This window comes from Deinococcus apachensis DSM 19763, assembly GCF_000381345.1.
In the GTDB taxonomy this organism is placed as follows: domain Bacteria; phylum Deinococcota; class Deinococci; order Deinococcales; family Deinococcaceae; genus Deinococcus; species Deinococcus apachensis.
Genome location: NZ_KB906412.1, coordinates 1 through 107,503 on the forward strand (window position 1 = coordinate 1; position 107,503 = coordinate 107,503).

General features: G+C 69.1%; 110 protein-coding genes, 1 tRNA gene and 1 rRNA gene. 59 read left to right on the forward strand and 53 right to left on the reverse strand.

The window, feature by feature from the left end:
- Positions 1-75, reverse strand: a 16S ribosomal RNA gene (locus tag F784_RS0116805); the annotation flags it as partial.
- Between the two features lie 324 nt (positions 76-399).
- Here F784_RS0116805 and menC point away from each other — a divergent pair.
- Entirely contained in the window at positions 400-1,509 is a 1,110-nt protein-coding gene (menC, locus tag F784_RS0116810; RefSeq protein WP_019587894.1) for an o-succinylbenzoate synthase, read from the forward strand.
- On the forward strand, positions 1,506-2,297 hold the full coding sequence (locus F784_RS0116815) for a hypothetical protein (protein ID WP_019587895.1): 792 nt from the start codon (positions 1,506-1,508) through the stop codon (positions 2,295-2,297). The genes menC and F784_RS0116815 overlap by 4 nt, the downstream gene beginning before the upstream one ends.
- Positions 2,298-2,345: 48 nt before the next feature.
- Here the strand turns inward: F784_RS0116815 and F784_RS0116820 are convergent, their stop codons facing one another.
- From F784_RS0116820 to F784_RS0116830, 3 genes are all read right to left on the reverse strand, one after another.
- Complete coding sequence (locus F784_RS0116820) at positions 2,346-2,936, reverse strand: DUF4384 domain-containing protein (protein WP_019587896.1); 591 nt, start codon at positions 2,934-2,936, stop codon at positions 2,346-2,348.
- A 215-nt stretch (positions 2,937-3,151) separates the two neighbouring features.
- Positions 3,152-3,225, reverse strand: a tRNA-Gln gene (locus F784_RS0116825).
- A gap of 50 nt (positions 3,226-3,275) precedes the next feature.
- Complete coding sequence (locus F784_RS0116830) at positions 3,276-5,912, reverse strand: DEAD/DEAH box helicase (RefSeq protein WP_019587897.1); 2,637 nt, start codon at positions 5,910-5,912, stop codon at positions 3,276-3,278.
- A gap of 143 nt (positions 5,913-6,055) precedes the next feature.
- On the opposite strand from F784_RS0116830, the gene F784_RS27635 reads away from it, so the two are divergent.
- Positions 6,056-7,723, forward strand: coding sequence for a sensor histidine kinase (locus F784_RS27635; RefSeq protein WP_019587898.1), 1,668 nt, complete (start codon positions 6,056-6,058; stop codon positions 7,721-7,723).
- 1 nt (position 7,724) lies between these two features.
- On the opposite strand, the gene F784_RS0116840 is transcribed toward F784_RS27635, so the two are convergent.
- The 7 genes from F784_RS0116840 to F784_RS0116865 all read right to left on the reverse strand — a co-directional run bounded on the left by F784_RS0116840 (position 7,725) and on the right by F784_RS0116865 (position 14,734).
- A complete protein-coding gene (locus F784_RS0116840; RefSeq protein ID WP_026332536.1) occupies positions 7,725-8,729 on the reverse strand; it encodes a 4Fe-4S dicluster domain-containing protein in 1,005 nt (334 codons plus the stop codon).
- A 54-nt stretch (positions 8,730-8,783) separates the two neighbouring features.
- Positions 8,784-9,170 carry a YbaN family protein gene (locus F784_RS0116845; protein WP_026332537.1) on the reverse strand — a complete coding sequence of 129 codons (387 nt, stop codon included), beginning with the start codon at positions 9,168-9,170 and terminating at the stop codon, positions 8,784-8,786.
- 134 nt (positions 9,171-9,304) lie between these two features.
- Positions 9,305-11,125: a glutamine--fructose-6-phosphate transaminase (isomerizing) gene (gene glmS / locus F784_RS0116850; protein WP_019587901.1), complete on the reverse strand. Its 1,821-nt coding sequence runs from the start codon at positions 11,123-11,125 to the stop codon at positions 9,305-9,307.
- Between the two features lie 309 nt (positions 11,126-11,434).
- Positions 11,435-11,632, reverse strand: a complete 198-nt coding sequence (locus F784_RS27305) for a hypothetical protein (RefSeq protein ID WP_245557919.1) — start codon at positions 11,630-11,632, stop codon at positions 11,435-11,437.
- Positions 11,629-12,774, reverse strand: coding sequence for a deoxyribodipyrimidine photo-lyase (locus tag F784_RS23645; RefSeq protein ID WP_245557920.1), 1,146 nt, complete (start codon positions 12,772-12,774; stop codon positions 11,629-11,631). The genes F784_RS27305 and F784_RS23645 overlap by 4 nt, the downstream gene beginning before the upstream one ends.
- 55 nt (positions 12,775-12,829) lie before the next feature.
- On the reverse strand, positions 12,830-14,032 hold the full coding sequence (locus F784_RS0116860) for a trans-sulfuration enzyme family protein (RefSeq protein ID WP_019587902.1): 1,203 nt from the start codon (positions 14,030-14,032) through the stop codon (positions 12,830-12,832).
- A gap of 51 nt (positions 14,033-14,083) precedes the next feature.
- On the reverse strand, positions 14,084-14,734 hold the full coding sequence (locus tag F784_RS0116865) for a trimeric intracellular cation channel family protein (RefSeq protein ID WP_019587903.1): 651 nt from the start codon (positions 14,732-14,734) through the stop codon (positions 14,084-14,086).
- A 156-nt stretch (positions 14,735-14,890) separates the two neighbouring features.
- Here F784_RS0116865 and rpmF point away from each other — a divergent pair, with 156 nt between their 5' ends.
- Genes rpmF through F784_RS0116880 form a run of 3 tightly spaced genes read left to right on the forward strand, consistent with a single transcriptional unit; the run spans position 14,891 to position 16,481 of the window.
- Positions 14,891-15,073, forward strand: a complete 183-nt coding sequence (gene rpmF / locus F784_RS0116870; protein WP_019587904.1) for a 50S ribosomal protein L32 — start codon at positions 14,891-14,893, stop codon at positions 15,071-15,073.
- Between the two features lie 60 nt (positions 15,074-15,133).
- Positions 15,134-15,709 (forward strand): pyridoxamine 5'-phosphate oxidase family protein, encoded by a 576-nt coding sequence (locus F784_RS0116875; protein ID WP_019587905.1) that lies wholly within the window; start codon positions 15,134-15,136, stop codon positions 15,707-15,709.
- Positions 15,710-15,716: 7 nt separating this feature from the next.
- Complete coding sequence (locus tag F784_RS0116880; protein WP_019587906.1) at positions 15,717-16,481, forward strand: class I SAM-dependent methyltransferase; 765 nt, start codon at positions 15,717-15,719, stop codon at positions 16,479-16,481.
- Positions 16,482-16,484: 3 nt separating this feature from the next.
- Here F784_RS0116880 and ubiE read toward each other — a convergent pair whose 3' ends face one another.
- Both ubiE and F784_RS0116890 read right to left on the reverse strand, forming a co-directional pair.
- Positions 16,485-17,225 carry a bifunctional demethylmenaquinone methyltransferase/2-methoxy-6-polyprenyl-1,4-benzoquinol methylase UbiE gene (gene ubiE, locus F784_RS0116885; protein ID WP_026332539.1) on the reverse strand — a complete coding sequence of 247 codons (741 nt, stop codon included), beginning with the start codon at positions 17,223-17,225 and terminating at the stop codon, positions 16,485-16,487.
- Between the two features lie 80 nt (positions 17,226-17,305).
- Complete coding sequence (locus F784_RS0116890) at positions 17,306-18,496, reverse strand: glycine C-acetyltransferase (RefSeq protein ID WP_019587908.1); 1,191 nt, start codon at positions 18,494-18,496, stop codon at positions 17,306-17,308.
- Between the two features lie 128 nt (positions 18,497-18,624).
- Here F784_RS0116890 and F784_RS0116895 point away from each other — a divergent pair, with 128 nt between their 5' ends.
- The 6 genes from F784_RS0116895 (at position 18,625) to pta (ending at position 26,882) form a co-directional block, all read left to right on the forward strand.
- Positions 18,625-19,344 carry a roadblock/LC7 domain-containing protein gene (locus tag F784_RS0116895; protein ID WP_019587909.1) on the forward strand — a complete coding sequence of 240 codons (720 nt, stop codon included), beginning with the start codon at positions 18,625-18,627 and terminating at the stop codon, positions 19,342-19,344.
- Entirely contained in the window at positions 19,341-20,948 is a 1,608-nt protein-coding gene (locus F784_RS0116900; protein WP_019587910.1) for a hypothetical protein, read from the forward strand. Before F784_RS0116895 ends, F784_RS0116900 begins: the two co-directional genes overlap by 4 nt.
- A 175-nt stretch (positions 20,949-21,123) precedes the next feature.
- Positions 21,124-23,043, forward strand: a complete 1,920-nt coding sequence (locus tag F784_RS23650) for a coiled-coil domain-containing protein (protein WP_019587911.1) — start codon at positions 21,124-21,126, stop codon at positions 23,041-23,043.
- A gap of 9 nt (positions 23,044-23,052) precedes the next feature.
- The gene (gene tsaE / locus F784_RS0116910) at positions 23,053-23,511 is read left to right on the forward strand and encodes a tRNA (adenosine(37)-N6)-threonylcarbamoyltransferase complex ATPase subunit type 1 TsaE (protein ID WP_019587912.1); all 459 of its coding nucleotides are present in this window, start codon (positions 23,053-23,055) and stop codon (positions 23,509-23,511) included.
- Positions 23,512-23,565: 54 nt separating this feature from the next.
- Positions 23,566-24,756, forward strand: coding sequence for an acetate kinase (locus tag F784_RS0116915; protein ID WP_019587913.1), 1,191 nt, complete (start codon positions 23,566-23,568; stop codon positions 24,754-24,756).
- The gene (pta, locus tag F784_RS0116920) at positions 24,753-26,882 is read left to right on the forward strand and encodes a phosphate acetyltransferase (RefSeq protein WP_019587914.1); all 2,130 of its coding nucleotides are present in this window, start codon (positions 24,753-24,755) and stop codon (positions 26,880-26,882) included. Before F784_RS0116915 ends, pta begins: the two co-directional genes overlap by 4 nt.
- Positions 26,883-26,897: 15 nt before the next feature.
- Here pta and F784_RS0116925 read toward each other — a convergent pair whose 3' ends face one another.
- The 4 genes from F784_RS0116925 to ddrC all read right to left on the reverse strand — a co-directional run bounded on the left by F784_RS0116925 (position 26,898) and on the right by ddrC (position 31,499).
- Positions 26,898-28,265 (reverse strand): SAM-dependent methyltransferase, encoded by a 1,368-nt coding sequence (locus tag F784_RS0116925; RefSeq protein WP_019587915.1) that lies wholly within the window; start codon positions 28,263-28,265, stop codon positions 26,898-26,900.
- 113 nt (positions 28,266-28,378) lie between these two features.
- Positions 28,379-29,482 (reverse strand): LptF/LptG family permease, encoded by a 1,104-nt coding sequence (locus F784_RS0116930; RefSeq protein WP_019587916.1) that lies wholly within the window; start codon positions 29,480-29,482, stop codon positions 28,379-28,381.
- A 53-nt stretch (positions 29,483-29,535) separates the two neighbouring features.
- A complete protein-coding gene (locus tag F784_RS0116935) occupies positions 29,536-30,591 on the reverse strand; it encodes an LptF/LptG family permease (RefSeq protein WP_026332542.1) in 1,056 nt (351 codons plus the stop codon).
- Positions 30,592-30,806: 215 nt separating this feature from the next.
- A complete protein-coding gene (gene ddrC / locus F784_RS0116940; protein ID WP_026332543.1) occupies positions 30,807-31,499 on the reverse strand; it encodes a DNA damage response protein DdrC in 693 nt (230 codons plus the stop codon).
- A 253-nt stretch (positions 31,500-31,752) separates the two neighbouring features.
- On the opposite strand from ddrC, the gene F784_RS0116945 reads away from it, so the two are divergent.
- Together F784_RS0116945 and F784_RS0116950 are read left to right on the forward strand one after the other, a co-directional pair.
- Positions 31,753-31,935 (forward strand): hypothetical protein, encoded by a 183-nt coding sequence (locus tag F784_RS0116945; RefSeq protein ID WP_019587919.1) that lies wholly within the window; start codon positions 31,753-31,755, stop codon positions 31,933-31,935.
- Entirely contained in the window at positions 31,928-32,692 is a 765-nt protein-coding gene (locus F784_RS0116950) for a monofunctional DNA glycosylase (protein WP_019587920.1), read from the forward strand. Before F784_RS0116945 ends, F784_RS0116950 begins: the two co-directional genes overlap by 8 nt.
- Before the next feature lie 136 nt (positions 32,693-32,828).
- Here the strand turns inward: F784_RS0116950 and F784_RS0116955 are convergent, their stop codons facing one another.
- From F784_RS0116955 to def, 3 genes are read right to left on the reverse strand one after another with little or no spacing between them, the layout of a single operon-like run.
- Positions 32,829-33,443, reverse strand: coding sequence for an LURP-one-related/scramblase family protein (locus F784_RS0116955; protein WP_019587921.1), 615 nt, complete (start codon positions 33,441-33,443; stop codon positions 32,829-32,831).
- Positions 33,444-33,459: 16 nt separating this feature from the next.
- A complete protein-coding gene (gene fmt, locus F784_RS0116960; RefSeq protein ID WP_019587922.1) occupies positions 33,460-34,407 on the reverse strand; it encodes a methionyl-tRNA formyltransferase in 948 nt (315 codons plus the stop codon).
- The gene (def, locus tag F784_RS0116965) at positions 34,404-35,054 is read right to left on the reverse strand and encodes a peptide deformylase (RefSeq protein WP_019587923.1); all 651 of its coding nucleotides are present in this window, start codon (positions 35,052-35,054) and stop codon (positions 34,404-34,406) included. The genes fmt and def overlap by 4 nt, the downstream gene beginning before the upstream one ends.
- Before the next feature lie 213 nt (positions 35,055-35,267).
- Between def and F784_RS0116970 the strand changes: the two genes are divergently transcribed.
- Both F784_RS0116970 and F784_RS0116975 read left to right on the forward strand, forming a co-directional pair.
- The gene (locus F784_RS0116970) at positions 35,268-36,425 is read left to right on the forward strand and encodes a tetratricopeptide repeat protein (RefSeq protein ID WP_019587924.1); all 1,158 of its coding nucleotides are present in this window, start codon (positions 35,268-35,270) and stop codon (positions 36,423-36,425) included.
- A 90-nt stretch (positions 36,426-36,515) separates the two neighbouring features.
- Positions 36,516-37,046, forward strand: coding sequence for a hypothetical protein (locus F784_RS0116975; RefSeq protein ID WP_026332544.1), 531 nt, complete (start codon positions 36,516-36,518; stop codon positions 37,044-37,046).
- Between the two features lie 51 nt (positions 37,047-37,097).
- Here F784_RS0116975 and F784_RS0116980 read toward each other — a convergent pair whose 3' ends face one another.
- From F784_RS0116980 to F784_RS0116990, 3 genes are all read right to left on the reverse strand, one after another.
- A complete protein-coding gene (locus F784_RS0116980) occupies positions 37,098-38,165 on the reverse strand; it encodes an alpha/beta hydrolase family protein (protein ID WP_019587926.1) in 1,068 nt (355 codons plus the stop codon).
- A gap of 19 nt (positions 38,166-38,184) precedes the next feature.
- Positions 38,185-39,159, reverse strand: coding sequence for an alpha/beta hydrolase family protein (locus F784_RS0116985; protein WP_019587927.1), 975 nt, complete (start codon positions 39,157-39,159; stop codon positions 38,185-38,187).
- 476 nt (positions 39,160-39,635) lie between these two features.
- Positions 39,636-42,161, reverse strand: coding sequence for a polynucleotide kinase-phosphatase (locus F784_RS0116990; RefSeq protein WP_019587928.1), 2,526 nt, complete (start codon positions 42,159-42,161; stop codon positions 39,636-39,638).
- An 83-nt stretch (positions 42,162-42,244) separates the two neighbouring features.
- On the opposite strand from F784_RS0116990, the gene F784_RS0116995 reads away from it, so the two are divergent.
- From F784_RS0116995 to F784_RS23660, 4 genes are all read left to right on the forward strand, one after another.
- Positions 42,245-43,165, forward strand: a complete 921-nt coding sequence (locus F784_RS0116995) for a helix-turn-helix transcriptional regulator (protein WP_019587929.1) — start codon at positions 42,245-42,247, stop codon at positions 43,163-43,165.
- A 36-nt stretch (positions 43,166-43,201) separates the two neighbouring features.
- Positions 43,202-43,549, forward strand: coding sequence for a VOC family protein (locus F784_RS23655; protein WP_019587930.1), 348 nt, complete (start codon positions 43,202-43,204; stop codon positions 43,547-43,549).
- 82 nt (positions 43,550-43,631) lie between these two features.
- The gene (locus F784_RS0117005) at positions 43,632-43,994 is read left to right on the forward strand and encodes a VOC family protein (protein ID WP_019587931.1); all 363 of its coding nucleotides are present in this window, start codon (positions 43,632-43,634) and stop codon (positions 43,992-43,994) included.
- Positions 43,991-44,890 carry a DNA-3-methyladenine glycosylase family protein gene (locus F784_RS23660; RefSeq protein WP_019587932.1) on the forward strand — a complete coding sequence of 300 codons (900 nt, stop codon included), beginning with the start codon at positions 43,991-43,993 and terminating at the stop codon, positions 44,888-44,890. Before F784_RS0117005 ends, F784_RS23660 begins: the two co-directional genes overlap by 4 nt.
- Here the strand turns inward: F784_RS23660 and F784_RS0117015 are convergent.
- On the reverse strand, positions 44,844-46,310 hold the full coding sequence (locus F784_RS0117015) for a 3' terminal RNA ribose 2'-O-methyltransferase Hen1 (protein WP_019587933.1): 1,467 nt from the start codon (positions 46,308-46,310) through the stop codon (positions 44,844-44,846). The two genes, F784_RS23660 and F784_RS0117015, sit on opposite strands and share 47 nt — an antisense overlap.
- Between F784_RS0117015 and F784_RS0117020 the strand changes: the two genes are divergently transcribed.
- Together F784_RS0117020 and F784_RS0117025 are read left to right on the forward strand one after the other, a co-directional pair.
- Positions 46,300-47,010 (forward strand): cyclodeaminase/cyclohydrolase family protein, encoded by a 711-nt coding sequence (locus F784_RS0117020; protein ID WP_245557922.1) that lies wholly within the window; start codon positions 46,300-46,302, stop codon positions 47,008-47,010. The two genes, F784_RS0117015 and F784_RS0117020, sit on opposite strands and share 11 nt — an antisense overlap.
- Positions 47,011-47,046: 36 nt before the next feature.
- The gene (locus F784_RS0117025) at positions 47,047-48,222 is read left to right on the forward strand and encodes an MFS transporter (RefSeq protein ID WP_019587935.1); all 1,176 of its coding nucleotides are present in this window, start codon (positions 47,047-47,049) and stop codon (positions 48,220-48,222) included.
- A 10-nt stretch (positions 48,223-48,232) separates the two neighbouring features.
- Here F784_RS0117025 and bshB1 read toward each other — a convergent pair whose 3' ends face one another.
- Positions 48,233-48,952, reverse strand: a complete 720-nt coding sequence (bshB1, locus tag F784_RS0117030; protein WP_026332545.1) for a bacillithiol biosynthesis deacetylase BshB1 — start codon at positions 48,950-48,952, stop codon at positions 48,233-48,235.
- A gap of 172 nt (positions 48,953-49,124) precedes the next feature.
- Between bshB1 and F784_RS23665 the strand changes: the two genes are divergently transcribed.
- Positions 49,125-49,748 carry a uracil-DNA glycosylase gene (locus F784_RS23665; protein ID WP_019587937.1) on the forward strand — a complete coding sequence of 208 codons (624 nt, stop codon included), beginning with the start codon at positions 49,125-49,127 and terminating at the stop codon, positions 49,746-49,748.
- A gap of 18 nt (positions 49,749-49,766) precedes the next feature.
- Here F784_RS23665 and fumC read toward each other — a convergent pair whose 3' ends face one another.
- Both fumC and F784_RS0117045 read right to left on the reverse strand, forming a co-directional pair.
- A complete protein-coding gene (fumC, locus tag F784_RS0117040; protein ID WP_019587938.1) occupies positions 49,767-51,176 on the reverse strand; it encodes a class II fumarate hydratase in 1,410 nt (469 codons plus the stop codon).
- 9 nt (positions 51,177-51,185) lie between these two features.
- Positions 51,186-52,439, reverse strand: coding sequence for an MFS transporter (locus F784_RS0117045; protein WP_019587939.1), 1,254 nt, complete (start codon positions 52,437-52,439; stop codon positions 51,186-51,188).
- A 71-nt stretch (positions 52,440-52,510) separates the two neighbouring features.
- On the opposite strand from F784_RS0117045, the gene F784_RS0117050 reads away from it, so the two are divergent.
- The 3 genes from F784_RS0117050 to F784_RS0117060 are packed head-to-tail and all read left to right on the forward strand — an operon-like array spanning position 52,511 to position 55,681.
- Positions 52,511-53,143, forward strand: a complete 633-nt coding sequence (locus F784_RS0117050) for a helix-turn-helix domain-containing protein (RefSeq protein ID WP_019587940.1) — start codon at positions 52,511-52,513, stop codon at positions 53,141-53,143.
- Between the two features lie 58 nt (positions 53,144-53,201).
- The gene (locus F784_RS0117055) at positions 53,202-54,221 is read left to right on the forward strand and encodes a YpdA family putative bacillithiol disulfide reductase (protein WP_040383509.1); all 1,020 of its coding nucleotides are present in this window, start codon (positions 53,202-53,204) and stop codon (positions 54,219-54,221) included.
- Between the two features lie 44 nt (positions 54,222-54,265).
- On the forward strand, positions 54,266-55,681 hold the full coding sequence (locus F784_RS0117060) for a VanW family protein (protein WP_019587942.1): 1,416 nt from the start codon (positions 54,266-54,268) through the stop codon (positions 55,679-55,681).
- A gap of 50 nt (positions 55,682-55,731) precedes the next feature.
- Here F784_RS0117060 and F784_RS0117065 read toward each other — a convergent pair whose 3' ends face one another.
- From F784_RS0117065 to mnmG, 5 genes are all read right to left on the reverse strand, one after another.
- A complete protein-coding gene (locus F784_RS0117065) occupies positions 55,732-56,577 on the reverse strand; it encodes a ParB/RepB/Spo0J family partition protein (RefSeq protein WP_019587943.1) in 846 nt (281 codons plus the stop codon).
- Positions 56,561-57,310, reverse strand: a complete 750-nt coding sequence (locus F784_RS0117070) for a ParA family protein (protein WP_019587944.1) — start codon at positions 57,308-57,310, stop codon at positions 56,561-56,563. The genes F784_RS0117065 and F784_RS0117070 overlap by 17 nt, the downstream gene beginning before the upstream one ends.
- Complete coding sequence (gene rsmG, locus F784_RS0117075; protein ID WP_019587945.1) at positions 57,307-58,017, reverse strand: 16S rRNA (guanine(527)-N(7))-methyltransferase RsmG; 711 nt, start codon at positions 58,015-58,017, stop codon at positions 57,307-57,309. Before rsmG ends, F784_RS0117070 begins: the two co-directional genes overlap by 4 nt.
- Before the next feature lie 23 nt (positions 58,018-58,040).
- Positions 58,041-58,367, reverse strand: coding sequence for a hypothetical protein (locus F784_RS0117080; protein WP_019587946.1), 327 nt, complete (start codon positions 58,365-58,367; stop codon positions 58,041-58,043).
- 84 nt (positions 58,368-58,451) lie between these two features.
- On the reverse strand, positions 58,452-60,260 hold the full coding sequence (mnmG, locus tag F784_RS0117085; RefSeq protein WP_019587947.1) for a tRNA uridine-5-carboxymethylaminomethyl(34) synthesis enzyme MnmG: 1,809 nt from the start codon (positions 60,258-60,260) through the stop codon (positions 58,452-58,454).
- A 249-nt stretch (positions 60,261-60,509) separates the two neighbouring features.
- Between mnmG and F784_RS0117090 the strand changes: the two genes are divergently transcribed.
- The 10 genes from F784_RS0117090 (at position 60,510) to F784_RS0117135 (ending at position 68,991) form a co-directional block, all read left to right on the forward strand.
- Positions 60,510-61,619: a thiamine pyrophosphate-dependent dehydrogenase E1 component subunit alpha gene (locus tag F784_RS0117090; RefSeq protein ID WP_019587948.1), complete on the forward strand. Its 1,110-nt coding sequence runs from the start codon at positions 60,510-60,512 to the stop codon at positions 61,617-61,619.
- On the forward strand, positions 61,616-62,638 hold the full coding sequence (locus F784_RS0117095) for an alpha-ketoacid dehydrogenase subunit beta (RefSeq protein ID WP_019587949.1): 1,023 nt from the start codon (positions 61,616-61,618) through the stop codon (positions 62,636-62,638). Before F784_RS0117090 ends, F784_RS0117095 begins: the two co-directional genes overlap by 4 nt.
- A gap of 10 nt (positions 62,639-62,648) precedes the next feature.
- On the forward strand, positions 62,649-62,882 hold the full coding sequence (locus F784_RS0117100; protein ID WP_019587950.1) for a hypothetical protein: 234 nt from the start codon (positions 62,649-62,651) through the stop codon (positions 62,880-62,882).
- A gap of 28 nt (positions 62,883-62,910) precedes the next feature.
- Complete coding sequence (locus tag F784_RS0117105; protein WP_026332548.1) at positions 62,911-64,482, forward strand: dihydrolipoamide acetyltransferase family protein; 1,572 nt, start codon at positions 62,911-62,913, stop codon at positions 64,480-64,482.
- 165 nt (positions 64,483-64,647) lie between these two features.
- The gene (locus tag F784_RS0117110) at positions 64,648-65,079 is read left to right on the forward strand and encodes a hypothetical protein (protein WP_026332549.1); all 432 of its coding nucleotides are present in this window, start codon (positions 64,648-64,650) and stop codon (positions 65,077-65,079) included.
- A complete protein-coding gene (locus tag F784_RS0117115; RefSeq protein WP_019587953.1) occupies positions 65,080-65,739 on the forward strand; it encodes a response regulator transcription factor in 660 nt (219 codons plus the stop codon).
- Between the two features lie 94 nt (positions 65,740-65,833).
- Positions 65,834-67,198 (forward strand): sensor histidine kinase, encoded by a 1,365-nt coding sequence (locus F784_RS23670; RefSeq protein ID WP_019587954.1) that lies wholly within the window; start codon positions 65,834-65,836, stop codon positions 67,196-67,198.
- A gap of 76 nt (positions 67,199-67,274) precedes the next feature.
- Positions 67,275-68,351, forward strand: a complete 1,077-nt coding sequence (gene dprA, locus F784_RS0117125; protein ID WP_019587955.1) for a DNA-processing protein DprA — start codon at positions 67,275-67,277, stop codon at positions 68,349-68,351.
- A gap of 69 nt (positions 68,352-68,420) precedes the next feature.
- The gene (locus F784_RS0117130) at positions 68,421-68,678 is read left to right on the forward strand and encodes a hypothetical protein (RefSeq protein WP_019587956.1); all 258 of its coding nucleotides are present in this window, start codon (positions 68,421-68,423) and stop codon (positions 68,676-68,678) included.
- Positions 68,679-68,715: 37 nt separating this feature from the next.
- The gene (locus F784_RS0117135) at positions 68,716-68,991 is read left to right on the forward strand and encodes a hypothetical protein (RefSeq protein WP_019587957.1); all 276 of its coding nucleotides are present in this window, start codon (positions 68,716-68,718) and stop codon (positions 68,989-68,991) included.
- A gap of 17 nt (positions 68,992-69,008) precedes the next feature.
- On the opposite strand, the gene F784_RS0117140 is transcribed toward F784_RS0117135, so the two are convergent.
- Together F784_RS0117140 and F784_RS0117145 are read right to left on the reverse strand one after the other, a co-directional pair.
- A complete protein-coding gene (locus F784_RS0117140; RefSeq protein ID WP_019587958.1) occupies positions 69,009-69,287 on the reverse strand; it encodes a hypothetical protein in 279 nt (92 codons plus the stop codon).
- Between the two features lie 72 nt (positions 69,288-69,359).
- On the reverse strand, positions 69,360-69,647 hold the full coding sequence (locus F784_RS0117145) for a hypothetical protein (protein ID WP_019587959.1): 288 nt from the start codon (positions 69,645-69,647) through the stop codon (positions 69,360-69,362).
- Positions 69,648-69,680: 33 nt separating this feature from the next.
- On the opposite strand from F784_RS0117145, the gene F784_RS0117150 reads away from it, so the two are divergent.
- From F784_RS0117150 to pyk, 5 genes are all read left to right on the forward strand, one after another.
- Complete coding sequence (locus tag F784_RS0117150; protein ID WP_019587960.1) at positions 69,681-70,676, forward strand: SDR family oxidoreductase; 996 nt, start codon at positions 69,681-69,683, stop codon at positions 70,674-70,676.
- A 61-nt stretch (positions 70,677-70,737) separates the two neighbouring features.
- Positions 70,738-72,180, forward strand: coding sequence for a chromosomal replication initiator protein DnaA (gene dnaA, locus F784_RS0117155; protein WP_019587961.1), 1,443 nt, complete (start codon positions 70,738-70,740; stop codon positions 72,178-72,180).
- A gap of 360 nt (positions 72,181-72,540) precedes the next feature.
- On the forward strand, positions 72,541-73,623 hold the full coding sequence (gene dnaN / locus F784_RS0117160) for a DNA polymerase III subunit beta (RefSeq protein ID WP_019587962.1): 1,083 nt from the start codon (positions 72,541-72,543) through the stop codon (positions 73,621-73,623).
- A 160-nt stretch (positions 73,624-73,783) separates the two neighbouring features.
- Positions 73,784-75,052, forward strand: coding sequence for a phosphopyruvate hydratase (gene eno, locus F784_RS0117165; protein WP_019587963.1), 1,269 nt, complete (start codon positions 73,784-73,786; stop codon positions 75,050-75,052).
- 110 nt (positions 75,053-75,162) lie between these two features.
- Positions 75,163-76,611 carry a pyruvate kinase gene (pyk, locus tag F784_RS0117170; protein WP_019587964.1) on the forward strand — a complete coding sequence of 483 codons (1,449 nt, stop codon included), beginning with the start codon at positions 75,163-75,165 and terminating at the stop codon, positions 76,609-76,611.
- A 247-nt stretch (positions 76,612-76,858) separates the two neighbouring features.
- Here pyk and tyrS read toward each other — a convergent pair whose 3' ends face one another.
- Positions 76,859-78,094, reverse strand: a complete 1,236-nt coding sequence (gene tyrS, locus F784_RS0117175) for a tyrosine--tRNA ligase (RefSeq protein ID WP_019587965.1) — start codon at positions 78,092-78,094, stop codon at positions 76,859-76,861.
- 175 nt (positions 78,095-78,269) lie between these two features.
- On the opposite strand from tyrS, the gene F784_RS0117180 reads away from it, so the two are divergent.
- Genes F784_RS0117180 through F784_RS0117190 form a run of 3 tightly spaced genes read left to right on the forward strand, consistent with a single transcriptional unit; the run spans position 78,270 to position 80,082 of the window.
- The gene (locus F784_RS0117180) at positions 78,270-78,848 is read left to right on the forward strand and encodes an MOSC domain-containing protein (RefSeq protein ID WP_019587966.1); all 579 of its coding nucleotides are present in this window, start codon (positions 78,270-78,272) and stop codon (positions 78,846-78,848) included.
- Positions 78,849-78,863: 15 nt separating this feature from the next.
- Positions 78,864-79,424: a YqhA family protein gene (locus F784_RS0117185; protein ID WP_245557926.1), complete on the forward strand. Its 561-nt coding sequence runs from the start codon at positions 78,864-78,866 to the stop codon at positions 79,422-79,424.
- A complete protein-coding gene (locus F784_RS0117190; protein ID WP_019587968.1) occupies positions 79,405-80,082 on the forward strand; it encodes a tRNA (adenine(22)-N(1))-methyltransferase TrmK in 678 nt (225 codons plus the stop codon). Before F784_RS0117185 ends, F784_RS0117190 begins: the two co-directional genes overlap by 20 nt.
- A gap of 146 nt (positions 80,083-80,228) precedes the next feature.
- Here F784_RS0117190 and F784_RS0117195 read toward each other — a convergent pair whose 3' ends face one another.
- Positions 80,229-80,744, reverse strand: coding sequence for a GNAT family N-acetyltransferase (locus tag F784_RS0117195; protein ID WP_019587969.1), 516 nt, complete (start codon positions 80,742-80,744; stop codon positions 80,229-80,231).
- Positions 80,737-81,672: a carbon-nitrogen hydrolase family protein gene (locus F784_RS0117200; RefSeq protein WP_040383489.1), complete on the reverse strand. Its 936-nt coding sequence runs from the start codon at positions 81,670-81,672 to the stop codon at positions 80,737-80,739. Before F784_RS0117200 ends, F784_RS0117195 begins: the two co-directional genes overlap by 8 nt.
- A 109-nt stretch (positions 81,673-81,781) precedes the next feature.
- On the opposite strand from F784_RS0117200, the gene F784_RS0117205 reads away from it, so the two are divergent.
- Together F784_RS0117205 and F784_RS0117210 are read left to right on the forward strand one after the other, a co-directional pair.
- Positions 81,782-82,057: a hypothetical protein gene (locus F784_RS0117205; protein WP_019587971.1), complete on the forward strand. Its 276-nt coding sequence runs from the start codon at positions 81,782-81,784 to the stop codon at positions 82,055-82,057.
- Between the two features lie 25 nt (positions 82,058-82,082).
- Entirely contained in the window at positions 82,083-82,952 is an 870-nt protein-coding gene (locus F784_RS0117210) for an alkaline phosphatase family protein (RefSeq protein WP_019587972.1), read from the forward strand.
- A gap of 181 nt (positions 82,953-83,133) precedes the next feature.
- Here the strand turns inward: F784_RS0117210 and F784_RS0117215 are convergent, their stop codons facing one another.
- Together F784_RS0117215 and F784_RS0117220 are read right to left on the reverse strand one after the other, a co-directional pair.
- Positions 83,134-83,763, reverse strand: a complete 630-nt coding sequence (locus F784_RS0117215; protein WP_019587973.1) for a phosphoribosylanthranilate isomerase — start codon at positions 83,761-83,763, stop codon at positions 83,134-83,136.
- The gene (locus F784_RS0117220) at positions 83,760-83,996 is read right to left on the reverse strand and encodes a hypothetical protein (RefSeq protein WP_019587974.1); all 237 of its coding nucleotides are present in this window, start codon (positions 83,994-83,996) and stop codon (positions 83,760-83,762) included. The genes F784_RS0117215 and F784_RS0117220 overlap by 4 nt, the downstream gene beginning before the upstream one ends.
- Positions 83,997-84,055: 59 nt before the next feature.
- On the opposite strand from F784_RS0117220, the gene F784_RS0117225 reads away from it, so the two are divergent.
- Both F784_RS0117225 and F784_RS24815 read left to right on the forward strand, forming a co-directional pair.
- Positions 84,056-84,286: a hypothetical protein gene (locus F784_RS0117225; RefSeq protein ID WP_019587975.1), complete on the forward strand. Its 231-nt coding sequence runs from the start codon at positions 84,056-84,058 to the stop codon at positions 84,284-84,286.
- 196 nt (positions 84,287-84,482) lie between these two features.
- A complete protein-coding gene (locus tag F784_RS24815) occupies positions 84,483-86,729 on the forward strand; it encodes a putative bifunctional diguanylate cyclase/phosphodiesterase (protein WP_019587976.1) in 2,247 nt (748 codons plus the stop codon).
- 49 nt (positions 86,730-86,778) lie between these two features.
- Here the strand turns inward: F784_RS24815 and cobT are convergent, their stop codons facing one another.
- The 5 genes from cobT to F784_RS27640 all read right to left on the reverse strand — a co-directional run bounded on the left by cobT (position 86,779) and on the right by F784_RS27640 (position 90,502).
- A complete protein-coding gene (gene cobT, locus F784_RS0117235) occupies positions 86,779-87,867 on the reverse strand; it encodes a nicotinate-nucleotide--dimethylbenzimidazole phosphoribosyltransferase (RefSeq protein WP_019587977.1) in 1,089 nt (362 codons plus the stop codon).
- Between the two features lie 16 nt (positions 87,868-87,883).
- Complete coding sequence (cobU, locus tag F784_RS0117240; RefSeq protein ID WP_019587978.1) at positions 87,884-88,408, reverse strand: bifunctional adenosylcobinamide kinase/adenosylcobinamide-phosphate guanylyltransferase; 525 nt, start codon at positions 88,406-88,408, stop codon at positions 87,884-87,886.
- Between the two features lie 73 nt (positions 88,409-88,481).
- On the reverse strand, positions 88,482-89,840 hold the full coding sequence (locus F784_RS0117245) for a cobyrinic acid a,c-diamide synthase CobB (RefSeq protein WP_019587979.1): 1,359 nt from the start codon (positions 89,838-89,840) through the stop codon (positions 88,482-88,484).
- Between the two features lie 51 nt (positions 89,841-89,891).
- Positions 89,892-90,281: a type II toxin-antitoxin system VapC family toxin gene (locus tag F784_RS23680; protein WP_019587980.1), complete on the reverse strand. Its 390-nt coding sequence runs from the start codon at positions 90,279-90,281 to the stop codon at positions 89,892-89,894.
- A complete protein-coding gene (locus F784_RS27640; protein WP_083939266.1) occupies positions 90,278-90,502 on the reverse strand; it encodes a type II toxin-antitoxin system Phd/YefM family antitoxin in 225 nt (74 codons plus the stop codon). The genes F784_RS23680 and F784_RS27640 overlap by 4 nt, the downstream gene beginning before the upstream one ends.
- 374 nt (positions 90,503-90,876) lie before the next feature.
- Here F784_RS27640 and F784_RS0117260 point away from each other — a divergent pair, with 374 nt between their 5' ends.
- A complete protein-coding gene (locus F784_RS0117260) occupies positions 90,877-92,214 on the forward strand; it encodes an MATE family efflux transporter (protein WP_019587982.1) in 1,338 nt (445 codons plus the stop codon).
- Between the two features lie 7 nt (positions 92,215-92,221).
- On the opposite strand, the gene F784_RS0117265 is transcribed toward F784_RS0117260, so the two are convergent.
- The 4 genes from F784_RS0117265 to F784_RS0117280 are packed head-to-tail and all read right to left on the reverse strand — an operon-like array spanning position 92,222 to position 95,083.
- Positions 92,222-93,052 (reverse strand): exodeoxyribonuclease III, encoded by an 831-nt coding sequence (locus F784_RS0117265; RefSeq protein ID WP_245557928.1) that lies wholly within the window; start codon positions 93,050-93,052, stop codon positions 92,222-92,224.
- Between the two features lie 7 nt (positions 93,053-93,059).
- Positions 93,060-93,626: a histidine phosphatase family protein gene (locus F784_RS0117270; protein WP_040383494.1), complete on the reverse strand. Its 567-nt coding sequence runs from the start codon at positions 93,624-93,626 to the stop codon at positions 93,060-93,062.
- A 2-nt stretch (positions 93,627-93,628) separates the two neighbouring features.
- Entirely contained in the window at positions 93,629-94,366 is a 738-nt protein-coding gene (locus F784_RS0117275) for an adenosylcobinamide-GDP ribazoletransferase (RefSeq protein ID WP_019587985.1), read from the reverse strand.
- Between the two features lie 36 nt (positions 94,367-94,402).
- A complete protein-coding gene (locus F784_RS0117280; protein WP_019587986.1) occupies positions 94,403-95,083 on the reverse strand; it encodes a metal-dependent transcriptional regulator in 681 nt (226 codons plus the stop codon).
- A 461-nt stretch (positions 95,084-95,544) separates the two neighbouring features.
- Here F784_RS0117280 and F784_RS0117285 point away from each other — a divergent pair, with 461 nt between their 5' ends.
- Together F784_RS0117285 and F784_RS0117290 are read left to right on the forward strand one after the other, a co-directional pair.
- Positions 95,545-96,093, forward strand: a complete 549-nt coding sequence (locus F784_RS0117285) for an RNA polymerase sigma factor (RefSeq protein WP_019587987.1) — start codon at positions 95,545-95,547, stop codon at positions 96,091-96,093.
- Positions 96,090-96,359: a hypothetical protein gene (locus tag F784_RS0117290; RefSeq protein WP_019587988.1), complete on the forward strand. Its 270-nt coding sequence runs from the start codon at positions 96,090-96,092 to the stop codon at positions 96,357-96,359. Before F784_RS0117285 ends, F784_RS0117290 begins: the two co-directional genes overlap by 4 nt.
- 61 nt (positions 96,360-96,420) lie before the next feature.
- On the opposite strand, the gene F784_RS0117295 is transcribed toward F784_RS0117290, so the two are convergent.
- The 3 genes from F784_RS0117295 to F784_RS23685 form a co-directional block, all read right to left on the reverse strand.
- Entirely contained in the window at positions 96,421-96,624 is a 204-nt protein-coding gene (locus F784_RS0117295; protein WP_019587989.1) for a hypothetical protein, read from the reverse strand.
- Between the two features lie 63 nt (positions 96,625-96,687).
- Complete coding sequence (locus tag F784_RS27310; protein ID WP_245557929.1) at positions 96,688-96,987, reverse strand: GNAT family N-acetyltransferase; 300 nt, start codon at positions 96,985-96,987, stop codon at positions 96,688-96,690.
- A complete protein-coding gene (locus F784_RS23685) occupies positions 96,918-97,613 on the reverse strand; it encodes a GNAT family N-acetyltransferase (protein WP_019587990.1) in 696 nt (231 codons plus the stop codon). Before F784_RS23685 ends, F784_RS27310 begins: the two co-directional genes overlap by 70 nt.
- A 384-nt stretch (positions 97,614-97,997) precedes the next feature.
- Between F784_RS23685 and tkt the strand changes: the two genes are divergently transcribed.
- Together tkt and F784_RS0117310 are read left to right on the forward strand one after the other, a co-directional pair.
- Positions 97,998-99,989, forward strand: coding sequence for a transketolase (gene tkt / locus F784_RS0117305; RefSeq protein ID WP_019587991.1), 1,992 nt, complete (start codon positions 97,998-98,000; stop codon positions 99,987-99,989).
- Positions 99,990-100,174: 185 nt separating this feature from the next.
- A complete protein-coding gene (locus tag F784_RS0117310; protein WP_019587992.1) occupies positions 100,175-101,080 on the forward strand; it encodes an SDR family oxidoreductase in 906 nt (301 codons plus the stop codon).
- A gap of 73 nt (positions 101,081-101,153) precedes the next feature.
- Here F784_RS0117310 and F784_RS0117315 read toward each other — a convergent pair whose 3' ends face one another.
- A complete protein-coding gene (locus tag F784_RS0117315) occupies positions 101,154-101,540 on the reverse strand; it encodes a hypothetical protein (RefSeq protein WP_019587993.1) in 387 nt (128 codons plus the stop codon).
- Positions 101,541-101,636: 96 nt separating this feature from the next.
- Positions 101,637-102,692: a siroheme decarboxylase subunit alpha gene (ahbA, locus tag F784_RS0117320; protein WP_019587994.1), complete on the reverse strand. Its 1,056-nt coding sequence runs from the start codon at positions 102,690-102,692 to the stop codon at positions 101,637-101,639.
- Between the two features lie 224 nt (positions 102,693-102,916).
- On the opposite strand from ahbA, the gene F784_RS0117325 reads away from it, so the two are divergent.
- From F784_RS0117325 to F784_RS0117350, 6 genes are all read left to right on the forward strand, one after another.
- Complete coding sequence (locus F784_RS0117325) at positions 102,917-103,210, forward strand: Lrp/AsnC family transcriptional regulator (protein ID WP_019587995.1); 294 nt, start codon at positions 102,917-102,919, stop codon at positions 103,208-103,210.
- A gap of 448 nt (positions 103,211-103,658) precedes the next feature.
- Positions 103,659-104,123 carry a hypothetical protein gene (locus F784_RS0117330; RefSeq protein WP_019587996.1) on the forward strand — a complete coding sequence of 155 codons (465 nt, stop codon included), beginning with the start codon at positions 103,659-103,661 and terminating at the stop codon, positions 104,121-104,123.
- Positions 104,124-104,207: 84 nt separating this feature from the next.
- Positions 104,208-104,936, forward strand: a complete 729-nt coding sequence (gmk, locus tag F784_RS0117335; protein WP_019587997.1) for a guanylate kinase — start codon at positions 104,208-104,210, stop codon at positions 104,934-104,936.
- A gap of 14 nt (positions 104,937-104,950) precedes the next feature.
- Positions 104,951-105,487 carry a macro domain-containing protein gene (locus F784_RS0117340; protein ID WP_019587998.1) on the forward strand — a complete coding sequence of 179 codons (537 nt, stop codon included), beginning with the start codon at positions 104,951-104,953 and terminating at the stop codon, positions 105,485-105,487.
- Positions 105,488-105,873: 386 nt separating this feature from the next.
- Positions 105,874-106,905, forward strand: coding sequence for a S66 family peptidase (locus F784_RS0117345; RefSeq protein ID WP_019587999.1), 1,032 nt, complete (start codon positions 105,874-105,876; stop codon positions 106,903-106,905).
- A 63-nt stretch (positions 106,906-106,968) separates the two neighbouring features.
- A complete protein-coding gene (locus F784_RS0117350) occupies positions 106,969-107,409 on the forward strand; it encodes a helix-turn-helix domain-containing protein (RefSeq protein WP_019588000.1) in 441 nt (146 codons plus the stop codon).
- The last annotated feature ends 94 nt before the right edge of the window (positions 107,410-107,503 follow it).

The window sequence follows — 107,503 nt, forward strand, 5'->3', positions numbered from 1 at the left end:
AGATACCCGTTCGACTTGCATGTCTTAAGCACGCCGCCAGCGTTCACCCTGAGCCAGGATCAAACTCTCCATAAAATGGTTCAGCAACCTCTTCCGAGGATTGTTGATGTGTTTGATGCCTCGCTTGCGCTTGGCTTCGAGCCTCTCGGCTCTTCACGAGTCTGGAGACCCCCGGGGGGAAGTCCGCTCGCACCACCCTGTCAGGTGGCCCTGCTCTCGCATCTCTGCTCTTCCCTTGTCATGCGTCCCGCCTCGCTTGAGGCTCAGAAAAGATACAGGGCACACTGCTGCCTGTCAACCCCTCCCCTACGACTCTCGATGAGATCTGAAGAAGTGCGTCCTGGCAGGGCTCTTCACCATATGCGGGTTCGCTTTACCTCACCCTCCATACTGGGACGTATGTTCAGAATCGAGGCCGCCGAGGTGCTGCTGGTCCGCCTGCCGCTAAAGTTCCGGTTCGAGACAAGTTTCGGGGTGCAGACCGAGAAGCTGATTCCCCTGCTGGTGCTTCATGGGGACGGCCTGCAGGGGCTGAGCGAGGGAACGATGGAGGCCGCGCCGATGTACCGCGAGGAGACTATCGTGGGGGCGCTGAGCCTATTACGTGAGGTGTTTCTGCCGCGCGTCCTGGGCCGCTCCTTCGCCAACCCACAGGCTCTGGAGGCGGCGCTGGGCGATTTTCGGGGCAACCGCATGGCCCGGGCGATGGTCGAGATGGCCGCGTGGGACCTGTGGGCCAAGACCCTGGACGTCCCGCTGGGAACACTGCTCGGCGGACACAAGACGGAAGTGGAGGTTGGGGTGAGCCTCGGAATTCAGCCGGATGAGGCGGCGACCGTGGATGTGGTGCGGCGGCACGTGGAGCAGGGCTACCGACGCATCAAACTGAAGATCAAGCCGGGCTGGGACGTGCAACCGGTGCGCGCGGCTCGGGAGGCTTTTCCCGACATTCGCCTGACCGTGGACGCCAACAGTGCCTACACGCTGGCGGACTCGGGACGGCTGGCCGCACTCGACGCCTACAACCTGACGTACATCGAGCAGCCACTCGCCTGGGACGACCTGGTGGACCACGCCGAACTGCAACGCCGCCTGGGCACGCCCCTGTGCCTGGACGAGAGTGTGGCGAGCGCGCAGGACGCCCGCAAGGGGTTGGGCCTGGGGTCGGGCCGGGTCATCAACGTGAAGGTGGCGCGGGTGGGGGGGCACGCGGAGGCCCGCCGTGTTCATGACATGGCGGCCGCATTCGGGGCGCCCGTGTGGTGCGGCGGCATGTTGGAAAGCGGCGTGGGCCGGGCCCACAACATCCACCTCTCAACCCTGCCGAACTTCAAACTGCCGGGCGACACCAGCAGTGCCAGTCGGTACTGGGACACCGACGTGGTGAACGAGGGGTTGGAGGCCACGAACGGCCTGATGCCCGTACCACGGGGGCCCGGCATCGGCGTCACGCTGAACCGGGAGTTCATCTCGGGAGTCTGCGAGCTGGAAGAGGAGTACCGGGCTTGAGCGGAGGGGCGGACCGGACCTTCGTGATCCGGGACGTCACGGACCCCTGGGAGATGCGCGCTCTGGAGGACGTGCAGGTGCAGGCCTGGGGCTACAGCGACCGCGAGGTGCTGCCCGCCACCATGTTCCGCATCGGGGCGCACACCGGGGCGGTTGTACTGGGCGCGTATCCAGCCGGGGAAGGTGCCTCTCCCCTCCCCTTCGGCCTGGCCTACGGATTCCCGGCGCTGCGGGAAGGCCAGGTGTGGCACCACTCGCACCTGCTGGCCCTCCATCCCGACTGGCGGGGAAGCGGCGCGGCCACGGCCCTCAAGTTCGCGCAGCGGGAACGGGCACTTGCGCAGGGCCTGACGCGCATGACTTGGACCTTTGACCCACTCGTCACGCGCAACGCCCGGCTGAACCTGGGCAAGCTGGGCGCCCGGGCGGTGAGCTACCACGCCGACTGGTACGCGCTGGGCGAGTCGCGGGAGACGGCCTTTCCCGCCGACCGACTGATGATCGAGTGGGGCCTGACCCGGCCGCACACTGAGCACCCTGCTCCACCTCCGAGCGGAGTGCGGGTGCTGGAGGCGCAGGGGGACTTGCCGGGTCCACCCCAGCTGGACCTCACGGCGCCGCGGCTTCTCGCCGAGGTGCCCCTTCAGGCCGTCACACTCCCTGAGGCAGTCCGCCTGGCCTGGCGCCTGGCCCTGAGGGCCGCGCTGGGGACCTACCTGGAACGGGGATATGCGGCGACGGACCTCGCGCGGGAGGGGGAACGGGCCTTTTACGTCCTGACGCGCTGAATGGGAAAACGGGCACCCCGCAGGATGCCCGCCGCGAAAACCAAACGCTCAGTAGGTGGCGTTGAAGAAGGCCGTGTCGCTGACCCAGTCCTGCTGGGGGATAGGCTGCTCGACGGGGTTCACCACGATGCTGAGGGCCTGGGCGAGACGCTTCTCCCCCTGGGGCTTGACGTCGGCGAAGGGCTGGCCCGCCCGGAAGGAGCTGAGTTCCGAGAGGTCGAGCTGGCGGCGGCTGGCGACAACCAGCACCTTGTTCAGGCCAGGAGTGCCGCCCACGTTGAACACGAAGTTGTCCCCCTGGGCGGGGAAGCTGCGAACCTGACCCGCGCGGACGAAGTTGCTCCCACCCAGACGGTTGGGGAGAACCTGATCCACGCTGCCACTCGGATCGACCGAGAAGAGGTACACGTAGGCGTCCTCGTTCACGCGGACCGACACACGGATGCGGTCGCCGATGCGGTAGTTGGGCGTGTAAGAGCCGCTGGGATCGCGGTCCACCCACACCTGCGCGTTCAGCGTGGTGGGCACGGGGTTCACGATGATGCTCTGCGCGCTGACCCGGGGCGTGGCGTGGGCAGGAGAGGCGAGCGGGGCCAGCAGGGAAGCGGTCAGGGCGAGCAGGATGGCGGGCTTCTTCATGTCGTCTCCTCGGCAGAGGTCACCGTGCCGGGCACGTCCCAGCGCAGGAGTTCGGGCAACCTCTCTTGTAGGTCCAGCCTAGGCCCGCCCGCCTGACGCCGGGTGAAGCGCACCTGACCGAACGTGAGCCGGGGCAGGATTCACGCTCATGAGAGGGGCACGGGAACGAAAGAGAGGAGGCGGAACCTGGGGCAGTTCCGCCTCACTCTCTCTGCTGGCTGGGGCACAAGGATTCGAACCTTGACTAACAGTTCCAAAGACTGCTGTGCTGCCATTACACAATGCCCCAACGCCGGGTGCCAGAGCGCAGTGGAGTATAGCCGCGCCCCGAGGAGGGGGTCAACTGCCTGGGGCCACCGCCATCCCGCTCGCCCTTTCGATCACGGTGAGGCCAGCGAACTTCAGCAGCAGCCGTTTCTGACCCACACCGGGGAAGTACGCCAGGACCTCGCGGCGTTCCCCCTGCCCGAAGCCCTGCAGGAACACGCCGTCGCCAAACTTGGCGTGGCGCAGTCGCAGCGGTTCGGTGGTGCTGACCACCCGCTGAATCTCACGGCTGGGAATGCCAAGCCGGGCGCTGACCTCCGGCAGGCTGAGGCCTTGCAGATCGAGAAGTTCGCGCGCCTGGAGAGGCCAGGAGGGCGGCAGAGCGGGAACTTCCGGCAGGGTGACCGCGTCCGGCTCGGGCTCGGCGGCGGGCCGAACGCCCAGCAGGGCTTCCAAAAAGGCGCGGGTGGCGTGCTTGTCAGTGGGGCGGCGCTCGCCACTGCTCAAAAAGGGTGCATAGCAGCGGCTCACCGCGATGCACTCGTAGCAGCCGTGCGGCTCCTTGCAGCAGGTCTTGGCCGTCAGGTCGAGGGCACGACGCAGCAGGTCATCCAGGTTCTCGAAGGCGCGGCGGCTGACGCCCAGGCCGCCCAGCCAGTCGTCGTACAGGAAGAAATAGTTGTCGCGCCCCTCGCGGAAGGCCCCGGCGAGGTCGTTCTCGTCGCAGGCGATGCGCTCTGGGGTTACCTTTTGCAGCAGGTGCTTGAGGGTGTGGGCGACGGCCGTGGGCTGCTCGGTCGCGCGGGCGTCCACCCCGACTTCCAGGGCGGAGGTGCGAAAAGGGGGAAGTTCCAGTGGCTCGTCGTAGAGGTGTTCAGAGAGCTTGTGATCCTGCATCCGGTCCTGAATGCGGCCCCCGCAGGTGCGGCACACCCGCTCGGTCGGCTCGGGTTCGCGGTCGCAGCCGGTGCAGACGCGCTCGAAGACCTGGCGCATCATCATGAAGCCCGAGTAGCGGCGGCGGATCACGACCTCGCCGTGGCGGTAGGCGAGGGGGCCGCGCCGCACCCAGTCGCCCATCTTCACCGGGCTCACCTCGATGGAGTACAGGCCGCGCGTGAAGAGGTTGGCGGCGTCGAACCGCTCGACCAGGATCGCGGTTCCGGCGGGGTGCTTCTCCCAGCGCGTCACCTTGTACCCCTGCCCATCGAGGGTGAAGACGGCCCCCTCGTGCTTCTCGGTGAGGGCGTAGTGCTGGCTGGGCGATTCGAGGGGGGTGTCGAAGGCGCGCGGTCCCTTAACTTCCCAGTCCGTCTCCTCAATGACCGCGAACTTGGCGCTGCCTTCGCCGCGCAAGTTCCAGTATTTGGGGCTGGCGGTCGGCTCGAAGGGCAATCGGGCGGCCCGGAATTCCTCGCTCGCGCGGGCGCGGTGGCGGGGGGAGAGGTAGGGATTCTCCGCCTCCACCACCGCCTTCTCAATTGGGCCGGTGACCAGTTCGCGGAAGTTCCCGGCGTTGGAGTAGAAGGCGTCCACCGGCTGCGGCACGCCCTGCTCGTTGAGCGCGGGGAGGTAGAGAACGAGCCCCGGTGCCACCCGTCCCGCCCGGCCCGCCATCTGCCGGAAGGCCATGCGCGAGCCGGGATAACCGTCGATGATGACGACCTCCAGGTCGCCGATGTCCACCCCGGCCTCCAGCGCGTTCGTGGCGAACATCACCCCATTGCGGGCGCGGCGAAACTCGCTCAGGCGGCCCTCGCGGTCGGAGGTGCCCGCCATGTAGAGGTGGACGTGGCGGGCGTAGAGGGGCTGGGCGCGGTAGGTGGAGTACAGCCGGGCGGCGCGGGAACGGCCCCGGAAAAAGGCCAGGACCTTGAGGTCACGCGCCACGCTGGCGCTCACCACCGCGTCCCAGAAGCGGCGGGGCTGCCCCCGGTGGTCGGCGAGGTAATACCGCTTGCCGTGCCGCTCGGCGCCCGACTCGCTGACGTGAGCGGTGTCCACGCCGGTCAACTCCCGCGCGAACTCGGCGGGGTTGCCGATGGTCGCCGTGGAGAGGACGACCTGGGGGTTCGCGCCGAGCGCCCGCGCCAGCCCCAGCAGTCGGCGCAGCATCCCCGCCACCTCGGAGCCGAAGCCGCCCCGGTAGGTATGCGCCTCGTCCAGCACGATAAAGGAGAGCCGGGCGAGGAAGTCGCGCACCCGGGGATTCGTCAGCGACCAGTGGAGCTTGTCGGGCGTCGCCGTGACCATCCGCACGCCGGGACGAAACACATCCTTCGGGTCCGCGTTGCCCTGGAAAGCGCTGATCTCCCACCCGAACCCGCCGCGCTCGCGAAACGCCGCCAGCTTGTCGCGCTGGTCCTGGCCCAGGGCGACGAGAGGGTACACGAAGAGGGCTGTGGCGTCCGGGTCGCGTTCCAGCCGCTCGAAGACGGCGGGGAAGAAGGCGCCCGTCTTGCCGCTCGCGGTCGGGGTGGTCACGATCACGTGCTGCCCGTCGCGCATCAGGCGGTAGGTCTCGGCCTGATGGCTGAAGACGCGGGGAAAGCCGAAGCCATGCGCCACTGCCTCTGACCAGCTCAGGTCCGCCGCATCGAGCGTGCGGGCGGGGGCGGGCTCGTCCTCGTGGAGGAGGGCCGCGCCCCCGCCCAGGATGTCGCGCAAAAACCCCTCCAGCCGGGTGTAGGGGGAGCGGGCGGGGAACACGCCCCTCAGTGTAGGGCGGACGGGAAGGGAGGGGCCGGGAGCGGCATCACGGTCGTCCCCGGAATGTGCCCCGGCGCTTTGCCATTCCCGGCCCAGGCTCTAGGCTGTCCCCATGCCGTCTTCCTCACGGTGGGGGCGCCCGCGTGGCTGATCCCACCGTGCCCCCCGCCCCCACCCCGCCAGTCGAGCCACCGCCGCAGGCCCTGCTCGACGCCTTGAAAAGCCACGTCGCCATCGTGGACCGCCGGGGGGTGATCGTGGGCGTGAACCGCTCGTGGCGGGCATTTGCCGAACTGAACGGCGGGGACCCGGCCTCCAGCGGGGTGGGCAGCAACTACCTGGAGGCCTCCGCGCCGCACTCCACCATGCAGGCGGGGCTGCGGGCGGTGCTGGACGGCGAACGGTCCGAGTTCGAGCTGACCTACCCCTGCCACGCGCCGGGCGAGCGCCGCTGGTTCCGGGTGCGGGTCACGCCGCTGGGCGAGCGGGGCGAGGTCACGCACGCCTTTGTCGAACACCTCAACGTCACGCCGGAGGCCCGGGGCCGGGAGGAGCTGCGCCGCACGCACCTCGAACTCAGGACCCGCGTCGGCGACCGCACCGCCGAGCTGGAGCGCCACACCCGGGACCTGGAGGACCGGGCCGGGGCGCTGGAGGCCTTCGCGCAGTTCACCGAGGTCGCCGCCACCACCACCGACCCCCAGGAACTGGCCCGGCACGCCGCCAGGGTGCTGGGGGCCACCCTGGGGGACGTGGCGGTCGGCTACTACGAGCGGGGCGCGGCGGGGTGGCAGGCCCACAGCCTGTCGGGGGGGCTGCCCGCCGAGGTGGAGGCGGACCTGGGCGCCGACTTCCCAGCCCAGCTCCCGGATGAGCTCCCCAGCGGGGAGGCGGTCTTCCAGGAGGCCGGGGCCACGGACGGCGTGAAGCCCTTCGGCGCGACGGCCCTGCTGCCGCTCACGCTGCACCGCCCGGGCGACGCCCTGCTGGTGATGGGCACCCTCACGCACGATCTCTGGCCCGAGGGGGCCCGCGCCGTCTTCCGGGCGGTGGGGCGCAGCTTTGCCCTCGCGCTGGAGAGGGCCGAGCAGGCCCGGCACCTCGCCGAGCAGGGGGCGCGGCTGGCTGAGCTGAACGCGGAACTCACGGCCTACACGACGGGGCTGTCCCGCGACCTGCGCGACCCGGCCCGCCGCATCGCGGGCTTCGCGGGTCTGCTGGAAGCCCGGCTGGCGGAGGGCGACCCGACGGTGCGGCGGCACCTGGGCATCATCCGCTCGGAGACGGGGCGGCTTCAGGCGCTGGTGGAGGACCTGGCGCAACTCCGACCCCTCCAGGAGCGGCACCTGAGCCCTCTGCCACTCGCCCTGGCGCCCCTGGTCGTGCAGGTCCGCAGCGACCTGGGACACGTAACGCGGGGGCGGCGAATCTCTTGGACCGTCGGCGCGCTGCCCACCGTTCACGCCGACCACCTGCTGCTGCGCCAGGTGCTCACCCACCTGCTGCACAACGCTCTGAAGTTCACCGGGGGGCGCGACCCAGCCCGCATTGGGGTGGGCGGCGAGGAGCGGGAGGAAGACACGCTCGTCTGGGTCCGGGACAACGGGGTGGGCTTTGATCCCGAGCAGGCCGAGCGCCTCTTTCAGGTGTTCATCCGGCTGCACGGCGACGAGTACGAGGGCAGCGGAGTGGGCCTTGCCAACGTCCGGCGCATCGTTCACCGCCACGGGGGGCAGGTCTGGGCCGAGGGGGAACCCGGGGTGGGCGCTACCTTCTTCTTCACGCTGCCGCGGCCCACTGCGCCCTCCTAAATCACATCGCCGAGTCGCTGTCGCGCAGCAGGATGGGCGGCCCGAAGGCGGCGGGGAGCCACTCCTCCTGCGCGTGGATGGCCCCCGGCGGGCACGAGTGCAGGCAGGCCATGCAGCCCGTGCAGGCGGAGAGGTCGAGCAGGAGCTCCGCGCCCCCCTCCGGCTTGAGGTCGCGGGTGATCGCCTGGGTCGGGCAGACGTTCGAGCAGACCGGGCAGTCGATGCAGGAGTCGTCCACCAGCGGGGCGGGCCAGTGGACCCCCGCGTCCGGCGCCGGGGCGGGGACGAGCGAACGCGCCCGCCAGCGCCACTCCTCGGGCGTGCGCTCCCGGGGCTGGCTCCAGTCCACGAAGGGCAGCGGCCGCTCGGGGATGGCCTGGGCGACCTGTTGCCGCCCCGCGCGCAGCAGGCTGGCGAAGGCTCCCCGGCGCGAGACGCGCACGGCCCGGTCGCGGTCTTCCGGGGTGGCGGCCCGCACTGTCACCTGGGCGGGTTGCCCCGTCGCCTCTCGCAGGAGCTGCGCCTCCCCCACCACCCGGTTCAGGCGCTCGGGCACGTCGGGGGCTCCGACCGGGCAGCCTGAACACTCCCCGTGCAGCAGGGTGAGGGGAATGCCCCAGGCCCCGCTGGCGGCGACCACGGCAGGCGTCACCCGGCCCAGGCACGGCAGGGTGGGGCCGCCCGCCCCGCTCTGCGAGCAGGTGAGGGTGGCCTCACCCTCCCCGGTGTTCCCGGCGTCGCGCACGCTCTGAAGGGGCGCGGTGAGGTCATACTCCAGCGCCCCGCTGGGGCAGACCTGCACGCACAGGCCGCAGCCCGTACAGGCCTGCGGGTCAATCTCGATGCTCCGCCCCAGGGGGCCCACTGTGATCGCCTCATGCGGGCAGGTGGTGTGGCAGGCGTCGCAGCCCCCAACCGCCTGACGCTCCAGCAGACAACGCGGCGCCGTGTAGCGCGGCACCGGGTTGCCGTACTCGCCCAAACGGTTCAGAACGCCTTCCAACATGGGCCGAGTCTAGCGGCGCCCGGGGAAGGCGAGTGGAAGCTTGATCCCTGCCCCTCACGGGCGGCGGGTGGGCACCCGCAGGGTGATGAACAGGACGCCCGCCAGCCCCACCAACGCCCACACCAACTGCCCGGCAAGCACGGGAATACGCGGCAGGCTGAACCCCACAGCCACCACGATGCAGGTGCAGGCGATCCACTTCGCCCGCAGCGGCATCCCGCGCCCCTCGCGGTAGTCGCGCACGAGTTCGCCGACCACCGGGCGCGAGAGCAGCCAGGCCTCCCACTTCGGGTTGCCCCGGGCGAAACACGCCGCCGCCAGCACGAACCACACCGTTCCCGGAAAGCCCGGCAGGATCAGGCCCACGAAGCCCAGGCCGGTGAGCACAAAGCCCAGCGCCACCCACAAGGGCCGGACGACCGGAGAGGGAGGCTCACTCATGTCGCTCAGGGTACGGCGTGGGCCGCCCGGCACCTATCCCTGGACACTCCCCTGTCGGTAACCGGGAACCTTGCGCTTCCAGAAACGAAGAGGCGCATCGAACCCACCCCGATGCGCCTCCCCACGAGACCTGCTTACTCGACGGTGACGGACTTTGCCAGGTTCCTCGGCTTATCCACGTCCTTGCCGAGTGCCGTCGCCGTGAAGTAGGCGAGCAGTTGCAGCGCGACCACGTTCACCACCGGGCTCACCATCTCGTGCGCGCGGGGGACGTACAGCACGTCGTCGGCGTGGCGGGCGTTCCCAGTGTCGCCGTCGGAGAGGAGGGCGATCACCCGGCCGGAGCGGGCGCGGACCTCCTGGACGTTGGAGATCGTCTTTTCGAGGAGGGGACTCTCGGTGGCGACGACCACGACGGGCAGGTTCTCGTCGATCAGGGCGATGGGGCCGTGCTTCATCTCGCCCGCCGCATAGGCCTCGGCGTGGATATAGCTGATCTCCTTGAGCTTCAGGGCGCCCTCGAAGGCGGTCGGCGCGTTCACCCCGCGGCCCAGGAAGAGGTAGTCGCGCGCCCCGGCGTACTTCTCGGCGACCTGCCTGATCTTCTCCACCCGCTCGGGCGCCAGCGCCTCCTCGACCAAACGGGGCAGCTCGCGGGCGGCGTGGAGGAGTTCCTGCGCCTGGTCCTCGGTGAGCGTGCCGCGCGCCCGGCCCAGCCAGAGGGCGAGCAGCACGAAGGCGCTCACCATCGACGTGTACGCCTTGGTACTCGCCACCCCGATCTCCGGCCCGGCGTGGATGTACAGGGTGTCGTCGAGTTCGCGGGTCATGGAGCTGCCCTTGGCGTTGATCACGCCCAGGGTCTTCGCGCCGCCCTTCTTCGCCTCGCGCAGGGCTTCGAGCGTGTCGATGGTCTCGCCCGACTGGCTCACCACGATGGCGAGGGTGTTCTCGCTCACCAGGGGGTTGCGGTAGCGGTACTCGGAGGCCACGTCCACTTCAACGGGAATGCGTGCTAGCCCCTCGATCAGGTACTCGCCGACCAGCCCGGCGTAGTACGCGGTGCCGCAGGCGATGATCGAGATGCGCTTGAATGAGGACGGGTCGAGCCCGATGTCGAGGTTCACCTCGCCCGTGTCGTCGTGCAGGCGGCCAATCAGGGTGTTCGTCAGGGCGGTGGGCTGCTCGTAGATCTCCTTGAGCATGTAGGTGTCGTAGCCGCCCTTTTCCGCCGCCTCGGCGTCCCACTCGATGTGCTCGATGGAACGCTCGACGAGGTTGCCCGCCAGGTCCGTCACCCGGAAGCCGTCGTCGTTGAGCACCACCATGTCGCCGTCGTGCAGGAACACCATGTTGCGGGTGTAGGGCAGCAGGGCGGGCACGTCGGAGGCGAGGAACATCTCGCCCTCGCCCACGCCCATCACCAGGGGGCTGACGGTGCGGGCCGCGACGATCTCGCGGTGATCGACATGGGTGACCACGATGCCGTAGGCGCCGCGCACCTGGCCGAGTGCCGTGCGGACCGCCTCATACAGGTCACCCGAGTACGCCTCCTCGATCAGGTGGGCGAGCACCTCCGAGTCGGTCTCGGACTTGAAGGTGTGGCCGCGCGAGATCAGGCCCTCCTTCAGCGACAGGTAGTTCTCGATGATCCCATTGTGGATGATGACGATCCGGCCGTCCTCGGTGGCGTGGGGGTGCGCGTTCGTGTCGTTGGGCAGGCCGTGGGTGGCCCAGCGGGTGTGGCCGATGCCCAGCGTGCCCGCCAGCGGCGTCTGCTCCAGCTCCCCGCTGAGATTGGCGAGCTTCCCGGCCTTCTTCTTCACGGTGATGCAGGCGCCGTCGCCCACCGCCACGCCCGCGCTGTCGTAGCCGCGATATTCCAGCCTGGAAAGGCCCGAGATCAGAACGTCCTGCGCCTGCCGGGTGCCGATATAACCGACGATTCCGCACATACATACTCCTTGACCCGCACCTGGGACAGGGCGGGCGGTGTCTTTGGGTTGGGTTGTGGCACCGCGCGGCCTTATGTCCACGTCACCGTGGGGGTTATCGCCGCGCTTCCTTCCGGCTGGAAGTCGGGGAGGCCCGTGCCGGGCCTGGGGGCATCCGCAGAACTTCGCTCACCCCCACCTCGTCTTCTGCCCCGCTGGGGGCAGACCTTGCGCTTCCCGTGTTATGTGAACCGGACACCAACGGTTCAGGCGGCAGCATAGCACCCCAACTTGAGCCAGGTGTGCAAGATGCTCAGGGGATTGGGCTGTTCAACTCCAGCGGTGCGCGTACGCCTCCGCGTCGAACTTGCGGTTCAGGCCGCTCGCGGCGAGGTAGCGGACCATCCCGAAGATCGGGCGACGGGCCCAGGGGCGGTCGTGCAGGCCGAAGACCCAGCCCACGCTGGCGTAGGAGTTGGCGTCGCGGCCGTCGAGTTCATACCGGTTGTTGAGCCACAGGGTCGTCACGTAGCCTCCTGGGGCGTGGCAGTCCATTCCAGGATCTTCTTGCCCCAGTACATCCGCATGGAGTTGTGCATCCGGCCCGTGCGGACCATCTCGGTATGGGCGGCGTTCCAGTAGCGGTCGTGGGTCCGCGCCGCGTCGAGTTCCTCCCGGGTGTACAGGTGCGGGCGGGGGTCGGCGGCGTGCTCCTCCAGCGTGCCCCGGGCCCAATTGGGCAGCCCCTCGTAGCGGTCGTAGGCGGGGTTGAATTCGCAGTGGTTGAAGCTGAGTTCCCGGCGAACGATCATCTCCTCCAGGAAGGCGTCGAGACCCGGGCCACCGTCCGAGTGCTCCCGCGCCGCGAGGGCCGCCGTCAGGGGTGAGAGGTGGCCGTAATGTAGGTAGGCGCTCAGGCGGCTGCCCCCGTCCACGTTGGGGTCGCGCCGCCCGGAGTCGTAGGAGGGCAGCAGGCGGGTGACGAAATGGTCCAGCCGCGCCAGTGCCTTGGCCTCGCCCCCCTCCTCCTCGCCGGGGGGCACGCTGTTGTCCAGGCCGAGTGCGCGCACGGTGAGCGCGGGGTCGCTCACGTCCAGGCCGGGGTCCCAGTCGGGGTGGCCCTGTGCCCCCTCCTCCACGTCCAGGGGCATCAGAAACCGCTCCAGCAGGCGGTGGAGTTTGGGCCGCAGGGTCCGGGCCCCCACCTCCGACCGGTTCGAGACGGTGTGGATGGGCACCACAGCGTCAGACTCCACCTGCACGAAGGGCACCGTGAGCCGCCCCGCGAGGTCGGCCCGCCACTGCCGCCCGGGACGCAGATACCCCCGGTCGGTAACGACGAGGCTGGCCCCCTGAGCGGCCTTGAACACCTCATCCGGTGTATTTCCGACCCGGATAGAGAGGGGGATACCGCGCTCAGCCAACCCCTTTCTCAGATCCCGCAGGCCCTCCAGCAGATACTGGAAGTGCCGGGCGTTGGCCTCCGGGTAGTCGGGATTCAGGCCGAAGACAGCGGCGAGGGGCTGGCCCAGACGCCGGGCCTCGCGCACCGCGTATTCGAGGGCGTGGTTGTCGTGGGTGCGCGCGCTCGACTGCACCCACAGCAGCACGAAGCCGCCCCGCCCCGGCTCGCCCGGCCGGAGGACCTGCACCCGTTCTGGCTGAGTCATGGCCGGGTTGTACCCCAGGGGGCACCGGGCAGACGGTATGCGATGCCGCCGAACCTCAGCGCGCGGCGGCCACGGGCACCCGCTCCAGTGCCCCCAGCACGTCCTCGATCAGGTCCCCCGCGTCCTCGATGCCCACGGAGAGGCGGACCAGCCCCGGGGTCACGCCCTGGCGCTCAAGCGTCTCCTCGCCGAGGAGGTGGTGGGTGGTGCTGCCCGGGTGGCACGACAAGCTTTCCACGTCCCCGAGGCTGACCGCCTGGGTGAAGAGCCGCAGCCCATCGAGGAAGGCAAAGGCTGCCTCCGCTGAGCCCAGGTCGAGGCTGAGCAGGCCGCCGAAGGCGCGCATCTGCTGGGCGGCGACCTTGTGTGCGGGGTGGGTGGGCAGGCCGGGGTAATGGAGGGCCTTCAGGGCCGGGTGCCCCTGCAGTGCCTCCGCTAGCGCGGCCGCGTTCGCGCAGTGGGCCTCCATCCGCAGCGGGAGGGTCTTGAGGCCACGCAGCAGCAGGTACGCCTCAAAGGGGCCGAGGACCGAGCCCACGTGCCGCAGCCCGTGCAGCCGCAACCCCGCCACCAGTTCGGTGCGGCCCGCGACCACCCCCGCGATTACGTCGCCGTGGCCACCCAGGTACTTCGTCGCGGAGTGCATGACCAGGTCGGCGCCGTGCTCCAGGGGGCGGGTCAGGTAGGGGGTGGAGAAGGTGTTGTCCACGACGACGAAGGCCCCCGCCGCGCGAGCCACCTCCGAGGCCGCCCGCAGGTCCACGATCTTCAACGTGGGATTGGTGGGCGTCTCCAGCCAGACGAGCCGGGTCCGGCCGGAGACCACCGCACGCAACTCCTCCAGGTCACCCGCCTCGCGCACGGTCACCCCGAAGCGGCCCAGGATGTCGCGCAACAGCCCCTCAGTGCCACCGTACAGCGGGCCGACGAAAGCCACCTCGTCCCCCGAGGTCAGCAGGGTGAGTGCGACGGCGCTCGCCGCCCCCATCCCGCTGCCGAATGCCACCGCGTCCTCCGCCCCCTCCAGGCTCGCCACCTTCTCCTCGAAGGCGCGCACGGTGGGGTTGCCCAGCCGGGAGTAGAAGTAGCCGCTTTCCTCCCCGGCGAAGAGGCGGGCACCCCGTTCGGCGCTGCCGTAGCCGAAGGTGGACGTGGCGTAGATGGGCACGGCGTGCGCGCCCGTCACCGGGTCCAGGGCGTGCCCCGCGTGAACGGCACGGGTGCGGAACCCGGCGGGCCGGGAATCTTGTTTAGACATGATGCCGATTGTACCCTGCTGGCGGAAGGGGGGCTGTGAAGATTGCCGGGCCTAGCCCCCCGGTAGCCGCCGCACGGGGAGCCTCACCCAACCCTGGCGTGAGAGCCAACGCAGCAGCAGGACGAGCAGCGCCCCCCCCAGCTGTGACTGGAAGGGCGTGACGTGAGGGTGGAGCAGGTAGACGGCGGCCGCCCCCGCCGCGGCAGCGGTGGCGTAGAGCTGGTCGCGTCGGTACATCACCTCCGGGACCTCGTTGGCGATCAGGTCGCGGATGATGCCGCCGCCCACGCCGCTGAGCATTCCGGCGAAGGCCACCCCCAGCGGCCCCAGCCCGAAGTTCAGTGCGCCCAGCGCCCCCGACGCCGCGAACAGCGCGAGGCCCAGCGAGTCGAACACGCTGAGCGTCCGCTCGAAGCGGGCCAGCCGCTCCCCGAAGGCGAAGGCGAGGACCGCCCCCAGCAGCGCCACCCACAGGTACGTCTCGTCGCGCAGGAAGAGGGGCGGCGTCTGGCCGGTCAGGGTATCCCGGATCGCACCCCCGCCCACCGCCGTCACGCAGCCCAGCACCAGGACGCCGAACAGGTCGAAGCGTTTCCGCACGGCCAGCAGCGCCCCCGACATGCTGAAGGCCAGGATGCCCACCAAGTCGAGCCAGCGGAGCCCGACCTCCAGCGTCACCGGCGGCAGCGTGAGTTCGTGCATCGCGGGACATGCTAACGCGCTCTTCCTGAGTCGCCGCCCCCCGTGCTATACTCCCCGCTGTTGTCTCGCCCGCGCCGGTAGTCACCGGGGGCAGAGCGCGCCCCGGCGGCCCAGTCCCACTATTTCAAGACGCCGCGTGGCCCGAGGAGAAAGATCATGGCGAAGCATCCCGTTCCCAAGAAGAAGACCAGCAAGAGCAAGCGCGACATGCGCCGCAGCCACCACGCGCTGGTCGCCCCCAACCTGACCGAGTGCCCCCACTGCCACGCCAAGAAGCTTCAGCACCACATCTGCCCGAGCTGCGGCTACTACGCGAACCGTCAGGTTCTCGCGGTCTGAGGTCAACCGAGAGTGAAGGAGGCTCCCACCCGGGGGCCTCTTTCCTTTTACCCTGACGCCATGGCGAAGCAGTTCGACCGCATCCTGCCCGAACACGCGGCGTTTATCGCCCGCCAGCCTCTGTTCTTCACGGGCAGCGCGGCCCCGGGCGGGCGGGTCAACATCTCGCCCAAGGGGCTGGACACGCTGCGGCTGTTCGGCGACCGGACGGCCGCGTATCTCGACCTCACCGGCAGCGGCAACGAGACGGCGGCTCACCTGCGTCTTTCCCCCCGCCTCACGCTGATGTTCTGCGCGTTCGAGGGACCGCCGCTCATCCTGCGGCTGTACGGCACGGCCCGCGTCCTCGCGCTAGGCACACCCGAGTTCGGGGCACGCGCCCCGACCTTCACCCTGTTGCCCGGCACCCGCCAGATCGTCGAACTGGACGTGGACCTGGTACAGACCTCGTGCGGTTTCGGCGTGCCGCTTCTCGACTTCCGTGAGGACCGTTCGGCCCTCACCCGGCAGGCGGAAGCGTGGGGCGAGGACGGCCTGAGAAGCTACTGGGAGCGCAAGAACCAGCAGAGCATAGATGGTTTTCCCACTGGCTTGCTGGAGAGGTCCGGGGACGCTTCCCCCGCGAGCGAAGGATGATCTCCGGATGACAGACTCGCGCCGCCAGTTCAACGCGCATGCCACCAACTACGCGGCCAGCGAGGTCCACCGCCATGGCCCCAGCCTGCCCGTGCTGCTGGAGTACGCCGCGCCGACGCCGGAAGACACCGCACTCGACGTGGCGACCGGGACAGGGAACACCGCGCTGGCCCTGGCCCCTTTTGTGAGACGGGTCATCGGCCTGGACCTCGCCGACGGAATGCTCGCCCACGCCCGCGAACGTGCGGGGCGCGAGGGGCACACGAACGCGACGTTCCAGGAGGGAAGCGCCGAAGCCCTGCCCTTTCCCGACGAGTCCTTCACGCTCGTCACGTCCCGGCATGCACCTCACCACTTCCGCGACCTGGCGGCTTTCTTGCAGGAGGCGTACCGGGTCCTGCACCCAGGCGGGCGGCTGGTGATCGCCGATCAGGTCAGCCCCACACCAGAGCTTCAAGCCTGGGTGGACGAGTTCCAGCGCACCCGTGACCCCAGCCATCACATGCAGCGCACCGTCCAGGCGTGGCGGGACCTGACCCGGGCGGCGGGCTTCACCTGGGCGCGGGACACCCTGGTGCCCTACCGGCTGGAATTCGACTGGTGGACGCGCCAGTCCGGCTGCACACCCGAGGCGGTGGAGCGTCTGCGCGCCCTCACCCGCCGCCTCACACCGGAGCAGCAGGAGGAAGTTGGCCTGATCCACGAGGGCGGAAACCTCGTCACGCACCTGGAACCCATGCTGGTCGTCCGGCTGGACAAACCCGCAGGGTGAGTCCTATCCCTTGTCCCCCACGTGGATCGCCGCGATGCCGAAGGTCAGCAACCGGTAGCGGGTGCGGAAGCCCGTGGCGCGCATAAGCTGAGCCAGGCGCTCGGGGTCGGGGAAGGCGAGCACGCTTTCCGGCAGGTAGGTGTAAGCGCCCGCGTTCCCGCTGACGAGCGCCCCGATGCGCGGCAGAACGTGCTGAAAGTACAGCCGGAAGAGGCTCCCGAACAGACCGGGCCGGGGCGGCGGGAACTCCAGGATGACGAGGCGGCCGCCCGGTGTCAGCACCCGCCACATCTCGGCCAGCCCGCGCGCATAATCCGCAAAGTTGCGGAAGCCGAAGGCGCAGGTCACGGCGTCGAAAGAACCGTCCGGGTACGGAAGATTGAGGGCGTCCCCCTCCTCCAGCCGGATGTTCAGGTGGCGGGCATGGGCCTTCTCCCGCCCGATCTCCAGCATCTCGGGCACGAAGTCGCTGCCGACAACCTCCACCCAGGGAGCCCGGGACTTGAGTTCCAGGGCGAAGTCGGCCGTGCCGGTCGCCACATCGAGCATCCGCCCTGGACTCAGAGCCAGCGCCTCGCGGGCCGCCTCACGCCGCCACGCCCGGTCCACGCCCAGGCTCAGCACCCGGTTGAGCAGGTCGTAGCGGGGGGCGATGGAGGCAAACATGGCCTGCACCTCCCGCCCCTTGTCACGAGGCCCGGTCTGGCGATCACCAACGGGAGGGATGGCCGGGGGAAGCGTCATGGGGCCGATGATAGGGGGGCGGGGCCGGGACAGGGGGAAGGTCGAAGCACCCACTCCTCCCCGAACCCAGCCCTTCCCGCTCAGCCGCCAATGACGGTCAGCGCCCGCCCCACCCGCTCGTACGCCGAGAGGGCCTGGTCCAGGTCCTCCCGCGTGTGCTCGGCGGTCACAATGTTGCGAATGCGGGCCTGGCCCCGCGGCACGGTCGGGAAGCCCAGGCCGACCGCGAAGACCCCCTCGTCCAGCAGGCGGCGGCTGGCCTCGAAGGCAGCGCCCGCCTCACCGAACAGCACGGGCGTGATGGGCGTCTGGCTGCCCATCGTGTCGAAGCCCAGGCGGGCGAGTTCCGCCTTGAAGTAACGGGTGTTGTCCCACAGCCGCTCCATGAACGCGGGCTCGCGCTGCACCAGCTCCAGCGCCGCCGAGAGGGCGCCGACGACGGCGGGCGGCTGCGCGGTCGAGAACAGGTAGGGCCGGGCACGGTTGATCAGGAGCTGGCGCAGGTCGTGGTGCCCCGCCGCGTAGCCGCCAACCACCCCCCACGCCTTACTCAGCGTGCCGACCTGGATCACGTCGTCGGCGTGCTCGTAGCCGAAGTGGTGGACCGTGCCGCGCCCCGCCTCGCCGAGAACGCCCGAGCCGTGCGCGTCGTCCACATAGGTAACGGCCCCGTACTTCCGCGCGACCTCGATCAGACGGTCCAGCGGCGCGATGTCGCCATCCATGCTGAACACGCCGTCGGTCACGACGAGCTTCAGGCCGTCCGTATCGTTCTCAGCCAGCACACGGTCGAGGTCGTCGGGGTCCGCGTGCTTGTAGATCTTCTTGGTGGCCTTGGTCAGCCGCAGACCATCGATGATGCTCGCGTGGTTGAGTTCGTCACTCACCACCAGGTCGCCGGGCTGGAGCAGGGTGCCCAGCACGCCCTGGTTGGTGGTGAAGCCGCTCTGGAGGACGAGGGCGCTGCCCGTGTGCTTGAACCCGGCGAGCTGCTGCTCGAAGTCCTCGTGGATTTGCAGGGTTCCGGCGATGGTCCGCACCGCTCCGGCCCCCGCGCCCCACTCGCGCAGGTATGCCTCAGCGCGGGCCTTGATCTCGGGGTGATCGGCAAACCCCAGGTAGTTATTGGAGGCGAGGTTCACCACGTCCCGCCCGTCCACCCGGGTGCGGGCGCGCTGGGGGGCTTCGAGCACGCGGGGGTGAATCAGCAGGCCCTGGGTCCGCAAGCCCGCGAGTTCCGCGCCCAGACGGTCGGAGAGGGAGGTTGCCATGCCCGCAGTCTAGAGGTTCGGGGGGCGGATCGGGGTTCGCCCGTCCCGTTTGTTCGTCCGCACCGCTCACCCCCGCACCTGTAAGTTTCTGTAAAGAGCGCCTTCCCTAGACTCTGAACAGGTTTCCCATGACGAATGCCGTGTACACCCTGATCGTGCGCGCCCTGTCCGGCATCGTGTCCGAACGTGCGGCGGAAACCCTGCTGCGCGCCGCCCTGCGCGAGCAGGGCCTGACCCCCGAGGGCGTGAGTGCCGCCGAGATGCAGCGGGTGCTTTCCGGCCCGCTGCTCACCCGGCTGTCAGCTGTGCTCCCGGGGGCACAGGCCCGCGCGGAGTTGCGGGCGCTGTCCGGGCAGCTCCAGCGACAGTACCCCAAGGCCCCCACCCTCTTCCCCGGCGCGCCGGTCGCCGCCTGGGACGAGGAGATGGGGACGAGCCGCTGGGACGACCCCGCGGACCTGAGCGCCGACGACTTCGAGTTCGACGACCCCGAGTACACCGCCGCCCCCACCCAGCGCCGCTACACCCTGGGCAGCGCGGCGGGCCAGGAGGCGCTGATCCAGGACCTGGGCCGGATGCCCGGCGTGCAGGGCGTGCTGGTCTGCCGCACGAGCGGGGAGGTGCTGCGGCAGCGGGCTGTGACGGGCGCCACGACCCTGGGCAGCGTGATCGCCGCCACCGCCCTGCTCTTCCAGAAACGTGGCCTGAACCTGATGTCGGCTGACATGGGCGGGCGCACCGTGTGCATGCGGCCTCTCGGCGGGTACTGCGTGGCGGTGGTGGCCGGGCCGCAGGTGAACATCGGGCGGCTGCTCGCCGAACTCGGCCAGATCCGGGAGGCGGCGTGAAACGCGGGGGCGCGGGTGTGGCGCTCCTCGCCGCCCTGCTGGCCGGAGCGGCAGGGGCGCAGGACCTGGGCGCGTACCGGGCGCTGGCGGGGAGCTTGGACGCGGCGGCGGCCCGCTCCTCTCACGCCGCACAGGCACTTGCCGAACTTGACCGCGCACAGGCGGCCTATACGCGGCTGGCCCCGACCCTCCAGAACCGGCAGCTCCTGGGCGGCCTGCAGGACACGCTGGGTGGAGCCCGCGCCGCCCTAGCCCGCACGCCCGCCGAGGTGCAGGCGCAGGTGCTCCTGGCCCGTGGGCTGATGCGGAAGGCGCTGTACGACCAGACGTTGAGTGAACTCGCGCAGACTCCGGCGAACAGTACCCCACATGTGAAGCTGCTTGCCAGCGAATTCGGCCTGGCCGGTGCTCCCGCGCAGGCCCTGCTGGCCGATGCGGCGGCCGGACGCCCCGAGCGCGTGGCCTGGCGCCTTCAGCGGGCGGCGGCGGCGAAGGTGGGCGCGGCCCTGAACGCGACCCGCCCCGAACGCAGCCCCGCCGCGTACCTCAACCTCGCCCGAGCGGCGAGCTGGTTCACAATCGTGCAGGACGCGGGCGGCGCCGGGAACCTCAAGGTCACCGGGTTCAGCGAGGCATTGCGGCAGCTCACGGGGGGCGACGTGCCCGGCCTGACTGCCTCCCTCACCGCCCTGCGGCAGGGGGCGGGAGCCCTTGGGCGCTCGCTCGCCACGCCGCCCACACTTGCGGCTACGGGGGGAACCAAAGCCCCCACCCCGCAGCCAGGCACCACGCCGACGGCAGGCCAGCCTGCCCAGACCAAGTCAACGCCAGCAACATCTACCCCGGTCAAGCCTGCTCAGGCCAAGCCGGTAGCTTCCACTCCCTCCCCGGTCGCACCCAGCCTGGACGTCGCCTACACGGCCCTGGGTCGGGCACTCACCGCGAGCGGGCACGGGGACCCAACGACCGCGCGGGCGGAACTGGAACGCGCCGCCGCGGCGCTCTCCTCCGCCCCCGCCGGAATTCGCGGGGCTGCGGGGTACGGGGCCTTCGCGCAGGATCTGGCCGCCGCGCGGGAGCGGTACGGCCTGCGCCCCGGCGACGTGCAGGCCCTCATCGCGGGGCTGGGCGGACTGGAGAGCGATGTGGCCGGGGAGCCCCGCAGCCGGGTGGACGCCCTGTCGGTCGGAGTGGCCCGGACCTTCAGCGGGGGCGTGCGCGCCGTCACCTTCCTGCTGCTCGCGCTGCTGGCGCTCGTGCCGCTGTACCTGCTCAACCTGGCCTTTGGTGGGCGCAACCCCTACTGGCGGGCGATCACCGCCGCGCTGGCCCTGCTGCTGCTGCCCGTATTCCTGGAGGGCGTGTTCGGCTTCCTGGGCTGGCTGGGCGACCTAGGCGGCGTCGCTCTGCTGCGCGCGGCTCCCAGCCTGACGCTGTGGCAGGGTATCTACGGGCTGCCGCTGCGCGCCCTCCTGACCGCGCTCGCCATCGCGCTCGCCGCCTACGGCTTCCGGGGGTTGTGCGTACAGTTCGGCCTGCTGGGCCGTCAGCGCCCCGCTGAGCGGGCGGTCGCCCAGGGCCTCGACTGGGATGAGGACGTGTAGGGCAGCTTTCGCCGGGTCCCACCACTGCTTGCCCACCAGGCCCAACGTCCGCGAAATCCGCATTTTTCCCCCCGTCCGCAATGGGACTGTGGAAGGATGCGGTGAATTCCGGAGTTCCCATGACCATGCCCCTCAACCGCCCTCCCACTGATTTCAACTCCCCCGGAGGCTCCACGTGACCACCCCCCCCGCGGCCCCCGAGGCCCTCTACCGCCTGCCGGTACGGCTGCTGGGCGACCTCGTCTCGCCCCGCGCGCTCGAACGCATCCTGCAAGACGCTGCCCAGGCGCGGGGCCTGAGTGTCCAGGCGCTCGACGCCCCCACCCTGGAGGACATCCTCAAGCGCGAGGTGTTCAAGCGGCTGCAACTCAGCGTGCCCGCCGCGCTCGCCAAGCGGCGGGTTTCCGACGTGATCGGGGAACTCCTGAGCGCGGTTCCCGCTCCCGTGGGTGAAGCCCCCGACTTGGGTGTGCTGGAGGACGGCGCGCGGCGCTTCAGCCTGTACTTCGACTGGCCCGAGGCCCAGCGCCTGCGTGGCGTGCTGGGCGTGGCGCGGCAGCAGCAGGAGGCCGGACAGGACGTCGCCCCGCTGGTGCGCGAGGGCCAGGACCTGATCGCGCTGATGGAGCGGCACCTGGAGGAGGGGCTGGTCACGCAGGGGCAGGACCTGGCCGAGTTGCAGGCGGCCTTTCGCCGGGTGCAGGGTATGGGTGGCAAGGACGTGCGGCGCCTGGAGAGCCTGATCGGGCAGATCGAGGAGGCACAGGGCCAGGGGATGCTGCTCCCCGCCGAGGTCGAGCGGGCGCGCACGATCACCTTCACCCTCCGCAAGCTGCTGGAATCGTCCGTCGTGCAGCCCCTCGCGCCCGGGGGCGCCCCCGCGGCGCTGGACCCCGAGGCGCAGGCGCGCGTACTGGCGCTGGAGCAGGAGCACGTCGCCCGGCAGCTCGCCGACCTGATCCGCGAGTTCGAGCCGCTCACTCGTGCCCGCCCGGACCTGGAAAGCCGCAGCCTGCGCGAGCAGCAAACGGCCGGGACCCTGACGGTGGGGGCGGTGGAGGCCCGGCGCGCGGAGCTGGAGGCGGCGCGCTCGGCCCTCCTCGCCGAGCAGCGGGCCGAACTGGCGGGGCTGGAAGCCCGCCAGTCGGCCCTACCGGAGAGTCCGACACTCCACGAGGCGCGGGTGGCGCTCGACGTGCTGCGCCTCACCCTGGACGGGGGCGGGCTGGCGACGGACGAGCTGCGCGACCTGCACGCCACCCTCGCGGCGCTGGAGGCGGCGCCCGCGAACGCCGCCCGACTGCTCGAACTCCAGCGCAGCCTGGCCGAGGTCGAGCGCGCCGCCCGCGACGTGCCGGGGGCGAGCGCGGAACTCGCGCCGGGGCTCGCCGCCGCCCGCGAGGCCCTGGCGCGCGGCGAGGACGTGGACCCCGAGGCGCTGTGGCGCGTGCTGGAGCGCCGCATGGGAGAGGCCGCCCAGCAGCGCCAGGACTTCGACGCCCGCGCCGACCACGTGATCCAGGAGTACGACACCCTGCGCCACCTGGCGGGCGAGACCACCCAGAAGCTGGGGCGCCTGGCCGACACCCTGCGGGCCCAGCGCCGCCTGGGGGCGATGTCGGGCAGTGCCCGCGAGCGCTACGCCCAAACGCTGGAGGAGGCCGAGGCCCTGCTCGCGGAGTCGCGGGCCGAGTACCAGGCCGCCCAGGAGGTGACGGCGAGCTTCGGGGCCGATGCCCTCAGCGGTCTGCTCGGAGTCTTTGATCTGGGCGGCAGCGCCGGGGACAGCCTGGGGGGCTTCCTGACGGCCGAAGCAGTCCCGGTGCCCCCTCAGCCCGACCTCCCCGACGACACCTGGCTGATTCGGGGAGGTGCCGTGACGGCGGGCCGGGCCGACCTGGCGGTGGGTGGGGTGGCCGCCCTGCTCGACCAGGCGACCTTGCTGGGGGCACGTTCCCTGCGCTTTGAGGACGAGCGCGGCGCCTGGGTCGCCCGGGAGGACGGCACGGGCGGCTGGCGACTGGCGCGCGGCCCCTCCGCCTCTGCCATCGAGGACCGGGTGGGCGGCTGGCTCACCACGGGTGAGGCGCGTTAGCCTGCGGGCGTGACGGTTCCTCCCCGCCCCGACCTGCCCCTCCTCCCCGGCGAGACGTGCCTGCTGCGGGGCGCGGACGAGCAACGCGCGCTCGGCGCCGCAGTGGCCCACGCCCTGCCGCCGGGCGCGGTTCTGTTTCTGGAGGGCGAACTCGGGGCGGGCAAGACCACGCTGATGGGGGGGCTGGTGGGGGCGCTGGACTTCACGGACGCGGTCACCAGCCCCACCTACGCCCTGATGCACGCCTACCCCACCCCGGCGGGCCGGGTGCTTCACGTGGACGCTTACCGGGTGCGCGACCCGCGGGAACTGTATGAGATGGACCTAGAGGACCTCGTCGCGGGCAGCCGCCTCACGGTGATCGAGTGGGGCGAGGGGCTGTACCGGGACTATCCGGCGGCGCCCATCCTGCGGCTGGAGCATGTGGAGAACGACCCCGAAGTGCGGCGGGTGGAGCGGGTGCGCTGAACCCTTTCTGAAGCCGGGGCGTTCTCCCCCACTCGCCTGGGCCACAATGCACCCATGTGGACGCTGGTGGTGAACTGCGGGTCGAGCAGCCTGAAATTCGCGCTGCTGAGCCCCGATTCGGGTGAGGTTCCCCTCTCGGGCCTGGCCGAGCGGCTGGGATCGGACCTCGCCTCGGTGCGGGTGGACCGGGGGGGCGAGCGGGTGAACGTGCCGCTCCCGGGCGGCAGCCACCCGGAGGCATTCGGGGTCTTGCTGGGCGAACTCGACGGCTTGGGGCTGCGAAATGAGGTCAGCGCCGTCGGGCACCGGGTCGTCCACGGGGGCGAGCGCTTCAGTGCCCCGGCCCTCATCACGCCGGAAGTGCTAGACGCCATCCGCGCCTGCGTGCCCCTCGCGCCGCTGCACAACCCCGCCAACCTCGCGGGTATTGAGGCGGCGCAGGAGGCGTTTCCGGGGCTGCCGCACGTCGCCGTTTTCGACACGGCTTTTCACCAGACCATGCCCGAGGTCGCCTACCGCTACGCCGTGCCGACCGAGTGGTACATGCAGCACGGCGTCCGGCGCTACGGCTTCCACGGCACCAGCCACGCCTACGTGGCGGGCGAGGCGGCATGGATGCTGGGGCGGGACCTTTCCGAGCTGAACCTCATCACGGCGCACCTGGGGAACGGGTGCAGCGTCACCGCCGTGCAGGGCGGGCGCAGCGTGGACACCAGCATGGGCCTCACCCCGCTGGAGGGGGTCGTCATGGGCACCCGCAGCGGCGACGTGGACCCCGGCCTGCACGACTATCTTGCCCGGCAGGCGGGGCTGAGCCTGACCCAGATCACGGCGGCGCTGAACAAGGAGAGCGGGCTGCTGGGCTTGTCGGGCCTGACGAACGACATGCGCGAGTTGGAGGAGGCCGCCAGTCGTGGACACGAGGGCGCCCGGCTTGCCGTGGAGATTTTCGTGTACCGTCTCGCCAAAACCATCGCTGGCATGGTCGCCCCGCTGGGCCGCCTGGACGGCCTGGTCTTCACAGGCGGCATCGGCGAGAACAGCGCCACGGTGCGGGGAGTGACCCTTGCCCGGCTCGGACTCCTCGGATTCAAGGTGGACGAGGCGACGAACGCGCGGGCGGTGCGCGGCCAGGGAGGCGTTATCACCACCGCTGACAGCGTCCCCGCCCTGGTGGTGAACACGAACGAGGAACTCATGATCGCCCGCGAGACGGCGCGGGTGCTGGAAGGAGTGCAGGCATGAAAACCCTCTTCGTCGCGCCCACCCGCAACGGTGTGGGCCTGAGCAGCACCGCGCTGGGCCTGACCCGTGCCTTAGAGAGGCAGGGCCTCAAGGTGGCCTTTCTCAAGCCCATCGCGCAGACGCACGAGACGGCGCCGGACGACTCGGTGCATTTCGCGCGCACGCTCGCACATGCGGTCACGCCCGACCCCATTCCCCTCGCGCAAGCCGAGGAGCAGCTCAGCCTGGGGCAGGAGGAGGACCTGATGGAGGGCGTGGTCGCCCTGGCACGGGAGGCGGCGGCCGGGATCACGGGCGGCGCGGACGTGCTCGTGGCCGAGGGCCTCGCGCTGAACGAGCGCAACGTGTACGCGGGGGCGCTGAACGCCAGCCTCGCGCGCAACCTGGAGGCGGACGTGGTCCTCGTCTCCAGCCTCGCCGGGGTGACGCCCGCCGCCCTGGCCGACGAGCTGGACATCGCCGCCCAGGCCTACCGCCGCTCGGACGACTCGGGACTGGCCGGGTACGTGCTGAACTTCGCCCCGCGCGAGCTGGACTTCGGCGGGCTGATGGCCGATCTGCGCGCCCACAGCCGCACTCTGGCGAGGGGTGAACTCCCCCTGCTGGGCGTGATCGCGCAATCCCCGGCCCTGACGGCGCCACGCACCCTCGACGTGGCCCGGCACCTGGGCGCCGAGGTGCTGAACGAGGGCGAGGCGACCCTGCGCCGGGTGACGAGTACCGTCGTCACCGCCCGCAGCGTGCCCAAGATGGCGGACCTCCTGGCCTCCGGCGCCCTCGTCGTGACGCCCGGCGACCGCGAGGACGTGGTGATGGCGGCGGCCCTCTCGCACCTCAGCGGCGTTCCGCTGGCGGGGCTGCTCTTCACCTCCGGCAGCGCCCCCGAGGACACCATCGAGAAGCTGTGCCGCGCCGCGCTGACGAGTTCACTGCCCGTGCTGCGGGTGGCGACGAACTCCTACAACACCGCCTCGGCCCTCTCGCGGATGGACCCCCGGGTGCCCCACGACGACCTGGAGCGGATGGAGCGCATCCTCGACTTCATCGCCGACCGGCTGGACACCTTCCCCCTGGGAGCGCGGCTCCGCACTCCCCAGCCCGAGGGCGAGCGCCGCCTGCCCCCCAGCGCCTTCCGTTACGAGCTGATTCAGAAGGCTCGCGCCGCGAACAAGCGCATCGTCCTTCCCGAGGGCGACGAGCCCCGCACGGTCAGGGCCGCCGTCCGCTGCATCGAGAAGGGCATCGCGCGTCCAGTCCTTCTCGCCAAACCGGACCGGGTGCGCCAGGTGGCCGAGGGGCAGGGCCTTACCCTCCCCGACGGGCTGGAGATCATCGACCCCGACGGCGTGCGGGCAAACTACGTCGCGCCGATGGTCGAACTTCGCAAGAGCAAGGGCCTGACGGCCCCGCAGGCCGAGGCTCAACTGGAGGACACCGTCGTGCTGGGCACCATGATGCTCGCGCTGGGCGAGGTGGACGGGTTGGTCTCAGGGGCCGTCCACACCACGGCGAACACCGTCCGGCCCGCCCTGCAACTCATCAAGACCGCTCCGGGCGTGGGGCTCGTCTCCTCCATCTTCTTCATGCTGCTGCCCGAGCAGGTCGTCGTGTACGGCGACGCGGCGATCAACCCCAACCCCAACGCCAAGGAACTCGCCGACATCGCCATCCAGTCGGCGGACAGTGCGAGGGCCTTCGGCATCCCGCCCCGGATCGCCATGCTGAGCTACTCGACGGGCGAGAGCGGCGCGGGCGAGGACGTGGAGAAGGTGCGGGTCGCCACCGGGCTCGTGCGCGAGCGCCGCCCCGACCTCCCGGTGGACGGGCCGCTGCAATACGACGCCGCCTCGGTCCTCAGCGTGGGCCTCCAGAAGGCGCCGGGCAGCCCGGTCGCGGGCCGAGCCACCGTCTTCATCTTCCCCGACCTGAACACCGGCAACACGACTTATAAGGCCGTGCAGCGTGCGGCGGGCGTGGTTGCCATCGGGCCGATGCTCCAGGGGCTGCGGAAGCCGGTGAACGACCTCTCGCGCGGGGCGCTGGTGGACGACATCGTGTACACGATCGCGCTGACGGCGATTCAGGCAACGCAGGCGCAGCCGGGGGCACCAGCAGCCGCAGGCTGACGGGAAACTCTACCCTCAGCGGTACACATCCGCCCGGCTCGGCGGCAACTCCACCCGGCCCTCCTCGTCGGGCTTGGCGAGGAGGCTCTGGTAGAGGTCGAGCTGGCCGCCCCGGAAACCGTTCACGCAGGCGGCGATATACAGGCGCCACAGCCGGAAGCGCTCCTCGCCGACCAGGGCGCGGGCCTTCTCCCCGTGGGCCTCCAGGTTGTCCGACCAGCACAGCAGCGTCCGGGCGTAGTGTTCGCGCAGGTTCTCCACGTCCCGCACCTCGAACCCTGCACCCTCGGCGTCCCGGAGGGTTTCCCACAGGGGCAGCAGTTCGCCATCGGGGAACACGTACTTCTGCACGAAGCCGCCCGCCGTGAGCGCCTGCACCCACTTCGGGAATTTGGGCGGCTGCACGCTCGCCCCGATGGCGTGATTCATCATCAGGCCGCCGGGCCTCAGGGCCTTGTAGGCCTCGTGAAAATAGGTGGGCATGTTGGCCCGGCCCACGTGCTCGGCCATGCCGACGCTGGTGATCTTGTCGAAACGCCCCGGCTCCTGGGCCACCACGTCGCGGTAGTCGCGCAATTCCAGCCGCACGAGGTGACCCAGCCCCGCCGCCTCCACCCGGGCGCGGCCCTCGCGGAGCTGCGCCTCCGAGAGGGTCACGCCCAGCACCTCCACCCCGTACTGTCCCGCGGCGTAGATCGCCAGGCCACCCCAGCCACAGCCAATGTCGAGCAGCCGCTCGCCGGGCTTCAGGCGCAGCTTGCGGCAGATGTGTTCGAGCTTGGCCGTCTGCGCCTGATCCAAGGTCTCGGTCCCCGCCGGGAAGTAGCCGCAGGAGTACACCATGCGCCGGTCCAGCCACAACCTGTAGAAGTCGTTGGAGAGGTCGTAGTGGTACGTGATCGCCTGCTGGTCGCGCTCGCGGCTGTGCGGCGTGCCGTCCAACCGGGCCTGAACCGGGCGCGGCGCGGGTCCCGCCTGGCTGCGGAGCCTCTGCACGTCGCGCAGGAGGCGCGCGACCCGTGCCGGGGTGAGTGGCGTGTCGAAGGCGGTGGTGAGCCCGGCAACCTCGCTGATGTCCCCCTCGATCTCGAAGTCGCCGCGCAGGTAGGCCTCGCCCACCGAGAGGTCGAGGGGAAAGCCCAGCATCCGGCCCAGCGAGTGCTCGCTGTTCAGCACCAGCCGTGCCGAGGCGGGCTGCACCGTGGCGGGCAGAACCGTCCCGTCCCAGAGCTGCACGTCAAAGGTCCGCCGCTGGGGGAGGGCGGCGTCCAGCACGTCCAGTGCCGCCGCGCGCAGTTCGGTGGGGGTGGGCGGTCGCCGGACCTGCTGGGCGGCCAGGGCGGCGGCGGTGAGTCCAGCGGCCCAGACGGCCCCCGTGGTCACGGGACGAGCGGAGCCTGACCGACCTTGCCGGGAAGAGGCAGACATGGTCCAGCTTAAGCTCTACCCAGGACCAGCGTCGCCAGCCATCTGTACAATTTCTTACAATTCGTACACTACCGTCTTCCCGCCCACCACAGCAGTCCGAGCCCAGCCAGCACGGCAATCAGGTCCGGCCCATAGGCGGCCAGGACGGGAGGCAGGGCGCCGTTCTCGCCCATCACCTTGAAGACGCTCCAGGTGGCGTAGTACGCGAAGCTCAGGAGGAGCGCCCACACCAGCCCCAGGTTCTGCCCGCTGCGGAAGGCGAACACCGCGAGGCTGACCACGAAAAAGGCCAGGGCGAGCGCGGCGAGCGGCTCGGCGAACTTGCGGTGCAGGGCGGTGAAGTCGCCGGGCGAGCGCACGTGCTGCTGGCGGTAGACGTTTGTCTTGGCCAGCAGGTCGCGCAGCGGCAGGTAGATGGGTTTCAGGGCCGCGTCCCCACCGTCGAAGCTCGCCTGCACGTCCTGCACGGGAAGGGTGCCGCGTTGGAAGGTCAGGACGGTGACGGGCCGGGCGTCCTGAAAGGTGACGCGCCGCCCGTCCTCCAGCTCCAGCACATTGCTGCCGGGCCTCAGGCGGCCCCGGCGGGCAGTGATGACCTCGCGCGGGGGCAGGCCCGCCTGCATGGTCACGATCCGCAGGTCGCGCAGCTCCCCACCGGGAAGCGCCTGCCCCACGCTGATCGCCCGGTTCAGGGCGTCGCGCAGCACCAGGCCCTGCCCGCCCTGCTGCTCCCCCAGCCCGATCACGCGTGGGTTGTCGAGCACGATCTCGCGCTGCACCCCCTGCACCTGCACCTTGGCGCGGGTGACGAGCAATTCATTCAGGGCGAAGGACGTGAGGGCCACCCCTGCGGCAAGGAGCAGCACCGGCCGGAAGAGCCGCGAGGCGGGCACCCCGCTCGCCAGCGCCGCCTTGATCTCGGAGTCGGCGGCCAGGCGCGAGAGGGCGAGCAGCGCGGCGAACATCAACGCGATGGGAAGCGCTTGGGTCAGCGCCTCGGGCACGTTGAGGGCGACCAGCCGGGCGACGAGCAGGGGATTGGCGCCCTTGGCGAGGAGCGGCGCAATGACCGCCTCCAGCAGCGCCAGCAGGAACAGCACGATCACGATCCCCAGCGCGCCCACCAGCGGCGGCAGAATCTCGGTGAGGACGTACCGCTCGAAGCGTTTCATCCTCATTCCAGCGTCAGAACGCACCCGGGGAGAGGGCCGGTTCGCCACCACCCTCACCGCAGCCTCCAGGCGAGCAGGCCCGCGACGAGCAGGAACACGAGGTTGGGCAGCCAGGCGGCGAGCGCAGGTGCCATCGCCCCTGCCCGAGCGAGCTGAGGCATGCTGATCCACAGGACGTAAAAGGACACCAGAAAGACCACCGTGGCCGCAAAGCCCGCCGCGCGGCTCCTCAGCAGCAGCCCGAGCGCTCCCGCTGCAAAGGCGAACACGACGGGCGTGAGGGGGTCTACATAGCGCCGGGTCAGCTCGAAGGTGTCCTGCCGCTGCTCCTGAGGGGTGCCCAGCTCGCTCGCCAGCCGCGCTTGCAACTCGGGCGTGCTGACCTGCTCGGCGGGCGGCGGTGGGGGCCGCAGGGTGTCGGTCTGGGGAAAGACCAGCGGGGCCGTCACCTGCCGGGGGTCCTGGCCCGGGCGGGTCACCCAGGCGTTGCGCACGGTCCAGGTCTTCTTCCCCGTGTCCCAGGTGCCCGACTGTGCCGTGATCGTCTCGCCGCCGCGCTCGATCAACACCCCGTCGAGCCGTGCCACGGCCCCGCCCCGGTCATTGCTCACCCGGCCCGCGTAGTACAGGGCGCCGGGCGGGGCATAGGTGTAGTTGTCCCGCGCGGGCGGGGGGGGCGTCGTCCTGAAGATCCCGTACCAGGCCTGATTCCAGCGGGCGGGCGCACCGGGCGCCACGTATCCGGCGTTGACAAAGGCGACCAGCCCGATCAGGACGAACGGCACGGCCAGCGGCCACACCAGCCGCAGGGGCGGCACCCCCCCGGCGAACATCGCCTTGAGTTCGCTGTCCCCCTGAAGCCGACCGAAGGTGAGCAGCACCGCGAAGGGCACCGCCAGCACCAACGACCGGTTGAGGAAGGTGGGGGACAACGCCAGAAACGCCTTGGCGGCCTGGAGCAGCGTGGCGTCGTAGCTCAGCAGGAAGCCCACCGTGGTGCTCAGGGCGTCGGTGAGTTGCAGGATCAGGAAGAGCGCCACGCCCGCCGCGTACCAGCGCAGCACCTCGCGCAGCACGTAGCGGATCAGCGTGATGGGCACGGGCGGCATTCTAGCGAGGGCGGATGAGATGCACAGGGGCAAACAAGGACCCCCGCCACCCGGAGGCGGAGGGGGTCAGGGGGCGAATTGTTAAGGAGCGAGCGGGAGCAACTGGGGTCATCTCCGAGGACGGGCTCACCCTCGCCCCTGGCGGGGGAGGGTCGGCGCCGGGCGCCGGGCAGAGGGGCTCCGCAGCTGGGATGCCCCCTCTTCCCGCGACCTCCTCACCCCGCCCGGGCCTGGCTCTCCCACAGGTGCCGCTCGCGCTGAGCGACCTCCTCGTGGAGCCTGAGGATGGCGGCGTTGCCCTGGGCGCCACGCTCGGCGATGGCGCGGGCGGTGGCGGTGTCGAGGTAGGCCAGGCGCAGCAGTTCCTCGCTCCGCAGGCCGTCGCGGGTCTGGCGCACCCCGCGCTCGCGGCGAATGGTGGCCGAGTCGGTGCCCAGCACGCTGCGGTTGCTGATGGAGCCGAGCTGACCATACACCCGCCCCTCGCCGCCGTGGCGGGCCACGGTGCTCATCAGGGTGCGGCGGGCGTCGGTGCTTTCCAACCGGGCGGCCAGCCAGCGCCGCGCCTCGGGGTCGGCGTTGCGCTCGGCGATCTGTGCGGCCAGGCGCACGTCCCCCGTCAGGGCGCGGGCGAGCAGCGTCTGAGCACGCTTGCGCCAGCGCCGGGCCTCCGGCGTATGCAGCGTGAAGGCCAGCCGGGTGAACTCGGCCGCGTCGAGGGTCGCCTCCGGCCCGATGCCGAAATCGCGCTCGGGGCTTTGCAGGTCGTGTTTGCGGGCGAAAGCGGCCCAGTCCTCGGGCATCGCCACGCCGAGAGTCGAGAGGGCGGTGGGCGCGTGCAGCAGCCCGTCCGCACTGGCGGGCAGGCGCTGGGCGCCGAATTCCAGGGTCACGGGAGCATTCTTCATGGGGCTATTGTAGCACGTTTTACGTCAAAAACATAATACTTCCGCCGTGACATTCAAGACTCTAGTTGCTTCCGGACAGCGCTGACAGGGCATACTCCTTAGGAAAGGGGTTCTTGCTTCATCTCCTAATTCTGTTGTAGGACAACAGGGCTTCCGGCTGCCCACGTGCCCCCCATTGCCGGGTCCGGCCTCGTAAATATCCCTTCACGCCCGTCTCGCCCGGACGACGATTTGGAGTGGGCATTGTGGCGGTATGACCAACGACGATTTGAAAAAGGGCTACGACCCCGCCAACACCTCGCCCGCCGAGGGGCAGAGCCGCGCCATTCCCGAGCAGGACCGGGGCAAGGACCCGGACATCGACCCCGCCGACAAGGACAGCGCCGAGGGAGACCGCGACGAGGTGGAGGACAGCGCCACCCCGGGCCGTGACTGAGCCGCTGTTCAGGCTTCCCGAGGGGGAGCGTCCCCTGAACTCGACCCGCCCGGAGGCGGAGCGGGCCGAACTTGTGCGTTGGATGTTCGACCGGCTGCGGGCCGAGTACGGCGAGCGGCCCATCTACGCCCGCCGCGAGGCGATGCACGAGCTGATCAGCACCATCCTCTCCCAGCGCACGACCCACGCCGACGAGGAGGCCGCCTACCAGGAACTCCTGACGCTGGGTGACTGGGACGCGATCATCGAGGCGCCGACCGAGGCGGTGGCGCACGCGATCCGGCGCAGCAACTACCCGGAGAGCAAGGCGCCGCGCATCCAGGCTACCCTGCGCGCCATCCGCGAGCAGCGGGGCGGGTACGACCTCGACTTCCTAGCGGAAATCCCCGTTGGGGAGGCGATGAAGTGGCTGACTAATCTGCCAGGCGTGGGCCTCAAGACCGCCTCGCTGGTGCTACTGTTCAACTTCGCCCGTCCGGTCTTCCCGGTGGATACCCACGTTCACCGGGTCAACACCCGCGTCGGCACGATTCCGCGCATGGGCGAGCAGGCGGCGCACCGCGCGCTGCTTAAATTGCTGCCGCCCGACCCACCCTACCTGTACGAGTTCCACGTCAACCTGCTGCGGCACGGGCAGAGGGTCTGCATCTGGACTCGCCCGAAATGCCCGGTGTGCGTTCTGCGCGAACGGTGCGACGCGCACGCGATCTACGGGAACAACGTGCCGAGCTTCGGGGACAAGCCGGGGAAGGGGTAGGCGGGCTTCGGAAGGGAGCAAGGGAAACGCTGTCCTGCTCAGCCGGAAGCGAAGCATCTCCCGCAGGGCGTCCCGAGACCGTTCACTCCGTTCAGGGTGACAACCTCAGGTTGAGGAGGAAGAGGCACCCGAGCCCTTAACCCCGCTCCCGCTCGCGCAGCACGAGTTGCACCAGCCCCAGCACGACGAGTTCGGCCTCCTCCGGGCGGACGGGACGCAACTCCTCGATCACGAAGCGGCGCGAGAAGACGCTGCGGCGTTTGCGGACCCGGAAGGCAGGCTGGCCTGCGGCATCCGTAACCGTGTAAGTCGGGTTCACAAAGTAGTCGAAGCCCGCCGCAATCAGGTCGCCGATGAAGGGAACGGCACCGATCACGCCCTCGATCACGCCCAGCCAGGGGTGGTCGTCGCGGATGGTGAATTCCAGGCGGCCATCCGGGCCGAGCAGTTCGTAGCTCGCCCCCCAGAGGGTTCGCAGACCCTGGGCTTGCAGGCCGCCAACTTCCGAACCATCCGCGCGGCGGATCAGGCGCCGCGCCCGCCAGTCGAGCGCCCCCGCCATCAGCCCCTGCGCCCGGATGCTGTGCGTCTGCACCCGCCGCGCCTCGTCGGCGTAGACGCGCACCTCGTCACGAATGCTGAGGAGCTTTTCCTTGACGACGGCGACGAGCTGCCCGTTCGCGTCGGTCACGCGCAGTTCGGTTTGGAGGCTGAGCCGGAATTCGAGCGTCAAGGGAAAGGTGGGGTTCACATCCCCGGGTACGGATTCAGGCGGGGGCCGGTTCCCAGAGGTCGAAGCGGGTGCCCGGGGTGACGCCCGCTCCCTGTGCCCAGACCTGCGCGGGTTGGGGTTTGCGGGCCTCGGGCTGCACGGTCGCCACCCGTACGGCGCCCTCACCGCAGGCGACGATCAGCCCCTCCGGGCCCACCCGCAGCACCTCGCCAGCCTGACCCTGACCGTCCGTCACGCTCAGGCCGAGGAGCTTGAGCCGGGCGCCGTTTAGAAAGGCCGTGGTCTGCGGCCAGGCCGCTACGCCCCGGTAACGGTTCACGACCGCCTGCGCCGTGTCGGTCCAGCGCACGAACCCGTCCTCCTTCACGAGCATGGGGGCATGGGTCGCCCTGGACTCGTCCTGCGGAATCGGCGTCAGGTGGGGCAGCCGCGACAGGGCCTCCACGATCAGCCGCGCGGCCTGGGCGCTCAGGATGTCGGCGAGTTCGATGCTCGTCCACTCGGGGGCGATGGGCAATTCCTCTTGCAGCAGGATCGGCCCGGTGTCCATGCCCACGTCCGTCTGCATGATGGTCGTGCCCGTGACCGCCTCGCCCCGGATTAAGGCCCACTGGATCGGCGCCGCGCCCCGGTAGGCGGGCAACAGGCTGGTGTGCGTGTTCAGAAAGCCGTGGGGCGGGACGGCGAGCAGGGAGGCGGGCAGAATCTTGCCATAGGCGCAGGTCACAGCCACATCCGCACCGCTCTCGCGCAACTTCGCCTCAAAGGGCGCGTTGCCCCGAAGTTTCTTCGGTTGCGCGAGAGGCAACTCCAGTTCAGCGGCGCGGGCGGCGACGGGGGGCGGCGTGAGCCTGAGTCCCCGCCCCACCGGCTTGTCCGGCTGCGCGACGACGAGGATGACCTCGAATCTCTCGCGGATCGCCTCCAGCACGGGCAGCGCGAAAGCGGGCGAGCCGAAAAAGGCGACGCGGGGGGCACTCAACCCTTGCGCTCCTGCCGGGCCTTTTCCGCAACCGCGAGGTCTTGCAGGAATTGCTTGGCCTGGCGCTGCATCGCGGCGAGTTCCTTGCGGTGGTCCTCCGTCACCTGCGGCGGCAGGCGGTCGAGGAAGAACACGCCGTCGAGGTGGTCCACCTCATGTTGGAAGACGCGGGCGAGGTAGTCGTCGGCCTCCAGCGTGCGCTCCTGCCCGTCGAGATCGGTGTAGCGCACCTGCACGGCGCGGGCGCGCGAGACGCCTTCCTCGTAGATGCCGGGGATGCTGAGGCAGCCCTCCTGGTAGGACCGGTCCTTCTTCTTGTCGATGACGGTGAGGACCGGGTTGAGCATCACGAACTCGCGCAGCACGCGGGACTTGAGGGGCTCGTCCTGGCCCTCCTGCTCCTCCTCGTCGTCCTCGTACTCGACGGCGACGAACATCCGCACGGGGAGGCCCACCTGTGGGGCCGCCAGGCCCACGCCGCGCGCCTCGAACATCGTTTCCAGCATGGTGTTCGCCACCTCACGCACCGTCTGGGGCTCATGGCCGGGGACGGTGAGGAGGTCGGTGGGCTGCACGGCCCGCGCCTTGCGGCGCAGCACAGGGTCGCCGTACAGGCGAATGGGGTAAATGCGGGGGGCCTCGGCCATATCCTCCCGTTTTATCAGAGGCCTGGCATAGGACGGGAGCATGGGCGCACCTTCGGGCAATCCCAGTCCATCCGCCGCCCGACCCACGGGCCAGGCGTCCCACTTTCCGCCCCGCTCCGCGCGGAAAAACTTCACACTCCAACGACAATTCTCAGAATGGGCATAATTCTTCCTCTCACGGCCTCCCCACCGTATCCGCCTAGGGTCAAAAATATGTCCATCCGTCCTGCCCTGCTCCTGAGTGCCGCGCTGCTGGCTGGCTCCGCCGCCGCTCAGACGACCACCACGACCGAGCCGCCTGCCCAGAATGCCCAGCCCCAACGGACCGCCGAGCAGGCCGCTGCCCAGGCCCGCGACCTGGCCGAGCAGGCCCGCCGCACCTACCCGCAGGGCAGCGCGAGCATCGACCAGACGCTGTGGAAGCAGGCCGCCGCCGCCGCGGAACAGGCCGTGGCGCTGGCCCCGGACAACGCCGAGTACCTGAGGCTCCGCGCCCAGATTTACACTGAGGTCGGCTTCTGGCGGCAGGCGGAACTCGCGTGGAACGCCTACTTCCGGGCAGCGCCCGCTCAGCCCGGCAGCGCCGAGGCCCGTCAGGCCGCCACCGCCCAGTACAACCTGGGCTACGCGGCGTACACGCGCAACCAGCCCGACCAGGCCGCGCGCTTCTTTGCCACCTGCCTGGACCTGGACGCCCAGAACGGGGACTGCGCGACCTGGGCTGCCCGCACGGCGTTGGAGGCCGGGAACTACGCGCAGGCGCAAACCCTTTACGCCCGTGCCCTGCAATTGAAACCCGGGGACAAGACGCTCACGTACTTCCAGGGCGTGGCGCAGCGGGCCAGCCAGTACGGCCCCGCCGCCACCCGCGCCTTCAGCCGCGCCTACGCCGACCTTGACGCAGGCCGCAAGACGCAGGCCCTCGCCGGATTCCAGGAGGCCGCCCGCACCGCCCCCAACTTCGCCGAGGCGTGGCGGGAGGCGGGCCGTCTGGCGCTGGAACTCGGGAACGCTCAGGCCGCCCGCGCAGCTTATGAGGGCGCCGTCGCCCTGCCCGGCGCCACCGAGGGCGACCGCTTCAACCTCGCGCTGGCGCGGGAGGGCGAGCAGTATGGGCTGGGCGCCGTGCGGGCGTTCCGCGCCGCCTACGCGAAGTACGCGGCGGGCGACAAGGCCGGGGCCGAGACGGGCTTCCTCGATGCCACCCGCCAGAATCCGCAGTACGCCAAGGCCTGGGCCTGGCTGGGCCGCACCCGCTACCAGGGCAAGAACTACACCGGGGCGGCGGAAGCCTACGGGCAGGCTGTCGGGCTCGACCCGAACGACAAGAGCAGCGCGTACTTCCTGCGGCTGGCGCAACAGGGCAAATAAGGGGGGTGAAGGTGGGGCGCGGTCACCGGGCCGCGCCCCACCCTCATGCGCCTTCACCCGTTCGTCAGCCTCAGCCCCTACGCTGAGACCATGCGCCGCGCCGCTCTCCTGCTGCCCCTGACCCTCGTCCTCGCCGCCTGCGGGTCGCGGGGCGTTCAGGCTCCCGACACCTACGACCTCAGCGGCACCATCGGCGGGGACTGGGGCGAGAATCCCAGGCTGCGGCTGGCGCTGGTAGGCACGGGCTTCCCGAACGTGCTCACGAACGACGGCAACCAGGCGCAGAACGTAGTGTCGGCGGGCACTGATACCTGGAACTTCGGCTTTGACCTGCCTAACACCCCCGCCGTGGCGGGCGTCTACCAGGTTGTCGTTTACAACGACGCGAACAACACGGGCACCTATGAGATCGGCGAGAGCTTCGCCCGCAACCGACAGTGGCTGATCTACAGCACCTTCGGCGGCGACATTCGCGCCGTGACCCTTCCCGGCAGCGGCGAGGAGGTGACGCCTGCCATGACCGTCAGCGCGGGCTGGAACCTCTACAACCGCAACTTCCCCCTGAGCGCCACGAACCCCAGCCCGGCCGGGAAGGTGACCGGGTACGACCTGAGCCGCTGAGACAGGCAGCCCCCGGAACGCCACCCTGACGGCGGCGTTCTTTTTTTGACCCTACAGATTCGCCTTGAAAAACACCACGCTGCGCCGCAGCGCCAGCCCCAGGTTGCGGCTGAGGTTGTGGTTGTCACCCTCGTAGCGGTAGGCCTCCACCCCTTGCCCGGCGGCGCGCAGGTCGGCGGCGAGGTCCTGCTGGAAGGCGTAGGGCACCTCCTCGTCGGCGGTGCCGTGGTGAAGCTGGATGGGGCGGCCGTTCAGGTCCCCCAGGGAGGCGTTCGGGCTCAGCATCCGCAGGTAACGGCGGTTCAGGGGGTCGAGGACGCGCTTCTCCTCGCCGGGTGGCCAGCCCCACTCGGTTGCCAGCACGTCGTAACTCGCCACCACGCCCGCCCACAGGGAGGCTGCCTTCAGGTCACGGTCCACCAGCATCGCCCGCAGGGAGAGCTGCCCGCCCATGCTGTGGCCCCACAGGCCCAGGCGCGCCCGGTTCACGCGGGGGTCGCGCTTGAGACTGGCGGCGGCGTTCAGCACGTCCACGGTGTAGCCGGGATCGTCGTACCCGCCGCGCGCCTGGCCCTCCGAGTCACCGTGGCCGCGGTAGTCGCTCTTGAGGGTGACGAACCCCGCCCGGGCCAAGGCGTCCTGGTAGGCCACGTAGCGCTCGGTGGTGCGGTACACGTTCGGCGGGATGTAGCCGTGGTTGAACACGATGGCGGGCCAGCCCCCCTCCGGCGGCGTACCGTTGGGGACGGTGAGCAGGCCGTAGATCGTGAGCCCGTCCGACTCGTAGCTCACGACTTGCCGGGAGTAGTTCACGCCGGGGCGCAGCGTCCGTATCACCGTCAACTTGCTGCCGGGGTATTCCCTCGCCCGCAGCGCCTGGATGCTGATGGGCTGCCGCGACACGAAAGCCCGGAGCGCCGCGTCCGTCACCTCGCCGAGGGATGTGGTGGGCATGGACTCGCCCGGCGTCCGCGTGGTGGGCGCCCCCGGTTCGTCCACCGGCTCCGTCCGCGCCGCCGTCCAGGGCAGCCGGAAGGGCAAGTTCTCCGGCTGCGTGAGGGCGACGTACCCCGCCCCCAGCACGAGCAGGAGCAGGGCGAACCGGACAAGCCGCCTCATGGGGAGTGTCCGGCCCTCCTCACAGCCGCTCCTTAAAGAACGCCACGCTGCGGGCGAGCGCTGTGTACAGGTTCCGGCTGAGGTTGTGGTTGTCGCCCGGGTAGACGTAGCTCTGGACGGACTTGCCTGCCTGCCGCATCTGTGCCACCAGTGAGGTGTGGAAGCTCACCGGCACGTCCTCGTCCGCCGTGCCGATGTGGAGCTGGAGGGGGCCGCCAAGGCTTCGCAGGTAGGCGTTGGCGCTGAGCTTGTTCCAGAAACTGGGGTTCTCCTCCGGGGTGCCGTACTTCTCGACCGCCTTCTTCCGCAGTTCCAGCACGCGGCGGGGAATGGACGGCGGCACCGGGCTGTTCCAGTCGTTCATCATCTGGTCGTAGTCGCCGACCACCCCGGCCCAGATCACGCCCGCCTTGATGGAGGGGTCAATCACCATCGCGCGCAGGGTCAGGAAGCCGCCCATCGAGTGCCCCCACATGCCGATGCGGGCCGGGTTCACGCGGGGGTCCTTTTTCAGGCTGGCGAGGGCGTTCATCACGTCAGTGGTGTAGCCGGGGGCGTAGTAGGCACCGAGCGCTTCCCCCTGGCTGCTCCCGTGCCCCCGGTAGTCGCTCTTGAGGGTCACGAAGCCCGCGCGGGCAAAGGCGTCCTGATAGGCAACGTACTTCTCCGTCGTGCGGTACACGTTCGGCGGGATGTAGCCATGGTTGAAGACGATGGCGGGCCAGCCTCCCTTCGGCGGCGTGCCGGACGGGACGGTCAGCAGCGCATTGATCCGCAGGCCGTCCGACAGGTAGCTCACCACGTAGCGGCGGTAGTTGCTCCCCGCGCGCAGGGTCTGCCGCACGGTCAGGGCGCTGCCGGGGTAGGCCTTCTCGCGGGCGGCGGGAATGCTCATCTGGGCGGCGTCCACCCTGGCAAGGGCGGCGGCCGACTGGGCGTGCGCGGGGGCCAGCCCCAGGAACAGGGCGGGGAGGAGGAGCGTGGCGTGCCTCATGCCTCAGGCTAGGAAGGTTGAGGGTGGGGGACGGGATGTTTGCCCACGATGGGAGGTGAGGGCTTAAGGGGTTGGGTGGGCTGCTCTGGCCTGGTTGGCCCCACTCCCCAGCCCTCCACCTTCAGAGGGGGCAGGGGAGCGGCACTGCGCTGGGCAAAGGGCTCGCCCGCGACGCCCGTGGCCGCTCCTCTCGGCGCGGAAGGTTTGATCTTGCTGCCCCTTAAGCTGCTCGCCCACCGTCTCGCTGCGTGAGCAAGGCGGGGCGAAGGCCGTGCGAGAGCGAGCCGATAGCAGGGATGAGCCGTCCACAAGAGACGGTTTTCAAAAGCTTTGGCGCTGTTCCTCCTCCCCCACAAGGGGGGAGGCTGGGCGGGGGGTGGCAAGCGTCAGCTTGCCCTCAACATCTTGGCTTCAACCACCTGTTCACCAATGCCTGCTCCGTAACCCTCCTCAGCCGGGCATCCCTTCCCCCTGCCCTACAGCCGCGCGTCCACCGGGTCGCTTTCCAGCGCCAGCACGCCCAGCACACACTCATGGACGCGGGCGGTCCCGGCACGGTCCACGAAGCGGGCCAGCGCCTCCAGCCCCAGGTGGAACTCGCGCAGGGCGCGGGCACGTTTGGCGCCGAGGGCACGGGTCCGCAGCCGGGCCAGGTGTTCGGGGCGGGTGTACTCCGGGCCGTAGATGATCCGCAGGTACTCGCGGCCCCGCACCTTGAGGGCGGGTTGCAGGCTGCACTTTTCCGGGTCGAGGAAGGCGAGCGGCTTGACGACCATGCCCTCCCCACCCGAGGCGGTGAGCGCCTCCCACCATGCGGTCGCCTCCGCCTCGCTGGCCGGGTCACTCAGGGTAACGACCCGGTGCGCGGTGCGGCCGAACAGGGCCGGGTCTGCGTCCGCCAGCCGCCCCAGCGTCTCCAGGTGCCAGAGATGGTCCCGGTCCGTGTGGACCCGCCCCTCCGAGGCGAGGAGGTGGAAGGGCAGGATTCGCACGTCGCCTGGCCCCTCGACCCGGCGCACATAGGTGCGGTACGCCTTCCGGTAGGCGCTCAGGTCGGCGGCGCGTTCGCGGGTCCGTTCCAGGAGACTGCCCAGGTCCATGTCCCGTCCAGCAGCCTTCTCCAGCGCCGCCACAGTAGCAGGCAGTACGGCATTCCCCGCCGCCCCGACCGCCGCGTACTGCCCACGAATGAGTTCCCCGGCCTTCAGGCTCCAGGGCAGGATCTCGGCGTCGAGGACGAGCCAGTCGGTGTCCAGCGTCTCCCACAGCCCGGCCGCAGTGACGGCGGCGCGGGCACGGGAGAGCACGTCGGCCTCCCAGTCAGGTTGAAAGAAGGGGCGCCCGGTCCGGGTATAGATGCAGCTGGTTCCGTCCTCCACGCCGAAGCGGGCGCGGGCCGCCGCCTCGTCCCTCGCCAGGACCAGGACGGCGCGGGAACCCATGTGCTTCTCCTCGCAGACCACCTTCGTAACGCCCTGACCTCGGAAGTAAGCGAAGGCCTCCGCCGGGTGTTCCAGCAGCCCCTCGCGCCCGCTCGTCTCCACCGGGCTCATCGTGGGCGGGAGGTACACGCACCAGCGCGGGTCTACCCCGAAGCGCGAGAAGGTCTCCACGGCAGCAGAACGCTCCCCCTCCTTGACGAGAATTCCGCCGAAGGTGCGTGTCTCGATCCGGCCCCCCCTCAGGAACTCGGCGAGGTCGAGTGTGTCGCCGTTCGGCTCGGGGGCAGCGGATTGGAGGGGTCGGGCGGGTACCGCGTACTGGGCATGGGCCGGAACACTCACGAGATCCATCTCGGGATACCGCAGGGCCGTCAGGGCACCCCCGAAGGCGCACCCGGTGTCGATGTTCAGCGTCCGGTTGACCCAGCGCGGCTGCGCGACGGGCGTGTGGCCGTACACCACGGTCGCCGCGCCCCGGTAGTCGGCGGTCCAGTCGCGCCGCACCGGCAGGCCCAGTTCGTCCTGACTGCCGTCCACATCGCCGTACAGAGCAAAGGAGCGCACCCGCCCCGACGCCCGCCCCTGATACCGCTCCGGCAGGCCCGCGTGCGCGACGACCACCCGTCCGCCGTCCAGCACGAGGTGGCTGACCAGTCCGTCAAGGAAGGCGCGCACCTCCGCCCGGAACTCCGGTCCCGCCGCATCCAGTTGCTCCAGCGTCCGGTCCAGGCCGTGCAGCGCCTGGACCGCCTTGCCGTCCAGTGCCCGCTTCAACTTCTCGTCGTGGTTGCCGGGGACGCACAGGGCGCCCGAGCGAACCATGTTGGTCACCAGCCGCAGCACGCCCGCGCTGTCGGGCCCCCGGTCCACCAGGTCGCCCACGAAGACGGCGGTGCGGCCGGGCGGAGGCGTTGCCATGTCCCCCTCCACCGTGTAGCCGAGCTTGACCAGCAGTTCCCGCAGCTCGTCCAGGCACCCGTGAACGTCCCCGATGAAGTCGAAGGGGCCGGTCAGTTCCTTGCGGTCGGTGTAGAGCGGCCAGCGCGAGATGCGGGCGCTATCCACCTCCGCCTCCGACCGCAGGACCCAGACGTGACGGAAGCCCTCCTTGCCCAGGCCGTGCAGGGTGCGGCGCAGTTCGGCAACCTGCCGCCCGATCACCTCGGGGCGGAAGTCGCGGTCGGGGCGGGCCGCGTGCCGGGCCTCCAGCACCGCGCGGGGCAGATCGAGCACGATGGCGACGGGCAACACGTCATGCGCCCGCGCGAGGTCCACCAGCCGACGCCGGTCCTCGGGGCGCACGCTCGTCGCGTCCACCACCGTCAGGCGCCCCCGCGCCAGCCTTTTGCCCGCCACAAAGAACAGGCTGTCGAAAGCGTACCCGGTCGCCTCCAGGCTGTTCTCGTCGTCACTGACCAGGGCGCGGAAGAAGTCGCTGCCCAGCACCTCGGTGGGGAGAAAGTGCCGGGCGGCGAAGCTGCTCTTGCCCGCCGACGACGCGCCCACGAGGGCGACAAGGGAGAGGTCGGGGAGCCGGATGTCGGTGGGGGGAAGGGTCATGACAGGCCTCAAGCGCCGATGCTCGCACACTCGGGCGGGGCAGGGATGGGCAGATTGGCGGAGCACCCGCCTACACTGCGCCCATGAACCGCACGGATCGCCTGCTCGCGCTGGTGCTGGAGTTGCGGGGGCGCGAGTGGGTGCCGGCGGAGACGCTGGCCCGGACCTTCGGGGTAAGCACGCGGACGATCTACCGGGACATCCTGGCGCTGAACGAGGCGGGCGTGCCGGTCGTGAGCGTGCCGGGCCGGGGTTACCAGTTGATGGAGGGGTATTTCCTGCCGCCCCTGCACTTCACCCCGCAGGAGGCCGTCATGCTGACGCTGGGAGTGGGGGCGGTCGGGAAGGCGTTCGACGCCGAGTATGCCGGTGCAGCCGAGAGTGCGGCGAAGAAGCTGCTCGCAGTTCTCCCGGGGGAGCGGCGGGCGGACGTGGAGCGGGTACGCAAGCATCTGCGGGTCATTCCCGGGGGTGGGGGGCGCGCCGACGAGACCCTGCGCCTCCTGCGCGGCGCGGTGCTGGACAACCGGGCGGTCAACTTCGCCTACCACAAGCCCCACGCCCCGCCGCAGCCCCGGCAGGTCTACCCCCTGGGGCTCGTCCACCTGCACGGGGTCTGGCTGCTCGTCGCCTTCGATCCTGAGAGGGGCGCCCAGCGAGCCTTTCGGCTCGACCGGATGGAGGAGGTGCGGGTCAGGGCGCAGACGTTCACCCGGGACCCGGCCTGGCGGATCGAGTACCGGCCGGAGCGCGAGGAACGGAACGTGACGGTCCAGCTCCTCTTCCCGCTGGAACGGGCACGGGCAGTTCAGGAGCGCCCCAACCTCTTCCAGACGGAAAGCCGGTGCACCACCCAGGGCGTGGAGGTCACGTTGCGGGTGCGGGACATCGGGGCGATCCTGGGCTGGGTGCTGTCCTGGGGCGGCGACGTGACGGTGCTGGAACCTGCGGAACTGCGCGAGCAGGTGCGGGCCGAGGCCAGGAGAATACTCGGCCACTCCTGACATAGGGGTGTCACGGCCCCGCCGCAGAGTGGGGCCATGAAAACGATCCTCGCTTTCGTGACGCTGCACACGCCCGACTACCCCGCCACCCGCGCCTACTTCGAGGGCGTGCTGGGCTTCGAGGTCACCGAGGAACGCCCCGGCGCGAACGCCTTTGTCTCCGCGAGTGGGGCGGGCCTGGCGATCCGGGCGGATGAGGGCTTGGCTCCACCCCTCGGCACCGGCGTCAGCGTCTATTTCATCGTGCCGCACCTGGACAGCTACCATGCCCAGCTTGTGGAGCGGGGGGCAGGCATGGTGGAGCCGCCACACGACATGCCGTTTGGCCGGACCTTCACCGTGCGGACGCCCGACGGTCACCGCCTCGGGTTCTACGAGGCCTGACCTTTTGACGGATGGGGCCGCAAAAGCTCCTGACATAGGGGTGTCACGGGCACCCGGCAGGCTGGAGGCAGGAGGATTCCAGATGAAAGCGAACCTGGATTTCGTGGCCCTGCACACCCGTGACCTGACCGCCGCCCGCGCTTACTACACCCGCACATTGGGCTTCGAGGTCGCGCAGGAGCGGCCCGGTGCGGTGGTGCTTGCCCACTCGGGCGGAGCGGAACTGGCCGTGAGGGAACCGCTCCCCGGCGTGGATACCACGCAGCCCTTCGGCGTCGGCGTCAGTGTCTGGCTGGGCGTGCCGGACGCCGAGGGCTACCATGCACAGGTCGTCGCGGCGGGCGCCCGGATCGTGCAAGCCCCCCAGGACGGCCCCTTCGGGCGGATGTTCACGCTGATCACGCCGGACGGCCACGCGCTGACCTTCCTTGAGGTCCGGCCATGACCCGCCTGCCCCTGACCCGCCCCTTCGAGTTCCGGCACACCCTCGCCTTCCTGAACGCCTTCCCCCCAGCCGCCCATGAACAGAGCACCCGCGGCGAGCTTCGCAAGGCCACCCGCCTGAACGGGCAGACCGTCGGGTTTACCGTTCGGGAGGATACAGAGGGGCTGACCTGCACCCTCCACCCGGAAGCCCCATTGAAGCCCGAGGAGGAAGCGGCCCTGCTGGAGCGGGTGGCTTTTTTCCTGGGCACCCGGGACGATCTGTGGCCCTTCTACGCGCTGGCCGAACGGGATGAGGTATTCCGGCCTGTCCTCAACGAGTTACGGGGCTTTCACCAGCCGAAGTTTCTGACGCCCTTCGAGGCGGCCTGCTGGGCCGTGATCGGTCAGCGCCTGCCCCTGCCTCAGGCGCGGAAGGTCAAACTCGCCCTGATGGTCCGCTCTGGAGGCGAGTGGAAGGGTTTGCCCGCCTTCCCCGAACCCGCCGACCTCGCGCACCTGACCGAAGCCGAGATTCTGGAGCTCCTGCCCAACCAGCGCAAGGCCCGCGCACTGGTGGAAGCCACGCGCGCCTTCGGAGGGGTCACCACCGCCGAACTCGTGAACCGACCCCACGAAGAGGTTCGGGGCTGGTTGCGCGGCATCTACGGCGTCGGGGAGTGGAGTGCGCTGTTTATCCTGGTGCGCGGGCTTGGGAGACTGGAAAACGTGCGCCCGAAAGCTGGAGAGAGCCCTTTCCTGAAGGAACTCCTGAAGGCCGCCCGCCCCGTCTACGGCGGCCTCACGCCGGACGAGCTGTGGCGCATCGCCGAGAGCTACGGAGACCAGCAGGGCCAGTGGGCGATCTACCTCAGAAGCCGCTCGGCGCTGACTCCTGGGGGCGCGAGGGCGGCGTGATTCCACCTCGAATGCCCCTGGTTTGAAGAATCCTCTTCGTTGAACCCCGAGTGCCTCCCGTGAACACGGCCATCTGCGTCACCGGCCCGTACTCGGCATGCACGTCCCCCACGTCCTCGTACCGCACCGCGTAACCGTACTCCGCCCCCGCCGCGTCCGCCCAGGCCCGGAACTCGGCGCGTGTCCACTCGAAGCGGTGGTCAGCGTGTCTCAGGCCTGCGTCCTCCCCACCGTGCTTCTCGGAAAACACGGCGTTGTACTCGCGGTTGGGGGTGGTGACGACGACAGTGCGCGGCTGTGCGTCCCCGAACACGTTCTCGGTCAGGACATTCAAGCGGTGCGGCTCCAAATGCTCGATCACCTCCACCAGCGCGGCGGCATCGAAGCCCCGCAGGCGCGAGTCGCGGTAGGCGAGGCTGCCGTGGAGCAGGCACACACGCTGAGCAAGTTCAGGCCGTTCCCGGAGATGCAACCGCTCAGCCGCGATCTTTAGGGCGCGGGCGCTCACGTCCACCCCGACGAGTTCCCGGAACTGGGGCACGGGGATCAGGCGGCGTAGCAGTTTCCCCTCCCCGCAGCCCAGGTCCAGCACATGGGCGGCACCGCTGGCCTCCAGCACTTCCGCCACCCGGTCGAGGCGGGCGTCGTGCAGGCGGGGGCGGGGATCAGGCGGGGTGTCCTCAGTCTCCCCCGGGTCGGGGCCAAACGCCGCCTCGGCCTGCCGCACCAGCTCGCGGAAACGCAGGAACCGCCCGGTGATGAGGTCACGCTCGGGGTGGGTCTCCAGCCAGCCCGCGCCGTGGCGCAGCAGCTTGTCCACCTCCGCCTCGCCCAGGTAGTAGTGCTTGCGGCCATCCAGGACGGGCAGCAGCACGTACAGGTGTGTCAGCAGGTCGCGGAGCAAGGCGGTACCCGACACCCGCAGCCGGACGTAGGGCCGCTCGCCCCACTCGGGAAACAACGGGTCGAGGGGGATGGGCTCGACCTCCACCGTGTAGCCGAGGGGACCGAAGAGCCGGGTGGGCAGGTCAGCAGGACCCCGCGCGACCACGCACGGCAGTTCCGCGACGAGGGGAATGGGCGTCCCCACAAGTTCAGGACGGTCCTTGCTGCGCCCCGTCATCGCCGTGCCGAAAGCGTCGCGCAGGGCGACCGCCAGAAAGGAGCCTGCCGCGTAGGGCCGGTCGTTCACGTAGGGCTCCAGCGGAGTCCCCTCCCCGGCCCGCGTGTGCCGCGAGAGGGCGACCGGGTCCACCTCCAGCAGCAGGGCCGCCGTGCAGGTCTCGGGGGTGGCCTCCGGGTAGAAGACGGCCGCGCGCCCGAAGGGCAACTCGCGTTCCAGCACGCGCTCCGGGTGCTTGTGCAACAGGAAGCCCAGGTCGGTGGCGGGCCGGTGGGTGGTCGTCAGCGTGAGGAGCATCCTGCCCGGCAGGCTAGCGCCGCCCCGCGTCGCGGGCGTCCGCAAGGTGGCGGAGGAAGAGCCCACCTGCCGTTACAGTGCGGCCATGTCCTCGCTGTGGCAGCGTCCGGCCCTCGACCTCCTCCTGGCGACCGCAAGCCGCGCCCCGACGCCCGGGGGCGGCTCCACCGCGGCGGTCACGGCGGCCTTCGGGACGGCGCTGCTGGAGATGGCCCTGCGAATCACGTCGAAGAAAAACGGGCAGGAGGGGGAGTTGGCGACCATGCTGGACGCCCTCACCCGGCTGCGGGAGCGGCTTCAGGCCCTCGCGGACGAGGACGTGCGGGCCTTCGGGGAGTACGTCCGGGCGGCGCGGCTGCCGGAGGGACCTGAACGGGAGGAGGCGCTGGGGGCGGCGGGAGGGGCTTCTCTGGAAGTTCCGCTGGAGGTGGCGCGGACCGTGAGGCAGACGCTGGAATACGCCCCCCGCCTCCCCACCTGGGTCCACGCGGAGGTGACGAGCGACGCGGGGGCGGGGGCCGCCATCCTGGAAGGCGCCCTGCACGCCGCGCTCCTGACGGTCGAGATCAACCTGCCGCATATGGCGGAGGAGGACCGCGGCGCGTTGAAAGCCGAGCGGGACCGCTTGCAGGCACGGGGCACGGAGCTTGCCGCCGAGACACGGCGGCTCACATATGAACGCCTGCGGGACCGGGAATAGGCCCCGCCCCGTCCCCAACCCGTACAATCGGCCCTGATGCTCTGGACCCGTCCCCTGGTGATGCTGCGGCTGCTCGCGCTGCTGCTCACGAGCGAACTTGTCCGCACCGGATTCGTCGTGTCGGCGCTCCCCCTGGCCGGGCCAGGCCTGGGCCTGGGCGCGGCGGTGATCGGCGCCATGGTGGGCGGGCACTACCTGGCCGACGCGCTGGCGAAGGGGCCGGTGGGCCTGGTCACCGAGCGCTGGGGGCTGGGCCGCGTGCTGACCCTCGGGGCAGTGCTGGGGCTGGGCGTCGTGCTGGGCACTCGGCTGGCCCCCTCACCCCTCTGGGGAGTGCTGGGGTGCGCCACCTGGGGCGTGGCCTACGCGGCCCTGTGGCCCGGCGTGATGAGCGCGTCGCAGGTCTTCGCCCGGCCCGGGCGCACCGCGCGGGCCCTCGCCGCCTCCAGCCTGAGTGTGGCGCCCGCCATCCTGGGTGGCGCGCTGGGGGTCGGTCCGCTGATGCAGGCGCATCCGGACGCCGCGTGGATGCTGCTCGCCGGGGCTCAGGGCATGGCGCTGCTCCTCGCGCTGAGCCTGCTGGGGCTACGGCTGCCCCACTCGGCCCTGACGGGCGGAAACGTGTGGCGCGGCTGGTCGCGGGTCGCCGTGCTGCTGCCTGCCGCGTTTGCCCAGACGCTCGCGCCGGGGCTGCTCGTCACGGTGTTCTACCCGCTGCTGGCCCGTCTGGGGCTGGGCCTGGGCGACCTGATCGGGCCGGGACTGCTCGCGCTCGCCCTGTTCGGCCTGTGTCTGTGGGTGACGGGGCGCCTGGCGGACCGTGCCCACCCGCGCCGGGCCCTCGCCCCCGGTCTGCTGGGATTGGCGCTGACCTTCGCGCTGGCGGCCCTCCCCGGCATGGAGAACCGGCTGTGGCTCCTCGCGCCGCTGCTGGGCCTCAGCTACGGGGCCTTTGTCGCCGGGTGGAACGGGCTGGTGGGCCGGATTCTGCCCGAATCGCACCGCGCCGCCGCCTGGGGCACCGTGATGGCGGTCGAGGCGCTGGGCTACGCGGTCGGCCCGGTCCTAGGCGGGGTCGCCTGGGCCAGCTTCGGCCCGGCGGGGGTCTTCACCCTGGGGGCGGCGGTGTTCCTCCTCACCGAGGGGTACTACCTGCTGCCGGGGCGCTCGTTGACCCGCCCCGTCCCCCGCGCCGAGGGCGAGGCGGGGTAACGAGCTTCCTTCACAGCCGCTCGGGGTCCACGAGCAGGGGGGCCTCCGTCTCGAAGGCCTCAGCATAGCGCACCCGGGCCAGAGTCCCCCAGTAGGTCAGGCGGCCCCTGCGGCGCTCAATGATCTCCGGTGTGACCGTCTCGGAGATGTACTCGCCGGTGAACTGGCTGGTGTGGGCGCGGATCGCGGCCTCCCAGTCGGCGATCACAGCGCCCACGTCGACGAGCAGGTTGGCCGGGATGTCCGCGTTCCCCTGATACAGCAGCACCTGGGAGACGCGGTGGGGCTCGCCCCCCACGTCGGCCTTGCGGAGCGCGGCGAGGTGCAGCGCCCGCTTGGCGAGGTGGTAGGTGCCGAAGTGGTCGGGGTGGCGGTCGAGGTGGTGCGGCACGACCAGGACCCGTGGACGCACGGCCCGCAGCACGGTCGCCAGCGCCGCCGCTCCCTCCGGGGTGTCTGCCAGGCCACCGTCCGGCAGCCCCAGTTGCCCGCGCCAGGCCAGACCCATGATCCGCGCCGCCGCCACGCACTCGGCCTCGCGCTCCTCGGGGGTGCCCTGGGTGCCCCGCTCACCGCGCGACATCTCCAGCACGCCAACGGCCCGGCCCGCCCGAGCGAGACGAATCAGCGTTCCCCCGGCACCGATCTCCGCGTCGTCGGGGTGTGGGGCGAGACACAGCCAGTCGAGGGGCTGCACGGTGCCGTGGACAGTACGCCAACTTTCGGTCATGGGGCGCAGGATAGGGTCGAATCGACCGGGTGAGGGCAATAAAAAAGCCGCCCTCTCAGACGGTGATGTTGAAAATATAGCGTGGAATACAGGGGAAGTCAAATTATGCAGGCCGATTTCAGGAGAAGCCCTCTGGTGGGGCGGAAAAACTCCCGGGGCAGGAGGATCATTCGTGCAAACCCGCAGCCTCGGCACCCAGGAGGTGCAGCAAGCCCGTCTCGCGCAGACCTTCGACCCCCACGTCGCCCCCCTCAACCGCTGGGCCGAGGAGCAGCGCTCGGCGAGCGGGCACTGGCTGCCCTTCTTCGACCCCGCAGACGGCGGCGTGATGGCGCGGGTCCTGCTCCTCCTCGAATCGCCCGGCCCGGTCGTCAGCCGCACCCGCTTCGTCTCGATGGACAACCCCGACGGCACGGCGGAGAACCTGCGCTGCCTGCTGCATCTCTCGGGCCTGCGGCGGCGGGAGGTGACGATGTGGAACGTCGTGCCATGGCAGATGAGCGAGAACGGTGTCGTGACCCCCCGGCCAGGGCAGTACGCCGAGGCCGCTTCCCTAACCCGGCACCTCCTCTCGATGCTGGCGGACCTCCAGGTCGTCGTCCTCGTCGGCCGCCATGCGGAGCGGGCGTGGCCGCTGGTGGGTTCAGCCCTCCCCTCCCTCGCCTGCCCGCACCCGAGCCCGCAGAACTTCGTCTCCCGGCGGGACTCCGCCGTGCTGGCGTTGAGTGCCCTGGTTGAAGCTCGGAAAATGATATCGGGCAAGGAAAAAGGGGCCACCCTCATTCCCGAGGAGTAGCCCTTGAACCCCCTCGCCTCAGCTATGGGTCATGTCCAGCGGCACGACCCACTGATTGAACTCGTCCTCGGTCACGTGGCCCAGCGCGAGCGCCGCTTCCTTCAAGCTGGTGCCCTCCTTGTGCGCTTTCTTGGCGATGGCAGCGGCCTTGTCGTAGCCGATGTGGCGGTTGAGCGCCGTCACCTGCATCAGGTTCTTGTCGAGGTTCTCCCTGATCCGCGCCTCGTTCGGCTCGATGCCCACCGCGCAGTTGTCGTTGAAGGCGAGGGAGGCGTCCGAGATGAGGCGAATGCTTTCCAGCACGGCGTGGACCATCACCGGCTTGAACACGTTGAGCTGGAAGTTGCCCTGGGAGCCCGCGAAGGCGACCGTCGCGTCGTTGCCGAAGACGCGCGTGGTGACCATCGTCATCGCCTCCGACTGGGTGGGGTTCACCTTGCCGGGCATGATGGAGGAGCCGGGCTCGTTCTCGGGGATGACGATCTCGCCAATGCCGTTGCGGGGGCCGGAGGCGAGCCAGCGCACGTCGTTCGCCATCTTCATCAGCGCGCCGCTCAGGGTCCGCAGGGCCGCCGAGGTCTGCACGAGGGCGTCGTGGGCCGAGAGGGCGGCGAACTTGTTCTCGGCGGAGCGGAAGGGAAAGCCGGTCTCGTCGGCGAACTTCTGGGCGGCGAGGTCGCCGAACCCCGGGTGGGCGTTCAGGCCGGTGCCGACCGCCGTGCCCCCGATGGCGAGGTCGTAGAGGCCCTGCTCGGCGTGCTTCACTTCCGAGAGCGCGTAGTCAAGTTGTGCTACCCAGCCGCCGATCTCCTGCCCCAGCGTGATGGGCGTGGCGTCTTGCAGGTGGGTGCGGCCCACCTTCACGAGGTCCCTGTACTGCTCCGCCTTGCTCGCCAACGTATCCCGCAGCCTCCCCACACTGCCGTACAGCCGCTCGTTCAACTCCAGCACGACGGCGATGTGCATGGCGGTCGGGAAGGTGTCGTTGCTGCTCTGACCACGGTTCACGTGGTCGTTGGGGTGGACGGGCTTCTTGCTCCCCATCTCGCCGCCCGCAAGTTCGATGGCGCGGTTGGAGATGACCTCGTTCGCGTTCATGTTGCTCTGGGTGCCCGAGCCCGTCTGGAACACGACGAGGGGGAAGTGGTCGTCCAGCCGCCCGGCGATCACCTCGTCGGCGGCCCGCACGATCAGGTCGGCGATGTCCCCTGGCAGTTCGCCGAGTTCCGCGTTCGCCTGCGCCGCGCCCTTTTTCAGGATACCCAGCGCGCGGATGATCGGGCGGCCCCACACGAAGGTGTCGCGCCCGATGGGAAAGTTGTGGATGCTCCGCTCGGTCTGCGCGCCCCAGTAACGGTCGGCGGCGACCTGAAGCTGGCCCATCGTGTCGGACTCGGTACGGGTCTGGGGGGAGGTGGTCTGGGTCATGCCCTGAGTCTAATCGGCGGCGGTGGTCACTTCCCGGGGAACGGCGGCGGAGGTGTGCAGGTCCGGCGCCACCCGTTCCGACAGCGCCACCAGCGTCCAGGCGAACGCGCCACAGAGCATCAGGACCGAGGCCACCCCGAACCACAGGGGCAGGGCCACGCGGTCAAGCAGCGGCGAGAGCAGAAGGAGACTCAGGGGCATCCCCAGGGTGGACACCGTGCCCAGCACGCTGAAGACGCGGCCCAGGTACTCGGCGGGCACCATCCGCTGCATCAGGGTGTTCAGCGGCGTGTTCAGCATGCCGAAGCCGAACCCCAGGATGACCGAGCAGGCCAGGAGCACGGGCACGGTGGGCCGCAACCACATCACCCCGTAGATCAGGGCGGTCAGCGCCAGCCCGGCGGCGGTCGCGCGGCGGGGCGGCAGGCGGTTCCCCAGCACGGCAATGAGGGCGCCCGAAAGGAGCATTCCCCCGCTCTCCAGCGCGAGGAAGAGGCCGTAGCCCTTCGCGCCCGCCCCCAGCGTCTCCATCAACTTCGGCGTGACGACTGTGACCGGGGCGAGGGTGGCGTTCAGCACCAGGCCGATGAAGGGCACGAGGGTCAACACCTTTGATCGGCGCATCAGCCGCAGGCCGCTGACCACGTCCATGAGCACTCCGGGACGGGGCCCGCCCGGCTGGGGTCGCCCCGGCAGCCGCACGGCCAGCAGCAGGGCCGCCATCACGAAGAAGCTCACGCCGTCGAGCACAATGGCGACGGGCGGTGAGAAGACCGAGACGAGCCAGCCGCCAGCGAGGGTGCCCACCAGCCACGCTCCCTGCCCCACCCCGCCCAGCAGGCCGTTCGCCCGGGCAAGTTCGGCGGTCGGCACGAGGCCGGGAACGGCAGCGCTTGACGCCGGGTTGGCGAAGATGCCCGCAAAGCCGGTCAGGAGGGCCGCCCCATTGACCACCCACAGCGGCACCTCACCCCACAAGAGCGCCAACCCGCCGACGAGCACCTGCAACACGCCACGCGCCACGTCCGCCCCGATCAGGGGAAGCTTGAGGTTCACCCGGTCCACCAGCGCCCCGGCAAAGGGCATCAGCAGGTTGGGGGCCAGCGCGCAGGCGAGCGTGAGGGCCATCTGCCCCGCCGAGCCTGTCTGGTGCAGCACCAGGAAGCTCAGGGCGATGCTGGCGAGCGCCGAGCCGAGTTGGGACTGTCCCGAGGCGATCAACCACAGGATGAAACTGCGGTTCCAGAGGGTCTGCGGCGTCATAGTCCGAGTATGGGGAGGGGCTTCTCGAAGAGATATACGCCCTTTGGAGTAGGAGGGCCTAAGCTGATCCCATGCCTGATGAGCCGGTGAGGGTGGCGAACAGCGCGCAGGCCGCCCTGCTGCTGGACGTGGGACTGCGCCCTCTGCTGGACCTGCTGATGCGGGCGCCCCATTCAGTGGGTGAGGTGGCAGCGAAGCTGGCGCTGAACATCCAGCGCGCCCACTACATCGTCGGCAAGCTGGAACGGGCGGGCGTGGCGGAAGTCGTGGAGGTTCGGGCAAGAGCTGGCCGCGCGATCAGGTGTTACGCCGTCCCGCCCCGCTGGTTCATCCCCTACGAGACGACGGGGGCTGAGACGCTGGAGGCGTTCATGGGCGCACAGATTCTCCCCCGCATGGAACGGTTCACCAGGCTGAGCGTGGGCCTTCTGCGCGAACTTGGCGACCACTGGGGCTTCTGGCTGGAACAGGGGGAGGAGGGGAGCAGCCTCAGCATGGGAACGCCCAACCGCAGAGGCTACGAACTCTTCGCCGGGGAGGAACCCTTTCTCCTGAACATCACGGGCCTTCGCCTGACAGGCGAGCAGGCGAGCGACCTTAAACGGCGGCTTGAATCGGTTGTGGAAGAGTTCCAGGCGCAGGACAACCCGCAGGCCCCCACCTACACCGTTGCCCTGATGCTCGCGCGCGGCGACGTGGGCTAAAGCGCCCTCACGACTCGCCTCACCGTCCGCTTTGCGTCTGGCTGACACAATGCTCCCCATGAGTCGAATGTTTGACGTCGCCATCGTTGGGGCGGGTCCGGTGGGCCTCGCCGCCGCCATCGCCTGCAAGCGGGCGGGCCTGAGCTATGTGGTGCTGGAAAAAGGGTGCGTGGTGAACGCGATCTTTGAGTACCCGACGTACATGACCTTTTTCACCACCGCCCCGGAATTGGAAATCGGCAATCACCCGATGGTGACGGGCCACGACAAGCCCGACCGCCGCGACGCGCTGATGTACTACCGCCTGATAACCCAGCGCGAGGACCTCAACGTGCGACTCTACACCGAGGTGAAGCGGGTTCACCAGGCCCCGGCGGGCTTCACGTTGGAGGTGGAGGCGCAGGACGGCACCCCGGGCGTGGTCGAGGCGCGGCGGGTGGTCGTGGCGACTGGATACTACGACAATCCCGTTCATCTGGGCATTCCCGGCGAGGACAGCCCGAACGTCAGCCACTACTACACCGAGGCGCACCCCTTCCTGGGGCTGAACGTCACCGTGATCGGCGCGGGCAACTCGGCCGCCGACGCGGCCCTGGACCTGTGGCGCGGTGGGGCGAATGTGACGATGGTCGTGCGAGCGCCCGAGCTGAAGTCCACGATCAAATACTGGGTGCGGCCCGATCTGGAGAACCGCATCAAGGAGGGCAGCATCTCCGCGCACTTCAACTCGCAGGTGGTGGAGATCCACCCCGAACACGTCCTCGTGCAGCGGGCGGATGGGACGACCTGGGAGCTGCCCACCCACTTCACCTTCGCGTTGACGGGGTATCGCCCCGACCTCTCCTTCCTGGAGGGGCTCGACCTTGCCGCGCAGCCCGACGAGTGCCTGGTATTGGACGAGCACTATCAGAGCAGCGTGCCGGGCCTCTTCGTGGTGGGGTCGGCGGGCTTCGCGGGCCGAACGAATCAGGTGTTCATCGAGAATGGGCGGCATCACGCCGTGGCGGCGGTGGCGGAGATTGAGCGGCAACTGACGGATGTGCGCGAGCTGGCCCCTCTCCCCTCCCCTACCCGGTGAAGAACCGTCATCTTCCCGGAAAGAGAGCGTGGAATACTGCCCGCATGGCCTCATCCCGCAAGAGAACCGCCCTGCTGCTGAGCGCGCTGCTGGGGACGGCGCTCGCCCAGGTCGAGATCCCGGCCCTACCCCTTCCCCCACAGGTGCCCACGCCCGGCCCGGCCCCTGCGCCGGAGCCCGAGCCCGTTCCGGCCCCGCCCCCTCAGCCGGAGCCCGAGCCCGCTCCCCCGCCGGTCGAGACGCCTGCTCCCGCCCCGGTCCCTCCCAAGGAGACGCCTGCTCCCGCCCCGGTCCCTCCCAAGGAGACGCCCGCTCCCGCGCCGCAAAAGCCCGTCACTCCACCTCCTTCGGCCAAACCCGTTAAGACGGCCCCCCTGCCCCTCCTCATCACGGTACAGGCGAACTGGCCCGCGTTGGTGGACGGCAAGAAGACGATGGTCCCCTTCTCGCAGACCCTGACCCTGGCGGGCGAGCGGGCCGCGCAACTCCGGCAGCGCGGCGTCATCACGGCGAGCCTGGACGCCGACCTGAAGAAATTCCTGGCGAGCCTGCCGCGGGAGGCGCAGGACGCCCGCTTCGAGAACCGCTGGGAAGAAGGCTGGGCCGTCGTGCAACGCAATGGCCTGAAGGTGGACGAGGCGAAGACGCGGGCGAACATCCTCGCTGCCCTGAAAAACCCCAAGGGGGTCAAGGCCGCCGTCGTCGTGACGGGGCAGGTCGCGCCGAAGCGCACGCTGGACTTCTTCCTCTCGCGGGGCATCACCGAACACCTGGGCACGGGCGAGACGAATTACTACGGCAGCAGCGCGGCCCGAATGACGAATATCCACGTGGGCACCCGCAACTTCCAGGACCGGCTGTTCACGGGCAAGACCTTCTCCTTCAACCAGTTCATCGGCCCGGTCACCACCCGCGCGGGGTATGTGGTGGGGCTGGTGATCGCCGGGGAGCGCACGGCAAACGGCGTGGGCGGGGGCATCTGCCAGGTCAGCACGACTGCGTTCCGGGCCCTGTATGGGGCAGGCCTGCCCGTCGCCGAACGGCGCAACCACTCCTACCAGGTGCATTACTACGACCCGCAGGGCTTGGACGCCACCATCTTCCAGCCCTCCCAGGACCTGAAGTTCGCCAACGACACCGGGGGCGCCCTGTGGTTCCAGGCCGACTGGAACGACGAGGAGGCCCGGCTGAGCATCAGCGTGTTCGGCAAGGCGCGGAACTTCACGGTGGAGTTGGACGAGCCGAAGACGCTCAGCACCAAGCCCTCCCCCGCCGACCGGGTCATCCGGGACACGAGCCTTCCCGCCGGGCAGCGCAAGCAGGTGGACTGGGCGGCTCCCGGCGCGGTGATCGAGGTCACCCGGCGCTTCGTGCGGGACGGCAAGACCTTTAAACAGGACACGTTGAAGAGCAGTTACCGTCCCTGGCCGAACATCTTCCTGGTCGGCACACGGGGGTGACCGTCAAAGGGAAAGGGGGAGTCGATGTGACTCCCCCTTTCCCCTTTGCCCTACTCCTCGCCCGCGTAGCCCAGCAGGTCGAGGATGCGGTCGAGTTCCTCTCGGGAGGCGTAGTTCAGTTCCACCCGGCCCTTGTCCTCGCCCGTGATGCGGACCCTCGTGCCCGTCCGGCGGCTGAGGTCGAGCTCGACCTGCCGGTAGGGGCGGGGCGGGTTGACCGGGATGGGTGCGGCGGTGCGGGCCTCGCGCCTCAGGGCCTCGGCCTCGCGGACGTTGAGGCGGCGGGTGCGAATCTGGTCGAGCGCCCAGGCACGGTCCCCCTCCGGCTGCGCGAGGATGGCGCGGGCGTGCCCGGCACTGATCTCCCCGTGTTCCAGCGCCCGGAGCGCGGGCTCCGGCAGGGTGAGGAGCCGCAGAGCGTTGGAGATGGTGCTGCGGCCCTTGCCGACCGCCTGCGCCACGCCCTCCTGGTTGAGCCCCTGGTCGAGGAGCGCCTGGTAGGCCCGCGCCTCCTCCAGCGGCCCCAGGTCCTCGCGCTGGAGGTTCTCGATGATGGCTATTTCCAGCGCCTCACGGTCGGCGAGGTCGCGGATGAGGGCGGGCACCTCAGTCAGGCCCGCGAGTTGCGCGGCCCGCCAGCGCCTCTCCCCAGCCACAATCTCGAAGTCCTCGCCGCGTGGGCGCACGAGGAGGGGTTGCAGCACCCCCTTCTCGCGAATGCTCTGGGCGAGTTCGGCCAGCCCCTCCGGCTCGAAGACCTGCCGGGGCTGATAGGCGGCCTGCACGATGCGTGTCACCTGAATGGACTGGATGGCCGGACCCGCCGGGGCCTCTGCCGACTGCGGGCGGCTGAGCAGGGCGTCCAGCCCGCGCCCCAGGCTAGATTTTTTCGACACGCTGCATTACCTCCTCGCTCAGGCGCTTGTACGCCGCCGCGCCGCTCGACAGGGGCGCGAAGGCGTTGATGGGCTTGGCGAAGCTGGGCGCCTCGGACAGCCGGACGTTGCGCGGCACCACCGACCAGAACACCAGTTCCCCAAAATGCTGCCGCACCATCGTCTCGACCTCCTGCGCCAGGTTCGTCCGCCCGTCGAACATCGTGATCGCCACGCCGAGGACCTTCAGCCGAGGATTGAGACCGCCCTGCACCCGCTCCACCGTCTCCATCAGCCCGGCCAGGCCCTCCAGGGCGTAGTACTCGGCCTGGAGCGGGATTAGCAGGGCGTCCGAGGCGGCCAGGACATTCACAGTCAGTGGCCCCAGACTTGGGGGGGCGTCGATCAGGACGATGTCGTACCCCTGCACGCTGGCGAGCAGCCGGGCGAGGGCGTCCGGATCGTCGGCGAGTTCCACACCCGCCCCGGCAAGATCGGGGGTGGCGGGCAACACGTCCAGTCCGGATTGCGAGGTGGGCTGCACGAACTCGGCCACCCGGCCCGGCTCACCCAGCGCCTCGTAGAGCCCCTGCCCCGCGCCGCGCAGGCCCAGGCCGCTGGTGGCGTTCGCCTGGGGATCCATGTCGATGAGGAGCACCCGGCGTCCCCCCGCCGCCAGGTACGCGGCGAGGTTGATGGCGGTCGTCGTCTTCCCCACCCCGCCCTTCTGATTCACGACTCCGAGGGTCTTCACGTCGTCCGCCAGAATAACGGCTTGCGGTTGGGAACGCCCTCCCGACGGGGGTAACGGTCGGGGGTGGGGCCGGTCTTCTCGACCACGATCAGGGTGCGGGCATCCCCAGCAACCGGCAGCGTGAAGGGTTCCACGCTCCTCACCTCGCCCCCCACCTCGGCGGCGGCCAGCTTCCCGGCCTCCAGTTCCTCCGGCGCAATTGGCCCCTTCTGGGCCACAAGCAGTCCGCCCACCCGCAGGAACGGCAACGCGAGTTCGGCCAGGATGGGGAGCGCCGCGACGGCGCGCGTCACCACCCGGTCGTACGCTTCACGCTGTCCCGGTCCCCGCCCCAGGGTCTCGGCGCGGCTGACGAGCGGGTGAACGTTTTCCAGTTTGAGGGTCTGTGCCGTTCGGCCCACGAACTCCACCTTCTTGCGCGTCGCGTCCACGGGGATGAGCTGGAGGTCGGGCCGCACCAACGCGAGGGGGAGGGCGGGAAACCCGGCACCTGTGCCCAAGTCGAGTACCCGCAGTTCGCCCTCCAGCCAACCACCGCGCAGGCAGGTCAGCGAGTCCACGAAGTGCTTGAGGACGATGTCGCGCTCGTCGTGGAGGGCCGTAAGGTTCATCTGGGCAGAAGCTTCCCGCAGGAGGGCCAGCAGACGGGCGAACTGCTCCACCTGTCCTGGCTCCAATTCCAGCCCCAATTGCGATACGCCCTCCATGAGAAGGGTCTGACCTTCCGGTGTCACAGCCCGTACTTCACTTTCATCGCCTGATACCGCTCGAACACATGCTCGTCGATCTCCCCCAGCGGCAGAGCGTCGAGCAGCGGCACCAGCCGCTCGCGCAACACGTCGCCCCGCGCCATCCATTGAAAGTAGCTTCTCCCGCCGTGGTGGTAGGGGCCGTAGAGCCGTGAGCCCGGACACCACGCGAGTAACCGCCCGAACAGCCGCTCGTGCCGAAGGTGCATCCGCACCGTCACCTGCGGCTGCTTGCCGTCCCCGCCAAAATGCCCCTCGCCGATTAGAACGCCCAACAGGACTCCAGTTTCAAATGCCGAAGGCTCCAACTCCCCCTCCTGTTTCACCGTCAAGTTTCTCGTGAAACGAAGGGGGCGTCAAGTGAGAAGGGCGCTACCTTTCCTGTTGCACCGTCAGGTTTCCCGTGAAACAGCAGCGTTTCTACGCAGGTGAACGACCAGGGCGCTGATGTCGGCGTGTCGCACACCAGGGACGCGGGCAGCCTGGGCCACCGTCGCTGGCTTCGCCCGGGCCAGCTTCTCACGTGCCTCGTTTGAAAGGGCCGTGATTTCGGCAAAGTCCACCCCGAAGAGGCTCAGCTCGCGCGCTTTGTCCTCTGAGGCCAGCTGACGCTGAGCCCGTTCGATGTACCCCTCGTACTTCACGCGAATCGTCAGCGCCTCCCGCTCCCCCGGCGACAGCTCGGGAAGGAAGAGTCCCAACGCTTCCACGTCTTCCAATGCAAATTCGGGGCGGCGCAGCCAGGCGTCACCGGGCTGTCCCTGAAGACGCTGCATTTGCAGAGAGCGAATACCTTCACCGACTCGCCGGTATTTCTCAGCCACAGCCTGTCGCGTAACCTCATCCACGAGGCCCAACTCAAATCCCAGTCCAGTCAGCCGCTCGTCGGCATTGTCCTGGCGGACAAGCAGACGGTGCTCCACCCGGCTGGTCATCATGCGGTAAGGCTCGTCGCTTCCCTTAAATACCAGGTCGTCGAGGAGGACTCCCAGGTATCCCGTTTCACGTGAAATCTGAATCTCCTCCAGTCCCTGGGAGCGGCGAGCAGCGGCGGTTCCGGCCACGAGGCCCTGAGCCGCTGCTTCCTCATAGCCACTGGTGCCGTTGATTTGGCCCGCCGTGAATACACCCGGCAACAGGCGGGACTCCAGGTTGAGCGTCAACTCTGTGGAATCCACCACGTCGTACTCGACGGCGTAGGCGTACCGCTGAATCACCGCTGCCTCGAAACCGGGAAGCGTACGGACAAGCTGGTCCTGAAGGGCGGGCGGCAGGCTGGAGCTGAAGCCCTGCAGGTACACCTCGCTCGTCTGCACTCCATCGGGTTCTACGAACAGCAGGTGGCGATCATGGTGGGCAAAACGCACCACCTTGTCCTCGATGCTCGGGCAGTAGCGCGGCCCCAGGCCCTCTATGTCTCCTGCATACATCGGCGACTCGTGCAGGTTCTCCTGGATAAGACGGTGCGTTTCGGGTGTCGTCTGAGTCTGCCAGGTTGGAGATTCAACCGCGCGGGGACCGGGCCTTCCCGTGAAGCCCCGTGGCTGGGGATCAGCGGGAATCTCCAGCAGGTCGGCAAAGCGCACCGAGTCCGCGCGAACCCGGGGGGGCGTTCCCGTCTTGTAGCGCTTAAGCACATGCCCACCCCGGACCAGCGGCTCACTCAGGAACCGCGAGGGTGGCTCGCCCTGGCGTCCCTCCGGGCGCGAGTGGCGACCGTACCAGGTGACCCCGCGCATGAAGGTTCCTGCGGCGACCACCACGCTGCGGGTGTGCAGACGGCGACCGTCGGTAGTGACGACGAACCACCCTCCACGACTGTCAGCCTCCAAATCCGCTGCCTCGCCTCGCACAACGTCAAGTTCTGGATGACCCAAGATCACATCCTGAGCGCGTTCGGCGTAGGCGTCGCGCTCGTTTTGCACCCGCAAGGACTGCACAGCGGGTCCCTTGCTGGCGTTCAGCACCCGGGTGTGAATGGCCGTGTCATCGGCCAGGCGTCCCATCAACCCGCCCAACGCCTGCACCTCGAACACGAGTTGGCTCTTGCCGGGGCCACCGACAGCCGGGTTGCAGGGCATCCGGCCGATGGTGGCGGGATTGCCGACCAGCAGCGCCGTACGGGCAAATTTGGCAGCGGCCCAGGCGGCTTCCAGCCCCGCGTGGCCCCCGCCGATCACGATCACGTTCCAGCCGCTCATCTCAGGAGGAAGTGTACCAGTGGGGGAGAGGCCGTCACTCCGCCCGGAGTCACGGTCGTTCGCGGCCAAAGGCAAGTGGGAGGAAATACCGTTTCCTCCACCCCGTGTCCTGCCAGAACGGATCAGCACCAGGAACCGTCATGACGCTTTCAGCGGGGAAGCGGATAGAATGCCTAACGAGCGTTAGCCAGACAGTCCGGCAGCGGCTGCCCGTGGGCGGCGTGCTGCCTCCCGCTCAGGAGGCCCCTCATGATTCAGCCGTTCACATCTGACCCCCTGCGGTGGGTCGCGGAAGACGGCCGTCCCATCCGGGAACTGCCCGACCGCTTCACCCCCGCGGTGCTGCGGGAGCTGCACCACGAGATGGTGCGGGCGCGGGAGTTCGACAAGAAACTCGTCACCCTGCTCCGACAGGGCCGCACTACCTTCTACGCGCAGTCCAGCGGCATGGAGGCCACCCAGGTCGGCCTGGCCCGCTCCATCCGTGTGGGGCACGACTGGGTGTGGCCTTACTACCGCGACCACGCGCTCGGCCTGGCAATGGGCGTGCCACTCCTTGACCTGATCAGTCAGTGCCTGGGCACCAACTCCGATACCTGCCGGGGCCGCCAGATGCCGCACCACTTCGCGGCCCAGCGCCAAAATTTCGTCTCCATCAGCTCCTCCATCGCCTCGCAGGTGCCGCCCGCCGCCGGAAACGCGATGGCGCAAAAGTACCTGGGAGTGGATGAACTTACCGTTTGCACCTTTGGCGATGGTGCAACCAGCGAGGGCGACTGGCATGCGGGGATGAACATGGCGGGCGCGTCGGGTGCTCCCTGCCTCTTCGTCTGCGAGAACAATCAGTGGGCGATCAGCACCAACCTGAAGGCCCAGACCGCGAGTGAAACCATTCACATCAAGGCGAAGGCGTACGGGATGCCCGGGTACTACGTGGACGGCAACGACATCGTGGCCGTGATGGAGGTCCTGTCGCATGTGGCTGAAGGGGTCCGTGCGGGGAACGGCCCGGCCCTGGTTGAATGCCTGACCTATCGCGTGGGCTCGCACTCCAACGCCGACGCCGACGCCGAGAAGAACTACCGCACGCGCGAGGAAGTGAACGCCTGGCTGGCCCGCGACCCGATCACCCGCGTGGAGCGGTTGCTGGACCACCTGGGGGAACCCGTGAGCGCCGAGGAACGCGCCGACCTGATCAGCGCAGTTCACCGCGAGGTGGACGAGGCGGTGCTGAGGGCCGAGGCGACCGGGCAGCCCGACTGGCGAATCATGTTCGAGGACGTGTACGCCGATACGCCCGTCCACCTGCGTGAGCAGGCCGCCTTCCTCCGCGCCGAGCAGGAAGGGGTGAGGGCATGACCGCCACCCAGGCGAAACCCCAGGCTGCCACCGGAACGGGGGAGACGCGCACCCTCACGCTGATCCAGGCGATCAACGAGGCGATGGCGGAGGAGCTCGCGCGGGATGATCGGGTGGTCATCTTCGGCGAGGATGTGGGGGCACGCGGCGGGGTGTTCCTGGCGACAGCCGGGCTTCAGGCCCAGTTTGGCCCCAATCGGGTGTTCGACACCCCGCTCTCCGAGGCGAGCATCGTGGGCGCGGCAGTCGGCATGGCGGTGCGCGGCCTGCGCCCCATCGCCGAAATCCAGTTCGCGGATTACATGGGGCCGGGCTTCGACCAGATCATCAGCCAGGCGGCCAAGATCCGCTACCGCTCGGGCGGGCAGTTCACGGCGCCGCTGGTGATCCGCACCCCGTCCGGCGGCGGTGTGAAGGGCGGGCATCACCACAGCCAGAGCCCCGAGAGCTACTTTGCCCATACGCCGGGCCTCAAAGTCGTCATGCCCTCTACACCGTACGACGCCAAGGGACTGCTCAAGGCCGCCGTGCGCGGGGGCGACCCGGTGATCTACTTCGAGCCCAAGCGGCTCTACCGGGCGGCCAAGGGACAGGTGCCGGTGCAGGACTACACCGTCGAGATCGGCAAGGGCGCGGTCCGGCGGGAGGGCACCGACCTCACGGTCATCGGTTACGGCGGCGTGATGCCCGATGCGGAGAAGGCCGCGCAGGCCCTCGCCGCCGAGGGGGTGCAGGCCGAGGTTATTGACCTGCGCTCGCTGGTCCCCTGGGACCGCGACCTCGTGCTCACCAGTGTCGCCAAGACGGGCCGCGCCGTCCTGGTCAGCGAGGCGCCGCGCACCGCCAACTTCATGGGCGAGGTCGCGTATGTGATTCAGGAGGAGCTGTTCGACTCGCTCCTTGCCCCCGTGATGCAGGTCGCGGGCTTCGACACGCCGTACCCCTACGTGCAGGACAAGGTGTACCTCCCGGGTCCCAACCGCATCGCGGCGGCTTGCGTGCGGGCACTGAACTACTGACCCCCACCGGATGAAGCCCGACTTCCTGCGCCCGCTGCTCGGCATCCTCGGCCTCGCCATCGGCTTCGGCGTGTATCCCCTCGCGGAGGGTGCGCCGCAGCCGTGGCCGCACGTGCTGATCGGCGGCATGTTCGTGGCGCTGGGGCTGGCAGCCTGGTTCTATGCGCGCGGTGAGCGCTGGATTCAGGTCCTGGGGGCGCTGCTGATGCTGTACGGCGTGGCCCGGATGCTGTTCCTGCGTTGATCTTTAACTTCCCGAACGAGGTTCTCCCATGAAAGAAGTGCTGCTGCCCGAACTCGCCGAGAGCGTGGTTGAGGGCGAAATCCTGAAGTGGCTGGTGCAGGAGGGCGAGACGGTCGCCCTGGAACAGCCCCTGTGCGAAGTGATGACCGACAAGGTCACGGTCGAGTTGCCCAGCCCCTACGCGGGCGTGCTGGAGCGGCGCCTGGCGAATGAGGGCGATGTGGTTGCCGTTCATGCCCCCATCGCCGTGATCGTGGAAGCAGGGGCCGCGACGAGTGGGGGAGGGGAGAGGGCAAGTCAAACCTCCTCCGCTCCCAGCGTCACCCAGGCCATCCAGGAAACCTTCGAGAATCCCGAGACCACCGAGGCCCCGCTGCCCACCCAGGCCGCCGAGGAGCGCGAACACGTCAGCGGCAGCATTGTGGAGGCGGGGCACACGGCCGAGAAGGGGGACGACGACGCGAGCCTCTTCAAAGCCTTCGCCTCGGACGAGACGGTGCGGCTCCAGGGGTTAGAAAACCGCAGCGGCAGCAACACCCCGGGAACCTACACGGGCGGAACGGGCAGCATCCTCAACCGTGCCCAGACGCCCTCGGGCCGGACGGACGGACGGGTGCTCGCCGTGCCCGCCGCGCGCAAGCTTGCCCGGGAACTCGGCGTGGACCTCGCCGGGGTACAGGGCAGCGGTCCCAACGGGCGCGTGCGGGTGGACGACGTCACGGCCCACGCGCAGAGTCCGCAGTCGCAGCCCACCGCTCCAGCACAGACCGCCCCGGCTCCCGCGCCCCAGCCTGCCCCGGCGGCACCCACCCCTCAGCCTGCTCCCGCTGCGAGGGGTCCGGGGGGAATGCCCGTTGCGCCCGTGCAGTACCGCACGCCGAAGGGCTACGAGCACCTGGAGGACCGGGTGCCCCTGCGCGGAATGCGCCGCGCGATCTCCAACCAGATGCAGGCCAGCCACCTCTACACCGTCCGCACCCTGACAGTGGATGAGGTGAACCTGACCAGGCTCGTCGAGTTCCGCTCGCGCGTCAAGGACGAGGCGCAGGCGGCGGGCGTCAAGCTCTCCTACCTCCCCTTTATCTTCAAGGCGGTGGCTGCCGCGCTCCGCAAGTACCCCAGCCTGAACTCCTCCTTTGACGAGGCGACGGGCGAGATCGTCATGAAGCGGTACTTCAACATCGGCATGGCGGTGGCGACCGACGCGGGCCTCACCGTGCCGGTGCTGCGGGACGTGAACCAGAAGAGCATTTTCGAGCTGGCGCGGCAGGTCTCGGACCTCGCCTCGCGCGCCCAGGCTGGCAAGCTCACGCCGGACGAGCTGGCGGGCAGCACCTTCTCGGTCACGAACATCGGCTCTATCGGGGCGCTGTTCTCCTTCCCGATCATCAATGTGCCCGACGCGGCGATCCTGGGCGTTCATTCCATCCAGAAGCGGCCCATCGTGAACGAGCGCGACGAGATCGAGATCGCCCACATGATGTACCTCTCGTTGAGCTTCGACCACCGCCTGGTGGACGGTGCCGAGGCCGCGCGCTTCTGCAAGGAAGTCATCCGGCTCTTGGAGAACCCGGACCGACTGATGCTGGAAGCGATGTAGGAGCGGTCAGCGATCAGCAGGCAGCCTTCAGGGCCTCGCTGACTGCTGATCGCTGACTGCTTCTTATGGCCTGGGTCATAGGACCGTCAGTTTGACCCGCTAGTGTACCTGCTGACGGGACCCGGGCTTCGTTGCCCGCCCGCCGATTGGATTACAGTGACCGTGATGAACCGCCCCCGCGCCCTCGCCCTGCTGACGCTGCTCGCTCTCGCCACCCCAGCGCAGGCGCTGAAGCTGATTGTCTTGGACCGCGAACTCCAAACTCCTCTGGCATCCGGCGAGACGAGTGGGAATCGGATGGTTGTTCAGTTCGTGCCGGACTACACCGGGCCAGTGGTCGTGCTGTTCTCACGCGACGACGAGGAAAAGGCCCGGGGTCTGTATCCAACGCTGAAGAGCCGTTACGACGGCGATCTCAAGGCCGGGCAACTGACCCTGGACATTCCCAACGGCACGCAAACCCTGGCCCGCTTCCTGTCTGGATTCGGACTGACATTACAATCGCAGGCTGCCGGACAGTCGCTCAGTCTGCCGGGCCTGCGGGTGGTGCCGGACAAGTCCAAGTCAAGCGACCCCAAGAACCAAGGAGACCGCTGAATGCTGGCACAGATTCTGGTGGTGGAGGACGATCCCCACCTCGGACCACTGCTCAAGGAGTATCTGTCGGCCGACTACCTTGTGGAACATGCCCCCACCCTCAAGGAGGCGCAGGCATGGCTGGGCACCCACTCGCCGCAGCTCATTCTGCTCGACCTGAACCTGCCTGACGGAGACGGGCTGGACCTCGTGCAGGCGCTGCGGCAGTATTCCAGCACCCCCGTCCTGGTGCTGTCGGCCAGAAGCGGCGTGCAGGAACGGGTGGCGGGCCTGAATGCGGGGGCGGACGACTACCTCACCAAGCCCTTCGCCATGCCCGAACTCGACGCGCGGATCACGGCCCTGCTGCGCCGCACGGCGGCCGGGACGGGTGTGAACCTGGGCAACACCAGCCTCTCGACGAGCAGCCTGCTGCTCACAGTGAACGACAAGAACGTGAACCTGACCGAGCATGAGGCGCGTATCCTGGAGTTGATGATGCGCACGCCCGAGCGGGTCTTCTCGCGGGCGGACATCGAGTCGCACCTGTACGGCTGGGAGACGCCGAACAGCAACTCGGTGGAGGTCCGTATTTCACAGCTTCGCAAAAAGCTGGAGCAGGCCGCCTCCGACCTGCGGATTCGCACCATCCGCAATGTCGGTTATGTCCTGCAGGCCTGACCGCCTCCCCCTAGACTCCGCCTATGCCTGCTACCGCAACCCATCCTGCGCCCTGTCGCCGGGGTGGGTCGCGCTTTTCTGAGGAGAGGCAAACTTGAGTCGGCCCGCCCCCCTGAGAAGCGCGCGGGTCGCCTGGCGGCACAGCCTGCGCTTCCGGCTGGCGCTGGTATACACGCTCGTCGCCCTGGCGCTGATCACGGTGATCGGCCTCGGCGTGATGACGCTGCTGCTGCGTCAGATGGACGCGCAGTTCCAGACGCGGCTGGACGAACGCGCCGACACCCTGGCGGAGGCGTTGCTGGCTGGTCAGCAAGGCCTGGGGAAAACGCCGGGTGGGGCGGGGACCTACACCATGATCGTGGACGAGGACGGACAGGTGCTGGCAGCCACCCCCAGCCTGCGGCAGTACGAGAAAGCCCCCTTCCCCTTCGAGGGCCAGCGGACGGTGCAGCTCGGGGGCTCCTCCGCCCGCACCGCCACCCGTAAGCTGGGGGGCTTCGGGACGCTGTGGGTGGCGCTGCCGGAGGACGACCTGGTCGCTGCCCGCCAGAGCGCGACGAACGCCCTGCTCCTCGCCCTGCTGGTCACCCCGGTCCTGATGCTGGTCGTGGGCTGGTGGGTGGGCCGCCGGGCCCTGGCAGGTCTGGGCGAGGCCGCCGACCTGGCCGACCACATTGACCCCACCCGCAGCGTCGCCACGCTGCCCCTGCCCACCCGCGAGGACGAGGTTCACCGCCTGCTCGCGGCCCTCAACCGCCTGCTCGTCCGCATCGAGGCGGTACAGGCGCGCGAGAAGCAACTGCTGGGGCAGATCGTCCACGAACTCGGCGCCCCGCTGACGGTCCTCAAGGCCAGCCTGACGCGCGCGGCCGACCGCACCCGAGACCCTGAGGTCATGCGGGCCGCCCTGGTGGCCGACGAGCTCACCTTCACGACCCAGGACCTGATGCAGCTCGCCCGCGGCCACCTGGAGATGAAGGTGGCGTGGCACTTCATCCCGGCGTCAGCGCTGCGCGGGCGGCTCGACCGGCTGGTGCCGGGCACCACCTTCGCGGGAAATTGGGGTGGCATGCTCCTGTGCGACCCCGACCGGCTGACCCAGGCGCTGCGTAACCTGCTCGCCAATGCGCGCCGCGCCGCTGGGCCGGAGGGCACGGTCAGCCTGACCCTGGAGGAGACGGCCGACCACGTCACCCTCACCGTTCATGACAGCGGCCCTGGCCTGCCCCCGGAACTCGGCGACCGAATTTTCGAGCCCTTCGTCAGCGGCAGCGGCTCCAGCGGTCTGGGCCTGAGCGTGGCGCGTCAGATTGCGGCGCTGCACGGCGGCACCCTGACGGCCGGAAATGCGCCGGGTGGGGGTGCCCAGTTCGTCCTGACCCTTCCCGGCGTAGCCCTGGGCGACGAGGAGGACGAGGAGCCCGCCGGGCAACCGGAGACGGCGCTGTCCGCCCCTTGAGGTCGTTTCCGGGCCGGACGAGATCGCAACACGAAAATCTCCGGAGCCTGGGGCAACCCCCCGCTATCCTGGTGCGGTGACCCCCACCCTCGACCGTACCGAACTCCACGCGCTGCTCACCCTGCGCTTTACCCCCAACCTGGGTCCCCGGCGCACCGAGCATCTGCGGCGGCACTTCGGGAGTGCGGGCGCGGCCCTGGGCGCACCCCTGACGGCGCTGCGCGGCGTGCCGGGCCTCGACGCCCGGTCGGTGGCAGGGATCGGGACCGCCACGCCCCGCGAACAGGCGGAGTCGGAACTCGCCAGGGCGGCCCGGGAGGGCGTAACCCTGCTGGGGAGGGGGTTAGAGGGCTATCCCGACGCGCTGGAGGCCCTGGGCGATCCGCCCGCGGTCCTGTGGGTGCGGGGCGACCTTCCCGACTTTCCGGTCGTGCCGCGCGCCGTCGGGATCGTGGGCACGCGCGGCGCCAGCCCGCACGCCCTGGGCCTGACCCGCCACCTCGCCGCCGACCTCGCCCGGGCCGGAGTGACGGTCGTCAGCGGCCTGGCGCGGGGCGTGGACACCGCCGCGCACGAGGCGAGCGTGGACGCCGGGGGGATCAGCGTGGGCGTGCTGGGGAGCGCGGTGAATATGATCTACCCCAGCGAAAATACGGGCCTGGCCCGCCGCCTCACCCTAGTCAGCGAGTACCCGCTGGACACTGGCCCCGCGCAGCACCACTTCCCCACCCGCAACCGCATCATCGCGGCCCTCTCGGCGGCCACTGTCGTGGTCGAGGGCGAGTTGAAAAGCGGCTCGCTGATCACCGCCACCCATGCCCTGGAGTGTGGGCGCACTGTCTTCGCCGTGCCGGGCCGTGCGGGGGACCCCCGCGCCGCTGGCCCCCACCGCCTGCTGCGCGAGGGAGCGGTGCTGACCGAGACGGCGGGGGACATCCTCGATGAGCTGGGCTGGGAGGACGCGCCCGCCGCCCCGCTGCCCGACCTCCCGCCCGAGCAGGCCCGCGTGTACGCCGCGCTGACCACCCCCGCGACCTTGGACGACCTGCAAGGGGCGACCGGCCTCACGCTGCCCGACCTTCAGACCGCCCTGGTGATGCTGCAACTCATGGGGCTGGCGGAGGAGGTGGGCGGACGGTGGGCGAGGCGGTAGCGCAACCTATAAGGGCTCCTCGCCCCTGTCCTCACGTGGCCCGGTGTGCCCGCTCGCTACGGTTGGCCCATGGACAGGGACTTCACGATGGTGCTGCCTGGCGGCCGTGTTCCGGCCCGTTTCGTCACGCTGGAGGACGGCACTCCCGGCGTCGAGGTGGAGGGCGTGCGCTTTCCCCATGTGACCGACGAGGTGCCCCACGGCATCCGGGGCAACAGCGACGAGCAGCGCCGGGTGATCGACGGCCTGCGAAAACAGTTTCGGATCACGTCTGACCCCTCGGTCCTCGCCTTCGACGTGGAGGAGGGGGAAGGTTTCGCGCGCTGAGCCCTGTGCCTCCAGCAGCAGGGGAGAGGAGGGGTGCATGACCCTGACTGACGCCGAGGCGAAGGTTCTCCGGGCACTGCGGGAAGGCGCCGAACTTGCCATGCACGTGCGGCAAACCAGGCGCGGCCCGTACTACACGCTGGCGGGAAGGAGGCTCAGCGTCGTCACGTTCAAAGCCCTGGAAGGCCGGAAACTGATCGGCCGGGAGAGCGGCGGACAAGCGAGAACTGTCTATACCCTGACCCAGGTCGGTGAGGAAGCGCTGACAGACTGGGAGGCGACCCGATCTCCCGACCGCCTCCTGCTGCCGTGAGCCTTGCAGCGGACGGCTCAAAGATCGCTGGTGCCCGTCACTCCTCCCGTGTCACCTGAGACCAAGTCCTCGTCACTCTCGGTCTCAGGCCCTCCGGCCTCCAGCTCGGTGCTTTCCCCGGTGCCCCGGGTATCGCCCGCGTTCCCGGACACGTCGTAGGTTTCGGGCGGCGCTCCGGCTGCGGACACGCCGTCGATGCTCCCGGCCTCTCCCGGAACTCCCGCCTGATCGGGCGTGTCCTCGGTAATTCCGCGCAGGCCACCTGTGGCGGTGGCGCCGTCGTTATTGCCTGTCATGTTCTCCTCTCCCTTCAGGCCTCCCAGCTTAGGGAGCGCAGACCCAGACGACGGGAGGAGGGATAGGGGACTTCAGGTGTGCTGCGGCCCATAATCCTTCTCCACATCCACCCGTGGGGGGCCGGGCAGCGTCACGCCCTCCCGGGCCTCGTCGAGGAGGTCCGGGAGCGGCGTCCGCATCCCTACCCAGAGTGCCCCCTCCTGCCCAGAAATTCCATCCGTACCGGGATCGAGGGTCAGCCTCCAGCCCCCCCCAGCCCAATCCACACGGACTCCCAACGCCTCGCCCCGGGTCAGCGCGGCGACCTCCAGATCATCGAGACGGACGCGGACTCCCCGGGATGTGAAACGCACCTTCATGCCTTCACTGTAGAGGCGTGGGATGCTGCGGGTATGACTGGGCAAAAGTTGAACGTGCTCGTGCTGGGCGGAACGCAGTTCGTGGGGCGGCATATCGTGGAGGCGCTGCTGGCGAGGGGACATGGGGTTACCGTGCTGACCCGCGGGCGCACCCCGGACGAGCTGCCGGAGACGGTCGAGCGCCTGAAGGGGGACCGCAACGAGGGGACGGCGGGCCTGGCGGCGCTGGAGGGCCGCGCCTGGGACGCCTGCGTGGACGTGAGCGGCTACACGCCGGGGCAGGTACGGGCGAGCGCCGAAGCGCTGCGGGAAAGGGTCCGGCGCCACGTCTTCATCAGCACCGGCAGCGTCTACGCTGAACAGCACCGCCACCCCATCCGCGAGGACGACCCCCTGCTCCCCGCCGCCGCCGAGGACGTGACCGAGGTGACGGGCGAGACGTATGGCCCGCTCAAGGTGACTTGCGAGCGCATCGTGCAGGAGGTCTTCGGCGAGCGGGCGACCATCCTGCGCCCGCAGATTGTGGCGGGGCCGTACGACCCTACCGGGCGCTACACGTACTGGATCGACCGGGTGGCGGCGGGAGGCGACTTCCTGGCCCCCGGGAACGGCTCGGACTTCGTGCAAGTCATCGACGCCCGCGATCTCGCCCACTTCACCATGAAGGTGCTGGAGGAGGACATCCCCGGCGTGTTCAACCTTGCGGGGCCGCGGCTGAGCTGGCGGGAATTCCTGGAGGTGGCACGGGAGGCGACCGGGTCGAATGCCCGCCCAGTCTGGGTGGACGAGGCCACCCTGGAGGCGCAGGAGGTGGGTTGGCGAGAGCTGCCCGTGTGGCTGCCCGCGATGAGCGAGCAGGGCGGCCTGATGGACATGAGCAGCGACCGGGCACAGGCAGCGGGCCTGATCCACAGTGGTCCCCTGACGACTGCGCGGGACACCCGGGCGTGGAGTACGGACACGCCGCAAAAGCCCTTCCTAACCCCAGAGCGGGAGGCGGAGGTGCTGGCCTCACTGGCGCGGGGCTGAGCTCTCCACACCCTCTCCAGCCCGTCTCTCTCTTTGCCGGGAGAGAGAACGGCAGGGTGGTATGCTGGCCCCCAAAGTCCGAGTGGGCAAGACCATAGGGGAGGTGCGCCTTATCACGCAGGAAATCTGGGCGGACGTGCTGGGGTACGTCCGCAAAAATATCTCGGAAGTCGAGTACCACACCTGGTTCGCCCCGGTGAAGAACCTGGGGGTGCAGGACGGCTCGCTCGTGCTGGGCGTCCGCAACTCGTTCGCGCAGGAGTGGTTCCGCAAGCACTACCTGGAACTGCTCGAAGACGCGCTGCGCTCCTTAGGTGCGCAGAACCCGCAAGTCAGCTTCCAGGTGTTGCCCGCCGTGCAGGAGGCGATGATTCTCCCGCAGGACCCGCCGCCCACGCCCACCCTGGGGCAACCACTGGGACAGATCAGCCGCCCGCCAGCCATGACCGTGGCCGCGGAAAACCGCAAGAGCCTGAACCCCAAGTACACCTTTGAGAACTTCGTGGTGGGGCCGAACAACAACCTGGCGCACGCGGCGGCGCTGGCGGTCGCCGAGTCGCCCGGCAAGGCGTACAACCCGCTCTTCATTTACGGGGATGTGGGCCTGGGCAAAACGCACCTGATGCACGCAGTCGGCCACTACATGACCGAGCGGTATCCCGAGAAACGGGTCGAGTACGTCTCCACCGAGTCCTTTACCAACGACCTGATCAATGCGATTCGCGATGACAAGATGACCCTGTTTCGGAACCGCTACCGCTCGGTGGACCTGCTGCTGGTCGACGATATCCAGTTCCTGGGCGGCAAGGAGCGTACGCAGGAGGAGTTCTTCCACACCTTCAACGCGCTCTACGAGAACCACAAGCAGATCATCCTGAGCTCGGACCGCCCTCCCAAGGACATCGAGACGTTGGCGGGCCGCCTCCGCAGCCGCTTCGAGTGGGGCCTGATCACCGATATCCAGAGCCCCGAGTTCGAGACGCGGGTGGCAATCCTAAAAATGAACGCCGAGCACAACCGCATCGACATCCCGCAGGAGGTGCTGGAGCTGATCGCCCGGCAGGTGACCAGCAACATCCGCGAGTTGGAGGGGGCCTTGATGCGGGTGGTCGCGTTTGCCAGCCTGAACAACGTGCCCTTCTCGCGCGCGGTGGCCGCCAAGGCACTGAGCAACGTATTCGCGCCGCAGGAGGTCAAGGTCGAGATGATGGACGTGCTGCGCTCGACCGCCGCCCACTTCAACATGCCCCCCGACACGATTCGCGGCTCGGGCCGTGTGCGCGAGGTGGTTGTGCCCCGTCAGGTGGCGATGTACCTCATCCGCGAGCTGACCAGTCACTCCCTGCCGGAGATCGGCCAGTTCTTCGGCCGCGACCACTCCACAGTGATGCACGCGGTCTCCAAGGTGACCGAGCAACTGGGCAAGGACCCCGAGCTGACGGCCTCGGTAGATAGCTTGAGGCGCCACCTGCAGAATGTGGAGGATGAGGATAATCTTGCGTAATCTCATGCAATATTTGTTGCAGTACAAAATAAGTTCCAAAAAACGTTCCAAATCCGTGTGCAAACTTTCACTTTCTGTGGAAAAGCCTGTGGATAACCTGTGGAAAACCCCGTTTTTTCTGTGGATAACTCTGTGGAAAACCGGGTGGTCATTTAGGCCTGTGGATAAGTGCCCGAGTTATCCACAGGTTATCCACAGGCAAGGGCCACTTATCCACAATTTTGTCCACAGGCAGGACCTGCGCCTAGAGCGCCTCTAGTCCACTTTTCCACAGTTTCCACAGGACCTACTACTACTACTACTATCTTTTTAGTTTTTAAAAACAGGTAAAAGATAGGAGCGAACCCAGAGGGGGAGATCATGAGAGCCCACGTCACCAAGAAAACCCTGAGCGAAGGTCTCGGCCTGTTGGAGCGGGTCGTTCCCAGCCGTAGCAGCAATCCCCTCCTGACCTCCCTGAAGGTCGAGGCCTCCGAGGCCGGGCTGACCCTGAGCGGAACCAACCTGGAAATCGATCTGTCGTGCTTCGTGCCAGCAGAGGTGCAGGACCCGCAGAGCTTCGTGGTGCCCGCCCACCTGTTCGCGCAGATCGTGCGGAACTTGGGCGGGGAACTCGTGGAGCTGGAGATTGTGGGGAGCGAACTCGCCGTGCGCGCGGGAGGCAGCGATTTCAAGCTCCAGACCGGGGACTTGGAGGCGTACCCACCGCTGAGCTTTCCCGCCCACGCCGACGTGAGCCTGGACGCCGCCGAACTGGCCCGTGCCTTCGGCAGCGTGCGTTACGCGGCGAGCAACGAGGCTTTCCAGGCTGTCTTTCGCGGCATCAAGCTGGAGCACCGTGGCGAGTCTGCCCGGGTGGTCGCCTCCGACGGCTACCGGGTCGCCATCCGTGACTTTCCCGCGAGCGGCGACGGCCGCAACCTGATCGTCCCCGCCCGCAGTGCCGACGAGCTGATCCGGGTGCTGAGGGACGGCGAGGCCCGCTTCACCTACGGCGAGGGGATGCTCAGCGTGACCACTGACCGGGTCCGCATGAACCTCAAGCTGCTCGACGGCGACTTCCCGGACTACGAGCGGGTGATTCCCAAGGACATCAAGCTCCAGGTCACTCTGCCCGGCACCGCGCTCAAGGAAGCCGTGAACCGGGTGGCCGTGCTGGCCGACAAGAACGCGAATAACCGGGTCGAGTTCCTGGTGAGCGAGGGCAAGCTGCGCCTCGCCGCCGAGGGGGACTACGGTCGGGCGCAGGACACGCTGGACGTGACGCAGGGGGGCAGCGAGCCCGCCATGAGCCTCGCCTTCAACGCCCGGCATGTCCTTGACGCGCTGGGTCCCATCGACGGTGACGCCGAACTCCTCTTCTCGGGCTCCACCAGCCCCGCCATCTTCCGCGCGAGTGGGGGGGGAGGGTACATGGCGGTGATGGTCACGCTGCGCGTTTAAGGGGGCAGTGGAGGGCAAGCAGGGGTATACTCGGCGCCCACCCTCCCCGGCTTAGACCGCGTGCATTCACCTCCGCCCCGGGACGCTTATAGTGTCCACGCTACACTTGGCGCCGAGTAGTCAGCCCGGTGGTTTCGGAACGAACAGGGGAGGCAAGCGCATGAACATCGAGAAAGTCATCGCCCGTGAAGTGCTGGACTCACGTGGAAACCCGACGGTAGAGGCCGAAGTGTTCCTCGACAGCGGCTTTTCCGGCCGCGCCATCGTGCCCTCAGGCGCCAGCACCGGCACCCACGAGGCGCTGGAACTGCGCGATGGCGGCGGGCGTTACGGCGGCAAGGGCGTGCAGAAGGCCGTCCAGAACGTGAACGAGGCGCTGGGTCCGGCCGTGGTGGGCCTGGATGCCTCCGACCAGGGCGCCGTGGACGCGGCGATGCTCGACCTCGACGGGACGCCCAACAAGGGCCGCCTGGGGGGCAACGCGATCCTGGCGGTCAGCCTCGCCACCGCCCGTGCCGCCGCGAACGAGCTGGACGTTCCCCTGTACCGCTACCTGGGCGGCAGCAATGCCAAGACGCTGCCCGTTCCGATGATGAATGTCATCAACGGCGGTGCCCACGCCGACAACTCGGTGGACTTTCAAGAGTTCATGGTCATGCCCGTCGGCGCCCCCTCCTTCCGCGAGGCGCTGCGCTATGGGGCTGAAACCTTCCACGCGCTGAAAAAGGTCCTTTCGGGCCGCGGGTACAACACCAACGTGGGTGACGAGGGCGGCTTCGCCCCCGACCTCAAGAGCAACGAGGAGGCGCTGGAAGTCCTGCTCGAAGCGATTCAGAAGGCCGGATACGAGCCGGGCAAGGACATCGCCATCGCGCTTGACCCCGCCGTGACGGAGCTGTACAAGGACGGCCAGTACCACCTGGAGAGCGAGGGGCGGGCGCTCTCGACGGCGGAGATGGTCGACTTCTGGGCCGACTGGAGCAGCCGTTACCCCATCGTCTCCATCGAGGACGGGCTGGCGGAGGACGACTGGGAGGGCTGGCAGCTTCTGACGAGCCGCCTGGGGGACCGGGTGCAGCTCGTGGGGGACGACCTGTTTGTGACCAACCCCGAGCGGTTGCAGCGCGGCATCGAGACGAATGTCGGGAACGCAATCCTGGTGAAGGTCAACCAGATCGGCACGCTGACCGAGGCGATGGACGCCATCGAACTCGCCAAGCGGAGCCGCTACGGCACGATCATCAGCCACCGGTCTGGGGAGTCGGAGGACGCCTTCATCGCCGACCTGGCCGTCGCCACGAACGCCGGGCAGATCAAGACGGGCAGCGCCAGCCGCTCGGACCGCATCGCCAAGTACAACCAACTGCTGCGGATTGAGGCTCAATTGGGTGACCGGGCCGTCTATCCGGGACGCCGGGCGCTGCGGTAAGGCGGAGCGGCGCTGGAGGGATTGGGCTTTGGAAGGCTGGTTCCCAACGCCTGATCCCTTTTCCCCTATCCCTATGGAAGGGATTCCAACACAGGAAGCAAGGATTTGAAATGAAGCATTTTGACCGAGCAACGAAAATTGTCGCCACCGTCGGCCCGGCCAGCCGCAGCCCCGAGGTGCTGGGCCGGATGATCGACGCGGGCCTGAACGTGGTCCGTATGAACTTCAGCCACGGCGATCCCGAGGACCACCGCCAGACCGTGCAGATGGTGCGGGAACTCGCCGCGCGCAAGGGCGTGACCATTGGCATCCTGCAAGACCTCCAAGGGCCGAAGATCCGGGTGGGGCGCTTCCGCGAGGGTTCGGCCACCCTGGAACCCGGCCAGAAGTTCACGATCACCATGGAGGAGGTCGAGGGCGACGAGACGCGGGTGAGCAGCACGTACAAGGGCCTGGCGCTCGACGTGCATCCCGGCATGACCCTGCTCCTCGACGACGGCAACCTGAACCTGAAGGTGGACCAGGTGCGCGGCCAGGACGTGCAGACCACCGTCGTGATCGGCGGCGTGCTAAAGAACAACAAGGGCATCAACGTGCCGCAGGCCGACCTCGCCGTGCCCGCGCTCTCGGACAAGGACGTGCAGGACATGGAGTTCGGGGCGCAGCTCGGGGTGGACTGGGTGGCACTCTCGTTCGTGCGCTCGCGCGACGACCTGCTGCTCGCCCGGCACTACCTCGCCCGCTTCGGCTCGCGGGCCAAGCTGATGGCGAAGATCGAGAAGCCCCAGGCGGTCGAACGCTTCGAGGACATCCTGCGGGAAGTGGACGGCATTATGGTCGCTCGTGGTGACCTGGGCGTCGAGATGCGCCCCGAGCAGGTGCCCACCATCCAGAAGCGCCTGATCCGCCTGTGCCGGGAGGTGGGCAAACCCGTCATCACCGCGACCCAGATGCTGGAGAGCATGATCAACCTGCCGCGTCCCACCCGCGCGGAGGCTTCTGATGTGGCGAACGCGATCTATGACGGTACGGACGCGGTGATGCTCTCGGCCGAGTCGGCGGCGGGCCACTACCCCGTCGAGGCCGTCGCCATGATGGACCGCATCGCCCGTGAGGCCGAGGGGAGCGAGCACTACAAGATGCTCCAGCGCCAGGTCGTGATCGAGACGGAGCTTGCCCAGGACTCCATCGCCGCCGCCGCCTGCTCCATCGGTGAAAAGCTGGATACGCCCGTCATCGTGACCTTCACGAGTACGGGCGGCGCGGCGACCCGCATCGCCAAGAACCGGCCCCCGCTGGCGATCCTGGCCCTGACCCCCAACGAGCAGACCCGCAACCAGCTCGCGCTCTCCTGGGGCGTGGTGCCCATGCTCAGCGAGGACCCGCACGACACCGACGACATGGTCCGCATCGCCAACGACGAGCTGAAAAAGAGCGGACTCGCGGATGTGGGCGACCGATACGTCATCACGGCGGGCGTGCCCTTTGGTGTGAGGGGAACCACGAACATGCTCCGCGTCGAGCGTCTGCGTGAGGAGGACCTGAGCGACCGGGTTTAAACCTTCACCTGACCACTGAAAAGAACGGCCCCTTGTCTTCATGTGAGGGGCCTGTCAGGTTTTTATCCACAGTGGGCAGCTTTTTCCACACCCCAGGTGTGGATAACTTTTGGGTGGGAACGAATCGAACCGCGTTCTGGACGTTATCCACAGAAGGGAGAGTTATCCACAACGTTCTGTGCATAACTTTCCCCACTGGCCGGGTCGCCGGGAAGCTCGTGGAGGCCCCGGCAAGACCCCAGAGGGGTCAGGAGCCCAGGACTAGCCGCGCGAACTTGTCCTTGCCCTTCTGGATGACTGCGCCGCCCTCTCGGGAGAGGTCATCCAAGCCCAGGCTTCCCTGCGGCTCGGTGTACGTCTCGCCATTCAGCCTCAGGCCCCGGTTCCCAATCAGCTTGCGGGCCGCGCCGTTGCTGGGTTCCAGCCCCGCGAGGACCACCAGCCGGGCCATGCTGACGTTTCCGCCCTCGCCCAGTTCTGCTTTGGGGACGCTCACGCTGGGGATGTTCTCGGGGATGCCTCCCTTCGCCACCGACCGGAAACGTTCCTCCGCAGCGTCCAAATCGGCCTCGGGATGGAGCCAGGAGACCACCTGGCGGGCCAGTTCGCGGTGCGCGGCGACCGGATGCCCAGCCAGCAGCTCCGCGATCCTCTCCTGCGGAAGATCGGTCAGCAGGGTGAAGTAGTTCTCCAGCAGCGGGTCGGGCACCTTCATCAGCGCGGCGAACATCAGGTGCGGCTCGTCGGTCAGGCCGATGTAGTTGTCCAGGCTCTTGGACATCTTCTCGGCGCCGTCCAGCCCGACGAGGAGGGGCAGGGTCATCACGACCTGCGGCTCCTGCCCGTAGTCGCGTTGCAAGGCGCGGCCCACGAGGTTGTTGAAGAGCTGATCCGTGCCGCCCAGCTCCACGTCCGCCTCCAGCGCCACGGAGTCGTAACCCTGGGTGAGGGGGTACAGCAGCTCATGGACACTGACGGGCGTTCCGGCGTTCAGCCGCTTGGTGAAGTCGTCGCGCTCCAGAATGCGGGCGACCGTGTAGCGGCTGGCGAGACGAATCACGTCCGCGTAACCCATCGGCTCCAGCCACTCGCCGTTGAAGCGCAGCTCCAGCACCTCGGGGTCGTCGCGCAGGATCAGCCTGCACTGCTCCAGGTAGCTCTGGGCGTTGGCGCGCGTCTCCTCCAGCGTGAGGGGCGGGCGGGTCTTCGACTTGCCGCTGGGGTCACCGATCATGGCGGTGAAGTCACCGATCAGCATGATGACCTTGTGCCCCAGGTCCTGAAACTGGCGCATCTTGCGGAGGATGACCGCGTGGCCCAGGTGCAGGTCCGGACGGGTGGGGTCGGCACCGAGCTTGACGCGCAGGGGCGCACCACGTTCCAGCTTGCGCCGCAGGTCATCCTCGGTCACGAGGTCCACGACGCCGCGCTTCAGGATGGCGAGTTGTTCTTCGATAGGAAGGTTCCGGCGGATTTCGTTCATGGGAACTCCAAAAAGAAGACGGCGCACTCGCTCTTTCGCAAATGCGCCGCTTCGGGGTTGGATTTCAGGCTAGAGCTGACCCGCCCACCTAGCGGCGGGGAGGATACGCACGTCGGGTCAGACGCCTCATGCGGAGCAGTGTAGCAAAAGGCGGCTCACGCTCTACCCTGACCCCGTGAAGACCATCCACGAACTCCGCGCCACCTTTCCCCGCCCGGGCCGCCTGGAGTGGATCGGCCTGCGCGAGATGCGGCGTGGCCCCGTGCGGAGCGTGACGGAGGCGCAGGCGCATCCCCTCGTCGGCCTGATCGGGGATCACGGGAAACAGGCTCCCGGCAGATTGCGCGCCCTAACCGGAGAACCGGGGGAGGCGGTGACTCCGACAAGCACCCGGCCCATCCCCGGCGGTCCCGGGCGGCGCCAGGTCACGCTCCTCCAAGCCGAACACCTGCCCGTCATCGCGGCGCTGGCCGGGCTGCAGGAAGCCACACCGGAGATGCTGCGCCGTAATCTCCTCGTGAGTGGAATTCCGCTGCTGGCCCTCAAGGACGCCCGGCTCCGTGTGGGCGAGGTCGTGCTGGAGGCGACGGGGGAGTGTCATCCCTGCTCCCGGATGGAGGAGACGCTGGGCGAGGGCGGCTACAACGCGGTGCGTGGACATGGCGGCCTGACGGCGCGGGTGATCTCGGGCGGCCTGATCCGGGTGGGCGACCCGGTGACGGTGTTGGAACCCGTTCCGGCGGGGAGGGACTGACCGTATGCTGGGGTGGTGAGCCGTTCGCGCCCCACCTCCGGTCGGTCCGCGGCCCTCGCGCTCGGGCGGCTCTTCGGGTTCCCGCGGCTGATCGTGGGATTAGGCGTCCTCAGTGCCTTCGCCTTCAGTCTGGCGCTCTTCATCGCGGCCATCGTGCAGGCGTACCACACCATCGGTGGGGCGCTCGGCCGTCTAGGTCAGGCGGACACGACCAAGGCTCTCCTGATCGCCGCCAGCGAGCAGGCCGACACGCTGCTCGTTGGCGTGGCCCTGCTGATCATCAGCCTGGGGCTCCAAGCCCTGTTCGTCGGGCAACTCCACAACGTCCCAGCCTGGTTGCACATCCGCACCTTCGACGACCTGAAGCAGAAGCTGCTCGGTGTAGTCGTCACGGCGCTGGCGGTGAACTTCTTCGCCGTGGCATTGGAGTGGCGGGCCGGGCCGGACATTCTGACGTACGGCGCTGCCATCGCCGCCGTCATTCTCGCGGTGGGGGCCTACAGCGTGATTCTGGGGCGTCAGAACCATTTTCCCGCCCCGGGAGAGGAGGGGCCGGATGCCCAGCCCCACCCTTGACGCCCGCCTGGAGGCCGCCCTGCACCTGATTCGCTCGGAGACCCACGCGGACATCGGCTCAGATCACGCCCACCTCCCCATCCGGCTGGTCCGGGAAGGCCGCGTGGGACGGTGCCTGGTGGTGGAACTGAACCCCGGCCCGCTGGCCCTGGCGCGGCGCAAGGTAGCCCAGGCACGCCTGGAAGAGCGCATCGAGGTCCGCGCCGGAAACGGCTTCGCGCCCCTGCGGCCCGGCGAGGTGGACAGCGCCAGCATGACGGGCCTGGGCGCGGGAACGATGGTGGGCATTCTGGACCGGGCGGGGGAGCAGCGGCCCCCCACGCTGGTCCTGCAACCCAACGACTCCCCCCGGCCCCTGCGGGTATGGGCACGTGAGCATAACTACCACCTGACCGCCGAGCGCCTCATCCACGGGTACTGGCCCTACCCTGTGCTGCGGCTGGACCACGCCGAGGGGCTCGACCCGGCCTACGCGGGCCTGCCCCTGAACGCCGCGCTACGTTACGGTCCTCACCTGCTGCGGGAAAAGTCCAGCTTGCTCCGCGAGCAGGTGGGGGCTGACATCGCCCGCCTGACTCCCCTCGCCGCGCCGGGCCGCACGGCGCAGGTGGAGCTGGAGGCCGCCCATGACGCCCTCAAAGTGCTGGAAGGGCAATAAAAAATCCGCCTCTTCGGGCGGTGATGTCAAAGAATATAGCGTGGAATGCAGGGGAAGTCAAATTATGCAGCCGAGAGTCAGGAGGAAGTTGATCTACCCGGGGCCAGCGCAGGTTTTTTGGTTTTTCCCCACTTCCGCGTGCAATTTCACAGCAGCAGGGCGAGGTGGTGTTCGGCGAGGTGGCCGCCCTCCGCGTTCTGCACGGCGTCGGGCTGGGTTCCCCAGAGCTGGAAACCGTGCCGCTCGTACAGCCGCCGCGCCGTGTGTTGCGTCTCCATGACGCCGAGGTGCAGCGAGGTCACGCCCGGCCACGCCCGCGCGTGGCCAATCCCGGCCCGCAGCAGCGCGTCCCCGCAGCCCTGGCCCCGCGCGGCGGGAAGGACCGAGACGCCAAACACGTTCGCGCGGTGGCTCAGCCGGGGCCGCGTCTCCCGGGCGACGGTCAGGAGGCCGACGAGGGCTCCGTGCTGAAAGGCCCCGAAGTTCGCCACCTCCGGCGTGGGATCCAGCCGGGCGGCAATCTCCGCGAGGGGCCGCGCCCCGAACTCCTCCGCCGTAGTGATAAAGGCCAGCGGGTCCATCTGCAGGGCCGAGAGGCGCACCTCCCGGTAGGCGGACGCGTCGGCGGCGGTCAGGAGGCGGACGGCGACGCACTCAGCCACGCGCCTCCTCCACGACGGCGGCCTCACCCAGCGGCACGACCTCGGCGGGGGTGGGGCGGGACTCGGCCACCGTGCGGTCGCGCCAGTTCAGGACGTGGCCCTCCGTGCGCACCCGGCGCGTGAGGGTCAGGTCGAGGTCGGTGACGAGCCAGCCGGGCACGTTCCATTCCCCCTGGGCCACCACTCCGTCCTCGGGGAGGTCGAGATCGGCGGGGGCGTAGACCGCCGCCTTCCCGGTCGCCTGCTCGACGGCATAGGTCCAGTCGGCGTCCGCGATCAGCGGGGCGTGGACGGCGTAGAGCTGGTTTTCCAGCGCGCGGGCCATGCTCCCCACCCGGACGCGGGTGTACCCGGAGCGCAGGCCGGTAAAGGACGGCACGATCAGGAGTTCCGCCCCACCCTCGGCGAACTGCCGGGCCAGGCCTGGGAATTCGCTGTCGTAACAGATGGCGACGCCAAAGCGAACCCCCTCGCCGCCGGGCAGGGGCAGCTCGAAAACCCGCACGCCCGCTCCGGGCTCAATGAACCACTCCTCAGCCTCAAAGCGGGTCATCAGCAGCTTGTCCTGGTGGCTGGCCTGGCCGTCCGGGCCGAAGACGTAGGCGCGGTTCACAAAGCCCTGCCCCTGGGCCACCGGAAAACTGCCCGCCACGATGGCGACCCTATGCTGGCGGGCCAGACGGGCGTGCAGGGCGGCAAAGTTCGGCAGGAGGGCTTGGAGCGCGGGCCGCATGGGCAGAATGTCGTGGTGCAGCTCGGGGGGCAGCAGACTCACGAGTTCAAGGGGGGCGTACTCGGGGAACACCAGCAGCTGGGCACCCTGTCCCGCCGCGTCGGCGACCCAGCCCGAAACCTTGGCCTCGTACGCTCCCCAACCCGGGTGAAAGTCCACCGGATACGCCGCCGCCGCCACACGCAACACCGTCATGGGCGGAGTGTAGCGGCTTGCCCGAGGCGGGGCGGGGGAAGCTGCCTCCCTTTCCCCTTCCTCAAGAGCCTTCTGCCGTGAGGCGGCGGCTCCGGGTGTAGCCTGACCCATGTCATCCGGCGGGTTCGAGGATCTTACCGATGGGGAAGTCGAGCGGCAGGCCGAACTGGAGGAACACTGGCAGGAGCGGCTGGAAGAGTCGGACCAGGCTACGGCGGCGCGCCTTGAGGAGGCTGGCCTGACCGGCAGGCTCCAGATCGGCGACGGCTTCCGATTCGCGTGGTTGCGGGGGGACGAGGTGATCGCCGAGTCGAACTTCCGGCAACGCTTCCCCGAGGCGTTCGAGGAGGCCGTGGGGCGGCTCCCGGCCCAGTACCGCGCTTGACCCGGGGCAGTCCGCCCGGCTCCCCATGACGGGCCTCGTCTGGCTGGCGCTGGACGGCATCGGCCACCCGCAGGGCGCGCCGAGGGGGTCCGTCTGGGAGATCGAGTTGCCCACGCTGCGGCCCCTGGTGGACTCGGGCCTGGCGCTCGACGCGACGCTCGGGGTGCCGGGCCTGCCGCAGTCGGGAACCGGGCAGGCGTGCTGGCTGACGGGGCTGGACGCGGTGCGCCACATGGGCGAACACTTCGGGCCGCACCCCGGCCCCACCCTTCAGCGGCTGCTGCGTGCCCGGGCGCTCCCCGGGCGGATCGTCCAGGCGGGCGGCCGGGCGGCGCTGGCGAATCACTACCCGCCCGCCTACTTCGCCGCGCAGGAACGGCGGCCCCGCATGGGTTGCTTCCCCTTCTCCTTCCTGGCTGCGGGCTTGGGCCTCAACCCGCCTGCGGTGCCCCCCGTGCCCGCCACTCTGGGGCTGGGGTATGCCGACCCCTGGCCTTCCCAGGAGCCGCTGGATGAGGTCACGCGGCTGGGGGCGGCTCTGGCGAGCGTTGCGCACGAGCACGACCTGATCGTCTGCGACCTGTGGTTCGGTGACCGCCTCGGACACATGGGCCGCGACCCCATCCCCTCCGCCGTCCTGGAAGCCGGGCGGGCCTACCTGGGGCGGGTGGACGCCCTGCTGCTGGGGCTCCTCGATGTGGGGGCAAGGGTAGTCCTGAGCAGCGACCACGGGAACCTGGAGGACCTGCGCCTCAGGACCCACACCGTCGCCCGGGTGCCGTTCGCCGGGGTCGGAGTGAACCTAGGTACCGCCCGGAATGTAGTGGAGGGGGGCCAGACCATCGCGGGCTGGTTCGGGGAACTGGGCGACAGTGACAGCAACGCGGAATTGTAACCCAAGCTGGACTATGCGGCCGAAGTTATCCACAGCCTTTTCCACAGCCCTTGTGGACAACTGTGGAAAAGGGGCGAGGGCAGAGGGCGCAGGACAGCCCGGGATAAGCGTCCTGAACGATGTTTTTCAGTGTTTATGGAAGCAACGAACGCGACCATAGACTTATCCACAGGTTCGCGTTTCACTGTGGATAAGTCCGCCGCCCCGCTTCCCGCGCTGCCTCAACGAAAGCCCGAACCCGCCCCGGGTTTTTCACGCCCGGCCTGTCCTCCAAGCGGCTCACAGCGTCCACCCCCGCCGGGTGCAGCACCCGGATCGCCTCCGCCACGTTCTCAGGACCCAGACCCCCGGCCAGCCACGCACCGGGCGGAAAGACATCCCGCAGGTCCTCCCAGTCGAGCGGTACTCCACCCCCCGGCTCGGGCGCGTCCACCATCAGGGTCACGGCGGGGTCCTCCAGAACTTCCAGCACGTCCGCCCGCCCCAGGTCAGCGGGGCGCAGAACGCGCAGAACGGGATGATAACGGGCCACCTCCCGCACGTAAAGACTTGACAGCGGGCCGTGGAGCTGCACGGCGCTTACCCGCGCCGCCTCGGCCAAGCGCAGAACCTCGTCCAGCCCCTGGTTCAGGAACACGCCGACCCGTCCCACCGTCGGACCGACCACCAGGCCCGCCTCCCGCGCCATCCCGGACGACACGAGCCGCCGACTGACCGGCGCGAAGATGAAGCCCAGCGCGTCGGCCCCCGCCCCCGCGGAGAGGAGCGCGTCGTGGACGGACGTGGTGCCGCAGACCTTGACGCGGATCAACGTCCGGCCTCCAGGGCCGCCACCCGTTCCTCCAGGTCGCGGACGCGGCGGGTCAGGGCCACCAGCAGCAGCGCGTAGTGGTCGTACAGCTTGGGGCGTTCCAGCCGGGCCTCACCGGACATCCATTCGCCCAGCAGCCGCTCGGCCTCGCGCAGCACCTCCTCGTCGGGCACGTCGCGGAAGTTCCGTTCCCCGAGGATGGTCCGGGCGAAATTGAGTTCGCGGTCGGTCATGGCCGCATTCTGGCGCAGTGTCGGGAGGCTGGGGGTGTACGGTAAACGCTGGAGGCCCCATGAGCAAGCTGCCCGCCCTTCTGCTCAGCGCCCTCCTCATCTGTTCCCCGGCGTCCGGCTCCCCGGTGGCGTGGGAAAGCCACCAGATGCTCTTCTCCAGCGAGCAGGAAAGTGCCTCGGGGTATTCCCTGCGGACCCGGAGTGTCAGCGGACGCCTCGGCATCACCCGGAACGTGACCTACAGCCTGAGCTTCCGGGGCGGACGGGTGAACGCCGGGGCAGAACGCTGACGGCAGGCTGCTTCTCAGGTCAGCTCAACAAAGATGACGTGATGCTGTTGCAGAACGTGGGGCGCGTGGAGTTCCATATCCCCTCGCGGGGCTGCCCCCACCGCTGAGCCAGGCGGGATGGGGAGAGGAACTGAACCTTCCTTCGCCCGACTTTTCCTGCAAGCGGGGTGTAAGAGCCGCTGACCTAACCTGACTCGTGCTGACCGAGGTCCAACGCCAACTCGACCGCCTGGGGCTGAGCGCGGATTCACCCCCCAGCGTCGAGGAGTGGCGCGCCTTTTTGGCAGCTCTGGACACCTCAAGCCCTCCCACGGAAACGCTGGCCTCCTGGCACCACCAGGCCGTCGAGAACTCGCCGGGTCCCCTCTTCGTGATGAACCGGGAAGGCCGGGTGCGGGGCGGGAACCTGGCCTTCCTGACCCTGTTCGGACGCGGCAGCCCCGGGCGGCATTACGAGTCTTTGTGCCCCCCCGCGGAGGCGGCACGGCTGACGGAACTGATCACCCGGGTCTTCGAGGGGGAGGTGCTGGAGGGCATCAGCGTCGAGTTTCACCTCCCGGACGGCACGCCGCGCTTCATGCTCGCGCACCTGTACCCGTCGCGGGGCGGGGACGGCCGAATTGACGGGTGCATCCTCGCCTGCACGGACGTGACGGAGCGGCACCGGAAGGCCGAGGCGCTGGAGGAGCGCTACCGCTCGTACGAGACGATCCTGAACGCGGTGCCCGCTCCGCTGGCGGTGTTCGACCGTCAGCAGCGCTACCTGTTCTGCAACCCCAGCGCCATCGCCAACGACGAGATTCGCGCCTGGGTCATCGGCCGCGATGATTTTGAATACTGCGCCCACCGCGGGTTTTCCCCCACCCTGGCCCAGAAACGCCGCGAGCAGTTCGAGGCGGCAGTGCGGCAGCGGGGGCCGATCTTCTGGGAGGAGCACTTCACCCTGCCGGACGGCAGCGTCCGGCACATGCTGCGCTGCCTGAACCCGGTGTTCTCGGCGGGGGGAGAGCTGGACCTCGCCATCGGGTACGGCCTGGACATCACCGACCGCAAACAGGCCCTGGAGGAGCTGGCGGGGCTCAACCGCGAGCTGGAGACGGTCAACCGCAGGTTGCGACACGACGCCCTGCATGACGCCCTGACTGGGCTGCCCAACCGCACCCTGCTGCGTGACCGGTTAGAGCAGGCGCTCACCCGCGTCCGAGAGACGACCGGACCCAGTTTCGCGGTGCTGTTCCTGGACACCGACCGCTTCAAGATGATCAACGACTCGCTGGGGCATCCGGCGGGGGACGCGCTGCTCGTCGCGCTGGCGGGGCGGCTCCAGGCCGAACTGCGCCCCACCGACACGGTCTCCCGGCTGGGCGGGGACGAGTTCACCCTGCTGCTGGAACCTCTGGAGGAAGCGAGCTACGCCCGGGAGGTCGCGGAGCGCATCGGGGCGGCGCTGCGTCAGCCCTTCGTGGTGCAGGGGCACGAGCTGCTCGTCTCGGCCAGCATCGGGCTGGTGCTCGGCGACCCGGGGTACGAGTCGGCGACGGCGGTGCTGCGCGACGCGGACATCGCCATGTACCGGGCCAAGGCGCGCGGCGGCGCGGGCTACCAGGAATTCACGCCCGAGATGCGCGAGCGGGCCGTGGGCCGCATCAGCCTGGAACGCGACCTGCGCCGGGCCGTTCGTCAGAGAGAACTGCGGGTGCTCTACCAGCCCATCGTGGCGCTGAACTCCAGACGCATGGTGGGGTTCGAGGCGCTCGTGCGCTGGCAGCATCCCGTCCAGGGCCTGCTCCCACCCTCCGCCTTCATCGAGCTGGCCGAGGAGACCGGGCTCATCCTCGACCTCGACCGTTGGGTGCTGCGCGAGGCGTGTGCGCAGATGCTCGCGTGGCGGCGGCCCGGGGAGGTGCCCCTGGGGCTGTGCGTCAACTTCTCGGGGCGGCATTTCGCGGCCCCCGACGTGTACTCCTCGCTGGCCCAGGTGCTGGACGAACTGGGGTTCGAGCCCCGGGCCCTCAAGCTGGAACTCACCGAGGGCGTGCTGCTCCAGCACTCGCAGACGATCGGTGAGACGCTGGCCCGCATCCGGGAGCTGGGCGTGGGGCTGTCCATCGACGACTTCGGCACCGGGTACTCCTCGCTGGGGTACCTGCAGTCCTACCCGGTGGACACCCTCAAGATCGACCGCTCCTTCATCAACCGCATGCTGGGCAGCGAGGAGAGCGCCGAACTCGTGCGGACCATCATCACGATGGCGAAGAACCTGCGGCTGCGGGTGGTCGCCGAGGGGATCGAGTTCCCCGCCCAGCTCGAAAGGCTGCGCGCCCTGGGCTGCGACTACGTGCAGGGGTACCTGCTCTCGCGGCCCCTGTCGGCGGCGGACGTTCCGGCTTACCTGAACCGCGAACGCGCCGCGCGGCCCGGAGAACTCCTGCAACCGGGCTAGCCTGGCGGGTCTGCCACGGGCTTCGAAACAGGGTGGGGCGTGCCCCCTGTCACGCGCCCCCCGGCACCCCCGCCTCCGCGAAGGTCCGCATCTCGCGCAGGGTGGCCGCCGCCGAGAGGAGCAGCGGCGCGGCCAGCACTCCGCCCGTGCCCTCACCCAGGCGCAGCCCCAAGCGGAACATCGGCTTGAGGCCCAGGTGGGCGAGTTGCGGGGCGTGCCCGATCTCGGCGCACTCGCCTGACGGGAACAGGAAGTCCCGGAGGTGCGGCGCGAGGGCCACGCCCACGAGCGCTGCCGAGCCCTCCACGAAGCCGTCGAGAATGACGGCGCGGCGGGACGCGGCGGCCTGGAGCATCATCCCCAGCATCGCCGCGATCTCGAATCCGGCCAGGTCGGTGAGGACGCCGAGGGGGTCGGCGGGGACGCTGCCCGCGCGGCCCAGCCCCTCCCGCACAGCCTGCACCTTGCGTGCCAGCGTCTCGTCATCCACCCCGGTGCCCCGCCCCGTCACTTCCGCAGGGTCCAGGTTCAGCAGCCGGGCGGTGAGGGCGGCGGCAGGCGTGGTGTTCCCGATGCCCATCTCGCCGGGAACCAGCAGGTCGGCGCCCTCCCCGATGGCCCGCCGGGCCAGCGCCGCGCCCGCCAGCACCAGGGCCTCCGTCTCCTCCCGGGTCATGGCGGGCTCGCGGCGCAGGTCACGGGTGCCCCGGCGCACGGCTGCCCGGACCAGCCGGGGATGGTCGGGCAGCTCCGCGTTCACCCCCGCGTCCATCACGTACACCCGCGCCCCCACCATGCGGGCAATGGCGTTCACGGCGGCTCCTCCCGGCCCCGCGCCCGTGTCGGCCAGGAAGTTCGCCACCATCGCGGGCGTGACCTCGGGTGGGTAGGCACTCACGCCCCCGGCCGCGACCCCGTGGTCCCCCGCCGCGACGAGCACCGCCACGCCGCGCGGGTGGGGCTTTTCGGTCCCGAACACGCCCGCCAGCCGCACCGCCAGCTCCTCCAGGTCGCCCAGCGCCCCCGCGGGCTTGGTGAGCTGGGCCTGCCGCTCCCGGGCCGAGCGCATGGCGGCGGGGTCGGCAGGCCCAATGGCAGAGATCAGGGTGGCGAGGTCGGGGTGGAGGGGGTCAGTCATGGGGCTCCTTCGGGGGTCAGGGGTTCGAGGTGGAGGGCTTGAGTTGGAGGGGGAGGCCGCTCACGAGGAGCCACGCCTCGTCACTCACTGCGGCGGCGCGTTGGTTCACCCAGCCGAGGACGTCCCGGTAGCGGCGGGCGAGGGCATTGTCGGGCACGATGCCGAACCCCACCTCATTGGTCACGAGGAGAGTCAGTCCGGGATGGGCACGAGCTGCGGCGAGAAGCTCGTCGGCCCGCGCGAGAATAGCCCCGTCGGGCAGATCCGCCAGCAGCAGATTGCTCACCCACAGGCTCAGGCAGTCGAGGAGGACGGTGGGGGTGGCGGCCTTCCGAAGGGCCCCCGGGACATTCATGGGTTCCTCGACTGTCACCCAGCCCGTCGGGCGGTCCGCGCGGTGGCGGGCGATGCGGGCCCCCATCTCGGCATCGAGGGCCTGTGCCGTGGCGAGGTCCGTCACGCCCCCTCCAGAGCTGGCGGCGCGGCGCTCGGCAAAGGAACTCTTGCCGCTGCGGGCGCCGCCGGTCACGAGGACGAGCACAGCCCACCCCTCATGAGGTCCGAGCCCAAGGCCGTGTGAGTCCGGCCCACCCCGCCCTCTCCAGGCGCATCCGTCACGGGGGCGAGCGGCGGGAACTGGCGTCTTCCCCCCAAGAGCACGCCTCCACCAGCCGCGCGGCCATCTCCTCCGTGGCCCCGTGATGGACGTGCAGGTAGCTGGCGAGGACGTTTCCGTGGGCGTAACCCTCATCGACCCGCGCCCCAGTGTGATCGGTCCAGGTGTAACCGGGATGGGTGGGCGAATGTGTCAGGACACTGTGGTGGAACTCGTGCCCGCGCAAGACCTGGCCTGCCGGGGCGATGGGAGAGTCAGTCAGGGCCGTCGCCTCCCGGTAGCCCAGCGTGAGGCGGGGAGCCATCCGGGTGCGGTAGGGAATGACCCCGCACATCTCGAAGACCTGCCCGCCCGCGTCCTCCAGCGTCTCGGCCAGGTACATCAGGCCGCCGCACTCGCCGATCACGGGACGGCCACGGGCGGCGAAGGTGCAGATGGCCGCCCGCATGGACGTGTTCGCGCTCAGTTCCGCCGCGTGCGCCTCGGGGTAGCCGCCGCCCAGCAGCAAACCCCCCGCGCCGGGCGGCAGGCCCGCGTCCCGCAAGGGGCTGAAGGGGATCAGGTCGGCCCCCGCGTCCCGCAGGGCGTCGAGCGCGTCCGGGTAATAGAAGTGAAACGCCTCGTCATGGGCGTAGGCGAGGACGGCGCGGCGTCCCGGGGAAGGGGTGGGCAGGGGGACGCGGAGCGTGGGGGCTTCCGAGACGTCCAGCAGGGCGTCGAGCTTGAGGTTGGCCGCCGCCCGCAGCACCTCCCCCTCGTTCCAGCTCGCCTGTTCGGCGCTCAGCAGGCCGAGGTGTCGCTCGGGGAGGTGGAGGGTGGGGTCGTGGGTCACGAACCCCAGTGTGGGCAGGCCGATCTGCGAGAGGGCTACCTCGCACAGCGCCGCGTGCCCGGCACCCGCCACCCGGTTGAGGATGACGCCGACCACGTTCAGATCGGGGCCGAAGTCCCGCAGGCCCTGTGCCACCGCCGCGACCGTCCGCGCGCTGCCCGAGGCGTCGATCACGAGCACGACCGGCGCCGCCAACCGCCGCGCGAGGTCCGCGGTCGAGTGTTCGTCGCTCGCCGGGTCACGCCCGTCGTACAGGCCCATGACGCCCTCCAGCACGCTGATATCGGCGTTTGCCGCCGCACGGGCGAACAGCACACGCAGGCGTTCCGGGGCGAGCAGGAACGAGTCGAGGTTGCGGGTGGGCTGACCCGCCGCCCGGGTCAGGTGCGTGGGGTCGAGGTAGTCCGGCCCCAGCTTGAAGGGCGCGACCCGGAGCCCCCGGTGCCGCAGGGCCAGGCACAGCAGGGAGGCGACGGTGGTCTTCCCGCTGCCTGAATGAGGGGCGGCCAGGACGAGGCGCCTCACGTGGGGCCTGCTGTTTCAGAGCGGGGCAGGGTCATGCCCTCGCCCCGGTTCTCAGCGCAGCAGGGGGGCCTGCGGGTAGGCGGTGATGTGCTCGTCGAGCGTGACCAGCCGCAGCCCTTCCTCCAACGCCTGGGCCACCAGCATCCGGTCGAAGGGGTCGCGGTGTGTCCAGTCGAGCCCCCCGGCGCGGACGACATGTGGGGGCGTGATGGTCAGCACCTCGGCCCCCAGCCGCGCGGCGACGCCGGGAAAGTCGCTCAGGAGTGGGGCAGCCTCGGGAAGTTTGCCCGCGTGATACTTGATGGACATTTCCCAGGCATTCACGGCGCTCAATACGGGTTGGTGCTCCGGGTCGAGCAGCCGGGCGCACAGGGGAGGGGGAAGAAGGTCGGGTTTGAGTGTTGCCCACAGCAGAATGTGGGTGTCGAACAGCAGCCTCACTCCCAGTCCGCCAGTTCTTCCTCGGAGAGGGGACGCATCGTCTCCCGGGCGAACTCCTCACTGATCTCCACCTGTCCCGCCAGGAAGCCGAACTCGCGTGGACGGGACGGCGCCAGGGGCACGAGCCGTGCGTAAGGTTTCCCGGCCTTGGCAAGGATGATCTCCTCGCCCTGGTGGGCCCGTTCGACCAGCTTCGAAAGCTGCGTTTTGGCCGCATGGATGTTGACAAGCTCGGGCGTGAACTAAGTTTAGTCCACTCGGCCTGAAGAAACGTGAAGAAGCGTGAGCGCATGGAAACTCCGACGTGCGGTGGAGCGGCAGCAGGAGCGGGCGCACCACAATCCCACCCCGACCGGGGTGGGGCAGAGGTCAAGTTGGCTCGGGATTCGGCCCTCTGACGGCGAGAGGTGCCCCACTGCATTCGGGGTGTCCCAGGATGGCATTCGAGCTCACGGGGTTCTCCCCCGCAGACCGCTGCACGACAGCGCCGGACTCTCACCGGACTTCCCCATTCCCGGGTCCGGCCATGCTAACAGAGACAGCCGCTGGCCCCCGCGCTCAAAAGCCAACGGTTCAGGGTGCTACCGTGCCAGGCGTGTCGGCCCTCCCCTCCACCCCTGCCTCCTCCCCCCGGGGGAATACCCGCGAGCTGCTCACGCTCGCCGGGCCGCTGATGCTCTCGAACCTCGCCTACACTGCGGTCGGCTTTACTGACACCCTGCTGATGGGCCGCCTGGGGGTGGTCGAGGTCGGGGCGGTGGGCTTTGCCAACATCTGCCTGCTCACGCTCGTGCTGCTGTTCCGGGGGAGCCTGAACACCGCCTCGACGTTCGTGGCCCGGGCGCTGGGGGCGGGAGACACCGCCGGAGTGCGCCGCTGGACGAGCGTGTTCCTGGGCTGCGCGCTCGTCGGCGTGCCGCTGGCCCTGGCGGGATCCGCTCTCCTCGACGGCCTGTTCGCCCTGCTGCGGCCCGAGCCCGGCATCACCGCCGTCGCCCGGACCTACGCGCACATCCGGGTGTGGGAAATCCCGGTGCTCCTGATGGGCAGCGCGGCCCTCTCCGTCATGGTGGGGCTGGGCAACACCCGCACGCCCATGCGGCTCGCCTGGCTGGTGGTGGTCGTCAACGCCGCATTGGCCCTGCTGTTCATCTTCGGCTTCGGGTGGGGTGTGGCCGGGGCTGCCTGGGCCGCCGTGATCGCCGTGACCCTTCAGAACGGCTTGGCGCTGCTGCTCCTGGGCCGCCTGCACGGGCCGCGCTTCGGGCCCTTCCGGCTGGCGCGGCCCACCCGGGGGGAGCTGGGAAGCCTCGCGCGGGTCAGTCTGCCCGCGGGCGTCACCGAACTCGCCGACGTGAGCGCCTTTACCGCCTTCCAGGGGGTCCTCTCCCGCCTGGGTCCCACCGAACTGGCCGCGTCGCAGATCGCCCTCCAACTCGCCAGCCTGGGCTTTCTGCCCGCCTTCGCCCTTGCCTCGGCCACGGCAAGCCTCCTTTCGCGGGCCCTGGGCGCGGGCCGTCCCGAGATCGCCACCCGCATCGGCTGGCGGGGCACCGGGCTCGCCGCTGCCTTTATGGGCGTGCTGGGTGTCCTGTTCCTCACGCTGCCCCATCCCCTCATCGGCCTGTTCAACCGCAGCCCCGAGGTGCTCGCCGTGGGCACGAGCGTTCTGGCGGTCATGGCGGCCTACCAGATTCTCGATGGGGTCGCCATCGTCCTCGGCGGGGCGCTGGGTGGGGCGGGTGACACCCGCTTCCGGCTGATCGTGACCCTGACGGGCGCGTGGCTGGTGATGGTGCTGGGCGCCTCCTGGCTGGCCCCGCGCTACGGCGTGACGGGGGCGTGGAGCGCCGCGCTCGTCTTCATCGCCCTGGCTGCGGTCGCGTACATTGTGCGCTTTGCCTCCGGCCGCTGGCGCCGGATTCGGCTCTGAGGGAGCATTAGGACACTGGTCCTGCAAAGGTGGCGATGACGGGCGCGTGGTCCGAGGGCCGCTCGTGCCGCCGGGGCTCCGGGTCCACCGTGCAGGCCCGGCACTCCGCCGCCAGCGCCGACGACACCAGGATGTGATCGATCCTCAGGCCCCAGTTGCGGGGAAAGGCCAGCCGCCCGTAATTCCACCAGCTAAAGACCCGTTCGGGCTGCTCGAACAGCCGGAAGGCGTCGTGCAGGCCCAGGCCCAGCAGGGCGCGGAAGGCTTCCCGCTCGGGCTCACTCACGAGGACCTGGCCCTCCCAGCGTCCCGGGCTGTGGACGTCCCGGTCCTCGGGGGCCACGTTGAAGTCTCCGACTACCGCCAGCCGCTCATGTGCGGCCAGTTCACCGCGCAGCCACTCGCGCACGGCGGCCAGCCACTCCAGCTTGTAGGCGTACTTGGGTGAGCCGACCTCCTGCCCGTTGGGGACGTACAGGCACACCACCCGCACCCCGCCCACCGTCGCCGCGATCACCCGTCGCTGCTCGTCCTCCAGACCGGGCACGCCGACCTGCACCTCCTCCAGCGGCAGGCGGGAGAGGAGCGCGACCCCGTTGTAGGTCTTCTGGCCCGAGAACGCCGCCGAGTATCCCAGCGCCGCGAAATCGGCGGAGGGAAAGCGGTGGTCCTCCAGCTTGGTCTCCTGGAGGGCGAGCACCTCAGGGCCCTGGCTCTCCAGCCACGCGAGAACCTGCGGGAGGCGCACGTTCAGAGAATTGACGTTCCAGGTGGCGAGTTTCACCAGGACCTGCCGGGTGTGGAAAGGGGAGCAGCCCGCATGGGGGGATGATGGCACGGCCTCCTCACCCCGGCGCCGTGAGTCGGGTCAGCCACCAGTCCTCCCCCGCACGGCTGAGGGTGGCGATTCCGCCCGGCCTGACCTCCACCGCACGCAGCCCCACCGTGAGGCGCAGGGCGGCCAGGATCACACCCGCGTGGGTGAAGGCGACGACCTCAGCCGTGTCGGGAAGAGTCTCCAGCCAGCGTCCAATCCGCCCGTGAAAGCCGCGCCCCGTCTCCCCCCCGGGCGGCCCCCTGTCCCCCGCTGGATCGGCCAGACTCTCGATCCAGCCCCGCGGCGCCTCCCCGAACTCCGCCTCCAGTTCCGCCCAGGTGCGCCCCGACATCACGCCGAAGTGCGCTTCCGCCAGATCGGGGACGCGGGTGGCCTGCGGAAACCCGGCGAGCGCGGCGGTCTCCCGGGCACGCAGGCTGGGGGAGGTGAGAGCGAGCGCGTCCGGGGGCAGACGCAGTGAGGCAGCGAGTTCCCGGCCCAGCCCGGAGAGTGGCGCGTCCTCCCCCTCGCGCGGGTAACGCCGCTGGGCATTGGGCAGGGTGGGCGCGTGCCGGACGAGGTGCAGGGTGAGCACGGTCAACGGCCCCAGGCAAAAGCACACAGTGCCAGGAGTTCCCCGGTGACGATGAGCAGGCCGTACACGTCCCCGCTCAGACCACCCCCCAGCCGGGAGGCCGCGAACCGGGCGGCGAGCAGCACGCCAGCGAGGGCGGCGAGCGCGGCGACCCACGCCCCCGGCAGCAACAGGGCGGGCAGGGCGAGGAGCAGCGCCGCACCCCAGCGCCCCTCCCGCGAGCGTGCCCCCAGCGACTCCTCCCGCGCCGCCGGGTAAAGGTTCATGGGGACCAGCACGAGCAGCCGCGCGACCACCGCCGCGACGAGGGGCGCGAAGGCGGGCAGCCCGGCGGCGAGCAGGCTCCAGAGGGTCAGCAGCGCCAGCCCGCCCGTCGCCAGCCCGAAGGCCCCGACATGCACGTCCCGCAGAATCTCCAGCCGCCGCGCCGGGCTCTTCATGGCGAAGAGGGCGTCGGCGCTGTCCACCAGCCCGTCGAAGTGCAACATTCCCGTGACGGCCAACCACACGCCGACCGCAAGCGCCGCACGCACCCCATTCGGCAGAGGCAACGGCAGCAGGAGCGTCAGCGCGACGACCCCGCCCACCGCGTACCCCGCCAGGGGGTAAAAGGCGCTCGCCCGGGCAAAGTCCCCCTCCCGCACCCCCTGAACATGGGGCAGGGGCAGGGTGGTCAGGAAGGTGAGGGCGAGGTGCGCGGCGTCCAGTTGCCGTCGCCAGATGGGGCGGGGGTCGGTCACGCCCCGGATGGTCGCACAGATGGTGGTGCTCCTCGTTTACGGCCCGGCGTGCTCTTCCCCGTGGACCTGCACCTGTGCGGCCACACTCAGCGCCAGCGTGAGGGCCTGTTCCCCCGGCAGGCTGACCGTCAGCGTGCCCAGCGCGGCGTCCACCTGGCGGAGGGTGACGGCCACCCCGGGCGTCAGGCCCGCCGTCACGAGGGCCCGCAGGCCCGCGGCGTCGGTGTCCGGGACGCGGGAAATGGTCGCCCCCTCTCCCGGCGCGAGCTGCGTCAGGCGGCACTCGGCCCGGGCGGGCAACTCCCCCGCGAGCGTCGGGATGGGGTCGCCGTGCGGGTCATGGGTGGGGTCCCCCAGCCAGGCAGCGATCCGCGCCTCCAGCCGCTCGGAAAGGGCGTGTTCCAGCCGCTCGGCCTCCTCGTGGACCTCGTCGAGGGGTACGCCCAGCGCCCGGTGCAGGAAGAGTTCAAGCAGGCGGTGGTGGCGCAGCACCTCCAGCGCCACCCTCTGGCCCTCGGCGGTCAGGCTGGCCCCCTGGTACGGCGCGTGCGCCACCAGCCCCTGCTCGCTGAGCTTGCGGAGCATCCCGGTTGCGCTCGCAGGCACCACGCCCAGCGCGTCGGCCAGCGCCTGCGTGTTCACCTTGCCGTTCTGCCCCAGCAGGTACAGATGCTTGAGGTAGTCCTCGGCAGAGGGGGAAAGCACGCGGGCCGTCATGGGCATATTTTAGGTGGAACGAAAAGAGGACGGGCAAGCAGGAGGTGAGGTGGCCTGTGATGACGGCCGGGGTCGCCGCAAAGTCGCGGGGCGAGTACAGGCTGGTTTGATTCCTGTGCGGTGCCGCTCTGTGAGTCCAGCCCTGCGGACCATCCCCCTTGGGACGCTTGGTGCGAGGTGAAGATGGGCGAGGTGAACTTTTCGTTGTCTGGCACGAGGACGAGCGGCTCAAGCCTTCAAGGGGAGGCCACAGCCTCGGGTGCCTGGCTCCCCTCTCAGGGAGCTGTGAGCAAAGCTGACTGAGGGGTTGACCACGGCCTGCCCTTGCAACACCTCACCCTCAGCGTCTTTTCCCCAGGCTGGCGGGAAGATCCGGCGATGCATCCTCCGTCCCCCCGCCGTCCATCCAGGCCGCCCGGAACTTTTTCCGGACTCCCTCCCTCCTACCCTGTGAGGCAGCCTTGGACGACCTGACGGACGAGCAACTCGTGCCCCTCGCGGCGCACCCCGGGCCGCGACGGGAGGTGGCCTTCGAGGCGCTCGTGCGGCGCCACGCCGGGCGGGTTCACCGGGTGGCGGCGGGGACCGTTGGACCGGGGGCGGCCGACGATGTGGTGCAGGAGGTGTTTATCAGTGTGTACCGACATCTGGGGAGCTTTCGCGCCGAGGCGAAGTTCACGACCTGGCTGCACCGGGTCACCCTGAATGCCTGTCACAAGGCGCTCGCCGCGCGGTCCCACCTGCCGCTGGAGGAGACCCCCGAACCCGCCGCCCCACACAGCCCCGTCCGGGCGGGGGAACAGGCCGACCTGCGCGCCCGCCTCGCCTGGGCCATGCGCCAACTTCCGCCCGAGCAGCGCGACGCGGTGACCCTGCGCGAACTCTCGGGCCTGGACTACGCCGAGATCGCCGAGGTGCTGGGCATCGAGCTGGGCACCGTCAAAAGTCGCATCAACCGGGGACGCGCCGCCCTGAAGGCGCTCCTCACGGGCATCGGAGTCACTCCATGAACGATCACGAACTCGACACCCTCTTCGCGCAGGCCAGGCTGGAGACTCCCGCCGACGCTGGGGCCGCCGAACGTTTCCTCGCCTGGCATCGGTCGGAGGCCGCTCCCGACGTCCCTCTCAGGCCCCACTCCCGCTCCGTGCGTTGGCCGCTGCTTCTCGGCTGTGCCGCCCTGCTCACCGGGGCGTTCGTGCTGCGCCCAGCTCCGACCCTTCCCGCCAGTGCCGCCTATGACGCTTATCAGGCGGCCCTGGGTGACGGCTGGTAGGTCGCCTCCAGCCAAGAGAAAACCCCCGCCGGGCGGGGGCAGAAGGTCCTGTTGGATGAATTCAGGCGGCGAGTTCGGCCTGGATGACTTCGAGCAGGCGGCCACCGGACAATTGCCGGACGATCTGGCCGCGCAGCGCGTTCGCATGGTCTAGGCCCAGCTCCTCAATCAGCCGGACGAAGTCGATTTCCTGGTAGTGACGCTCGGTGTCGGCCTGCGCGTAGAAGAAGTAGGAGACAAGCTCCTCCAACGTCAGTTGGGACATGCCATTAAGGTACTCTTCATTCCTGACAAATACCTTAATCGTTGAACATTTCATGTTGAGGGGTTAGAGCCCTTTCTCCCAGGTTATCCACATCGCCTCCGGGACATAGCCGAGGCGGGTATTCACGCGCAGCATGGGGAGGTTGAGGACCGTGCCGCCCGTTCCCGCGTGTGTATATCCCTCTTCCCGTGCCCAGGCGAGCGCCGACGCCTTGACCAGGGTGGCAAGGCCGCGCGAGCGGTGGGTGGGGTGGGTTACGGTCTGTTCGCTCTCAACTCCCGCGCCCTGGGGAGTCAGCGGGGTCCAGGCGACGATCTCGCCGCGGTAGCGGACGACAAATGTGGCCTCCTCTCGCCGGACCATCTCCCGCAGTTCGGCATGGTCAGTGGATCGGGGGTGGTCGTGGGATTGCGCGGTGCGTCCCGCACGCCCACCCCGTACAGCGCGTGCAGGGCGTCGCAGTCCGCCTCCGGGGCGTCCGGGCTCAACCGCTCGACCTCGTAGCCTTGCAGGCACAGCCGCTTTTCAAGGGGACGGAAGCGCCCGAAGTCGACCCCGCCGAGTTCCAGATGCGCTCCCCACGACTGCCAGGCGTTGCGAAACCCTGCCGCGTGAAAAAAGTCCATCTTCTCCGGCCAGTCCTCGCGTGTCACCCCCAAGAGACGCGTGAAGCCGCCTGGAAGTTGCGACAGGGCCGCCAGATACAACGCCGAGAAAACGGTCCCGTCTCCCGCCAGGTCGAGCCGAAGGGCGTCCGGTGTGGCCGGGCCGAAGGGGCCGAGGTGCAGGGTTGCCACAACCTCGCCCCCACGCTCCGCCACGAGGCGCAGCCGCCGGGATTCGGCCCTCTCGCGGAACTGCTCGGCCGTGTAGGTCCAGTGCCCCCGCACGCCCTCCGTCACGAGCCGCGCAACCACGGGGGCGTCGATGTTCTGAAAGGGGCGCAGGACCAGGGCCGTCTCTGTCGGGGGTGGGGCAAAACCATTCATGCGGCCATGGTGTGGCAGGACGAGGTTGAAACGCGAATGCGAGAGGTACGCCAGATGGCGGAGGAGTGTATATGCGCCCCCTCTCCCCAGTCCCGGCCCTCTATCTATCGCTGCCGCCCCCATACACCCCAACTCATACTCAGGTCACATTCACGTACTGACTTGACAGGATTACGCTCATGCCGTATTATGCTTCTACCGGAATGGAAGTGCCGCAGTGTGCTTGTTCCCCTGACCGGAGGGAGCCGAGTGCCCCCAAAGTTTTCTTCAGACCATGTCCCTGCCTGTTTCCGGTGGGGGCATGTGCCTTTTGGGAGATTTGTCTGGCCCCCGGGTAAAGACAGACCGAACGGGCCACTTTTCCGGGGGGATTACACTGGCCGCATGACCGCGACCCAACAGCAACAGAGCGTGGACCAGCTCAGCGTGAACACCATCCGCACGCTGTCCATCGACGCCGTGCAGCAGGCCAACAGCGGGCACCCCGGCGCGCCGCTGGGAGCTGCGCCGATGGGCTATGTGCTGTGGCAGCACTTTCTGCGCCACAACCCGAAAAATCCCGAATGGGCTGGGCGCGACCGCTTCGTGCTGTCGGCGGGGCACGCCTCCATGCTGATCTACTCGCTGCTGCACCTCACCGGGTACGACATGCCGCTGGAGGACATCAAGCGCTTTCGCCAGTGGGGCAGCAAGACGCCGGGGCACCCCGAGTTCTTCCACACTAAGGGGCTCGACGCGACCACGGGGCCGCTCGGTCAGGGCGCGGCGATGACGGTCGGCATGGCGATGGCCGAGCACCACCTCGCCGCCCGCTACAACCGCGAGGGCTTTCCGATCTTCGACAACTACGTGTATTCCATCCTGGGTGACGGCGACCTCCAGGAGGGCGTGAACCACGAGTCGGCCGCGCTCGCCGGGCACCTGAAGCTCGGCAAGCTGATCTGGCTGCACGACGACAACTCGGTGCAACTCGACACCGCCACCGACAAGACCACGGACGAGGACACCGCCGAGCGTTACCGTGCCTACGGCTGGGAGGTGCTGCGCGTCGAGGACGGCAACAACCTGAACGAGATTGAGGCCGTGATCCGCCAGGCGCGCGAGAACATGGACCAGCCGACCCTGATCCAGGTCCGCACCATCATCGGCTTCGGCAGCCCTCGCGCGGGCACGAGCAAGGCGCACGGCGAGCCGTTGGGGGCCGAGGGCGTGGCGGCGACCAAGGCCGCGCTGGGCTGGGACTACCCGCCCTTCACGGTGCCAGACGAGGTGCGCGCGAACATGGACGCGACCGAGCGGGGCGCGAAGCTGGAGGCCGACTGGCAGGCCATGTTCGACCGTTACCAGGAGGCATACCCCGACCTCGCCGCCGAGGTGATGGCCCTCCTGAAGCGCGAGTTGCCCGAGAACCTGGAGGCTGCCCTGCCCACCTTCGAGTCCGGCGGCAAGGGCGTTGCCACCCGCAACGCGAGCGGCGAGGTCATCAACGCACTGGCGAAAGTCGTGCCCGGCCTGATGGGCGGCAGCGCGGACCTCAGCGGCAGCACGAAGACGACGATCAAGGATGGTGGAGAACTGCTGCCCGGTCACTACGAGGGCCGCAACATCTACTTCGGCGTGCGCGAGTTCGGCATGGCCGCCGCCGGAAACGGTCTGGCGCTGTACGGCGGCCCGCGCCCGCTGGTGGGCACCTTTCTGGTGTTCGCCGATTACCTCAAGCCCGCCTTCCGCCTCTCGGCGCTCCAGATGCAGCCCGTGACCTACGTGCTGACCCACGACTCCATCGGCCTGGGCGAGGACGGCCCCACCCACCAGCCCATCGAGCAGCTCGCCATGCTGCGCGCGGTTCCGAATGCCCGCGTGATCCGCCCCGCCGACGCGAATGAGACCGCCGCCGCGTGGCTGATGGCCCTGGAACACGGCACCGGCCCCACGGCGCTCGCCCTCTCCCGCCAGGACCTCCCCGTGCTGCCCCGCAACATCGAGGGGGTGAAGAAGGGCGCCTACGTCGTCCGAGATGCGGAAAACGCCCAGATCATCCTGATCGCCTCGGGTTCGGAGGTCAGCCTGGCCCTCGACGCCGCTGAAGCGCTGGCTGGGGAGGGGGTCGCCGCCCGCGTCGTCTCGATGCCCTGCATGGAGGTCTTCCGCGAGCAGGACCGGGATTACCGCGACTCGGTCCTCACTCCCGGTGTGAAGCGCGTCGCCGTCGAGGCTGCCGCCAAGCAGCCCTGGTACGAGTGGGTCGGCTTTGACGGCGCCGTGATTGGCATGGAGACCTTCGGCGCCTCCGCCCCCGCGGCGGTGCTGTTCGAGAAGTTCGGCTTCAGCGTGCCGCACGTGGCCGAGGTGGTGCGGAGCGTCCTCGGGAAGTAGCGAAGAGGTGAGGAGAGGGGCCCGCTTTCCGGTTGGAGCGGGCCCCTCCTGCTGCCCCGACATATAAAGGTCGAGTTGGGCCACGCGGAGGGGCGCCTTCACAAGCCGCCGCCCACCTTCACCCCTCCTGAAAGATGTGATCCGGTCGGCCTTACCGTCCAGATCAGGGTGTGACATTGACAACTATGACGAACCCATCCCAGGACCAGGACCAGCCCACCTCTGCCCCCACCGCGAGCTTTCCCCAGAAGGCTCCCGGGCAGACCCAGGAGGACCAGCCGGGCCACGAGTCGCAGATGACGCTGGAGCCCGTCACCATCCGCGACGACTACCGGGGCAGCGGCAAGCTGGAGGGCAAGGTCGCGTTGATCACCGGTGGGGACAGCGGCATCGGCCGCGCCGTCGCCGTGCACTTCGCGCGGGAAGGTGCGGACGTCGCCATCGTGTATCTCGATGAGCACGAGGACGCTCAGGCGACCGTGGGCATGGTGGAGGGCGAGGGCCGCCGCGCGGTTGCCATCGCTGGAGATATCGGTGACCCGCAGTTCGCCCAGCAGGCGGTGCAGCGTACGGTTCAGGAACTCGGGGGACTCGACATTCTGGTGAACAACGCCGCCGAGCAGCACCCGCAGGAGAGCATCACCGCCATCACGCCCGAGCAACTGGAGCGCACCTTCCGCACGAACATCTTCGGCATGTTTTACATCACGCAGGCAGCGCTCCCGCACCTGCAAAAGGGCGCAGCCATCATCAATACGACCAGCGTCACGGCGTACAAGGGCAGCCCGCAACTGCTCGACTACTCCTCCACCAAGGGCGCCATCGTCGCCTTTACCCGCAGCCTCAGCCAGTCCCTCGCCGAGCAGGGCATCCGGGTGAATGCCGTCGCCCCCGGCCCGATCTGGACGCCCCTGATCCCCTCCACGTTCCCACAGGACAAGGTTGAGAGCTTCGGCCAGGACGTGCCCCTGAAGCGCCCCGGCCAGCCCGCCGAGGTCGCGCCCGCCTATGTGTTCCTGGCCTCCGAGGACGGTTCCTTCATGGCCGGACAGGTGTTGCACCCCAACGGCGGCGAGGTGGTGAACGGGTAAGCGAACGTCGCCCACAAGCTCGACAGATGGGACGCCCGGGCCATGGCCCGGGCGTCCCTTTCCAGTTCGGCACTCAATTCCCGATCAGGCAGACCTCAGTCACGTACCGGTCGATGGGATCGAGGTAGGCCGTGATGAAGCGGTCCCCCGAGGAGTAGGTCTTTTTCAGAAAGCCCTGACCATCCCCGGCATCCACGAAGTCCACGTAGGTCTGATTGCTGCTCAGGGGCGCCTGGAAGCCGTTCTGGTTGATGGCCGTCTGCACGATGTCCTTGACGAGGAAGGCGGGCAGGTTCAGCCGGTACGGCCGGTAGAAGGTGGCCTTTTCAGGGGCGTAGACCCGCAGAGCATTGCAGATATTGGTGGCCTTCACCTCGTAGGGCCCCAGGTTCCCCGCCCACGTCTGCGCTGCCCCCAAGGAAACGAGGGTCAGCAGGGCAATAGTCAGAAGTCTTTTCATGTCGTCCTTTCGGGCCAGCCACTTTCAGGGCCATTCAAGAGGATGACCCCGGCGGGGCCCAGGGTCAGAGATTTGCCCAATTTCGGAGGGTACTCTTCAGGAATTCGCACCAAGATGGGTTTCTTCCCACTCGTAGAACTCCGGCTTGTAGAACTCCAGCCGCACCTTCTTGTATTCCTTCGTCGAGTACAGGATGGCGTGGTCCACGCCCTGGGCGACCTCGCGCTCGATGGCGTCGATCTTGCCGAACGCCTCTTCCTTGGAACGGCCATGGACCATCGTGAAGATGGTGTAGGGCCACTCGGGGTAGGTGGGGCGCAGGTAGCAGTGCGAGACGGCCTTGAACTCGGCCATCCGGCGGCCCACCTCGGCGACCCGGTCCTGGGGCACGGCCCAGACGCCCATCGCGTTGAAGGTAAAGCCCGCCTTCTGGTGACGGAATACGGCAGAGACGCGGCGAAGGGCTCCCGCCTCCTTCATCCTCTGGGCGTGGGCGGCCACCTCGTCGATGCTCAGGCCCAGGGCGGCGCAGGCGTCCGCGTAGGGCTCCTCAGCGACCGGCAGATCCTTCTGGAACTCCACCACGAAGGCGCGGTCGAGGTCCGAGACCTGATAGCCGATGTTGCGGTCGGCATTCGTGTACTGGGGCTTGGCCTTGGCGTTCCAGTCCTCCTGGCCGCTCATGTCGAACTCCACGCCGATCTTGAAGAGGTGCAGGGTGGGCATCAGCCGCGTCACCTTCGCCCCGCTCAGTTCGTGAAGCTTCTGCACGTGCGCTTCCAGGTCGCTCTCGGGCGGCACGGCGATGGTGTACCAGAGGTTGAAGCTGTGGTTGCGCTTGTAATTATGGCTGACCCCGGGGTGCCCGTTCACGACCTCTGCCCCCGCGTCAAGCCCGTCCTCGTCGTACACGGCGGCGACTAGGCTGGACTTGTAGCCGAGGGTGCGGGTGTCGAAGATGGCGCTGACCTGCCGCAGCACGCCCTCTTCCTTCACCTCGCGCAGGATGTCCAGGGCCTGAGCCTCGGTTAGCCCGACCTCCTCGGCCAGGACGCGGTAGGGGCGCCGCACGATGGGGATGTCGCGTTGGATGCGGTTCAGGAGTTGCTCACGCGGCGTCACCTGCGTGGGTGTGGGAGCGGGGGCGGTCATGCCCTCACCATACGCCCGCCCCAGGCGGCAGAACGTCCCCGAACGAACGGTCAGGGGAAGCGATCAGCCGTCAGTGTTCAGGGCTGCCTCGGGGGATTATCTTTCCGCTCCCGCCACAACTCCGGGGTGAGGTACTACGCGAGTCCTGAATCACCAAGAACCTCCCCGGAACTTCAAGCCCGCTGCTGATAGCTCTTCCCAGTTTGAGGAGCCACAATGCACCCATGGTCACCGCAATCGTGATGGTACAGGCAGAGAGGCAGCGTATTCAGGAGACGGCGGAGGCGCTGGCGGGCGTGCCCAGTGTGCGCGAGGTCTACAGCGTGACGGGTGAGTGGGACATAGTGGCCGTGCTGCGGCTGACCCGCTACGAGGACCTGGACGACGTGGTGACCGGGCATCTGCGGAAGGTCGAGGGCATCGTGCGGACCCAGACCATGCTCGCCTTTCGCACCTACAGCGAGTCCCTGCTCGATCAGGGCTTCGGCGTCGGCCTGGACGAAAGTCAGCCGTCCTGAAGGAAGCGGAAAGTATAGGGTGTCTTGCCCTCCCACGCCCTGTTTCTCGATCTTCTGCCACGTGGCTGTTCCCGAGACCTTTCAGCCATGAATGGTTAAGTGGCGGGTGGGAGCAAGTGAGGTCATCTCCGAGGACGGAATTACCCTCGCCCCTTTCGGGAGAGGGTCGGCGCCTAGCTCCGGGAAGAGGGACTAAGCAGCCGGGATGACCTATGCTTCACCCACGAACTTCTCAACGCCACGGCACCCCCACACGTTGGTCCAAAGGGAAGGGTTTAGAGGGGCCAAGCCGCCTTTAAAGGCTTCATGCGAAGGTTGAGACACGTGCCAGGCGGCATGTCGGAATTACCATACCAGGGCCACAAGCTTGAGATCGTCTCCATTGACATGTGATGTGCTTTACAAGCTGATGGAAAAGGACTCATACTGATGCACCGGAGGAACACACATGGCTTACAAAAAACTCAGTGAACAGCTTCAGGAACTTGACAACCCCCAGCGCAGTGACGCATTTGTCAAAGCGTTCCGTGAGGCAGTGCGTAAGGGCGAGATCGAGGCGACATACGTGCCCGAACGCTTTACCCTGCCCAAGGAGTTCAGCCGCCGCGGCGCGGAGGGAACCTATCAGCGGGACTCGCGCGAGATGGTGTTTGAAGTGACGCCTGCTTTCGAGAAGTGGTTCGACCAGACCAATGCCGAACTCACTGCCACCGCGCGCAGCCGGGGCGGCCAGCCCAAGGCCACCGCTGAGAATATCGAGGCGGGGCTGGTGGACTTCAGGGCGCTGGCGGAAGAGACCCGCAAGAAGATGCAGGCCAGCTTTGAGAAGGGCCAAGCGCTGGGCAAGAGCCGCAGCCAGGGCGGTGGCGGCAAGAAAAGCAGCGGCAGCCGCGGCCGGGTCAAGGGCAAGTAACCCACCGGGCCGGGGGCGGGGCAGGGGAAGGCAAAGGTGTCCCCCTGCCCCGCCCCCTTGCCCGCGGACCGTATGCTGTCACGAATGATGGTCGCCGTGCCTGAACCCGATCCCAAGACGAATTCTGCTCCCCGCACGCGCCGCCGGGGCCTCCTGATCGTGATGACGGGGGCCTCGGGCGTCGGCAAGGGCACCCTGCGCGAGCGGTGGCTCTCCGGGCAGGACGTGTTCTACTCGACCTCGTGGACCACCCGCGAGGCCCGGCCCGGCGAGCGCGACGGTGTGGACTACGTGTTCGTGACGCCAGAGGTCTTTCTGGAAAAGGTCGCCCAGAACGGCTTTCTGGAACACGCCCAGTTCGTCGGCAATCACTACGGCACGCCCATTGAACCCATCGAGGCCGCCCTCGCCCGTGGGCAGGACGTGGTGCTGGAGATCGAGGTGGAGGGCGCGATGCAGGTCAAGGACCGCATAGGCGAGGAGGCGGTGCTGGTGTTCATCATGCCGCCCAGCCTGACCGAGCTGCGCCGACGCCTGACGGGGCGCGCCACCGAGACCCCCGAGCGCATCGAGAAACGGCTCGCCCGTGCCCGGGACGAGATCATGCAGGCCCACGCCTTTCGCTACGTGGTCGTGAACGACGACCTGGACCGTGCCGTGCGTGAATTGCAGGCCGTCCAGCGGGCCGAGCACGCCCGCCAGCATCCCGAGGACGAGTGGACTGACGAGGACCGCGCCGCCATCCACCTGGCCGAGACCGTGCGGAGCACCGCTCTCACGCAGGAGGACCTGCGGCGCGTGGTCGAGAGCTAGCGGTACGCTGCCCCATGCCACTTGAACTTGTTCAGGGAGACATCGGACAGGAGCAGACCTGCGCGGTCGTGACGGCCGCGAACAAGGAACTGGCCGGGGGCGGCGGGGTGGACGGCGTCATTCACCACGCCGCGGGACCGGAACTGCTGCGCGCCATCCGGGCCGTCGGGGGCACGCCGACGGGCACGGCGGTGGTCACCCCCGCCTTCCGGCTGGAGGCCCAGGGCGTCCGCTTCGTGATTCACGCGGTCGGCCCGATCTGGCGTGGCGGCAGGCACGGTGAGGCCGAGCTGTTGGCTGGGGCCTACCGCGAGAGCCTGCGGCTGGCCGTCGAGCAGGGGTGCGATTCGGTCGCCTTCCCCGCGATCAGCACCGGGGTGTACGGCTACCCCCTCGCGGAGGCGGCGGAGGTCGCCCTGCAAACCATTCGCGCTTTCCTGGCAGACCACCCCGACCTCACCGTCCGCGTCGTGCTGCACGGCTCGGGACCGCTGAGTATCTTCCAAAGGACGTTGGAGCGGCTGGAAAAGGAGAAGTCCCGAACGTCATAAAGGGCTATCTCCGACATCTGGCCGGATCGGGCACCTTCTTGAAGGCTTCATGGGGTGGAGGATTGCTCGTGGCTTGCGTCCACTCGAACAGGCTCCTATCCCGATAAGGCCAACTCGCTTGTGGCTGTTCTGACCCTTCCCCCTCGTGAGCTTGGCGCAGCCAGGGGTGAGGGGGTGCCCACCCGGCGACCTCAGCCCATCAGGTCAGGCTATAGAGATCGCACGAAGTGGAGATCAAAGCCTGAGACCGGGCTGCATAATTTGACTTCCGCTGCATCCCACGCTATCCTTTCTTTATCACCGCCCGGAAAGGCGGCTTTTTTTGTGTCTCAGGCTTTAGGCCACCCGGCCCATATCTCGCCCCCGGCCCTCCGGTAGCCTGCCGTATGGCGCCCCACTTCGTCCGTCCACCCCGTCTCCTGCCCGGTTCGCGTGTGGCGGCCCTCAGCCTGTCGAGCGGCTTCGTGGCGGAGGTGACGGGCCGTTACCACGCCGGGGTCCGGCAGGTCGCCGGGGCGTTCGGCTGGGAGGTCATGCCCGCCCCAAACGCCCTGCGCGGTTCTGAATATCTGGACCGGAACCCGCAGGCCCGTGCCGACGACCTGCACTGGGCGCTGGGGAACCCAGAGATTCACGGCATGGTGAGCATCATCGGTGGGGACGACAGCGTGCGGCTGCTGCCCTTCCTCGACCTGGGGCTCATCCGCGCCCATCCCAAGGTGTTTCTGGGCTTCAGCGACTCCACGGTCACCCTGAGTCAGTTCCTGCGCGCGGGCGTGATGGCCTATCACGGGCCTGCCCTGCTCACCGACCTCGCCGAGAACGGCGGGATTCACCGCTTTGTGGCCGAGGGGGTGCGGCGGGCGGTAGTGGACGAGCCGCGCCCCTTCGACCTGCGGCCTGCCCCCGAGTGGACTGAGTTCCGGCAGGACTGGGCCGACGAGACGCTCCAGGAGTTCCGCCGCCCCTTCCAGCGCGGGGACGGCTGGGTGTGGCTCCAGGGGGAGGCGGCTGCCGAGGGGCACCTGATGGGCGGCTGCCTGGAGGTGCTCGACATGTTGAACGGCACCCCCGGCTGGCCCAGCCCTGGCGTGTGGGACGGCGCCGTGCTCGCATTGGAAACGAGCGAGGACGTGCCGCCGCCCGCGCAGGTGGGGTACTGGTTGCGGAACTACGCGGCCCAGGGCATCCTTCCGCGCGCCGCCGGTCTCCTCCTGGCCCGGCCCCGCGGGTACACGCCCGAGATGGTGGAAAGCCTCTATACCTGGGTGCGGCGCGTGCTGGCCGAGTGCGGGCGCCCGGAGATGCCGGTGGTCGCCAACGTGGACTTCGGGCACACCAGCCCGCAGCTCACACTGCCGCTGGGGGGTCAGGCCCGGCTCGACCCCGTCACCCGGCGGGTAATGGTGACCCCCTAATGGGCTGTCAGGAAAGGTGTGTCAGGGGCTACCTCCGGGAGCTGGGCGGTTCTACTGTGGGGTATGAAGTACCTCGTGCAGTTGAAGGACGAGGAACGGACGCAGCTCCAGGCGCTCCTCAAGGTGGGCAGTGCCCCCACCCGCAGACTCACCCATGCCCGCATCCTCCTCAAAGCGGATCGGCAGGGAGCCGGACTGTACGACAAACTCATCGCCCAGGCCCTGGACGTCAACCCTCGAACGGTCCTACGTGTGCGACAACGCTACGTGCTGGAGGGTCTGGAAGCTGCACTCGATCACCTGCGACCCCAACGCTTCAAACCGAAGAAACTCGACGAGCGCACCGAAGCGCACCTCATCGCGCTGGCGTGCAGTGCGGTGCCCGAGTCCCTCAGGCACAAGACCTGGACCTTGCGCCTCCTGGCCGACCAAATGGTCGAACTCGGTCACGTGGACGCCATCTCCCATGAAACGGTGCGGCTATACCTCAAAAAAACATCCTGAAACCGCACCTGCACGAACAATGGGTCATTCCGCCTGAGCACAACGGCGCCTTCGTCGCTGCGATGGAGGACGTCCTGGACCTGTACGCCCGCAA

Bases quoted from the DNA above. Each gene is read 5' to 3' on its own strand.
- F784_RS0117210 (WP_019587972.1), top strand. From the start codon at position 82,083: ATGACGGGCCTCGTCTGGCTGGCGCTGGACGGCATCGGCCACCCGCAG.
- F784_RS0117060 (WP_019587942.1), top strand. From the start codon at position 54,266: ATGGCCTCATCCCGCAAGAGAACCGCCCTGCTGCTGAGCGCGCTGCTG.
- gmk (WP_019587997.1), top strand. From the start codon at position 104,208: ATGATGGTCGCCGTGCCTGAACCCGATCCCAAGACGAATTCTGCTCCC.
- rpmF (WP_019587904.1), top strand. From the start codon at position 14,891: ATGGCGAAGCATCCCGTTCCCAAGAAGAAGACCAGCAAGAGCAAGCGC.
- F784_RS0117115 (WP_019587953.1), top strand. From the start codon at position 65,080: ATGCTGGCACAGATTCTGGTGGTGGAGGACGATCCCCACCTCGGACCA.
- F784_RS23685 (WP_019587990.1), bottom strand. From the start codon at position 97,613: ATGAATGGTTTTGCCCCACCCCCGACAGAGACGGCCCTGGTCCTGCGC.
- F784_RS0117025 (WP_019587935.1), top strand. From the start codon at position 47,047: ATGCTCTGGACCCGTCCCCTGGTGATGCTGCGGCTGCTCGCGCTGCTG.
- fumC (WP_019587938.1), bottom strand. From the start codon at position 51,176: ATGACCCAGACCACCTCCCCCCAGACCCGTACCGAGTCCGACACGATG.
- F784_RS0117095 (WP_019587949.1), top strand. From the start codon at position 61,616: ATGACCGCCACCCAGGCGAAACCCCAGGCTGCCACCGGAACGGGGGAG.
- F784_RS0116915 (WP_019587913.1), top strand. From the start codon at position 23,566: ATGTGGACGCTGGTGGTGAACTGCGGGTCGAGCAGCCTGAAATTCGCG.
- eno (WP_019587963.1), top strand. From the start codon at position 73,784: ATGAACATCGAGAAAGTCATCGCCCGTGAAGTGCTGGACTCACGTGGA.
- F784_RS0117150 (WP_019587960.1), top strand. From the start codon at position 69,681: ATGACTGGGCAAAAGTTGAACGTGCTCGTGCTGGGCGGAACGCAGTTC.
- F784_RS0116985 (WP_019587927.1), bottom strand. From the start codon at position 39,159: ATGAGGCACGCCACGCTCCTCCTCCCCGCCCTGTTCCTGGGGCTGGCC.
- F784_RS0116995 (WP_019587929.1), top strand. From the start codon at position 42,245: ATGAACCGCACGGATCGCCTGCTCGCGCTGGTGCTGGAGTTGCGGGGG.
- F784_RS23655 (WP_019587930.1), top strand. From the start codon at position 43,202: ATGAAAACGATCCTCGCTTTCGTGACGCTGCACACGCCCGACTACCCC.
- ddrC (WP_026332543.1), bottom strand. From the start codon at position 31,499: ATGAAGAATGCTCCCGTGACCCTGGAATTCGGCGCCCAGCGCCTGCCC.
- pyk (WP_019587964.1), top strand. From the start codon at position 75,163: ATGAAGCATTTTGACCGAGCAACGAAAATTGTCGCCACCGTCGGCCCG.
- F784_RS0116970 (WP_019587924.1), top strand. From the start codon at position 35,268: ATGTCCATCCGTCCTGCCCTGCTCCTGAGTGCCGCGCTGCTGGCTGGC.
- F784_RS0117340 (WP_019587998.1), top strand. From the start codon at position 104,951: ATGCCACTTGAACTTGTTCAGGGAGACATCGGACAGGAGCAGACCTGC.
- F784_RS0117310 (WP_019587992.1), top strand. From the start codon at position 100,175: ATGACGAACCCATCCCAGGACCAGGACCAGCCCACCTCTGCCCCCACC.
- F784_RS23645 (WP_245557920.1), bottom strand. From the start codon at position 12,774: ATGACTCAGCCAGAACGGGTGCAGGTCCTCCGGCCGGGCGAGCCGGGG.
- F784_RS0117130 (WP_019587956.1), top strand. From the start codon at position 68,421: ATGGACAGGGACTTCACGATGGTGCTGCCTGGCGGCCGTGTTCCGGCC.
- F784_RS0117280 (WP_019587986.1), bottom strand. From the start codon at position 95,083: ATGACGGCCCGCGTGCTTTCCCCCTCTGCCGAGGACTACCTCAAGCAT.
- ahbA (WP_019587994.1), bottom strand. From the start codon at position 102,692: ATGACCGCCCCCGCTCCCACACCCACGCAGGTGACGCCGCGTGAGCAA.
- F784_RS0116860 (WP_019587902.1), bottom strand. From the start codon at position 14,032: ATGTCTAAACAAGATTCCCGGCCCGCCGGGTTCCGCACCCGTGCCGTT.
- F784_RS0117315 (WP_019587993.1), bottom strand. From the start codon at position 101,540: ATGAAAAGACTTCTGACTATTGCCCTGCTGACCCTCGTTTCCTTGGGG.
- F784_RS0117055 (WP_040383509.1), top strand. From the start codon at position 53,202: ATGAGTCGAATGTTTGACGTCGCCATCGTTGGGGCGGGTCCGGTGGGC.
- F784_RS0116880 (WP_019587906.1), top strand. From the start codon at position 15,717: ATGACAGACTCGCGCCGCCAGTTCAACGCGCATGCCACCAACTACGCG.
- dnaN (WP_019587962.1), top strand. From the start codon at position 72,541: ATGAGAGCCCACGTCACCAAGAAAACCCTGAGCGAAGGTCTCGGCCTG.
- F784_RS0116890 (WP_019587908.1), bottom strand. From the start codon at position 18,496: ATGGCAACCTCCCTCTCCGACCGTCTGGGCGCGGAACTCGCGGGCTTG.
- F784_RS0117100 (WP_019587950.1), top strand. From the start codon at position 62,649: ATGAAGCCCGACTTCCTGCGCCCGCTGCTCGGCATCCTCGGCCTCGCC.
- F784_RS0116875 (WP_019587905.1), top strand. From the start codon at position 15,134: ATGGCGAAGCAGTTCGACCGCATCCTGCCCGAACACGCGGCGTTTATC.
- F784_RS0117205 (WP_019587971.1), top strand. From the start codon at position 81,782: ATGTCATCCGGCGGGTTCGAGGATCTTACCGATGGGGAAGTCGAGCGG.
- def (WP_019587923.1), bottom strand. From the start codon at position 35,054: ATGGCCGAGGCCCCCCGCATTTACCCCATTCGCCTGTACGGCGACCCT.
- F784_RS0116820 (WP_019587896.1), bottom strand. From the start codon at position 2,936: ATGAAGAAGCCCGCCATCCTGCTCGCCCTGACCGCTTCCCTGCTGGCC.
- F784_RS23660 (WP_019587932.1), top strand. From the start codon at position 43,991: ATGACCCGCCTGCCCCTGACCCGCCCCTTCGAGTTCCGGCACACCCTC.
- mnmG (WP_019587947.1), bottom strand. From the start codon at position 60,260: ATGAGCGGCTGGAACGTGATCGTGATCGGCGGGGGCCACGCGGGGCTG.
- cobT (WP_019587977.1), bottom strand. From the start codon at position 87,867: ATGACTGACCCCCTCCACCCCGACCTCGCCACCCTGATCTCTGCCATT.
- F784_RS0116975 (WP_026332544.1), top strand. From the start codon at position 36,516: ATGCGCCGCGCCGCTCTCCTGCTGCCCCTGACCCTCGTCCTCGCCGCC.
- F784_RS0117045 (WP_019587939.1), bottom strand. From the start codon at position 52,439: ATGACGCCGCAGACCCTCTGGAACCGCAGTTTCATCCTGTGGTTGATC.
- ubiE (WP_026332539.1), bottom strand. From the start codon at position 17,225: ATGACGCTTCCCCCGGCCATCCCTCCCGTTGGTGATCGCCAGACCGGG.
- F784_RS0117220 (WP_019587974.1), bottom strand. From the start codon at position 83,996: ATGACCGACCGCGAACTCAATTTCGCCCGGACCATCCTCGGGGAACGG.
- glmS (WP_019587901.1), bottom strand. From the start codon at position 11,125: ATGTGCGGAATCGTCGGTTATATCGGCACCCGGCAGGCGCAGGACGTT.
- F784_RS0117330 (WP_019587996.1), top strand. From the start codon at position 103,659: ATGGCTTACAAAAAACTCAGTGAACAGCTTCAGGAACTTGACAACCCC.
- F784_RS0117290 (WP_019587988.1), top strand. From the start codon at position 96,090: ATGAACGATCACGAACTCGACACCCTCTTCGCGCAGGCCAGGCTGGAG.
- F784_RS0117135 (WP_019587957.1), top strand. From the start codon at position 68,716: ATGACCCTGACTGACGCCGAGGCGAAGGTTCTCCGGGCACTGCGGGAA.
- F784_RS0117090 (WP_019587948.1), top strand. From the start codon at position 60,510: ATGATTCAGCCGTTCACATCTGACCCCCTGCGGTGGGTCGCGGAAGAC.
- F784_RS0117005 (WP_019587931.1), top strand. From the start codon at position 43,632: ATGAAAGCGAACCTGGATTTCGTGGCCCTGCACACCCGTGACCTGACC.
- F784_RS0117105 (WP_026332548.1), top strand. From the start codon at position 62,911: ATGAAAGAAGTGCTGCTGCCCGAACTCGCCGAGAGCGTGGTTGAGGGC.
- F784_RS0116935 (WP_026332542.1), bottom strand. From the start codon at position 30,591: ATGCCGCCCGTGCCCATCACGCTGATCCGCTACGTGCTGCGCGAGGTG.
- F784_RS0117015 (WP_019587933.1), bottom strand. From the start codon at position 46,310: ATGCTCCTCACGCTGACGACCACCCACCGGCCCGCCACCGACCTGGGC.
- menC (WP_019587894.1), top strand. From the start codon at position 400: ATGTTCAGAATCGAGGCCGCCGAGGTGCTGCTGGTCCGCCTGCCGCTA.
- F784_RS0116895 (WP_019587909.1), top strand. From the start codon at position 18,625: ATGACGAATGCCGTGTACACCCTGATCGTGCGCGCCCTGTCCGGCATC.
- F784_RS0116930 (WP_019587916.1), bottom strand. From the start codon at position 29,482: ATGAAACGCTTCGAGCGGTACGTCCTCACCGAGATTCTGCCGCCGCTG.
- F784_RS0116990 (WP_019587928.1), bottom strand. From the start codon at position 42,161: ATGACCCTTCCCCCCACCGACATCCGGCTCCCCGACCTCTCCCTTGTC.
- F784_RS0117050 (WP_019587940.1), top strand. From the start codon at position 52,511: ATGCCTGATGAGCCGGTGAGGGTGGCGAACAGCGCGCAGGCCGCCCTG.
- dnaA (WP_019587961.1), top strand. From the start codon at position 70,738: ATGCTGGCCCCCAAAGTCCGAGTGGGCAAGACCATAGGGGAGGTGCGC.
- F784_RS0117190 (WP_019587968.1), top strand. From the start codon at position 79,405: ATGCCCAGCCCCACCCTTGACGCCCGCCTGGAGGCCGCCCTGCACCTG.
- F784_RS0117350 (WP_019588000.1), top strand. From the start codon at position 106,969: ATGAAGTACCTCGTGCAGTTGAAGGACGAGGAACGGACGCAGCTCCAG.
- F784_RS0117110 (WP_026332549.1), top strand. From the start codon at position 64,648: ATGAACCGCCCCCGCGCCCTCGCCCTGCTGACGCTGCTCGCTCTCGCC.
- pta (WP_019587914.1), top strand. From the start codon at position 24,753: ATGAAAACCCTCTTCGTCGCGCCCACCCGCAACGGTGTGGGCCTGAGC.
- F784_RS27310 (WP_245557929.1), bottom strand. From the start codon at position 96,987: ATGGTCCGGCGAGAGGAGGCCACATTTGTCGTCCGCTACCGCGGCGAG.
- F784_RS0116980 (WP_019587926.1), bottom strand. From the start codon at position 38,165: ATGAGGCGGCTTGTCCGGTTCGCCCTGCTCCTGCTCGTGCTGGGGGCG.
- bshB1 (WP_026332545.1), bottom strand. From the start codon at position 48,952: ATGACCGAAAGTTGGCGTACTGTCCACGGCACCGTGCAGCCCCTCGAC.
- F784_RS0117200 (WP_040383489.1), bottom strand. From the start codon at position 81,672: ATGACGGTGTTGCGTGTGGCGGCGGCGGCGTATCCGGTGGACTTTCAC.
- F784_RS0117325 (WP_019587995.1), top strand. From the start codon at position 102,917: ATGGTCACCGCAATCGTGATGGTACAGGCAGAGAGGCAGCGTATTCAG.
- F784_RS0116945 (WP_019587919.1), top strand. From the start codon at position 31,753: ATGACCAACGACGATTTGAAAAAGGGCTACGACCCCGCCAACACCTCG.
- F784_RS0117140 (WP_019587958.1), bottom strand. From the start codon at position 69,287: ATGACAGGCAATAACGACGGCGCCACCGCCACAGGTGGCCTGCGCGGA.
- F784_RS0117345 (WP_019587999.1), top strand. From the start codon at position 105,874: ATGGCGCCCCACTTCGTCCGTCCACCCCGTCTCCTGCCCGGTTCGCGT.
- F784_RS0117145 (WP_019587959.1), bottom strand. From the start codon at position 69,647: ATGAAGGTGCGTTTCACATCCCGGGGAGTCCGCGTCCGTCTCGATGAT.
- F784_RS0116845 (WP_026332537.1), bottom strand. From the start codon at position 9,170: ATGAGTGAGCCTCCCTCTCCGGTCGTCCGGCCCTTGTGGGTGGCGCTG.
- F784_RS0116865 (WP_019587903.1), bottom strand. From the start codon at position 14,734: ATGCACGAACTCACGCTGCCGCCGGTGACGCTGGAGGTCGGGCTCCGC.
- tkt (WP_019587991.1), top strand. From the start codon at position 97,998: ATGACCGCGACCCAACAGCAACAGAGCGTGGACCAGCTCAGCGTGAAC.
- tyrS (WP_019587965.1), bottom strand. From the start codon at position 78,094: ATGAACGAAATCCGCCGGAACCTTCCTATCGAAGAACAACTCGCCATC.
- F784_RS0117295 (WP_019587989.1), bottom strand. From the start codon at position 96,624: ATGTCCCAACTGACGTTGGAGGAGCTTGTCTCCTACTTCTTCTACGCG.
- F784_RS0116840 (WP_026332536.1), bottom strand. From the start codon at position 8,729: ATGTTGGAAGGCGTTCTGAACCGTTTGGGCGAGTACGGCAACCCGGTG.
- F784_RS0117225 (WP_019587975.1), top strand. From the start codon at position 84,056: ATGAGCAAGCTGCCCGCCCTTCTGCTCAGCGCCCTCCTCATCTGTTCC.
- rsmG (WP_019587945.1), bottom strand. From the start codon at position 58,017: ATGGAGGGCGTATCGCAATTGGGGCTGGAATTGGAGCCAGGACAGGTG.